This window comes from Methylobacterium aquaticum, from assembly GCF_001043915.1.
Lineage (GTDB): Bacteria > Pseudomonadota > Alphaproteobacteria > Rhizobiales > Beijerinckiaceae > Methylobacterium > Methylobacterium aquaticum.
Genome location: NZ_LABX01000065.1, coordinates 1 through 102,967, shown reverse-complemented (window position 1 = coordinate 102,967; position 102,967 = coordinate 1). Strand labels below are relative to the sequence as shown.

93 protein-coding genes and 1 pseudogene are annotated in these 102,967 nt (G+C 70.1%); 37 read left to right on the top strand and 57 right to left on the bottom strand.

Going from position 1 to position 102,967, the window contains the following annotated elements; genetic code table 11:
• Positions 1 to 154: 154 nt before the first annotated feature.
• Entirely contained in the window at positions 155 to 964 is an 810-nt protein-coding gene (locus tag VP06_RS09485) for a sugar phosphate isomerase/epimerase family protein (protein ID WP_048463525.1), read from the bottom strand.
• Between the two features lie 31 nt (positions 965 to 995).
• Positions 996 to 1,688 carry a GntR family transcriptional regulator gene (locus VP06_RS09480; RefSeq protein WP_048463545.1) on the bottom strand — a complete coding sequence of 231 codons (693 nt, stop codon included), beginning with the start codon at positions 1,686 to 1,688 and terminating at the stop codon, positions 996 to 998.
• A 371-nt stretch (positions 1,689 to 2,059) separates the two neighbouring features.
• Here VP06_RS09480 and VP06_RS09475 point away from each other — a divergent pair, with 371 nt between their 5' ends.
• Positions 2,060 to 2,944 (top strand): dioxygenase family protein, encoded by an 885-nt coding sequence (locus VP06_RS09475; RefSeq protein WP_048463524.1) that lies wholly within the window; start codon positions 2,060 to 2,062, stop codon positions 2,942 to 2,944.
• A gap of 19 nt (positions 2,945 to 2,963) precedes the next feature.
• Entirely contained in the window at positions 2,964 to 3,746 is a 783-nt protein-coding gene (gene hpaH, locus VP06_RS09470; protein WP_048463523.1) for a 2-oxo-hept-4-ene-1,7-dioate hydratase, read from the top strand.
• A 462-nt stretch (positions 3,747 to 4,208) separates the two neighbouring features.
• On the opposite strand, the gene VP06_RS09465 is transcribed toward hpaH, so the two are convergent.
• Entirely contained in the window at positions 4,209 to 6,035 is a 1,827-nt protein-coding gene (locus VP06_RS09465; RefSeq protein WP_245291116.1) for a sigma-54 interaction domain-containing protein, read from the bottom strand.
• 244 nt (positions 6,036 to 6,279) lie between these two features.
• Between VP06_RS09465 and VP06_RS09460 the strand changes: the two genes are divergently transcribed.
• The 8 genes from VP06_RS09460 to VP06_RS09425 all read left to right on the top strand — a co-directional run bounded on the left by VP06_RS09460 (position 6,280) and on the right by VP06_RS09425 (position 17,995).
• Positions 6,280 to 7,650 (top strand): CmpA/NrtA family ABC transporter substrate-binding protein, encoded by a 1,371-nt coding sequence (locus VP06_RS09460; protein WP_048463521.1) that lies wholly within the window; start codon positions 6,280 to 6,282, stop codon positions 7,648 to 7,650.
• Between the two features lie 4 nt (positions 7,651 to 7,654).
• Positions 7,655 to 8,494 carry a nitrate ABC transporter permease gene (gene ntrB / locus VP06_RS09455; RefSeq protein ID WP_048463520.1) on the top strand — a complete coding sequence of 280 codons (840 nt, stop codon included), beginning with the start codon at positions 7,655 to 7,657 and terminating at the stop codon, positions 8,492 to 8,494.
• Positions 8,495 to 8,504: 10 nt separating this feature from the next.
• Positions 8,505 to 9,482: an ABC transporter ATP-binding protein gene (locus VP06_RS09450; RefSeq protein WP_048463519.1), complete on the top strand. Its 978-nt coding sequence runs from the start codon at positions 8,505 to 8,507 to the stop codon at positions 9,480 to 9,482.
• 140 nt (positions 9,483 to 9,622) lie between these two features.
• Positions 9,623 to 10,111: a cyanase gene (cynS, locus tag VP06_RS09445; protein WP_048463518.1), complete on the top strand. Its 489-nt coding sequence runs from the start codon at positions 9,623 to 9,625 to the stop codon at positions 10,109 to 10,111.
• Positions 10,112 to 10,686: 575 nt separating this feature from the next.
• Positions 10,687 to 12,624 (top strand): sigma-54-dependent Fis family transcriptional regulator, encoded by a 1,938-nt coding sequence (locus VP06_RS09440; RefSeq protein WP_048463544.1) that lies wholly within the window; start codon positions 10,687 to 10,689, stop codon positions 12,622 to 12,624.
• Positions 12,625 to 12,863: 239 nt separating this feature from the next.
• A complete protein-coding gene (locus VP06_RS09435; RefSeq protein ID WP_048463517.1) occupies positions 12,864 to 15,026 on the top strand; it encodes a hydantoinase/oxoprolinase family protein in 2,163 nt (720 codons plus the stop codon).
• Between the two features lie 40 nt (positions 15,027 to 15,066).
• Positions 15,067 to 17,397 carry a hydantoinase B/oxoprolinase family protein gene (locus VP06_RS09430; protein ID WP_048463516.1) on the top strand — a complete coding sequence of 777 codons (2,331 nt, stop codon included), beginning with the start codon at positions 15,067 to 15,069 and terminating at the stop codon, positions 17,395 to 17,397.
• A gap of 88 nt (positions 17,398 to 17,485) precedes the next feature.
• Positions 17,486 to 17,995: an acetone carboxylase subunit gamma gene (locus VP06_RS09425; RefSeq protein WP_048463515.1), complete on the top strand. Its 510-nt coding sequence runs from the start codon at positions 17,486 to 17,488 to the stop codon at positions 17,993 to 17,995.
• Between the two features lie 419 nt (positions 17,996 to 18,414).
• On the opposite strand, the gene VP06_RS09420 is transcribed toward VP06_RS09425, so the two are convergent.
• From VP06_RS09420 to VP06_RS09405, 4 genes are read right to left on the bottom strand one after another with little or no spacing between them, the layout of a single operon-like run.
• Complete coding sequence (locus VP06_RS09420) at positions 18,415 to 19,014, bottom strand: sarcosine oxidase subunit gamma (protein WP_053081631.1); 600 nt, start codon at positions 19,012 to 19,014, stop codon at positions 18,415 to 18,417.
• On the bottom strand, positions 19,007 to 22,057 hold the full coding sequence (locus tag VP06_RS09415; protein ID WP_082167294.1) for a sarcosine oxidase subunit alpha family protein: 3,051 nt from the start codon (positions 22,055 to 22,057) through the stop codon (positions 19,007 to 19,009). The genes VP06_RS09420 and VP06_RS09415 overlap by 8 nt, the downstream gene beginning before the upstream one ends.
• Positions 22,054 to 22,335: a sarcosine oxidase subunit delta gene (locus VP06_RS09410; RefSeq protein WP_048463514.1), complete on the bottom strand. Its 282-nt coding sequence runs from the start codon at positions 22,333 to 22,335 to the stop codon at positions 22,054 to 22,056. The genes VP06_RS09415 and VP06_RS09410 overlap by 4 nt, the downstream gene beginning before the upstream one ends.
• Positions 22,336 to 22,347: 12 nt before the next feature.
• Positions 22,348 to 23,598, bottom strand: coding sequence for a sarcosine oxidase subunit beta family protein (locus VP06_RS09405; protein WP_048463513.1), 1,251 nt, complete (start codon positions 23,596 to 23,598; stop codon positions 22,348 to 22,350).
• A gap of 113 nt (positions 23,599 to 23,711) precedes the next feature.
• Between VP06_RS09405 and VP06_RS09400 the strand changes: the two genes are divergently transcribed.
• A complete protein-coding gene (locus tag VP06_RS09400; protein ID WP_048463512.1) occupies positions 23,712 to 24,686 on the top strand; it encodes a GlxA family transcriptional regulator in 975 nt (324 codons plus the stop codon).
• Positions 24,687 to 24,824: 138 nt separating this feature from the next.
• Here the strand turns inward: VP06_RS09400 and VP06_RS34710 are convergent, their stop codons facing one another.
• On the bottom strand, positions 24,825 to 25,310 hold the full coding sequence (locus VP06_RS34710; protein ID WP_197093169.1) for a hydantoinase B/oxoprolinase family protein: 486 nt from the start codon (positions 25,308 to 25,310) through the stop codon (positions 24,825 to 24,827).
• Here VP06_RS34710 and VP06_RS37115 point away from each other — a divergent pair.
• The gene (locus tag VP06_RS37115) at positions 25,254 to 25,433 is read left to right on the top strand and encodes a hypothetical protein (RefSeq protein WP_053081630.1); all 180 of its coding nucleotides are present in this window, start codon (positions 25,254 to 25,256) and stop codon (positions 25,431 to 25,433) included. The genes VP06_RS34710 and VP06_RS37115 overlap by 57 nt on opposite strands.
• Positions 25,434 to 25,435: 2 nt before the next feature.
• The gene (locus tag VP06_RS37110; RefSeq protein WP_053081627.1) at positions 25,436 to 25,894 is read left to right on the top strand and encodes a hydantoinase B/oxoprolinase family protein; all 459 of its coding nucleotides are present in this window, start codon (positions 25,436 to 25,438) and stop codon (positions 25,892 to 25,894) included.
• A gap of 195 nt (positions 25,895 to 26,089) precedes the next feature.
• On the opposite strand, the gene glnT is transcribed toward VP06_RS37110, so the two are convergent.
• From glnT to VP06_RS09285, 21 genes are all read right to left on the bottom strand, one after another.
• On the bottom strand, positions 26,090 to 27,388 hold the full coding sequence (gene glnT / locus VP06_RS09385; RefSeq protein WP_048463510.1) for a type III glutamate--ammonia ligase: 1,299 nt from the start codon (positions 27,386 to 27,388) through the stop codon (positions 26,090 to 26,092).
• 91 nt (positions 27,389 to 27,479) lie between these two features.
• Positions 27,480 to 28,814 carry an FMN-binding glutamate synthase family protein gene (locus VP06_RS09380; RefSeq protein ID WP_048463509.1) on the bottom strand — a complete coding sequence of 445 codons (1,335 nt, stop codon included), beginning with the start codon at positions 28,812 to 28,814 and terminating at the stop codon, positions 27,480 to 27,482.
• Positions 28,814 to 29,503 carry a GltB/FmdC/FwdC-like GXGXG domain-containing protein gene (locus VP06_RS09375; RefSeq protein ID WP_048463508.1) on the bottom strand — a complete coding sequence of 230 codons (690 nt, stop codon included), beginning with the start codon at positions 29,501 to 29,503 and terminating at the stop codon, positions 28,814 to 28,816. Before VP06_RS09375 ends, VP06_RS09380 begins: the two co-directional genes overlap by 1 nt.
• Complete coding sequence (locus VP06_RS09370) at positions 29,503 to 30,396, bottom strand: class II glutamine amidotransferase (protein WP_048463507.1); 894 nt, start codon at positions 30,394 to 30,396, stop codon at positions 29,503 to 29,505. Before VP06_RS09370 ends, VP06_RS09375 begins: the two co-directional genes overlap by 1 nt.
• A 238-nt stretch (positions 30,397 to 30,634) precedes the next feature.
• Positions 30,635 to 31,240: a helix-turn-helix domain-containing protein gene (locus tag VP06_RS09365; RefSeq protein WP_048463506.1), complete on the bottom strand. Its 606-nt coding sequence runs from the start codon at positions 31,238 to 31,240 to the stop codon at positions 30,635 to 30,637.
• Positions 31,241 to 31,501: 261 nt separating this feature from the next.
• Positions 31,502 to 32,386: an inositol monophosphatase family protein gene (locus VP06_RS09360; RefSeq protein WP_048463505.1), complete on the bottom strand. Its 885-nt coding sequence runs from the start codon at positions 32,384 to 32,386 to the stop codon at positions 31,502 to 31,504.
• A gap of 618 nt (positions 32,387 to 33,004) precedes the next feature.
• Positions 33,005 to 33,943 (bottom strand): phosphotransferase, encoded by a 939-nt coding sequence (locus VP06_RS09355; protein WP_048463504.1) that lies wholly within the window; start codon positions 33,941 to 33,943, stop codon positions 33,005 to 33,007.
• 20 nt (positions 33,944 to 33,963) lie between these two features.
• The gene (locus tag VP06_RS09350) at positions 33,964 to 34,932 is read right to left on the bottom strand and encodes a phosphotransferase family protein (RefSeq protein ID WP_053081625.1); all 969 of its coding nucleotides are present in this window, start codon (positions 34,930 to 34,932) and stop codon (positions 33,964 to 33,966) included.
• Entirely contained in the window at positions 34,929 to 36,242 is a 1,314-nt protein-coding gene (locus VP06_RS09345; protein WP_048463503.1) for a M20 family metallo-hydrolase, read from the bottom strand. Before VP06_RS09345 ends, VP06_RS09350 begins: the two co-directional genes overlap by 4 nt.
• On the bottom strand, positions 36,217 to 36,969 hold the full coding sequence (locus VP06_RS09340) for a DeoR/GlpR family DNA-binding transcription regulator (RefSeq protein ID WP_048463502.1): 753 nt from the start codon (positions 36,967 to 36,969) through the stop codon (positions 36,217 to 36,219). Before VP06_RS09340 ends, VP06_RS09345 begins: the two co-directional genes overlap by 26 nt.
• A 52-nt stretch (positions 36,970 to 37,021) precedes the next feature.
• Complete coding sequence (locus tag VP06_RS09335) at positions 37,022 to 38,569, bottom strand: amidase (RefSeq protein ID WP_048463501.1); 1,548 nt, start codon at positions 38,567 to 38,569, stop codon at positions 37,022 to 37,024.
• A 48-nt stretch (positions 38,570 to 38,617) separates the two neighbouring features.
• On the bottom strand, positions 38,618 to 39,343 hold the full coding sequence (locus VP06_RS09330; protein ID WP_048463500.1) for an ABC transporter ATP-binding protein: 726 nt from the start codon (positions 39,341 to 39,343) through the stop codon (positions 38,618 to 38,620).
• Positions 39,344 to 39,350: 7 nt separating this feature from the next.
• Positions 39,351 to 40,109: an ATP-binding cassette domain-containing protein gene (locus tag VP06_RS09325; RefSeq protein ID WP_048463499.1), complete on the bottom strand. Its 759-nt coding sequence runs from the start codon at positions 40,107 to 40,109 to the stop codon at positions 39,351 to 39,353.
• Positions 40,106 to 41,173, bottom strand: coding sequence for an ABC transporter permease subunit (locus VP06_RS09320; protein ID WP_048463498.1), 1,068 nt, complete (start codon positions 41,171 to 41,173; stop codon positions 40,106 to 40,108). Before VP06_RS09320 ends, VP06_RS09325 begins: the two co-directional genes overlap by 4 nt.
• Positions 41,170 to 42,036: an ABC transporter permease subunit gene (locus tag VP06_RS09315; protein ID WP_048463497.1), complete on the bottom strand. Its 867-nt coding sequence runs from the start codon at positions 42,034 to 42,036 to the stop codon at positions 41,170 to 41,172. Before VP06_RS09315 ends, VP06_RS09320 begins: the two co-directional genes overlap by 4 nt.
• A gap of 8 nt (positions 42,037 to 42,044) precedes the next feature.
• Entirely contained in the window at positions 42,045 to 43,295 is a 1,251-nt protein-coding gene (locus VP06_RS09310) for an urea ABC transporter substrate-binding protein (protein ID WP_082167300.1), read from the bottom strand.
• A gap of 357 nt (positions 43,296 to 43,652) precedes the next feature.
• Positions 43,653 to 44,582, bottom strand: coding sequence for a polysaccharide deacetylase family protein (locus VP06_RS09305; RefSeq protein WP_048463496.1), 930 nt, complete (start codon positions 44,580 to 44,582; stop codon positions 43,653 to 43,655).
• A gap of 4 nt (positions 44,583 to 44,586) precedes the next feature.
• A complete protein-coding gene (locus VP06_RS09300) occupies positions 44,587 to 45,387 on the bottom strand; it encodes an ABC transporter permease (protein ID WP_048463495.1) in 801 nt (266 codons plus the stop codon).
• On the bottom strand, positions 45,384 to 46,274 hold the full coding sequence (locus VP06_RS09295; protein ID WP_082167293.1) for an ABC transporter permease: 891 nt from the start codon (positions 46,272 to 46,274) through the stop codon (positions 45,384 to 45,386). The genes VP06_RS09300 and VP06_RS09295 overlap by 4 nt, the downstream gene beginning before the upstream one ends.
• Positions 46,271 to 47,359, bottom strand: coding sequence for an ABC transporter ATP-binding protein (locus tag VP06_RS09290; protein ID WP_048463494.1), 1,089 nt, complete (start codon positions 47,357 to 47,359; stop codon positions 46,271 to 46,273). The genes VP06_RS09295 and VP06_RS09290 overlap by 4 nt, the downstream gene beginning before the upstream one ends.
• Before the next feature lie 8 nt (positions 47,360 to 47,367).
• On the bottom strand, positions 47,368 to 48,411 hold the full coding sequence (locus VP06_RS09285; protein ID WP_048463493.1) for an extracellular solute-binding protein: 1,044 nt from the start codon (positions 48,409 to 48,411) through the stop codon (positions 47,368 to 47,370).
• Between the two features lie 184 nt (positions 48,412 to 48,595).
• On the opposite strand from VP06_RS09285, the gene VP06_RS09280 reads away from it, so the two are divergent.
• The gene (locus tag VP06_RS09280; RefSeq protein WP_053081624.1) at positions 48,596 to 49,387 is read left to right on the top strand and encodes a GntR family transcriptional regulator; all 792 of its coding nucleotides are present in this window, start codon (positions 48,596 to 48,598) and stop codon (positions 49,385 to 49,387) included.
• A 91-nt stretch (positions 49,388 to 49,478) separates the two neighbouring features.
• Here the strand turns inward: VP06_RS09280 and VP06_RS09275 are convergent, their stop codons facing one another.
• Both VP06_RS09275 and VP06_RS09270 read right to left on the bottom strand, forming a co-directional pair.
• The gene (locus tag VP06_RS09275) at positions 49,479 to 50,762 is read right to left on the bottom strand and encodes an NAD(P)/FAD-dependent oxidoreductase (RefSeq protein WP_048463492.1); all 1,284 of its coding nucleotides are present in this window, start codon (positions 50,760 to 50,762) and stop codon (positions 49,479 to 49,481) included.
• 208 nt (positions 50,763 to 50,970) lie between these two features.
• Entirely contained in the window at positions 50,971 to 51,732 is a 762-nt protein-coding gene (locus VP06_RS09270; protein WP_048463491.1) for a helix-turn-helix domain-containing protein, read from the bottom strand.
• 282 nt (positions 51,733 to 52,014) lie between these two features.
• Here VP06_RS09270 and pdxH point away from each other — a divergent pair, with 282 nt between their 5' ends.
• The 3 genes from pdxH (at position 52,015) to VP06_RS09255 (ending at position 54,867) form a co-directional block, all read left to right on the top strand.
• Positions 52,015 to 52,680 carry a pyridoxamine 5'-phosphate oxidase gene (pdxH, locus tag VP06_RS09265; RefSeq protein WP_425350898.1) on the top strand — a complete coding sequence of 222 codons (666 nt, stop codon included), beginning with the start codon at positions 52,015 to 52,017 and terminating at the stop codon, positions 52,678 to 52,680.
• Between the two features lie 570 nt (positions 52,681 to 53,250).
• Positions 53,251 to 54,108: a peptidylprolyl isomerase gene (locus VP06_RS09260; RefSeq protein ID WP_342586810.1), complete on the top strand. Its 858-nt coding sequence runs from the start codon at positions 53,251 to 53,253 to the stop codon at positions 54,106 to 54,108.
• A gap of 264 nt (positions 54,109 to 54,372) precedes the next feature.
• Positions 54,373 to 54,867 (top strand): hypothetical protein, encoded by a 495-nt coding sequence (locus VP06_RS09255; protein WP_048463490.1) that lies wholly within the window; start codon positions 54,373 to 54,375, stop codon positions 54,865 to 54,867.
• A 475-nt stretch (positions 54,868 to 55,342) separates the two neighbouring features.
• On the opposite strand, the gene VP06_RS09250 is transcribed toward VP06_RS09255, so the two are convergent.
• Together VP06_RS09250 and VP06_RS09245 are read right to left on the bottom strand one after the other, a co-directional pair.
• Positions 55,343 to 56,020 carry a helix-turn-helix domain-containing protein gene (locus VP06_RS09250; RefSeq protein ID WP_048463489.1) on the bottom strand — a complete coding sequence of 226 codons (678 nt, stop codon included), beginning with the start codon at positions 56,018 to 56,020 and terminating at the stop codon, positions 55,343 to 55,345.
• A gap of 131 nt (positions 56,021 to 56,151) precedes the next feature.
• Positions 56,152 to 56,562 carry a CBS domain-containing protein gene (locus VP06_RS09245; protein ID WP_048463488.1) on the bottom strand — a complete coding sequence of 137 codons (411 nt, stop codon included), beginning with the start codon at positions 56,560 to 56,562 and terminating at the stop codon, positions 56,152 to 56,154.
• Positions 56,563 to 57,021: 459 nt separating this feature from the next.
• On the opposite strand from VP06_RS09245, the gene VP06_RS09240 reads away from it, so the two are divergent.
• Positions 57,022 to 57,228, top strand: a complete 207-nt coding sequence (locus VP06_RS09240) for a hypothetical protein (RefSeq protein ID WP_048463487.1) — start codon at positions 57,022 to 57,024, stop codon at positions 57,226 to 57,228.
• Between the two features lie 75 nt (positions 57,229 to 57,303).
• Positions 57,304 to 57,837, top strand: a complete 534-nt coding sequence (locus VP06_RS09235; RefSeq protein ID WP_048463486.1) for an ion channel — start codon at positions 57,304 to 57,306, stop codon at positions 57,835 to 57,837.
• Between the two features lie 285 nt (positions 57,838 to 58,122).
• On the opposite strand, the gene VP06_RS09230 is transcribed toward VP06_RS09235, so the two are convergent.
• The 3 genes from VP06_RS09230 to VP06_RS09220 form a co-directional block, all read right to left on the bottom strand.
• Positions 58,123 to 58,944, bottom strand: a complete 822-nt coding sequence (locus tag VP06_RS09230; RefSeq protein WP_245291114.1) for a universal stress protein — start codon at positions 58,942 to 58,944, stop codon at positions 58,123 to 58,125.
• Positions 58,945 to 59,051: 107 nt separating this feature from the next.
• A complete protein-coding gene (locus tag VP06_RS09225) occupies positions 59,052 to 59,378 on the bottom strand; it encodes a c-type cytochrome (RefSeq protein ID WP_048463485.1) in 327 nt (108 codons plus the stop codon).
• Positions 59,378 to 60,193: a universal stress protein gene (locus tag VP06_RS09220; RefSeq protein WP_048463484.1), complete on the bottom strand. Its 816-nt coding sequence runs from the start codon at positions 60,191 to 60,193 to the stop codon at positions 59,378 to 59,380. Before VP06_RS09220 ends, VP06_RS09225 begins: the two co-directional genes overlap by 1 nt.
• 243 nt (positions 60,194 to 60,436) lie before the next feature.
• On the opposite strand from VP06_RS09220, the gene VP06_RS09215 reads away from it, so the two are divergent.
• Positions 60,437 to 62,911 (top strand): phosphoketolase family protein, encoded by a 2,475-nt coding sequence (locus VP06_RS09215; protein ID WP_082167298.1) that lies wholly within the window; start codon positions 60,437 to 60,439, stop codon positions 62,909 to 62,911.
• Positions 62,912 to 63,396: 485 nt separating this feature from the next.
• Here VP06_RS09215 and VP06_RS09210 read toward each other — a convergent pair whose 3' ends face one another.
• Entirely contained in the window at positions 63,397 to 64,662 is a 1,266-nt protein-coding gene (locus tag VP06_RS09210) for a hypothetical protein (protein ID WP_156295516.1), read from the bottom strand.
• 145 nt (positions 64,663 to 64,807) lie between these two features.
• Entirely contained in the window at positions 64,808 to 65,656 is an 849-nt protein-coding gene (locus VP06_RS36150; RefSeq protein WP_156295515.1) for a hypothetical protein, read from the bottom strand.
• Between the two features lie 301 nt (positions 65,657 to 65,957).
• Between VP06_RS36150 and VP06_RS38945 the strand changes: the two are divergent.
• A pseudogene (locus VP06_RS38945) lies at positions 65,958 to 66,191 on the top strand (hypothetical protein); the annotation flags it as partial.
• Positions 66,192 to 66,677: 486 nt separating this feature from the next.
• Here the strand turns inward: VP06_RS38945 and VP06_RS09200 are convergent.
• The 3 genes from VP06_RS09200 to VP06_RS09190 form a co-directional block, all read right to left on the bottom strand.
• Complete coding sequence (locus VP06_RS09200) at positions 66,678 to 67,493, bottom strand: universal stress protein (RefSeq protein ID WP_048463481.1); 816 nt, start codon at positions 67,491 to 67,493, stop codon at positions 66,678 to 66,680.
• An 83-nt stretch (positions 67,494 to 67,576) separates the two neighbouring features.
• On the bottom strand, positions 67,577 to 69,247 hold the full coding sequence (locus VP06_RS09195; RefSeq protein WP_048463480.1) for a bifunctional aminoglycoside phosphotransferase/ATP-binding protein: 1,671 nt from the start codon (positions 69,245 to 69,247) through the stop codon (positions 67,577 to 67,579).
• 18 nt (positions 69,248 to 69,265) lie between these two features.
• A complete protein-coding gene (locus tag VP06_RS09190) occupies positions 69,266 to 69,892 on the bottom strand; it encodes a hypothetical protein (RefSeq protein WP_156295513.1) in 627 nt (208 codons plus the stop codon).
• A 1,111-nt stretch (positions 69,893 to 71,003) separates the two neighbouring features.
• On the opposite strand from VP06_RS09190, the gene VP06_RS09185 reads away from it, so the two are divergent.
• Positions 71,004 to 72,536: a flavin-containing monooxygenase gene (locus VP06_RS09185; RefSeq protein WP_048463534.1), complete on the top strand. Its 1,533-nt coding sequence runs from the start codon at positions 71,004 to 71,006 to the stop codon at positions 72,534 to 72,536.
• A 15-nt stretch (positions 72,537 to 72,551) separates the two neighbouring features.
• Here VP06_RS09185 and VP06_RS09180 read toward each other — a convergent pair whose 3' ends face one another.
• Positions 72,552 to 73,586 carry an AraC family transcriptional regulator gene (locus VP06_RS09180; RefSeq protein WP_048463478.1) on the bottom strand — a complete coding sequence of 345 codons (1,035 nt, stop codon included), beginning with the start codon at positions 73,584 to 73,586 and terminating at the stop codon, positions 72,552 to 72,554.
• Between the two features lie 218 nt (positions 73,587 to 73,804).
• Here VP06_RS09180 and VP06_RS09175 point away from each other — a divergent pair, with 218 nt between their 5' ends.
• The 3 genes from VP06_RS09175 to VP06_RS37105 all read left to right on the top strand — a co-directional run bounded on the left by VP06_RS09175 (position 73,805) and on the right by VP06_RS37105 (position 75,854).
• A complete protein-coding gene (locus tag VP06_RS09175; protein WP_048463477.1) occupies positions 73,805 to 74,269 on the top strand; it encodes a cupin domain-containing protein in 465 nt (154 codons plus the stop codon).
• A 101-nt stretch (positions 74,270 to 74,370) separates the two neighbouring features.
• Complete coding sequence (locus tag VP06_RS09170) at positions 74,371 to 75,354, top strand: SphA family protein (protein WP_082167290.1); 984 nt, start codon at positions 74,371 to 74,373, stop codon at positions 75,352 to 75,354.
• A gap of 203 nt (positions 75,355 to 75,557) precedes the next feature.
• A complete protein-coding gene (locus tag VP06_RS37105) occupies positions 75,558 to 75,854 on the top strand; it encodes an ABC transporter substrate-binding protein (RefSeq protein ID WP_197093168.1) in 297 nt (98 codons plus the stop codon).
• Between the two features lie 1,430 nt (positions 75,855 to 77,284).
• On the opposite strand, the gene repB is transcribed toward VP06_RS37105, so the two are convergent.
• The 3 genes from repB to VP06_RS09150 all read right to left on the bottom strand — a co-directional run bounded on the left by repB (position 77,285) and on the right by VP06_RS09150 (position 81,475).
• Entirely contained in the window at positions 77,285 to 78,262 is a 978-nt protein-coding gene (repB, locus tag VP06_RS09160) for a plasmid partitioning protein RepB (protein ID WP_053081622.1), read from the bottom strand.
• A gap of 57 nt (positions 78,263 to 78,319) precedes the next feature.
• On the bottom strand, positions 78,320 to 79,531 hold the full coding sequence (gene repA, locus VP06_RS09155) for a plasmid partitioning protein RepA (protein WP_197093167.1): 1,212 nt from the start codon (positions 79,529 to 79,531) through the stop codon (positions 78,320 to 78,322).
• Between the two features lie 1,221 nt (positions 79,532 to 80,752).
• A complete protein-coding gene (locus tag VP06_RS09150) occupies positions 80,753 to 81,475 on the bottom strand; it encodes a CBS domain-containing protein (protein ID WP_048463475.1) in 723 nt (240 codons plus the stop codon).
• 260 nt (positions 81,476 to 81,735) lie between these two features.
• On the opposite strand from VP06_RS09150, the gene VP06_RS38715 reads away from it, so the two are divergent.
• Positions 81,736 to 82,377: a hypothetical protein gene (locus tag VP06_RS38715; protein ID WP_048463474.1), complete on the top strand. Its 642-nt coding sequence runs from the start codon at positions 81,736 to 81,738 to the stop codon at positions 82,375 to 82,377.
• Between the two features lie 117 nt (positions 82,378 to 82,494).
• Positions 82,495 to 82,866, top strand: a complete 372-nt coding sequence (locus tag VP06_RS09140) for a cell wall-binding protein (protein ID WP_245291113.1) — start codon at positions 82,495 to 82,497, stop codon at positions 82,864 to 82,866.
• A gap of 370 nt (positions 82,867 to 83,236) precedes the next feature.
• Here VP06_RS09140 and VP06_RS09135 read toward each other — a convergent pair whose 3' ends face one another.
• From VP06_RS09135 to VP06_RS09125, 4 genes are read right to left on the bottom strand one after another with little or no spacing between them, the layout of a single operon-like run.
• Positions 83,237 to 83,653: a RidA family protein gene (locus VP06_RS09135; protein WP_048463473.1), complete on the bottom strand. Its 417-nt coding sequence runs from the start codon at positions 83,651 to 83,653 to the stop codon at positions 83,237 to 83,239.
• Positions 83,650 to 83,925 carry a hotdog domain-containing protein gene (locus tag VP06_RS34690; protein WP_082167288.1) on the bottom strand — a complete coding sequence of 92 codons (276 nt, stop codon included), beginning with the start codon at positions 83,923 to 83,925 and terminating at the stop codon, positions 83,650 to 83,652. Before VP06_RS34690 ends, VP06_RS09135 begins: the two co-directional genes overlap by 4 nt.
• Before the next feature lie 9 nt (positions 83,926 to 83,934).
• The gene (locus VP06_RS34685) at positions 83,935 to 84,135 is read right to left on the bottom strand and encodes an acyl-CoA thioesterase (protein ID WP_053081616.1); all 201 of its coding nucleotides are present in this window, start codon (positions 84,133 to 84,135) and stop codon (positions 83,935 to 83,937) included.
• Positions 84,132 to 85,844: a benzoate-CoA ligase family protein gene (locus VP06_RS09125; RefSeq protein ID WP_082167287.1), complete on the bottom strand. Its 1,713-nt coding sequence runs from the start codon at positions 85,842 to 85,844 to the stop codon at positions 84,132 to 84,134. The genes VP06_RS34685 and VP06_RS09125 overlap by 4 nt, the downstream gene beginning before the upstream one ends.
• Positions 85,845 to 85,977: 133 nt before the next feature.
• On the opposite strand from VP06_RS09125, the gene VP06_RS09120 reads away from it, so the two are divergent.
• Both VP06_RS09120 and VP06_RS09115 read left to right on the top strand, forming a co-directional pair.
• Positions 85,978 to 88,320, top strand: coding sequence for a bifunctional salicylyl-CoA 5-hydroxylase/oxidoreductase (locus VP06_RS09120; RefSeq protein ID WP_048463528.1), 2,343 nt, complete (start codon positions 85,978 to 85,980; stop codon positions 88,318 to 88,320).
• A 77-nt stretch (positions 88,321 to 88,397) separates the two neighbouring features.
• Positions 88,398 to 88,919 carry a MarR family winged helix-turn-helix transcriptional regulator gene (locus tag VP06_RS09115; protein WP_342586809.1) on the top strand — a complete coding sequence of 174 codons (522 nt, stop codon included), beginning with the start codon at positions 88,398 to 88,400 and terminating at the stop codon, positions 88,917 to 88,919.
• Between the two features lie 133 nt (positions 88,920 to 89,052).
• On the opposite strand, the gene VP06_RS09110 is transcribed toward VP06_RS09115, so the two are convergent.
• On the bottom strand, positions 89,053 to 89,430 hold the full coding sequence (locus tag VP06_RS09110) for an acyl-CoA thioesterase (protein ID WP_048463471.1): 378 nt from the start codon (positions 89,428 to 89,430) through the stop codon (positions 89,053 to 89,055).
• A 187-nt stretch (positions 89,431 to 89,617) separates the two neighbouring features.
• On the opposite strand from VP06_RS09110, the gene attM reads away from it, so the two are divergent.
• The 5 genes from attM (at position 89,618) to VP06_RS09085 (ending at position 93,384) form a co-directional block, all read left to right on the top strand.
• Complete coding sequence (attM, locus tag VP06_RS09105; protein WP_048463470.1) at positions 89,618 to 90,403, top strand: AttM family quorum-quenching N-acyl homoserine lactonase; 786 nt, start codon at positions 89,618 to 89,620, stop codon at positions 90,401 to 90,403.
• A gap of 22 nt (positions 90,404 to 90,425) precedes the next feature.
• Positions 90,426 to 91,271 (top strand): fumarylacetoacetate hydrolase family protein, encoded by an 846-nt coding sequence (locus VP06_RS09100; RefSeq protein ID WP_048463469.1) that lies wholly within the window; start codon positions 90,426 to 90,428, stop codon positions 91,269 to 91,271.
• Between the two features lies 1 nt (position 91,272).
• Positions 91,273 to 92,058, top strand: coding sequence for an SDR family NAD(P)-dependent oxidoreductase (locus VP06_RS09095; RefSeq protein ID WP_048463468.1), 786 nt, complete (start codon positions 91,273 to 91,275; stop codon positions 92,056 to 92,058).
• Between the two features lie 130 nt (positions 92,059 to 92,188).
• Positions 92,189 to 92,620 carry a cupin domain-containing protein gene (locus VP06_RS09090; RefSeq protein ID WP_048463467.1) on the top strand — a complete coding sequence of 144 codons (432 nt, stop codon included), beginning with the start codon at positions 92,189 to 92,191 and terminating at the stop codon, positions 92,618 to 92,620.
• A gap of 2 nt (positions 92,621 to 92,622) precedes the next feature.
• Complete coding sequence (locus VP06_RS09085; RefSeq protein ID WP_048463466.1) at positions 92,623 to 93,384, top strand: SDR family NAD(P)-dependent oxidoreductase; 762 nt, start codon at positions 92,623 to 92,625, stop codon at positions 93,382 to 93,384.
• Between the two features lie 144 nt (positions 93,385 to 93,528).
• Here the strand turns inward: VP06_RS09085 and VP06_RS09080 are convergent, their stop codons facing one another.
• The 3 genes from VP06_RS09080 to biuH form a co-directional block, all read right to left on the bottom strand.
• Entirely contained in the window at positions 93,529 to 94,464 is a 936-nt protein-coding gene (locus tag VP06_RS09080; RefSeq protein WP_048463465.1) for an acetamidase/formamidase family protein, read from the bottom strand.
• Positions 94,465 to 94,720: 256 nt separating this feature from the next.
• Positions 94,721 to 96,247: an ABC transporter ATP-binding protein gene (locus VP06_RS09075; RefSeq protein WP_048463464.1), complete on the bottom strand. Its 1,527-nt coding sequence runs from the start codon at positions 96,245 to 96,247 to the stop codon at positions 94,721 to 94,723.
• Positions 96,247 to 96,975, bottom strand: coding sequence for a biuret amidohydrolase (gene biuH, locus VP06_RS09070; protein WP_048463463.1), 729 nt, complete (start codon positions 96,973 to 96,975; stop codon positions 96,247 to 96,249). Before biuH ends, VP06_RS09075 begins: the two co-directional genes overlap by 1 nt.
• Before the next feature lie 18 nt (positions 96,976 to 96,993).
• Here biuH and VP06_RS09065 point away from each other — a divergent pair, with 18 nt between their 5' ends.
• The gene (locus tag VP06_RS09065; protein WP_245291111.1) at positions 96,994 to 97,344 is read left to right on the top strand and encodes a BrnT family toxin; all 351 of its coding nucleotides are present in this window, start codon (positions 96,994 to 96,996) and stop codon (positions 97,342 to 97,344) included.
• Positions 97,313 to 97,630 (top strand): BrnA antitoxin family protein, encoded by a 318-nt coding sequence (locus VP06_RS09060; RefSeq protein WP_048463462.1) that lies wholly within the window; start codon positions 97,313 to 97,315, stop codon positions 97,628 to 97,630. The genes VP06_RS09065 and VP06_RS09060 overlap by 32 nt, the downstream gene beginning before the upstream one ends.
• An 8-nt stretch (positions 97,631 to 97,638) precedes the next feature.
• On the opposite strand, the gene VP06_RS09055 is transcribed toward VP06_RS09060, so the two are convergent.
• From VP06_RS09055 to VP06_RS09040, 4 genes are all read right to left on the bottom strand, one after another.
• On the bottom strand, positions 97,639 to 98,667 hold the full coding sequence (locus VP06_RS09055) for a formamidase (protein ID WP_048463461.1): 1,029 nt from the start codon (positions 98,665 to 98,667) through the stop codon (positions 97,639 to 97,641).
• A gap of 136 nt (positions 98,668 to 98,803) precedes the next feature.
• Positions 98,804 to 99,727 carry an ABC transporter permease gene (locus VP06_RS09050; RefSeq protein WP_048463460.1) on the bottom strand — a complete coding sequence of 308 codons (924 nt, stop codon included), beginning with the start codon at positions 99,725 to 99,727 and terminating at the stop codon, positions 98,804 to 98,806.
• Positions 99,728 to 99,737: 10 nt separating this feature from the next.
• Positions 99,738 to 100,850 carry an ABC transporter permease gene (locus VP06_RS09045; RefSeq protein ID WP_245291115.1) on the bottom strand — a complete coding sequence of 371 codons (1,113 nt, stop codon included), beginning with the start codon at positions 100,848 to 100,850 and terminating at the stop codon, positions 99,738 to 99,740.
• 338 nt (positions 100,851 to 101,188) lie between these two features.
• Positions 101,189 to 102,292 (bottom strand): BMP family ABC transporter substrate-binding protein, encoded by a 1,104-nt coding sequence (locus VP06_RS09040; RefSeq protein ID WP_048463526.1) that lies wholly within the window; start codon positions 102,290 to 102,292, stop codon positions 101,189 to 101,191.
• A 454-nt stretch (positions 102,293 to 102,746) separates the two neighbouring features.
• On the opposite strand from VP06_RS09040, the gene VP06_RS09035 reads away from it, so the two are divergent.
• On the top strand, positions 102,747 to 102,967 hold a 221-nt coding region (locus tag VP06_RS09035; protein ID WP_048463458.1), incomplete at its 3' end, for a GntR family transcriptional regulator.

Sequence of the window (102,967 nt, the reverse complement as noted above, 5' to 3'; positions counted from 1 at the left end):
GGCAGGCCCGGGATCGACGGGGCCGTTGATCCATCTCGAATGTCCGACACCAAGCCGGAGGATGAGCGAACATTCGAGAACGGAACCGAAGGTCGTCTTCAACGACCGTTGATATTGCTACGGCCGAAGCGGTCGCCGAGCGCCAGTGCGCCGATCAGCCGGCGAGCACCCGCCGGGCCGCCGCCAGGTTCGCCCGCACATGGGCCTCGGGCGTGACGGTGCCGGTGATCGGCACCTCGATCGAGAGGGCGACCGTGGGGGGCAAGGCCGCGACCAGAGGCGCCAGGGGCAGCGCCCCGTCTCCCGGGGGCAGGCGTCCGGCCCGAGCCTCCTGGATGATCGCGTCCATCGAGCCCGGCGCCTGCGTCGGCGCATCGCAGAGCTGCGCATGGCGGATGAGGCCGGGCGGCACGGCGCGCAGGTCGTCAGGCGACCCGCCGGTCCGGGAGAGATGGAGCGCGTCGACGAGCACGCCGCCATTCGGGCAGCCTGCGGCCTGCACCACCCTGACGGCGTCGGGCAGGCTGGCGATCTGGCGCCAGGCCATGCATTCGAGGTCGACGCCCATGCCGAACCCGGCCGCGAGGTCGCACAATTCGGCGAAGCGGGCGACGAGGCGGGGGCGATCGGGATCGTCGCCGCAGACGCTCAGGCGCCGGGCGCCGAGCCCCGCGGCGGAGTCGAGGATGCCGGCGAGCGAGGCCGGGACGAAGTCCTCACCGAGCGTGACGAACTCGATGTCGTACACGCGCATCCCCTCATCGGCGAGCGCCCGGCGCATCGCCCGGAAGGCGTCGCTCCCGGTCGGCAACTCGTAGAACGGGGCCCCCGGAAAGGCCGGGGAGAGCCGCAGGCCCACCGACGCACATCCGGTCTTCGCCGCGAGCCGGACGAGGTCGACGGGCGGAACCCCGATGCAGGTGAAGTGGGCCAGACCCAGCGGCCAGTCGTGAGAGGCGTGCATGATGGTCGCTCGAAGGATTGCGGGCGCGCGCTCAAGGCGCGAGCTTGTCGGCGAGGTGCCGCTGGAGGTTGGTGCCCGTGCGGTGGATGTGTTCGCGCAAGGAGGCGCAGGCGAAGTCGGCATCGCGGGCGACCGCGCCCTGCGCGATCTCGCCATGCTCCTGGGCGACGTTCCGGTCGCCGCCCGGCCTGCGCCGCAGGAAGGACCGCCGGTAGCGGTCGTTCAGGCTCAGGAGCACGCCGCAAAAGTTCAGCAGCAGCGGCATGCGGCAGCCGGCGATCAGCGTGAGGTGGAACTCGCGGTGATACGTCTCCCACCGCTCCAGCGTGTCGGGCTGCTCCGCATCGCGCTCGATCCGGTTCATGCGGTGGAGCGCGCGCATCACGTCGCCCTCCCAGTCGACGGTGCCGATCGCGATCGCCTGGCGCAGGGCCAGGACCTCGAACTCCTCGCGCAGCCGGGTGATCTCTTCGAGGTTCGAGAGCGAGACCGGGGCGACGCGGTAGCCGCGATTGTCCTCGAACACCACGAGGCCGTCGGAGATCAGCCGGGCCAGGGCCTCCCGCAACGGGCTCAGCGAGACCCCGAAGCTGCCGCGCGCGCGCTCCAGGTTGATCTTGCTGCCCGCTTCGAGCTGACCGGACACGATCGCCTCGCGCAGCCGACCGACGAGCTGGCTCGCCATCGTGTTCTTGCCGTCATCGACCAGGGCGGCGCCCGGCATGGCCGATCCGGGTTCGGGCCGCGTGCCGTCCCGGTCGCCCGCAGCGCGTCGGCTCCTCGCCTCGATCACCGTGATCTCCCTGACAGGGCGCATCGATCTTTCGTCGATGATTCATATGAAAAACGATTTTATCTGTCAAACGCGATGATCCGGCTTGCGCAAGCGATCACCGGGCGACGTCGAGGTGCTGGTCTGCACCTCCCTGTTCCAGGATCCGCCGGCATTCGTCCGCCGCCGTCTCGGATGCACGAAGGACCGCAGGATGCCGCTCGCACCGCTCGGGGAGCCGCCTCGATCCTGCACAGAAAAATCGCTTCTTGACGAATAATCGATGATATGGGACCAGGACGGCCCATCAGGGAGGCTGATCGATGCTCATCGCCCGTCAGCAGGACGTGACGCCCGCCGTTCTCGACGTCATGGCGCGGACTCGCGACCCGCGCCTGCGCGAGATCATGACCTCGCTGATCACCCATCTGCACGGCTTCGTGCGCGACGTGCGCCTCACCGAGGCCGAGTTCCGCGACGCCACCGCGATCCTCAACGAGATCGGGGCGCTCGCCTCCGACACCCACAACGAGTTCGTGCTGATGGCCGGCTCGCTCGGCGTGTCGTCCCTCGTCTGCCTGCTCAACAACGGCGACAACGGCAACACAGAGACCTCGCAGTCGCTGCTCGGGCCGTTCTGGCGCCTCAACGCGCCGCGGGTCGAGAATGGCGGCACGATCGTGCGCTCCGACACGCCGGGCAACCCGCTCTTCGTCAACGCCCGCGTGGTCGACGGCGCGGGCCGGCCGATCGTGGGAGCGGAGGTCGACGTCTGGCACGCCTCGCCGGTCGGCCTCTACGAGAACCAGGATCCCGAGCAGGCCGAGATGAACCTGCGCGGAAAGTTCACCACCGACGACGAGGGCCGGTTCTGGTTCCGCTCGGTGAAGATGATCGGCTATCCCGTCCCCACCGACGGGGTCGTCGGCAGGCTGCTGGCGGCACAAGGTCGCCACCCGATGCGCCCGGCCCACCTGCACGCCCTGATCGTCAAGCCGGGCTTCAAGGTGCTGATCTCGCAGGTCTACGACGCGAACGACCCGCATCTCGCGTCCGACGTGCAGTTCGGCGTGACGAAGGCCCTCCTCGGCGACTTCGTCCGCCACGACGACCCGCGCCCGGACGCGCCGGCGCCCTGGTACGCCCTCGACTACACCTACGTGATGGAGACGGGCGAGGCCGTGCTGCCGCGCCCGCCGATCAAGTGAAACTTTGGAGGGACCAGCCGTGCTGAGCGACGACGATCACCGCAAGGCCGCCGAGGCCATCCTCACGGCCGAGCGTGAGCGGGTGCCCTGCCCGCTTCTCTCCAAGACCTTTCCCGGCATGGAGATCGCGGATGCCTACCGGGTCCAGGATCTCTGGGCCGAGGCCCGGATCGCCGCCGGGGCCCGGCTCGCCGGCCACAAGATCGGCCTGACCTCGCGCGCGATGCAGATGGCCTCGAAGATGACCGAACCGGATTACGGCCGCATCCTCGACGACGCGCTGTTCAACGACGGCGCCCAGATCCGCACCGACCTGTTCATCAAGCCGCGGCTCGAAGTGGAACTCGCCTTCATCATGGGCGAGGATTTGTCGGGTCCGGGCTGCCGGATCTACGACGTGATGCGGGCGACCGAGTTCGTGGTCCCGGCGCTCGAGATCATCGACTACCGCACCGAGGTGCCGCGGGCGATCGTCGACACCATCGCGGACAATGCCGCCTTCGGCGCCATCGTGGTCGGCGGGCGCACGATCCGGCCGTTCGATGTCGACGTGCGCTGGATCGGCGCGACGCTGTCGCAGAACGGCATCATCGAGGAATCCGGCGTCTCGGCCGCGATCATGGGCCACCCGGCTGCCGGCATCGCGTGGCTGGTCAACAAGCTCGCGGCGGTCGATGCGGGGCTCAAGAAGGGGCAGATCGTGCTCGGCGGCTCGTTCACGCGGCCCGTCGACATCCGACAAGGCGACGTGATCCAGGCCGATTACGGCCCGCTCGGCGCCATCGGCGTCTCCTTCGTCTGAGGCGGCAAGTTCGTCTGAGGCGGCAAGATCGAGAGCCGCTTCGAGCGCGCCCTGCTGCGCGAGGGCCGCCGGCAGATCGGCCTGCGGTGCAGCCTGGCGGGCTCCTGCGCGGCCGAGGCCGTCGCGGGATCGGGCTTATGACGGGCTGCTCTTCGACACCGAGCACTCGGCCCGGCGATCCGCTCACCGTGCCGCCGCAGCTCCAGGCGGTGGCGCCCGACGACGTGTCGGCAGGGTGCCGCCGGCCGCCAACGACACGGTGTTCGTATGCCGAGGGGGCTTTCCCGACGGATTCGCAAGCCCTGAGGTCCAGGACCTGGAATCTGGCGGCACTGCGAGAACGACACCAACGATGGATCCCACCAGCCGTCGGGATGAGCCGGCGCCGGTCCCGTGGAGGAAAACGGCGACGCCGTGGCGTCCCGCGCCGGACGCTCCGATGGCCGCGGGACGGCGTGCCGATCATTTTTTCGGAATGCCGTAGGATTTGATGCGGGAGGCAAGCGTCGTCGGAGGCAGTCCGAGCAGATCCGCCGCTCCTCCGGGCCCGAACACCTTGCCACCGCACAGCGCCAACGCCTCGACGATCTCGGCCCGGTCGCGGGCGCGGCGCTCCGCCTCGTTGTACGGACGGCGTCCCGGCGCGGCGGTTGCCGGGGCGGGGCGGGCGGCGTCTCGCGGGGCCGTCTCCTCAAGCTCGGACAGGTCGAGGCGCAGGCGGCCCCGCTGGGCGAGGATGACGCCACGCTCGATGACGTTCTCCAGTTCGCGCACGTTGCCGGGCCAGGCGTAGCGGAGGAGGCGGCGGACGTCGCCCTCCGTCAGGCGGGGCTCGGGCACGCCGAGGCGGTGCGCGGCCCCGGTGAGCATGTGCTGGGCGATGAGCGGGATGTCCTCGGGCCGTTCGCGCAGGGGCGTCGCGCCGATCGGAAAGACGTTGAGGCGGAAGTAGAGATCGCCGCGGAAGCGGCCGCGCCGCACCTCCTCCTTCAAGTCGCGGTTCGTGGCCGCCACGAGGCGCACGTCGACCGCGCGGGTGCGCTCCTCGCCGACCCGCTCGAACGAGCGCTCCTGCAACACCCGCAGCAGCTTGCTCTGGAGATCGAGGGGGATCTCGCCGACCTCGTCGAGGAACAGCGTGCCGCCGTCGGCCAGTTCGAAGCGCCCGACCCGGTCGCGCAGCGCGCCCGTGAAGGCCCCCTTCGCGTGGCCGAAGAACTCGCTCTCGAACAGCTCGCGCGGCACCGCGGCGCAGTTCACCCGGACGAGCGGGCGCTCGCGGCGGCGGCTCGCCTCGTGGATCGCGCGGGCGATCAGCTCCTTGCCGGTGCCGGACTCGCCCGTGATCAGGACCGTGGCGTCGGTGCCGGCCACGAGGTCGATCTGCCGCCGGATCGCCTCGATGGCGGGGCTGCGGCCGATGATGCCCTGGTGGTGGCTGCCGGCCCGGATCTCCTCCTTGAGGTAGGCGTTCTCGAGTTCGAGGCGCTCGCGCAAGGACACCACCTCGGCCAGCGCCTGGCGCAGGCGCTCGTCCGCCTCGCGGCGCTGGCTGACGTCGCGGAACACGATGACGGCGCCGACCAGCGCGCCGCGGTCGCGGATCGGCGTCGAGGTGTACTCGACCGGGAAGGACGTGCCGTCGCGCCGCCAGAACACCTCGTCGTCGACCTGATGCACGGCGCCGTCGCGGAAGGCGGCGTAGATCGGGCAATCCCGGTGCGGGTAATGGCAGCCGTCCGGGTGGGTGTGGTGCACGGTGCTGTGCATGTCCCGGCCGACGAGGTCGGCGGCGGCCCAGCCCAGCATGCGCTCGGCGGCCGGGTTGAGGAAGGTCGTCACGCCCTCGGCGTTGACCCCGTAGATCCCCTCGCCGGCGGCGCGCAGGATCAGCTGGTTCTCCCGCTCGATGTCGCGAAAGATCCGTTCCATGCGCTGCCACTCGGAGAGGCCGGCGCGCATGTGCCGGTCGGCCTCGCGATCGACCTGGCGTTGTCGGCGCTCGTCGAGATCGTAGAGGGTGAACAGCACGAGCCCGTCCGGCAGCACCGCGCCGACGACTTCGAGGGTGAGGGCGCGGCCGGCCCCGTGGCGGGGGGTGAGCGTGTGGGTCCACCAGCGGCCCTTGGCCAGAACGCCCTGGGTGAACACGATCAGGGCCGGACGCTGGCCCGGGTGCAGCGCGCTCGCCGCCATGCCCCGCAGGACGGACCGGGCCTGCCCGAGCAGGCGGGCCGCCGCGTCGTTGGCGTCGACGATCCGGTCGGCGTCCGGATCGAGCACCAGCATGGCCTCGGCGCCCGCCTCGAAGGCGGCGCCGAAGCCCGGCCCGTGGTCACGATCCACCGGTTCGTCGCGGAGGCCCCCGGTCATCACGAAATCTCGTCTTCTTTCTACGAAATTTCGTTTTACACGAGATTTCGTGGCTTGGCACGCCTAAGCCAAATCACTGTTACATATCGAGTTTCCTCGTTTCGCGCGCCTGGCACACGCCTTGCCATGTCGGTGCCGTCCCGAACCGCGCGAGGCGCTGATGGCTTTGTTCGACAATCCCTTCGATGCCAGACACCGCCTTGCCCCCGGCGGTTGCTCCTGCGGCGCCCACAGCGACCAAGCCGCCCACGATGCCGCGCACGCTGCCGTGCCGACGGGCGAGGCGGCGCTGGAGCGCACGGTCGAGGGTGCGGTGATGCGCGCGCTCTTCCCGCACGATGCCGAGCGCCGTGCCTTCCTGCGCAGCGTCGGGGCGGCCGCCGCCCTGGCGGCGGTGAGCCAGGTCTTCCCGACCCGGTTCGCCGCGGAGGCTTTCGCGCAAGGAGGCAAGCCGGAGAAGACCGACCTCAAGGTCGGCTTCATCCCGATCACCTGCGCCACGCCGATCATCATGGCCAAGCCGATGGGCTTCTACGAGAAGCAGGGCCTGAACGTCGAGGTGGTCAAGACCGCCGGCTGGGCGGTGATCCGCGACAAGACGCTGAACAAGGAATACGACGCCGCCCACATGCTGGCGCCGATGCCGATCGCGATCTCGCTCGGCCTCGGCTCAACCCCGCAAGCCTACGCGATGCCGGCGGTGGAGAACGTCAACGGCCAGGCGATCACCCTGGCGATGAAGCACAAGGACCGGCGCAATCCGAAGGACTGGAAGGGCTTCAAGCTTGCGGTCCCGTTCGACTACTCGATGCACAACTATCTGCTGCGCTACTACCTGGCGGAAGCCGGCATCGACCCCGATACCGACGTCCAGATCCGCGCCGTGCCGCCGCCCGAGATGGTCGCGAACCTGCGCGCCGACAACATCGACGGCTTCCTCGCTCCCGATCCGGTGAACCAGCGCGCGGTCTATGACGGCGTCGGCTTCATCCACCTCCTGTCGAAGGAGATCTGGGACCGGCATCCGTGCTGCGCCTTCGCCGCCTCGGACGCCTTCATCAAGGAGACGCCCAATACCTATGCCGCGCTGCTGCGGGCGATCATCCAGGCGACCGCCTATGCCTCGAACAAGGACAACCGCAAGGAGATCGCCGCCGCGATCGCCCCGGCCAACTACCTCAACCAGCCGCTGACCGTGGTGGAGCAGGTGCTCACCGGCACCTTCGCCGACGGGCTGGGCCAGGTCCGCCGGGTGCCCGACCGCGTCGATTTCGACGCCTTCCCGTGGCAATCCTTCGCCGTCTGGATCATGACCCAGATGAAGCGCTGGGGCCAGATCAAGGGCGAAGTCGACTACGCCGCGGTCGCCAAGCAGGTCTATCTCGCGACCGACGCCGCCCGGCTGATGAAGCAGGAGGGGTTCGCGCCGCCCGACGGCACGAGCAAGACCTTCGTGGTGATGGGAAAGACCTTCGATCCGGCCAAGCCGAAGGAGTACCTCGACTCCTTCCCGATCAAGCGGGCGAGCTGAGGCCATGGCGCGCTCCCTCAACCTCCGCGCCGGCGTGCTCTCGCTGACGCTGCTGGCCGCGCTCCTGCTCGTCTGGCAGGTCGCGGTGAGCGGGACCGCCCGGACCGAGGCGATGGATCCCGAATACGCCGCCCTGATGGGCGCCGCCGCGACGACCGGGAAATCCGCGATGCCCGGGCCGCTCGACGTCGGCGCGACGATCTGGACGCATCTGAAGGACCCGTTCTACGACCGGGGCCCGAACGACAAGGGGCTCGGAATCCAGCTCGCCCACTCGGTCGGGCGCGTCGCCCTCGGCTACGGGCTCGCGGTGCTGGTCGCCATCCCGGTCGGCTTCCTCATCGGCATGTCGCCGCTGATGAGCCGGGCGCTCGATCCCTACATCCAGATCCTCAAGCCGGTCTCGCCGCTCGCCTGGATGCCGCTCGCCCTCTACACGATCAAGGATTCCGGGCTCTCGGCGATCTTCGTGATCTTCATCTGCTCGCTCTGGCCGATGCTGATCAACACGGTGTTCGGCGTGTCGAGCACCCGCAAGGAATGGCTCAACGTCGCCTGGACGCTGGAAGTCGGGCCGCTCCGGCGGGCCTTCACGGTGATCCTCCCGGCGGCGGCCCCCACCATCCTCACCGGCATGCGGATCTCGATCGGCATCGCCTGGCTCGTCATCGTCGCGGCCGAGATGCTCGTCGGCGGCACCGGCATCGGCTACTTCGTCTGGAACGAGTGGAACAACCTCTCGATCACCAACGTGATCACCTCGATCCTGGTGATCGGCCTCGTCGGCATGGTCCTCGACCAGATGCTCGCCCGCGCGCAGGCGCTCGTGACCTTCCCGGAGTGAGGCCGCGCGGATGAGCAAGCTCCTTCCCTTCGTGCGGCGCGTCTCCGGCGCCGTCCCCGACCAGAATGCCGGGACCGGCCGCATGTCCAACGCGGAAAAGTTCATCTCGATCGAGGGGATCGCGCGGCGCTATCCGGTGCCCGGAGGACGGACGACCACGATCTTCGAGAACCTGTGGCTGGCGATGCGCCGCGGCGAGTTCGTATGCATGATCGGCCATTCCGGCTGCGGCAAGACGACCGTCCTGAACATCCTGGCCGGGCTCGAGGCGCCCTCCGAGGGCGCGGTGATCGTCGACGGGCAGGGCATCGCCGGGACCAGCCTCGACCGGGCGGTGATCTTCCAGGGCCACGCCCTGCTGCCCTGGCGCAGCGTGCTCGGCAACGTCGCCTACGCGGTGTCGTCGCGCTGGCGGAAAGCCCCCCGGGCCGAGATCGAGGCCCGGGCCAGGCGCGCGATCGCCACGGTCGGCCTCGCCGGGTCCGAGCACAAGCGGCCCTCCGAGCTGTCGGGCGGCATGAAGCAGCGCGTCGGCATCGCCCGGGCGCTGTCGATCGAGCCCAAGATCCTGCTCATGGACGAGCCGTTCTCGGCGCTCGATGCGCTCACCCGCGGCACGCTTCAGGACGAGGTGCGGCGGATCTGCGTCGAGACCGGGCAGACCGTGTTCATGATCACCCACGACGTCGACGAGGCGATCTACCTCGCCGACCGGATCGTGCTGATGACGAACGGGCCGGAGGCGAAGGTCGCCGAGATCGTCGAGAACCCGCTGCCGACGAACCGCGACCGCACCCAGCTCCACCACGCGCCGGGCTATTACGCCTTGCGCAACCACCTGATCGACTTCCTGGTGACCCGCTCCCGGACCCTGCGCGAGGCGATGCCCGAGGGCTACGACCCCCGGCACCCGCCGATCGTGCGGCCCTCCTCGGGCGAGCCGGACGCCGCGGAGCTCGGCCCGCCGCCACCCGCCAGACGGGCCTGATCCCTCTCGGGAGAGTCACCCGCGGTGACGCCACGGGACCAGAGTCACTGAACGCTCCCGCTCACTCCGCCTGTCCCGATCGCCGGGCCGGCGCGGGAGCGGGGCACGCCCCTCGATGCCTCAACGGAAGGAGTGATCTCATGAAGCGCGAAGACCTGACCGAGAAACTGCTCGACATCAAGCGCGAGAAGGGCTGGACCTGGAAGTACATCCAGGATGAGATCGGCGGGATCTCGCCGATCCTGATCACCGCCGCCTGCATGGGCCAGATGAAGCTGCCGAAAGCCCAGGCCGCGAAGGCCGCCGCCCTGTTCGGCCTGTCGACGGCCGAGGAGCGGATGCTGAACGAGGCGCCCTATCGCGGCTCGATCCCCGCGATGCCGCCGACCGACCCGCTGATCTACCGCTTCTACGAACTGGTGATGGTCTACGGCACCACCTGGAAGGAGCTGATCCAGGAGGAGTTCGGCGACGGCATCATGTCGGCGATCGACTTCAACATGACCATGGAGCGCGAACCGAACAACAAGGGGGATCGCGTCAAGATGAGCCTGTCGGGCAAGTTCCTGCCCTATAAGTATTACGGCAACGAGGAGGGCGTGCCCGAATACGGGTTCAAGGAGGATTGAGCGCGCTCGGCCGGCCGGCGGCGTGCAAGCCGCCGGCCGGCTCCGGATCCGCCCAGCGGTGAGATCCGGCACGTCCCATCCCGGGACAGGGCGCCCATGCCCGGCCTGCGCGCGGGGGCGAGCCTGCCCGGTCGGACCCCAGATCTCTCCTGAAGAGAGCCAAGTCTCTCCTGACAATATGTCTCCGGAAAGCCCGCCGGCACGCTCCCGATGAGGGCGACACCGGCCTGGCGCACGGCATCCGCTCACCCCTGCTCGCCGTCGACGTCGCGACGATCGCCTGCGTGATCGCGACCCCGTTCCTCCCGCACCTGATCGGTTGCCGAAGCGCGGCTTTTTTCGGACCAGGCGAGACCGATGCCGGCAAGCCCGGCAGGCCGGCGCCCTGAATCACCATGGCGGGCCGAACCTCGTCGCGCCCCCTCCCCCGTGCGAGGCGTTGCCGCCACCCGCCGCCCGCCGGGAGAATAGCCAGCCTGTCCAAGATCTGAGCATAATGACACGCTCGGCCGATCCTTCCCGTGGGACCCGGCGGGAACCCAGCGTCTCAGAGCCGTCCTTCGAGGGTGATGCTCATGCACGACCAGCGCGCGATCCGCACCGCCTGGGAGGTCTTTCTCTCCGAGGGGCGCTTGCTGCCGGGGCCGAAACCGGTGATCTCCGAGTCCTGGGAGCGGTGCCGGGCGCGGGGCGTGTGGCACCGCCAGTCCGAAGCGCCGCTGGTCGGAGAACCGGAACTCTTCAGGCTGAAATCACGCAACCGACGCCTGCTCGGCGCGGCAAAGCCGGCGCTCCAGCGGTCGTCTCTGCTCCTGTCCGAAGCGTCCTCGATGATGCTCGTGGCCGACACCCAGGGCTTCATCGTCGAAGCGGCCGGCGACCGGCGCGTCGTCGAGGAGGGACGCCGGAACCACCTCGAGGAAGGGGGCCGCTGGGACGAGGGACTGATCGGCACCAACGCCATCGGGACCGCGCTGGCGCTGGGACGGCCGGTCTGCATCACCGGAGCCGAGCATTTCTGCCAGGACGTCCAGCGCTGGAGTTGCGCCGCCGCGCCCATCCATCATCCGAGCGACGGGGCGCTGCTCGGCATCGTCGACATCTCGGGGCCGATCGACCGGTTCCATCCTCAGAGCCTCGCCCTCGCCGCCGCGCTCGCGCACGAGATCGAGATCTCCCTCGGACACCGGATGAAGGCCGATCACGCGCTGCTGCTTCAGCATTTCCTCTCGAAGCGCTCGGTCTGGCTCAGTGACGAGATCCTCGTTCTCGATCATCAGGGCGTCCTCGTGCATGCCAGCGAGGAAGCCCGACGCCGGCTGGATTTCCGCTCGGACAAGGATCTGGAGACGGAGACGCGCGCGTCCATCGGCGCGGCCGAGCCGGAGGACTGGATGCGGATCTGCCGCCAGCGCTTCCCCCAGGCCAGCGTCGACGTGGTCCGGCAGGGCGGCGAGGCGATCGGATGCCTGATCGTCCTGCACAAGCGGCGCTCCGAGGCTCCCGCACGACGGCCGGCCCGGCCTGCCGCCGTCAAGGCGATGCCGGGCGAGCGGAGCGTCACCTTCGACCAGATCGTCGGGGACAGCCCGGCGATGCGCGCCGTCAAGGAGCAGGCCCGCCGGCTGGCGGTCCTGCCCCTGCCGGTCCTGATCGAGGGGGAGACCGGGGTCGGCAAGGAGCTGTTCGCCCGGGCGATCAAGGAAGCCCGGACGCCGGATGGCCCGTTCGTCCCCCTGAATTGCGGCGGCATGGCCCGCGACCTCGTGGCCAGCGAATTGTTCGGCTACGTCAAGGGAGCCTTCACGGGCGCCGATGACAAGGGGCGCCCGGGCCGAATCGAACAGGCGGATGGCGGCGTCCTGTGCCTCGACGAGATCGGCGAGATGCCGGTCGATCTCCAAGCCTTCCTGCTGCGCGTCCTCGAGGACGGGATCGTCTACCGGATCGGCAGCCATGACGGACACCCGGTGGACATCCGTCTCGTCTCGATGACCAATCGGGACCTCGAAGCCGAGATCGAGGCGAAGCGCTTCCGTCGCGATCTCTATTACCGCATCGCGGCCGTGCGCCTGCGGGTTCCGGCCTTGCGCGAGCGGGGCGCCGACGTGATCCAGCTCGCGCGACACTTCATCGAGAGTGCGGCCGCGCGGTTCGGGCGCAATCCCCCGCGCCTCACGGCCGATGTCGAGGCCGCGCTCTTGGCGCATGCATGGCCCGGCAACGTGCGGGAATTGCGCAACGTCGTGGAGGCGATGGTGGCGATGGCCGCCCGCGACGACGAACTCACCATGGACGACCTGCCCGGGACGCTGCGGGCGAGCGGGCTCATGCCGCGGACATCCGCTCCGCCCCCCACCGCCATCCGGTCCGTCGAGAAGGAGGCGATCCTGGCCAGACTCGACGCCTGCGGCGGGAACGTGACCGAGGCGGCGCGGCAACTCGGGATCGCCCGGTCCACCCTCTACCTGCGGCTGGCGGAGTTCGGCTTGCGCTCGACCGGCCGGCGCTGAACCGCCGGTCCGCGCCGGGTAAGGGACGTGGCGTCCGCCGTCGGCCGGCCGTCCGAGATTTCGTCCGATACGGCGTCGGGCGATCGTCCGACTCCCGGACGTTGGCACCTGCACAATCTTGCGCTGTGCAGCGCGGCAAGTCGTTGATGTATAATATAGCATAAAAATTCAGGTCGTTTGGCACGGTCCCTGCGCTGATCGATACGCGAGGCTCGCAAGAAGTCTTCGCGTCGCAAGGGATGAAACCTGTGAACGTCCAAGCCCCTCTCCCCAGGAGCGTTCAGGTGCTCGGCATCGATGCCGGCGGCACCATGACCGACACCTTCTTCGTCGACGCGGACGGCGATTTCGTCGTCGGCAAGGCGCAGTCCACGCCGGAGAACGAAGCCCTCGGCCTCATCGCATCGAGCAAGGATGGCCTCGGCGCCTGGGGCCTTTCGCTCGACGAGGCGCTCCAGCACCTCCAGACCGGCGTCTATTCCGGCACGGCGATGCTCAACCGCGTGGTGCAGCGCAAGGGGCTGCGCTGCGGTCTCATCGTCAACCGCGGCATGGAGGACTTCCACCGCATGGGTCGGGCGATCCAGTGCTACCTCGGATACGCCTATGAGGACCGGATCCACCTCAACACCCACCGCTTCGATCCGCCGCTGGTGCCGCGCAGCCTCACCCGCGGGGTGATCGAGCGCATCGACATGTTCGGCAGCGTCGTGATCCCGCTGCGGGAGGAGAGCGCGCGCGAGGCCGCGCGCGCGCTGATCGCGGCCGATGTCGAGGGCATCGTCATCAGCCTGCTGCATTCCTACAAGAACCCGGACCACGAGCGCCGCGTCCGCGACATCGTCCTGGAGGAGATCGCCAAGAGCGGCAAGGCGATCCCGGTTTTCGCCTCGGCCGATTACTATCCGGTGCGCAAGGAGACCCACCGCACCAACACCACCATCCTGGAGGGCTACGCCGCCGAGCCGTCGCGCCAGACGCTCAAGAAGATCTCCGACGCCTTCAAGGAGCACGGCACCAAGTTCGACTTCCGGGTCATGGCCACCCATGGCGGCACGATCTCGTGGAAGGCCAAGGAACTCGCCCGCACCATCGTGTCCGGACCGATCGGCGGCGTGATCGGCGCCAAGTACCTCGGCGAGGTGCTCGGCTACCACAACATCGCCTGCTCGGACATCGGCGGGACCTCCTTCGACGTGGCGCTCATCACCCAGGGTGAGCTGACCATCAAGAACGATCCCGACATGGCCCGCCTGGTGCTGTCGCTGCCCCTCGTGGCGATGGACTCGGTCGGCGCCGGCGCCGGCTCGTTCATCCGCCTCGATCCCTACACCAAGGCGATCAAGCTCGGGCCGGATTCGGCCGGCTACCGCGTCGGGGTGTGCTGGAAGGAGAGCGGCATCGAGACGGTGACGGTCTCCGATTGCCACATGGTGCTCGGCTACCTCAACCCGGACAACTTCCTCGGCGGCGCGATCAAGCTCGACCGGCAGCGCTCGGTCGAGGCGATCAAGACCCAGATCGCCGATCCGCTCGGGCTCTCGGTCGAGGATGCCGCCGCCGGCGTCATCGAACTTCTGGACTCGGACCTGCGCGACTACCTGCGCTCGATGATCTCCGGCAAGGGCTACTCGCCGGCGAGCTTCGTCTGTTTCTCCTATGGCGGCGCCGGCCCGGTCCACACCTACGGCTACACCGAGGGCCTCGGGTTCGAGGACGTGATCGTGCCGGCCTGGGCGGCGGGCTTCTCGGCCTTCGGCTGCGCGGCGGCGGATTTCGAATACCGCTACGACAAGTCGCTCGACATCAACCTCGCGCCCGATGCCTCCGCCGCGCAGGGCGAGGCGGCCGCCCGGACGCTCCAGGGCGCGTGGGAGGAGCTGACCCGCAACGTTCTCGAGGAATTCGCGCTCAACGGCTACGACGCCGCGCAGGTCACGCTCCAGCCGGGCTACCGGATGCAGTATCGCGGCCAGCTCAACGACCTCGAGATCGAGTCGCCGATCCCGGCCGCCCGGACCGCCGAGGACTGGAACGCGCTGGTCGACGCCTTCAACGCCACCTATGGCCGGGTCTATGCCGCCTCGGCCCGCTCGCCCGAGCTCGGCTACTCGGTGACCGGGGCGATCATGCGCGGCACCGTGCCGATCCCGAAGCCGAAGATCCCGAAGGAAGCGCTCGAGAGCGAGACGCCGCCGCAGGATGCCGTCCTCGGCCAGCGCAAGTTCTACCGCAAGAAGCGGTGGGTCGACGCGCAGCTCTACCGGATGGAGGCGCTGCGGCCGGGCAACCGCATCAAGGGGCCGGCGATCATCGAGTCCGACGCGACCACCTTCGTGGTTCCCGACGGCTTCGAGACCTTCCTGGACGGCCATCGCCTCTTCCACCTCAAGGAAGTCTGAGCGCCGCCGTCTCTTTCCCTCCCATCAAGGACATCCGACAATGAACGTGAACGTCGACAGGCAGGCCCTGGCGGGCGCGACCCGCGGCATCGTGCGCGGTGGCGAGACGCTGAAAGAACATCGCGACCGTCTCATGGCGGCGACCAAACGCACCAAGCACTATGCCGGCCTCGAAAAGATGGAGCTGCGTGACGGCAACCCCATCCTCTACAACAAGCTGTTCTCGCGCCTGCGCGCCGGCGTCGTCGATGCCCGCGAGACCGCCAAGAAGATCGCCGCCTCGCCGATCGTCGAGCAGGAGGGCGAACTCTGCTTCACCCTCTACAACGCCGCTGGCGATTCGATCCTGACCTCGACCGGCATTATCATCCACGTCGGCACGATGGGCGCCGCGATCAAGTACATGATCGAGAACGACTGGGAATCGAACCCGGGCGTGCGGGACAAGGACATCTTCTGCAACAACGACTCGCTGCTCGGGAACGTCCATCCCTGCGACATCCACACCATCGTGCCGATCTTCCACGCGGGCGAGCTGGTCGGCTGGGTCGGGGGCGTGACCCACGTGATCGACACCGGCGCGGTCGGCCCCGGCTCGATGTGCACCGGCCAGGTCCAGCGCTTCGGTGACGGCTACTCCATCACCTGCCGCAAGGTCGGTCAGGACGACACCCTGTTCCGGGACTGGCTGCACGAGAGCCAGCGGATGGTGCGGACGACCCGGTTCTGGATGCTGGACGAGCGCACCCGCATCGCCGGCTGCCACATGATCCGCAAGCTGGTCGAGGAGGTGATCGCCGAGGAGGGCATCGACGCCTACTGGAAATTCGCCTACGAGGCGGTCGAACATGGCCGGCTCGGCCTCCAGAACCGCATCAAGGCGATGACGATTCCGGGGGTCTACCGCCAGGTCGGCTTCGTCGACGTGCCCTACGCGCACGAGGACGTGCGGGTGCCGTCGGACTTCGCCAAGGTCGACACCATCATGCACACCCCCTCGGAGATGACGATCCGGGCGGACGGTACGTGGCGGCTCGACTTCGAGGGCTCGTCGCGCTGGGGCTGGCACACCTACAACGCCCACGCGGTCAGCTTCACCAGCGGCATCTGGGTGATGATGACCCAGACGCTGATCCCGTCCGAGATGATCAACGACGGCGCCGCCTACGGCACCGAGTTCCGGCTGCCCAAGGGCACCTGGATGAACCCGGACGATCGCCGCGTCGCCTTCGCCTATAGCTGGCACTTCCTGGTCAGCTCGTGGACGGCGTTGTGGCGCGGCCTGTCGCGGTCGTATTTCGGGCGCGGCTACCTGGAGGAGGTCAATGCCGGCAACGCCAACACCTCGAACTGGCTCCAGGGCGGCGGCTTCAACCAGTACGACGAGATCCACGCGGTGAACTCGTTCGAATGCGCCGCCAACGGCGTCGGCGCCAGCGCGATCGCCGACGGCCTGTCGCACGCCGCCGCCATCTGGAACCCGGAAGGCGACATGGGCGACATGGAGATCTGGGAGCTGGCCGAGCCCCTGATCTATCTCGGACGGCAGATCAAGGCATCCTCGGGCGGGGCCGGCAAGTATCGCGGCGGCTGTGGCTTCGAGAGCCTGCGTCTGGTCTGGAATGCCAAGGACTGGACGATGTTCTTCATGGGCAACGGCCACATCAGCTCCGATTGGGGCCTGATGGGCGGCTATCCGGCCGCCTCCGGCTACCGCTTCGCCGCGCATGATACCGGCCTGAAGCAGTTGATCGCGGAGGGCAAGCCGCTGCCGTTGGGCGGCGACACCGACCCCGAGAACCCGGTCTGGGACGGTCTGCTCGACGGCGCCCGGATCAAGCGCGACAAGCAGGCGATCACCACCGAGGAGATGTTCTCCGACTACGATCTCTACCTCAACTACATGCGCGGCGGGCCGGGCTTCGGCGACCCGATCGACCGCGAGCCGCAGAGCGTCGCCGACGACATCAATGGCGGCTACCTGCTGGAGCGGTTCGCCGCCCAGGTCTACGGCGTCGTCGTGACGAAGGGCCCGGACGGGCTCTACGGCGTGGACGCGGCGGCGACGGAGGAGACGCGCAAGCAGGTCCGCCGCGAGCGCATCGCCAAGTCCGTCCCGACCCGGGAGTGGATGAAGACCGAGCGCGAGAAGATCCTCGCCAAGGACACCGGCAACCACGTCAAGCAGATGTTCGCGGCCTCGTTCAAGCTCGGACCGCGCTTCCTCGCCGACTTCAAGGCGTTTTGGGATCTTCCCGAGGACTGGATGCTCCTGGAGGAAGAAATCGGCATCCCGCATTACGGCTCGAAGTATTCGATGGACATCTCTGAACTGCCAGACGTGAAGATCGTGCAGTTCGTCGAGGAGTGACCCAGGCGCGTGGGCGCCACGAACCGGTGCCCACGCGGTTCCGCGCAAGACCGATCCCACCGCCAACTCGAAAACGGGAAACCAACCGATGGCCTATACGCGCGCCAAGATCGCCGATCTCATCGACGGCAAGATCGATGCCGATACGCTTCACCAGATGCTGTCCACGCCCAAGGATCCCGAGCGGTTCGCGACCTATGTCGAGCTGCTCCAGGAGCGCGTGCCGTGGGACGACAGGATCATCCTGCCGCTCGGCCCGAAGCTGTACATCGTCCAGCTCAAGGCGTCCAAGCAATGGAAGGTGCGCTGCGCGTGCGGCCACGATTTCTGCGATTGGCGGGAGAACTGGAAGCTGCATGCCCGCGTGCATATCCGTGACACGCCCGAGAAGATGGAGGAGATCTATCCGCGCCTGATGGCGCCGACCTCGTCCTGGCAGGTTCTGCGCGAGTATTACTGCCCCGAATGCGGCACCCTGCACGACGTCGAGGCGCCGACGCCGTGGTATCCGGTGATCCGCGACTTCGAGCCCGATATCGACGCCTTCTACCGGGAGACGCTGGGGATCCAGATTCCGGAGCGGGTCGAGGCCGCCTAATACCAACGGTCGTCGGAAACGACCTTTGGTTCCGGTCTCGAATTTTCGCCAAGCCTGTAGAGCATTTTCCGACGAAGTGGATGCCGGTTCGTCGTAGAAAATGCGACAAAGTCGAAGAGCGAGAGAAGCTTCGCGATTGCAACGCAATCGTGAAGCGCTCTGGCTTGACGTCGAAAATTCGAGTTGGAGTCAACGGCTGGATGCGTCGGCATCGTCGGCCGTTGAGAGGTGGCGCCAGGAGAGAGGTCGCGGCGGCTTCGCGCTGCGGCCTCCCTCCGCTTGGGCGCTGATCGAGACCCGAGGGGCCGCAAGATCGGCACATGATCGACCGGGCGCCCCGTCGGAGACGGCGCAGCGCCGCCACGCATCGTCCGACCCGCGGCGTCATGCCAACGGGCATTGTCTGCCGACCGTCGGTGTCACTCCGCTGCGACGCCGAGGCCGAACTCGGCGGCGCTCTCGCCGAGCCAATGCGCGAGGCTGCCGGCATAGGAGCGGAACACGGCCAGCTCGAAGGTGGGGGCTTCGTCGATCTGCCAGAGCGTGACGCCGAGATGCGCGCAGTTCGTCACCGCCGCGGAACCGGGCCCGAAGGCGCGCGGGTGGAGGTCGAGGGCGATCCCCTTGGCGAGCACGTCGCGGACGTGCGCGCCCGTGAGGCGCAAAACCGCGTAGCCGTCGGACTGGTCGGAAACCGCCGCGAGCGGACTGAGCGCCTCCGCGAGGCGGTCCGCCAGGCCGGGCTCGCCCCCCTCTTCCATCACGAGCCAGCTGCGCGGTCCGGTGCCGAGCGCCGTCATCCGGCCGGCGGTCGTGCGGTGCGGCCCTTCCGGCAGGGCGAGGCCGGTCGCCTGCCGCAGGCGCTGGGCGAGTTCGGCGCGTTTCCCCTTGCGGGCGATCGCGATCGCCAGTTGCCGCTCGGGTCGCGCCGAGACGACGAGGCCCGGAATCCCGCCTTCGGGCGGCGCGGAGGCGTGGAGCAGCCCGGCGAAGGCGGCACGCGGGGCGAGGTCAGCCATGGAGGCGGCTCCCTTCGGGATCGATGAAGACGGGCGAGACGACCTCGACCACGACGTCGCCGCCGCGCACCGGGTCGTAGGCGCGGATGCGCTCGCCGAGGCGGTCGGGGCCGGAGGCGAGGAAGCCGAGGCCGATCCAGCCCCCGAGGCTCGGCGAGAAGGCGACAGAGGTCAGATAGCCCTCGTCGTTGCCGACGCTGGCCTCCGCGCCAAGGCGCAGGAAGTGGGATCCGGCCCGCAGGCGCTGGCTCGGATCGACGGGGCGGACGCCGACCAGGGACGGCCGCTCCGGCGCGACGAGGGCCGGCCGCTCGGCCATCACGCGCCCGACATAGTCCTTCTTCTTCGACATCATGCGGCCGAGGCCGAGGTCGCGCCCGGTGGTCTGCCCGTTCAGCTCGTTGCCGGCCACGTGCCCCTTCTCGATCCGCATCACCCCGAGCGCCTCGGTGCCGTAGGGGCAGCCGCCATGGGCCGCCACGGCCTCGGCCAGCGCCTCGGCGAGCGCCGCGCCGAAGCGCGCCGGCACCGCGATCTCGTAAGCAAGCTCGCCCGAGAAGGAGAGCCGGAACACCCGGGCCGGGGCGCCGCCGAGGCGGGTCGCGCGGCAGCCCATGTAGGGGAGGCTCGCGTCGGAGACGTCGGACGCGCCGAACAATCTCGCCATCACGTCGCGGGCGCGGGGCCCGGCGACGGAGAATTGCGACCATTGCTCGGTGACCGAGACCATCGCCACGTCGAGGTCCGGCCACAGCACCTGATGGCAGAATTCGAGGTGCTGCATCACCCGGGCGGCGTTCGCCGTGGTGGTGGACATCAGGTAGTGCTCGGGGCCGAGCCGCGCGGTGGTGCCGTCGTCGAGGGCAAAGCCGTCCTCGCGCAGCATCAATCCGTAGCGGGCCTTGCCGACGGGCAAGGTCGAGACGGTGTTGACGTAGACCCGGTCGAGGAAGGCGCCCGCATCGGCGCCCTGGATGTCGATCTTGCCGAGGGTCGAGACGTCGCAGAACCCGACCGCCTCGCGCACGGTCCGCACCTCGCGGCTCACGCTCGCGAGCCAATCCGTCTCGCCGGGACGCGGATACCATTGCGCCCGCAGCCATAGCCCCGTCTCGACGAAGGTGGCGCCGGCGCCCTCCGCCCAAACCTGCGCCGCGGAGAGGCGCGTCGGCTTGAAGTGCTTGCCCCGATGGTGGCCCGCGAAGGCGCCGATCGCCACCGGCAGGTGCGGCGGACGGGCCATCGTGGTGCCGACCCGGCCCATATCGACCGTGTCCGTGCCGCCTGCGGTCAGCGCCGCCATCATGGCGTGGCCGAGCACGTTCGAGGTCTTGCCCTGGTCGGTCGCCATCCCGAGCGTGGTGTAGCGCTTGAGGTGCTCGACCGAGCGGAAGCCCTCGCGATGGGCGAGATCCACATCCGCCGCCGTGACGTCGTTCTGGAGATCGACGAACGCCTTGGAGCGGCTCTCGGCCACGTGCCAGAGCGCGACGAGGCCGCAGGGCTCGTCATCCGCCCGGGGTGCCGGCGCCGGCGCGGCCGTGAACCCGCAGGCCGCCGCGGCCTCTTCCCCGCGCGCGGCACCGGCCGCGAGGCAGGCGGCCAGCGTCATCTCGCCATTGGCCGCGCCGGCGACGCGCATGCCCTGCGGCATGGCGTCCGGCACGAAGCTCTGGAGCGCCTCCGACCAGCGCGGCTTAGCCCCCTTGTGGGTCGCGAGCGCGACTTGCGGGTTCCAGCCGCCGGAAACCGCGAGCGTGTCGGCGACGATGCGCTCGCGCCGGCCGTCATGCAGGATCTCCAGCGCGCGCACCCCGTCCGCCCCGCCCCGCACGTCGCAGACCCGGGCGCCGGTGAGCACCCGGGCGCCGCCGACCGAGGCCCGGAGGGCCGGCGCGACCCCGGAGCGCGGATCGATCACCGCGGCGACGCCGATGCCGGCCGCCGCAAGGTCGGCCGCCGTGCGCCAGCCGTCATCGGTCGCGGTGAACACCGCCACCGCGCGGCCCGGCGCGACGCCGAACCGGTTGACGTAGGTCCGCACGGCCGAGGCCGTCATCACGCCCGGGCGATCGTTGCCCCCGAAGGCGATCGAGCGCTCGACCGCCCCCATGGCGTTGACGCAGGCGCGCGCCACGATGCGCCAGAGCCGCTGGCGCGGCTGCCCGGGCCGGGGCGCGGCGACATGGTCGGCGACCCGCTCGAGGGCGCCGTAGACGCCGTCATCGTAGGTCCCGAAGACCTGGCAGCGGCGCAGGATCGTGACCTCCGGCATTGCGGCGAGCTCGGCCTCGGCCGCCCTCGCCCAGTGCGCCCCGGGCCTCCCGTCGATCTCCCGGCGCTCGGCGAGCAGTTTTCCGCCGAGGGCGAAGTCGTCCTCGCACAGGATGACCCGGGCACCGGCCCGCCCGGCGGCGAGCGCCGCCGCGAGCCCGGCAGGTCCCGAGCCGATCACCAGCACGTCGCAGAAGGCGTGCGATTTCTCGTAAAGATCGGGATCGGGCAGGCCGCTGGCGCCGCCGAGGCCGGCGGCGCGGCGGATCAGCGGCTCGTAGACCTTTTCCCAGAAGGCCGCCGGCCACATGAAGGTCTTGTAGTAGAAGCCGGCGGCGAGGAACGGGCCGCCGAGCTGGTTGATGGCCAGCGCGTCGACGCGCAGCGAGGGCCAGCGGTTCTGGCTCACGGCCTGAAGCCCGTCGAACAGCTCGACGGTGGTCGCCTTGGTGTTCGGGGTGCGCCGGGCGCCCGTCCCGATCTCCACCAGGGCGTTCGGCTCCTCGGGACCGGCGGTGAAGATCCCGCGCGGGCGGTGATACTTGAAGGACCGGCCGACGAGGCGCACGCCGTTGGCGATGAGCGCCGAGGCCAGCGTATCGCCGGGATGGCCCGCGAGGCTCCGCCCGTCGAAGGTGAAATGCAGGGTGGAGGTCCGGTCGACGAGGCCGCCCGAGGCGAGGCGGGCGGGCTGCCCGGCGCGCGGACGGCTCTCGCCTGCGCCGTCCGCATCGCGGGCGAGCGGGGCGGCCTGGGATGCGTGGCTCATTGTGCCTGCTCCGACGGGACGGAATCCGTGGCGAGGGCGACGCTCTCGAAGGCGTGGGTGCGGGTGTCGCGCACGGCGCGCAGCCAGGAGCGGCAGCCGCCCGCATGGTACCAAAGCTCGGTATGGCGCCCGGCCGGGTTGTCGCGCAGGTAGACGTAGTCGTGGAACGCCGCGGCGGCGCCAGGCGCAGCGGGGTCGGGCCGCCGCAGCGTGCCGTCGCCCAGATAGGTGAACTCGGCCACGTCGCGCGGGCCGCAATAGGGGCAGGTGATCCGCATGCGCGTCGGGCCTCAATGCAGGTTTGGCTGGGCGCCCGCGCCCTTCTCGTCGATGAGGTGGCCGCTGGCGAAGCGGTCGAGCCGGAAGGCTGCGGCGACCGGGTGGGGCTCGTCGCGGGCCAGGAGATGCGCGAAGCAGAACCCTGAAGCCGGCGTCGCCTTGAAGCCGCCGTAGCACCAGCCCGCATTGAGGTAGAGCCCGTCCACCGGCGTGCGGTCGATGATCGGCGAGCCGTCCATCGACATGTCCATGATGCCGCCCCAGGAGCGCAGCAGGCGCAGGCGGCCGATCATCGGCATCAGCGCCATCCCGCCCTCGCACACGTCCTCGACCACCGCGAGGTTGCCGCGCTGGGCGTAGGAATTGTAGCCGTCGATGTCGCCGCCGAAGACGAGCCCGCCCTTGTCGGATTGCGAGATGTAGAAGTGTCCCGCCCCGAAGGTGATGACGCCCGGAATGAGCGGCTTGATCCCCTCGGAGACGAAAGCCTGGAGCACGTGGCTCTCGATCGGCAGGCGCAGGCCCGCCATCCCGGCGACCCGCGAGGAATGGCCGGCCACCGCCATGCCGATCTTGCCGGCGCGGATCGTGCCGCGCGTCGTCTCCACCCCCACAACCCGGCCGGCCTCGCGCAGGAAGCCGGTGACCTCGCAGTGCTGGACGATGTCGACGCCGCGATCCGACGCGCCGCGGGCGTAGCCCCAGGCCACCGCGTCGTGGCGGGCGGTGCCGCCGCGCCGCTGGAGCAACCCGCCCTGAATCGGGAACCGCGCATCGTCGAAGGTGAGGAACGGCGCCATGGCCCGCACGCCGTCGCGGTCGAGCAGCTCGGAATCGACGCCGTTCAGGCGCATCGCGTTGCCGCGCCGCGCATAGGCGTCGCGCTGCGCGTCCGAGTGGTACAGGTTGAGCACGCCGCGCTGGCTCACCATCGCGTTGTAGTTGAAGTCCTGCTCCAGGCCCTCCCAGAGCTTCATCGCCTGCTCATAGAACGGCTCGTTGCCCGGCAGCAGGTAATTCGACCGGATGATCGTCGTATTACGACCGACATTGCCGCCGCCGATCCAGCCCTTCTCAAGAACGGCGACGTTGCGGATGCCGAATTCCTTGGCGAGGTAGTAGGCGGTCGCGAGCCCGTGGCCGCCGCCGCCGATGATGACGACGTCGTAGGCGTCGCGCGGCGCGGCATCGCGCCAGGTCGGTGTCCAGCCACGATGCCCGGTCAGGGCCTCGCGGGCGAGCGACAGGACCGAGAAGCGCATGGGCACGGGAACTCCGGGCGACGGAACGAGACTGGCATAGCAGTCACGGACCGGTCATACGTGACCGAGGGCGGCTGTGATTTGACCGAGGGCGACAGCAAGGGCGAGAGACAGTGACCTTCCGGATCGGCTTCCTGCTGCTGCCGGGCTTCTCGCTCCTCTCCTACGCCTCGGCGGTCGAGCCCCTGCGCGGGGCCAACCAGCTGTCGGGCCGCGACCTCTATGCCTGGAGCCATGTCGCGGTCTCCGGGCGGACGGCCACTGCCTCGAACGGCGCGGCGATCCTGGCCGAAGCCGAGGTGGGCGATGCGGTGGATGTGGACGCCCTGTTCGTCTGCGCCGCCGGCAATCCGGCGCACTTCGCCGATGCCCCGACCTTCCGCTGGCTGCGCCGGCTGGCGCGCGGCGGGATGCTGATCGGCGGCGTCTCGGGGGGCGCCTACGTCCTGGCGCGGGCCGGCCTGCTGGCGGGACGGCGCTGCACCATCCACTGGGAGCACGTCCCGGCCTTCCGGGAGGATTTTCCGGAGATCGCGGTCGAGCATGGGCGCTTCGTGCTGGATCGCGACCGGCTGACCTGCGCCGGCGGCGTCGCCGCCCTCGACATGATGCACGCGCTCATCGAGCGGCATCACGGAGCCGAACTGGCGACGGCGGTGAGCGACTGGTACCTGCACACCGAGATCCGGGGCGGCGCCGAGGCGCAGCGCGCGAGCCTCGCCGAGCGCTACCGGGTCGACGACGTCCGGCTGCTGCGGGCGCTCGCGGAGATCGAGCGGCGCCTGTCCTCGCCGCCGACGCGCCAGGAACTCGCCGCCGCGGCGGGCACCACCCTGCGCACGCTGGAGCGGCTGTTCGCCGAGGCGCTCGGCACCACGATCGGGGCGCTCTCGCAGGACGTCCGCCTGGACCGGGCCCGGCTCCTGCTCCGGCAATCCCGCCGCTCGGTGCTGGAGGTCGCGGATCTGTGCGGGTTCACGAGCGCGAGCCACTTCTCGCGCGCCTACAAGGCCCGCTTCGGGCACGCGCCCCGGGCGGAGCGTGCGGGGACCGGAACCGGCCGGACCATGCCGGTCGACGAGGGGTGAGACGACATCCGCATTGCTTCAGGCGGTCCGACAGGATTGCCTGAAACAATCACTCGGATTTCGCATGAGACCAACGGTCGCCGACAACGACCGTTGGTCAAAAATCAACTATGACATCCTGCAACCATAGAAGCCCGGCTACGATCCCCGGGGGGCGGAACCGGCGCCAATCGCAAGCCTCTCCCGGCGCAGCGCCGCCGTCGCCGAAGCGTCGACGCGCGGACGCGGCTCCTCCGCAATCACCACGCCATAGCGCTCCCACGCCATGGCCGGCGTGACCTTCTCCTCGACGACGCCCCGGAGCACGTCGGCGGGATCGCGGGTCAGGGGATCGCCCCAGCCGCCGCCGGAGGGCGTGACGTGCCGGAAGAGGTCGCCCCGGCGCAGGCGGACGGGCTGCGTGACCAGCACCGGGAGGGTCCGCGTCGTCCCGCCCGACAGGACGAGGTTCGTCGGGCCGCATCCCGGCTCGCCGCCGTCGAGGCCGTGAGGCGGGACGTCGCGCGTGTCGGAGCGCAGGGTGAGGACGCCGCTCTCGCCCAGAAACTCGTACTCGCGCAGGAGCGCGTGGCCGCCGCGCCGACGCCCGGGACCGCCGGTATCGGCGATGCGGAGGAGCTGCACGACGACACCGAGCGCCTGATCCGGGCCGAGATCCGCGAAATCCCGGACGGCACCTATCGCTTCACCGACCAGATCGACGGCCTCGGCGAGAACCCGGAGCCGATCGTGTTCGAGGTCGCCTGACGGTGGCGGGCGACGCGATCGCGATCGACTGGGAGGGCACCTCCCGTCAGGTCGAGGGCAGGGTGAACACGCCCTTGCCCTTCACCAAGGCGGGGTCTACACGGCGCTCCGCTCCGTCATCGGCTCCGAACTGCCACGGCTTCACCCGGGCGGTCACGGTCACCGCGCCCCTCGGCACGGTGGTGAATTCCGTCCACCCGGCCCCGACCGGCGCGCCGGGCATCACCGCCTACCGCATCATCGACGGCGTGATCGCGGCGCTCGCACCCGTCCTGCCCGACCGCGTCACCGCGGACGGCCCGGGCGGCGCCTCGGTGCCGGCGATCGGCGGCCGGCACGACGGGCGCCCGTTCGTGTTCTCCGAGACGCTCATGGGCTGCTGGGGCGCGGCGCAGGGCCATGACGGCCAGGAGGGGGGCCGCATATGGGCGCCAACCAGGCCAACGTACCGGTCGAGCTGATCGAGTCCAACTTCCCGATCCGGGGCCAGCGCTACGGCATCGCCCCCGACACAACCAGACCCGCTGCCTTGACCGTACAAGCTTGGCATTGATCACTGTCGTGTAGTGTGGCGTTGCAATCGCGAAGCTTCTCTCGCTGTTTGATTTTGCCGTATTTTCTACGACGAACCGGTATCCACGTCGTCGGAGAATGCTCTAACAATCCAGAGTCGTGTCCCGCTCCCATTGGGTCAGGTGGCGGCAATAGGCGTTCCATTCCTCGTGCTTGAGCGTGAGGTAGCTCGGAACGAAGGCGCCGAGCGCCTCGTTCAGGACGGGGCTGGCCTTGAGCGCCCGCATCGCGTCCAGCATGTTGAGCGGCAGGCGCTTCACGCCCTCCACCCGGTGGCCGTCCGTATACATGTTGATGTCGAGCCGCGGGCCGGGGTCGCGGCGGTGGCGCAGGCCGTCGAGGCCCGCGGCCAGGATCGCGGCCTGAAGCAGGTATGGGTTGGCCGCCCCGTCGGCGAGGCGGAACTCGAAGCGGCCGCCATCGGGAATGCGGATCATGTGGGTGCGGTTGTTGCCCGCATAGGTCACGGTGTTGGGCGCCCAGGTCGCGCCGGAGGTGGTGCGCGGCGCGTTGATGCGCTTGTAGGAGTTCACGCAAGGATTGGTGATCGCCGCGAGTGCGTCGGCGGAGTGGATCAGGCCGCCGATGAAGTGGTGGCCCGCCTGCGACAGGCCGACCGGGTCGCTCCGGTCGGCGAAGACGTTCTCCCCGTCACGCCACAGCGAGACATGGGCGTGGCAGCCCGAGCCGGTCAGGTCCATGAACGGCTTGGGCATGAAGGTCGCCCGCAGGCCGTGCCGCTCGGCAATCGAGCGGGTCATGTACTTGAAGAAGGCGTGGCGGTCGGCCGTGACCAGGGCGTCGTCGTAGTCCCAGTTCATCTCGAACTGGCCGTTCGCATCCTCGTGGTCGTTCTGGTACGGCTTCCATCCCAGTGCCAGCATCGCGTCGCAAATCTCGGCGATCACGTCGTAGCGCCGCATCAGGGCCGACTGGTCGTAGCAGGGCTTCATCTGCCTGTCGGCGGTGTCGGCCGGGGCCGAGCCGTCCGGCGTGATGAGGAAGAACTCGCACTCGACACCGCTCTTCATCTGGAGCCCGTCCCGGGCCGCCTCGGCGATCAGGCGCTTGAGGATGTTGCGCGGGCCCTGCGCGACGGGCTTGCCGTCCATGACGAGATCGGCCGGCAGCCAGCCCACCTCCGGCTTCCAGGGCAGCTGAATCAGGCCGTCGGGATCCGGGACGGCCAGGAGGTCGGGATCGGCCGGGCTCATGTCGAGCCAGGTGGCGAAGCCGGCAAAGCCCGCGCCGTTGCGGCAGGCGCCGCCGATCGCGGCGGCCGGCACCAGCTTGGCGCGCTGGGTGCCGAACAGGTCGGTGTAGGAGACGAGGAAGTACTTGATGCCGCGCTCCTTGGCGGCGGTCTCGAGGTCGAGCGACATCGGGAAAAACCCCTCTGGCAGGGACGGGCCGGATGCGGGAGGGAGCCGCACCCGTCCGGGGCGCGGCTCGGATGGGTGCGCAGGGCGCCGCTCAGGCCCCGCCCTTGCCGGGGATCCAGCCGGTTCCGGCGAGCGGCACCTGCGCCATCGCGGCGGCCTCGATCGTCAGGGCGACGAGGTCTTCCGGTTCGAGATTGTGCAGATGGCTCTTGCCGCAGGCCCGGGCGATGGTCTGGGCCTCCAGCGTCATCACCGCGAGGTAATTGGCGAGCCGCCGCCCGGCGAGTTCCGGATCGAGGCGGGCGGCGAGGGCCGGATCCTGCGTGGTGATGCCGGCCGGATCCTTCCCCTCGTGCCAGTCGTCATAGGCGCCGGCCGTGGTGCCTAGGGCCTCGTACTCGGATTGCCAGCGCGGATCGTTGTCGCCGAGCGCGATCAGCGCCGCGGTGCCGATCGCGACCGCATCCGCCCCGAGCGCCAGCGCCTTGGCGACGTCGGCGCCCGAGCGGATGCCGCCGGAGACGACGAGCTGCACCGTGCGGTGGAGACCCAGATCCTGGAGCGCCTGCACGGCCGGGCGGATCGCCGCCAGCGTCGGGATGCCGACATGCTCGATGAAGACGTCCTGCGTCGCCGCGGTGCCGCCCTGCATCCCGTCGAGCACCACCACGTCGGCGCCCGATTTCGCCGCGAGCGCGGTGTCGTAATAGGGCCGCGAGGCGCCGACCTTGACGTAGACCGGCTTCTCCCAGTCGGTGATCTCGCGCAGTTCCTCGATCTTGATCGCGAGGTCGTCGGGCCCGGTCCAGTCCGGGTGGCGGCAGGCCGAACGCTGGTCGATGCCGGGGGGCAGGCAGCGCATGCCGGCGACGCGCTCGGTGATCTTCTGGCCGAGCAGCATGCCGCCCCCGCCCGGCTTGGCACCCTGGCCGATCACGACCTCGATCGCGTCGGCCCGGCGCAGGTCATCCGGGTTCATGCCGTAGCGCGAGGGCAGGTACTGGTAGACCAGGGTCTTCGAGTGCCGCCGCTCCTCCGGCGTCATGCCGCCGTCGCCGGTGGTGGTCGAGGTGCCGGCGAGGGTCGCGCCGCGCCCCAGCGCCTCCTTGGCATTGGCCGAGAGCGAGCCGAAGCTCATCCCGGCGATCGTCACCGGGGTCTTGAGGTGGATCGGCTTGCCGGCAAAGCGGCCGCCCAGCACCACCTCGGTGCCGCAGCGCTCGCGATAGCCTTCGAGAGGGTAGCGGCTGATCGAGGCGCCGAGGAACAGAAGGTCGTCGAAATGCGGCAGCGGGCGCTTCGCGCCGGCGCCGCGGATGTCGTAGATGCCGGTCGCCGCGGCGCGGCGGATCTCCGCCATCACCTCGGGGGTGAAGGTGGCCGACAGGCGCGGGGCCGTGCGGGGGGCGGGCGGATGCTCGGCCATCAATAGGCTCCGGCGTTGTCGACGTGGAAGTGGTAGAGCGAGCGGGCGGAGCCGTAGCGGCGGAACTCGCCCGGATCGACCTCGCCGGCCAGCCCTGCCTGCTTGAGCCGGGCAAACAGCTCGGCGCGATGCTCGTCCCGCATCTCCTTCTCGACGCAGTCGGCGCCGAGGCTCTTCACCGTGCCGCGGACGTAGAGCCGGGCCTCGTAGAGCGAGTCGCCGAGCGCCTCGCCGGCATCCCCCAGGACGGTCAGCGTGCCGGCCTGGGCCATGAAGGCCGACATGTGGCCGATCGAGCCCTTCACCAGGATGTCGACGCCCTTCATCGAGATGCCGCAGCGGGCGCCCGCATTGCCGTCGATGAGGAGCAGGCCGCCATGGGCGGTGGCGCCGGCCGCCTGGCTGGCATCGCCGCGCACATGGACGAAGCCCGAGATCATGTTCTCGGCGACGCCGACGCCGGCATTGCCGTTGACCACGACGCTCGCCCGCTTGTTCATGCCGGCACAGTAATAGCCGACATGGCCGTCGATCTCGACGCTGACGGGTGCGTCGAGCCCGACCGCGATCGCGTGCCGGCCGTCCGGGTTGGCGATGGTCCAGTGCGTCTCGTTGGTGTCGGGCGGCAGGGCGTGCAGGGCCCGGTTCAGCTCGCGCAGGGCTGAGGTCCGCAGGTCGAAGCTCGGCATCACTGGCGCTCCCAGACATAGACCCGGGCCGGTTCCGGCTCGAACACGGTGGCGGCCGCGATGCCCGGCAGGCCGACCAGCGCCCGGTACTCGGACCCGAAGGCGACGTAATCGCCGGTTTCCGCCATCACGGCCGGCTTGCAGGCGATCGGATCGCGCAGGACGGCGAAGCCCGTCTCGGTGCCGACCACGAAGGTGAAGAAGCCGTCGAGGTCGTCGAGGCTCGATTCCAGCGCCTGGCGCAGGGACGCCCCCTCGCGCATGCGCCAGGTCAGGTAGCCGGCCGCGACCTCGGTGTCGTTCTGCGTGGCGAAGGACAGGCCGGCCCGGCGCAGGCGCCGGCGCAGGTCGTTGTGGTTCGACAAGGAGCCGTTATGCACCAGGCACTCGTCGGGGCCGGTGGAGAATGGATGGGCGCCGTCGGTCGTCACGGCGCTCTCGGTCGCCATGCGGGTGTGGCCGATGCCGTGGCTGCCCGCCATCCCGGCGAGGCCGAAGCGCCGGGCGACCGCGGCCGGCAGGCCGACCTCCTTGTAGATCTCCATCCGCCGGCCGGCCGACACGACGTCGATGCCGGGAGCGTGGGCGCAGAGCCAGTCCCGCACCGCCTCTTCCGCCGCGGCGGGCACGGACAGGACGATGTGCGTGTCGCGCGCCTCCGCACCGTAAGCCTGGCCGGTCGCCGCTTCGAGCGCGGCGACGACCGCTGCGAGCGTCGCTGAATCCGGCCCCCGCAAGGTCAGCTTCAGCATGTCCGCAGGTGAGCCATAGATGGCGAAGCCCGCACTGTCGGGTCCGCGATCCGTCATCGTCTCCAGCATCGTCGCGAGCAGGGCGCCGAGCTGTGGTTCGAGCCGTGGATTCTTCAGAAAGAGGCCGACGATCCCGCACATCCGGCGATATCTCCCAGTCAGTGGTGCGACAAGGGTTCGCATGCGCGCTCGGGACGGTCAACCCAAAGGCACAAATTTTTCTTCTCAGGAAAATTGGCCCGCCGGCCTCGGCCGCATCGCCGCGCCGTCTGGTCGTGGTGCAGGGATCCGCGTCCACGCTGGCGGCTGACTCTGCGGCGGGCGAGCGGGCGAGGCGGCGCCGGGAGTTCTCGCCGGCACGTGTCGGCGTTCCGGGCTGCTATTGCCGCGGGTACGCGATGATCGACAGATATGTCATCGGCCGCGTGATGAGTTCGCGCGGCCCGTGCGGTGCCTCGGCATCGAACAGCAGCGCATCGCCGGGCTTCAGGTGGTAATCCTGGCCGGCATGGTGGTAGCGGACCTCGCCGCTCAGCATGAAGATGAACTCGACGCCGGCGTGGCGAAAGCCTGTATACGCCTCGGCCTCCTCCTCCAGCGTGATGAGATAGGGTTCGAGCACGGTCTCGCCGCGAATGCCGGCGCCGAGAAGCTCGTAGATGTGTCCGACCTTCGTGCCGCGCCGTTCGATGACGACGCCCGTGCCCTTTTTCACGTAAGAGCAGTCGCGGCTCTCCTCGAAGGCGGCGAACAGGGTGGTGATCGGCACGTTCAAGGCGCGTGCGAGGGCATTGACGGTGGCGAGGGAGGGAGAGATCTGGCCGTTCTCGATCTTCGACACCATGCCGTGCGAGATGCCGGCGGCCGCGGCCAGATCGGCGAGCGAGAGGTCGCGTTCGCGGCGCAGCATCCGGACTTGGTGCCCCAGGGCCCGTTCGAGGCTCTTGTCGCCCTCGATCGGCGCGTTCGAACCGGTGTTCAGCATGGGGCGCTCGCGGCTGTCTGACGAAGGCGAAGCCAGGTGATTCCCGGCGCGTGATGCAATCGCCGTGATCGGGCATTGTCCGGCGACGCGGATCCCGGTCGTCGCAGAAAATGAGGCAAGATCAAAGACCTGGAGCAAAGCCCGAGGCAGCGTGACCGGGCAACGCCCCGGCCGATCTCGGCGGTCTGGGGGCGCCGGCGGCCACAGGTGATCGTGGCGCGGAGCGAGGCCGATACCCGATCGTCACCCGGGAGGCCGCCGTCACCCACAAGGACGGATCGACCGGGCGAAGCGCGCGGCGGCGGCCTGATCGCGGCACAGGAGCCACAGACTGTCGCGCGCCGAGAAGTGTCGATCGAACAGGTCGATCAGGTCGGCGGGCGGGCGCACCAAATCCGGCCAGCGATAGAGTCCGAAGCCGAGAGCTTCCGCGATGGCGAGGCCCGCCGCAGCGTCCCAGATCTTGTAGTTGACACAGGTCGCGTCGAGCCGTCCCAGGGCGAGAAGCGCGGCATCGGCGGCTGCACTGCTTTCGCTCCAGGGGAACAATCCCTGTTCGTAATCGAGAGTGTATCGCTGCGCCGAGATCGGAAGCCATCCGACATGGAACGTCTCCCGGTCGGGACGCATGAGGAGCCGCAGATCCTCGGTTCGTCGGCCTGCTCGCGTCGGTGCCCAGTAGGCCACACCGTCGGCCGCTGCGAGGATCAGGCCCCGCTGCTCGCTCGGGCGGCGGATCGCGAAGGGATCCGTTCGATCCTCGGACCAGGCCGGCAGGCTGATGACGCCAGCACGCGGCCAGCCGGAGTGGCACGCCGCCGCCATCGTTCCCCAACTCGGCAGCCCGCCCGCATACGGCTTCGTCCCGTCGATCGGATCGCCGATGAAGGTCCAGTCCGTCTCGCCGAGCAACGCCCTGGCCGCATCATGGCCCAGAGCGTCGGCACTCTCCTCCTCGATCAGGCGGGGGCCGAAATGGGTATGAAGCAACGCGCTGACCGCGAGGTCCGCCTCGGTCAGCGCCTGTCCGAGATCCCCGCCCTTGTGACTGATGGTGACGCCGCGATCCCGACAGGCGAGCGCCAGGGCGCCGGCTTCCTCCGCGAAGGCGAGAAGACGATCGAGGATGGAGCGTGGCTGGGTCATCGGCATCTCCGTGTGAGGATCCCGCGATCGCAACGCCCGGTCGGACGGAACGGATCGGTGGCCTGTCGACCGGCAGGGTGAACGACGAGAGACATCCCGCTCACCACGGCCGCACCGCGGCTGGCAAGACCGTCGCCGTCCGTGACAACGAGGCCCAGTCCAGGGCCGCGCGACGTTGCCCGCCGGCACCGGGTCGTGGATTCAGGGCGCGACGAGCCTGACGAGGCCATGGTCGTCTCGCCAACGGCTCACACGGCTCGACGGCCGTCGTCAATCCGGGCCGTTCCGCCATGATCGAAGCCCGAACCCATCTCCTGAGCCGCATACCGCCCGCGCCTCAGGGGATCGTCGCAGCGCAGACGGGACAAATGATGTCGCGTCGGGCGCGGGATCTCACCGATCGATGACATGGTCGGCGATGACAGCGTCCCTCATCGCATCGTGGTCAAGCATGGAAACCTGCCGTTCGCCGCGCAGGCTGCCCGATACAAGCGTTCAACAGTTCGACGCACGGCCATGATCTCCGTAATACCAACGGCCGAAGATGCTGACGCATCCATTCGATCTCGAACGAGCGCCGAGATCGACGGAGCCGTTCATTCAACGCAGCATCTGATCTTATACCCGCCGCAGCCAGAGCGGCCAGTCGGGATGATGGAACAGCGTGCGGGCGCGCTGGTGCTTCCAGGAGCCGTACTTGTAGTAATCGAAGTCGAGGGTCGAGACCGCCTCCTGGATCATCGCCCAGGTCGCCCATTTGAGGTCGCCGAGCGCCTTGAGCACGGCGATGCGGGCGGCGACGGTCCGGTCCCAGCGGCCGAAATACGCCTCGATCATCTCGTTCTCGACCGCCTCCGGAAAGGCCATCTCGTCGAACCACAGCGCGAGTTCGTAGCAGCGCTCGTTGTTCGAGGCATATTCGAAATCCACCAGCAGCACCCGGTCGCCCCCGTCGAGCAGGAAGTTGCCGGCGAGCGTGTCGTTCATGCAGGGAACGAGGTCGAGCCCGGAGGCGGTCAGCGCCGCCTTGGCCTCGGCGTAGCAGCGCATCAGATGGGCCTGGTCGGGCGGCAGGCGGCCGCCGACCGCACTGACCTGCTCGACATGCTCCTCGATCATGGCGAAGATCGTCTTGGTGAGCCCGAGCGGCGCGGAATCGTTGAAGGCCCGCAGCGCCCGCACGGCGTTGCCACGCACGGCCGGGCGCAGGAAATCCAGGTTCGAGGAGGCGCGGAATCCCTCCGCGAAGGCGAAGATCTCGACACCCGATTCCGGCAGGTAGCCGATCACCGGGACGCCGAAGCCGCAGGCATGGGCCCGGCGGCTGGCATCGTTGGCGGCGTCGCGGGCGATGAACATCTCGGTGCCGCGGCCCGGAACCTTGAGGAAGCAATCCGGCTCCCCGGCGATGCCGATGCGCCAGTTGGTGTTGCTGATCCCGCCGAGCACCGGGCGGTAGCGCAGAGCCTTGCCCTGCCAGGCCGGGACACCGGCCAGGATGGCTTCGAGAGCCCGCTCGCTCTCGCTCGCCGCGTCACCGAAGGACGTCCAGGTCACGTCAGATCTCCCGCGCTCCGTCACAGCCCGCGCATCCACGCCTCGCAGTCCCGCGCGCCCAGGGTGGTGCGGGCATGCAGGAGCCGCCAGGTGCCGTACTTGTAGAACTCGATGCCGGTGCGCGCCGAGGTCACGGCCCGCACGATGCCCCACAGCCCCCCCATCACGTCGTCGACGGCGCCATAGAGGCGGCAGCGGTTGTAGAGGCGCTCGTCGCAGCGGCCGGCATAACGCTCGATGGCGGCGCGGCGCTGGTCCTCGAACAGGCAGGTCTCGTTGAGGAGGGCGCCGACATCGTACCAGGGGTCATTGTCGCCCGCGGAGTCGAAATCGACGAGGCGCACGTCCCCGAGGCTGACGTCGCCGCCCCGGATCATCACGTTCGAGGCGAGGCCGTCATTGTGGCAGAAGGTGAGGTCGATGCCCGCCGCCGTCACCGCCTCGCCGATCAGCGCGACCGTGGCGAGCAGGCGGCCGGTCTCGTCCGGCAGCGGGGCGCCGGCGGCCTGCGCCTCGGCGGCGAGGCTGCGGATGCGCGCGAACGGGCAGACCCGCGGGCCGAGGCGCCCGCCCGCATGCAGGCGCTTCTTGGCGTCGAGGGTCCGTCCCAGGAGGTCGGGATCCTGAAGGTCGCCCATGCGCGCCTCGCGCCAGGGGGGCGACAGATCGGCGAGGCCGAGCGCCGCCTCGCTCTCGAACATCACCTCGGGCCCGACCCCGAGGGCGGCGGCCCGCCGCGCCGCCGCCCCGGCATGGGGAACGATGTCGGCCGCCATGTCCGGGTGGCGCAGCTTCAGGAAGACCGGGTCGCCGGTCTCGAAGGTCACCCGCACGCCATCCGAGGCGGTGCCGCGATGCGTCGGCGATGCGAGCGGCGTCACCGCGAGGGTCCAGGCCGGGCGGCGGGCGAGCCAGTCCGGTCGCCCGGCGATCACGGCCTCGACGCGCTGGCTCAAGGCGGTGGGGCCGGATTCGTCAGGAATCATCATTCATCTCGGCTCGGGTCGTCGGCGGACGCGGCATGCAAGGCCCGCACCGGAGAACCGCCGGCGCGGCACAGGCGGGTCGCCGCGCGCAGGGCGACGCGCAGGCCGGCCTCCAGATCGGTGTCCGTGGTGAACTCCGCCTCGTTGTGGGCGATGCCGTCGCGGCTCGGCACGAAGATCAGGCCGGTCGGGCACAGGCCGAGCAGGCTGATCGCGTCGTGCCCGGCCACGGTGTCCATCCGCAGCATCGGCAGCGCCTCCGCCTCGGCGCAGGCGGCGGTGAGGTCGCAGACCGCGTCCGGGAGCGCGCGGATCGGGCGCAAGGAGCGGCTGCGCACCGCGACGGCGACGCCGGCCTGCTCCGCCGCGGCCGTCATCGCCGCCTCGGCCCGCCCGGTCGCCTCGGCGAGGAGGCCGTCATCGGCCGAGCGGATCTCGGCCGACAACACAACCTCGGCCGGAACCACGTTGGCAGAGTTCGGCGCGACCAGGATGCGGCCGACCGAGGTGTGGACGCGGTCGGGCCAGGCCGCGGCCACCGCCCGCAAGGCGGTGATGAGCGTGGCCGCGGCGAGGAGCGCATCCCGGCGCCGCCCCATCCGGGTCGGGCCGGTATGGGCCTGCGCCCCGAGAAAGGCGACTTCGAGCTTGGCCGCACCCCAGTTGCGCGCGACGATGCCGATCGTCGCCCCGGCCTCCTCCAGCACCGTGCCCTGCTCGACATGGAGTTCGAGGTAGCAGGCCGGCGGCGGCGGCGGCGCGTCGGTGCCGAGCGCCCCGATGGCGGCGAGCGCCTCGCCCAGGCTGATCCCCGCATCGTCCCGGCAGGCGAGCGCGGCTTGCGCGCCGTGATGACCCGCATAGGTCCCGCTGCCGAGCAGGCTCGGCCGGAACCGGGCCCCCTCCTCGTTGGTCCAGTTCACGACGCAGAGATCGGCGTCGAACACGGCCCCCGCCCGGCGCGCCCGGAGCAAGGCCGCCCCGATCGCCGCCGCCGCCGCGACCCCGTAGGTGCCGTCGAAGCGGCCGGCCCGGGGCTGGCTGTCGAGGTGGGAGCCCAGCATCACCAGGGGCGCATCCGCGGTGCGGGCGAGGCGGAAGATCCCGAACTGGTTGCCGACTGCGTCGGTGCGCAGCTCGGCCTCCGCCTCGCGCAGGAAGCCGGCGAGGACCGCGCGGGCCGCCCCGTCCTCCGCCGTGCCGCACAGGCGGGTGATGCCGCCCGCCCGGGTCGCCCCGCAGGCCGAGAGGCGGGAAAAGAGTGCGTGGAACGCCACCACGGCGGCGTCAGGAGGTGACGATGGTGATGTCATGCTGGGCGAAGCGATCCTGGAAGGGCTGCGGCGGCGGCCGGTCGGTGACGACCCGCAGGCGCTCGTCGAGCCCGAAGGTGCAGAGATTGGCCTGCCGTCCGAACTTGCGGGAATCGACGAGCATCACGGCCTCGCGCGCCTGGCCCCTCAGCACCTTGCGCAGGGCGGATTCGTGCTCCTCGTAATCCATCCAGCCATGGACGATGTCGCAGGCGCCGATTCCCATGAAGGCGAGGTCGAAGAAGAACCGGCGCGCATACGCGACGGTCTCGTAGCCGACGAGGGCGTTGTCCTGGGCGCGCAGGGTGCCGGGCGTCAGGTTGACCCGGGTCGGGCCGGAGCCGAGCAGCAGGGCGATGTCGATGGAGTTGGTGGTGACGGTCAGGCTGCGGCCGGCGAGCCGGCGCGCGAAGGCGAGGGTCGTGGTGCCGGTATCGAGGAAGATCGACATGCCGTCGCGGATCATCGCCTGGGCGATCACCGCGACGCGCGCCTTCTCGCGGGCATTGGTCTTGCCGCGCTCCTGGAGCGGCCGGTCCTCGTCGAGCCGCAACGGCACCGCGCCGCCGTGGATGCGCCGCAGGATGCCCCGCCCCTCCAGCGCCTTGAGGTCGCGCCGGATCGTCTCCTCGGAGACGCGCAGATAGGCGGCCACCTCCGCGACCCCGACCCGTCCGGTCCCGTTCAGGCGCGACAGGATCTCCTGGTAGCGATGATCGGTCAGCATCGGCGCCCGCCTTTCCGTGTCTCCGGAGCATAGGGGCGGGCGCCTGTCCCGGTCACGCGGCCGAGAGGACGGGGGCGTGGCGGTAGCGGGTGGCGGCCTCGTAATCGAAGGCGAGGGCGAGAAGATCCGCCTCGCTCCAGAGCCGGCCGACGAAGATCAGGCAGAACGGCGCTCCCGAGGCGAAGGAGCCGGCCGGCATCACCACGCCGGGCAGGCCCGCGATGTTGATCTCGCAGACCGTCGTCTCGTGGATGGTCTCCGGGCCAAGGAGCGGCGGCAGCGTGTCCCGCATCTGCGGGAAGACCAGGGCGTCGAGGTCGTGGCGCGCCATCACCTCGTCGAAGATCGCCAGATAGCCCTCCCGCAGGGCGAGGAAGTCCGACAGGTCCGGCGGCGAGAGCGGATCGGCGAGGCAGGGCGCGAAGGCCGCGACCTGGTTCATCCAGTCGAGCACCCCGCCCGGCGCGAACGGGTCCTCGGCCTTGGTGGCCGCCGCCAGCTCGGCGAAGGAGCGGTAGGCGGCGTCCGGCCCGAGGCGCTCCAGGTATTTCTGGAGATCGTAGACCACGCTCTCGATGCCGCGGGCGTCGTAATGGTCGAGCCCGGCGACCGGCTGGCCCAGGGCCGCAAAGCCGCTCCCCGCGAAGGGATCCGCCACCAGCGTGGCGCCCCGCGCCGCGATCTCGCCTTGCGCGCGGGCATAGAGCGCCGCCGTCTCGGCCGAGAGCGGGCGGTCGCGCCAGCCCGGCCCGTAGAGGCCGAGGCGCTTGCCCTGGAGCGCGGTCTCCGAGAGCCGGCCGGCATAGCCGCCGGCCGGCCGGCGGCCGATCCCCGCCACGGTCTTCGGGTCGGCCGCGGTGTAGCCGGCGAGCGCGTCGAGGGTCAGCGCCGCGTCGCGCACGCAGCGGGCGATCGGCCCGACCACGTCGCGGGTGCTGCCGCCGAGGGGCACGACGCCGGCATTGGGCACCAGGGCGAAGGTCGGCTTGATGCCGACGAGGCCCTGGGCGGAGGCCGGGTTCTGGATCGAGCCACCGGTCTCCTCGGCGAGGCCGAGCACCGCGAGGCTCGCGGCCACCGCCGTGGCGGTGCCGGCGCTCGACCCGCCGGGCAGGCTCTCGGGCGCCATGGCGTTCAGCGTCGGGCCGGCCCAGCTGTCGCTGGCGTGGCTGCCGGTGGCGCTGAGCACCGGCACGTTGGTCTTGCCCAGGATGACGCAGCCGGCCTCCCGCATCCGGGCGACGACCGGGGAATCGGTGGCCGGCATCAGGTCGACGCCGCCGGCCTGGGCGGACAGGAAATGCCAGCCGGCGGTGGTCGGCAGGCCGGCCATGTCCATCGTGTCCTTGACCACCACCGGCACGCCCGCGAGCGGGCCGAGGGCCTCCCCGGCGGCCCGGCGCCGGTCGATCGCCCGCGCCTCGTCGAGGGCGTGCGGGTTGAGGAAGATCACCGCCCGGTAGCGCGGGTTGTAGGTCGCGATCCGGTCGAGGAAGGTCTGGGTCAGGGCCTCGGCGGTCACGCCGCGGGCGAAGGCCGCCTGGACGTCGGCGACGGTCATCTCGATTGCGGCGGCGGCGAGGTCGAGGGCAGCATCCATCGGTTCGGCTCCGGGTTTTCGGGAAGGAGGGAGTCGAGGCGGCCGGCGTCAGGCCATGCCGACGAAATCGTCGAGGAGCGCCCGGTCGCGGGCGATATCGGGCGGGACCTCGCGGGTGATCACGCCCTTCTGGAGGATCAGGACGCGCTCGGAGAGACCGGTGATGCAGCTCAGGTTCTGCTCGACGAGGAGGAGGGCGATCCCGCGCTCGCGCCCGATCCGCCGCAGGGTCTCGATGATCTCCTCGATGATCGAGGGCTGGATGCCCTCGGTCGGCTCGTCGAGGAGCAGGATGCGCGGACCGCCGCACAGGCAGCGGGCCAGCGCCAGCAATTGCTGCTCGCCCCCCGACAGGGCGCCGCCGGGCCGGTCGAGATAGGCTTTGAGCCGCGGGAAGGTGGTGAGGATGTCGGCGATGGTCTCGTCCTCGCCCCGGCGCGACAGGAGGCAGCCCATGCGCAGGTTCTCGCGCACGCTGAGCGCCGGGAAGATCTCGCGCCCCTGGGGCACGTAGCCGATGCCGGCCCGCGCCCGGGCGGTCGGGCTGCGCCGGGTGATGTCGGCCCCGTCGAGGCGCACGCGCCCGGCGGTGGCCGGCAGGTAGCCCATCAGGGTGCGCAGGAGCGTGGTCTTGCCCATGCCGTTATGGCCGAGGATGCCGACGAACTCGCCCTCGCGGACCGAGAGCGTGATGCCGCCGAGGATCGGGATGCGGCCATAGCCGGAATGCAGGCCCTCGACGGCGAGGAGGGAGGTCGGGACGGGAACGCTCATGCCGGCCTCACCCCGCCTGCTTGCCGAGATAGACGTCGCGCACGCGGCGGTCGGCGAGCACGGCGTCGACGCTGTCCTCCACCAGGATCCGGCCCTGGTTGAACACCGTCACGGTCTTGGCGATCATCCGGATGAAGGGCATGTCGTGCTCCACCACGATGAGGGCGTGGGTGCGGTTGATCTCGCGGATCAGCGCGGCGGTGCGGTGGACCTCCTCGTGGGTCATGCCGGCGGCGGGCTCGTCGAGGAGGATCAGCTCGGGCTCCTGGGCGAGCACGGTGGCGATCTCGACCCATTGCCGCTGGCCGTGGGCGAGCTGGCCGACCATGCGGTCGGCGATCCCCGTGAGAGAAAGCCGCGTCAGCGTCTCGTCGACGATGGCGCGGGTGCGGGCGAGCGACTTGCGGCGCCCGGCGGCGACGAAGACGTTCTCGCGCACCGACAGGCCGTTGAAGACGTTGGGCACCTGCGTCTTGATGCCGACCCCGAGCCGCGCGATGGCGTGGGGCTCGGCTCCGGTGATGTCGGTGTCGCGCAGCGCGATGCGCCCCTCGGTCGGCTTCAACTGGCCGGTGAGGATCTTGAAGAAGGTGCTCTTGCCGGCGCCGTTCGGGCCGATCAGGCAGCGCAGCTCGACCTCGCCGAGGGTGAAGTCGACGCCCGCGACCGCGGTCACGCCGCCGAACCGCATGGTGACGCCGCGGGCCTCGATGAGGGGGCGCAGGGGCGCGCCACCGAGGCCGGTGGGAGGGAGTGCCGCGCTCATCGGGCTCTCTCCGTCGCGAGGCCGGCAGCCCCGTCCGCGGGCCCGGGCCGCGGGGCGCGCCGTTGCAGGAGACGCAGGCCGAGCGTGCGGATGACCGGGACGAGGCCTTGAGGCACCAGCAGCACGAAGCCGTCCAGCACGAGGCCGAGGCCGAGATTGGAATCGAGCAGGCTCTGGCTGCCCGCCGCGATGATCAGCGCCTGGATCAGCACCGCGCCGAGCATCGGCCCGACCAGGGTTCCGAGCCCGCCGACCAGCACGTAGATGATGACCTGCGCCGACATCGAGAGGCCGAACACGGTCGGGCTGATGAAGCCGCCCCAATTGGCGTAGAGGCAGCCGGCAAGGCCGGCGACGCCGGCGGCGATCATGAAGGCGAGAAGCTTGTAGAGGCGCGGATCGTAGCCGATGAGCTGGGCCCGGGTCTCGTTCTCGCGGATCGCCACCACGACGCGCCCGAAGCGGCTCGCCAGCACGGCCCGCAGCAGGACGTAGACGAGGACGAGGGCTCCCATGGCGGCGTACCAGATGCCCTCGTTGTCGAGGGGCTCGTCGGGAAAGCCCGGGGCGTTGAGGGCCGGGATCGCCGGGATGCCGTTGAAGCCGCCGAGTTCCGCCGTGCCGATCCGGTACTGGCTGCCCGAGGTGGCGTTGACGAGCTGGAACAGGATCACCGAGACGGTGAGCGTGATGACCCCGATATAGGCGTCGCTGATGCGGCCATAGAACATGAAGTAGCCGAGGATGGCCGCAAACAGCATCGGCACCGCGATGGCGAGCAGCACCGGCACGGTGCTGTCGCCGATATTGATGACCGACACCGCGTAGGCGTAGCCGCCGAGACCCAGGAAGGCGGCCTGGCCGAAGGACATCACCCCGGCAAAGCCCCAGATGAAGCCCTGCGAGAGGCCGAACATCGCGAGCGCCGCAAAGCCGGTCCATTGCACCAGGCCGAACGTGTCGAGGGTGCGGGGGGCGCCGAACAGGATGACGAGCCCGAGGGCGAGCGTCGCCAGGAACCCGGCGGCGCTGCGCCAGGGAGCGGAGGAGAGCGGGATGGTCATAGGCTGCGCCTCAGGTAGCGGCCGGTGATGCCCTGCGGCAGGACGCGGATCAGCAGGATCGCGGCGACGAGCAGCGCGACATCGCCGATGACGGGCGTCGTCTTGAAGGAGACGAGTTCGTTGATGGTGCCGAATAGCCCCGAGGCGAGGCCGGTCCCGGTGACGATGGCGGGCCCGCCGCCCAGCACCGTGATGAAGGCGCGGGCGATATAGGCCGCCCCCATGGCGGGCGACACGCCGGAGATCGGGGCGAGGACCCCGCCCGCGAGGCCGGCGAGCGCGGCTCCGAGGGCGAAGGTCGCCATGTAGATCCGGTTCGGCTGCACCCCGAGCGCCGCCGCCATGCGGGGATTCTGCATGGTGGCGCGCAGGATCAGGCCGAATTTGGTGAAGCGCAGGAGCCCGAACATCGCCGCGAGCGCGCCGAGCGCCGTCGCCATGATGACGAGGCTGTACAGGCTCGCCCCGTAGCGCCCGATGTCGATGCTGCCGACCGGCGTCGAGACCCCGCGCACCACGTTGCCGTAGAGCGTGGTGACGAGTCCGATCAGCCCGAGGCTGACGCCCCAGGTGGCGAGCATCGTGTCCATCATCCGCCCGTAGAGGAAGCGGATAACGGTGCGCTCCAGGACGAGGCCGATCGCCCCCACCACCAGGGGCGGCAGGATCAGCATGGCGACCCAGATGTTCACGCCCGCCCCGCTCGCCGTCACGGCGGTGTAGGCGCCCAGCATCATGAACTCGCCATGGGCGAGGTTGATGATGCGCATCATCCCGTAGATCACCCCGAGGCCGAGGGTGATCAGCACGAGGGTGGCGATGCCGGTGAGGACGTTGAAGGCGATGAGGCCGGCGAGATCCATCGTCCGCCTCAGCCCTTCAGGTCCGGCGTGAACTGCTTGTTCATGCGGGGATTCTTGAGGAGGTCGCAGGCGCCGCCGGTATCGGCCGGGAAGGAATCCGGGAAGGTGGCGAGCATCTCCCACTTCCGGTTCTTCGGCCGGGCCAGGTAGGTGTTGCGGATCGTGTGGTGGGTGGCGCCGTCCATCGTCACCTTGCCGGTCGGCGACTCGATGCTGATGCCGCTCTCCAGGGCCGCGATGACCTTGTCGCGCTCGACCGAGCCGGCCTTCTTGACGCCCTCGGCCCAGAACATGATGCCTTCGTAGGTGGCGGTATCGAGTTCGCTCAGGTCGGTGACGTCGGCCCCGAACTTCGCCTGCATGCCGGAGACGAAGGCCTTGCTCGCCGGCGTGTCGAGGTTGTTGTACCAGCCGTAGCAGGTGACGATGCCGTCGGTGGTCGAGGTGTCCATCGTGGTCAGCTCGTCGCCGAGGCCGAACACGCTGGACGCCAGCGGGATCTTGGCCTTCATGCCGGCGGCATCCCACTGCCGGTAGAAGCCCGAATGGTTGGCGCCGACCAGGGCCGAGAGCACGAGGTCGGGCTGGGCCTGCTGGATGCGGCCGATCGCCGAGGAGAAGTTCGTCACGTCGAGGGGGAAGAAGTCGGTGCCGGCGACCGAGCCGCCGCCGTCCTTCATGAACTTCGTCATCCAGCTTGCGGTGATGTGGCCGTAATTGTAGTCGGCCGCGATGATGTAGGCTTTCTTGCCCCAGTTCTTGAGAGCGTAATCGACGATGTGGTTGACGGTCTGGGCCGGGGTCGAGCCGGTGCAGAACACGTTGCGGTCGCAGACACCGCCCTCGTACTGGGTGTTGTAGAAGTAGAGGGTCTTGGAGCGGCCGAAGATCGGGCGGATCGCTTCGCGCGAGGCGGAGGTGATGCCGCCCTGGATGACGTCCACCTTGTCCTTGAGGGCGAGCTGCTGGGCATACTGGGTGTAGAGCTGCATCGTCGACTGGGTGTCGTAGGCGATGAGCTGGATCGGCCGGCCGAGCAGGCCGCCGGCCTTGTTGAGGATCTCGACCGCGTATTCGGTCGTCTCGATCATGCGCTTGCCTTCGAGGCCGAGCGCCCCGCTGCCGTCGAGCAGGCTGCCGAGCTTGATCGGCTCCGCCGCGAGCCCCGAGCGGGACACGAACGGCATCGCGACGCTGCCGGCCGCCGCCGCCATCCCCAGCTTCAGTGCCTCACGGCGGTTCATCGCCCCTTTGGTCATGTCCGCATCCCTCTCGATCTGCATGGGTCCGAAATCGGCTGGCCGTCGCCGGACCGGCATTCCGGGGCTATCAAGTTCGATGCCAACAAATCCCACAGAACGCACAGCGCCGGGTGACCCGGGCGCGTGCATCATCCTTGGGCAGGATCCTTGGGCAGGATGGGCGACGGGTGTTCAAGGCGCGGGTTCAAAATCCACAAATCAGGCACGCTCCCACATCCGCCATGGCGGGCGCCGGACCTGCCATCCTGCCGGCTGGCTGACGCGCCATGGCGGTGAGACGCCTCCTCTGTCCCGGAGGCTCGACCTCGACGCAGTCCCCCTGGCGGACTGGCCCTCCCGTTCACCCCGGCCGCCTCACCGACCCCACGGCTCGGGATCGTGAGCGGTCTCCCGCAGCCAGTGCGCCGCGATGGAGTCGCGGCGGGCAAACCACGTGCCCGCATGCGCGGCCGCATGGGCGAGGAAGCGCTCCAGCCCGCCGATGCGACCAGGGCGGCCGATGATGCGCAGATGCAGGCCCACCGACAGCATCCGCGGCGCGTCGTCTCCCTCCGCGTAGAGGCGGTCGAAGGCGTCGATGCAGTAGCGGGCGAAGTCGTCGCCGAACACGAAGCCGCCGCCGCGCTGGAAGCGCATGTCGTTGGTGTCGAAGGCGTAGGGCAGCACGACGTGCGGACGCCCTTCCCGTCCGGGGACGAGGTAGGGCAAGTCGTCGTTGTAGGCGTTCGAATCGTACAGGAATCCGCCCTGCTCCAGGAGCAGCCGGCGGGTGTTGACCGAGGTCGCCGAGCGGGTGTGCCAGCCGACCGGAGGCGTCCCGGTCGCGTCGCGGATCGCCGCGACGGCCCGGGCGATCGCCGCCCGCTCCTCGGCCTCGCCCATGCCGGCATGGCGCTCCCAGCGCCAGCCATGGGCGGCGACCTCGTGGCCGTCGGCGACCGCCTCCTGCGCCAGCCAGGGCGAGAGCGCGACGGCCCGGCCGTTGGCGTTGAGCGTCGCGGCCACGCCGTAGGCGCCAAGCAGCGCGCGGATGCGCGGCCAGCCGGCCCGGGTGCCATACTCGAAATGCGATTCCATGCAGAGGTCGCGGGCGCCGACGACCTCCTCCACCACCTCGTAGACGGATTCGTTGCGCTCGTCGCCCATGCCGAGGGAGAGTTCCGCCCCCTCCTCGACATTGACGACGACCGAGACGGCGAGCCGGGCGCCGCCCGGCCAAGCGATCCGCGGCGGGCGCCCGCCATAGCCGCGGAAATCGCGATCGGGCGCGCTGTCCTGCCTCATCGGGTCAGACCTCGGCGAGGCGGCGCAGGCCGACGAGACGGTCGCCGAGGATCAGCACCGCGACGGCGAGCAGGATCAGCAGCGCCGAGACCGCCGCGACCGTCGGGTCGGGGCGCTCCTCGACGAGTTGCAGCATCTGGATCGGCAAGGTCTTGGTCCAGGCATCCGTGAAGAAGATCGAGATCGGGTAATTGTCCATCGAGGCCAGGAAGGCGAACAGGCCGGAGGTCAGGAAGGCCGGTGCCAGGGCCGGCACCAGCACCCGCAGGATCGCCGCCGGATAGGACAGGCCGAGGGTGCGGGCGGCGTCGATGAGGGTGAAGTCGAACAGCGAGAGCGCCGCCACCACCGTGCGGACCACGTAGGGCAGCGTGATCACCCCGTGGGCGACGAGGAGGCTCACCCCCACATCGCGCAGGCCCGCGGCGCGGAACCCCTGCAACATGGCGATGCCGACAACGAGGCCCGGCAGCATCAGGGGCGAGACCAGGAAGGTGACCAGGGCCTCGCGCCCGGGAAAGCGCCCGCGCACCACCGCGATGGCGCAGAGCGTGCCGAGGACGAGAGCCAGGGCGGTGGCGAGGCCGGCGACCCGCAGCGAGGTCCAGAGCGCCGGCCAGAGGTCGCGGGAGGCCCAGAGCCGCTCGTACCAGCGCGTCGACCAGGCGGGCGGCGGCAGGGTGAAGACCGCGCTCGACCCGAACGAGACCGCCACCGTCACCACCAGCGGTGCCATCAGGAAGACGGCAGAGGCCGCGGCGAGGATCCAGACGACGGCGAGCGCCAGACGTTCGGTCGCGGTCATGATTGTCCTCCGCCGAGGCGGCGGGCGAGCGCGGTCGAGCCCACCACGACGGCAACCGCGATCACCAGCAGGATCACCGCGGTGGTCGAGCCGAGCTGCTCGTCGCGCATGAACAGGAAGGCGCGTCCGGTCAGGGTCGCGAGGGTCTGGTAGCGGTCGCCGATGACGAGGCTCGGCACGACGTACATCGACACCGCCAGCGAGAACACGAAGGCGATGCCGGAGACGATCCCCGGCAGGGTCAGCGGCAGGATCACGGTGAGGAACCGGCGCAGGGGGCTTGCCCCCAGGGTCGCGGCGGCCTCGGAGAGCCGCGGGTCGATCAGGCGGATCACCGCGTAGATCGGCAGGATCATGAACGGCAGGAAGACGTTGGCGGCACCGATGACCAGCCCGGTCTCGGTGAAGAGCAGCCGCTGCGGCGCGTCCCAGATCCCGAGCCCGACGAGGGCCTGCGACACCACCCCGTCCCGGCGCAGCACGATCTGCCAGGCATACGCCTTGACCACGACCCCGACCGAGAGCGGCAGGATGACGGAGAGGAGCAGGAGCGCCTGGACCGCGCCGCGGGCCCGCGCCAGGGCCACCGCCGCCGGATAGCCGGCGACGAGGCAGACCAGGGTGACCAGAAGGGCGGTGCGCACCGTGTTGCCGATGACCCGCCAGCTGAACGGATCGGACAGGAATGTCGCGAAGGGAGCAAGGCTGATCCCGTCGGGACCCGAGAGGCTGCGCGCCAGGAGGATGAGCAGCGGCCAGCCATAGGCTGCCGCCAGGTAGGCGAAGGCCGGGAGCGCCAGGAGCGCCACCGGATCGGGCCGCCGCAGGCGCGGCCAGCGGGCCGGGACCGGACCGGCAGCGGCGGAGGAGCTGGCGGGCGCGCTCATGCGGCCTCCTGCTGCGCCGCCGGCTCGGCGGGGAAGACCAGCGTGTCCTCGACCGCCCAGGACAGGCGCATCCGCGCGCCGGGCGCGGCGCCGGCCGGGATCTCGGGCGCCTCCGCCAGCAGGGTCCTCGCCCCGTCCGGGCCGGCGAAGAACAGGTGGGCGCGGGCCCCCTGGAACGCGACCTCGACCAGGGCGGCCTCGATGGCGTTCGGGCCCGCCCCGCCGATCCGGATCCGCTCGGGCCGCACCCCGAGGAGCACGGGGCTGCCCGGCCGGAAGCGGCCCGGCGCCCAGACCGTGCCGAGGGCCGTCTCGACCCGGATCAGGCCGTCGCCCTCCTCCCGCACGGTGCCGGCGAGCCGGCTCGACAGGCCGACGAAGGTCAGCGCGAAGGTGGTGGCGGGCCGGCGGTAGAGGGTCACGGGGTCGGCGAGCTGCTCGATCGCGCCGCGATTCATCACTGCGATCCGGTCGGACATGGTCAGCGCCTCGTCCTGGTCGTGGGTGACGAACAGGGCGGTGATGCCGAGTTCGCGCAACAGCCGCTTGAGGTCGATCTGCATCGCCTCCCGGAGCTTGCGGTCGAGGGCCGAGAACGGCTCGTCGAGGAGGAGGAGCTTGGGCTGGACGGCAAGCGCCCGGGCCACCGCCACCCGCTGCTGCTGCCCGCCCGAGAGCGCCTGGGCCCGCCTTTCGGCGAAGGACGCCATCTGGACGAGGTCGAGGAAGCGCGCCACGGCGGCCGGGATGTCGGCCCGGCGGTGCCCCTTGGCCTTGAGCCCGAACGCCACGTTCTCGGCCACCGTCAGGTGGGGAAACAGGGCGTAGTTCTGGAACACCACCCCGACGTCGCGCCGGTGCGGCGGGGTCCGGGTGATGTCGCGGCCGTCGAGCACGACCCGGCCCCGGTCCGGGGCGACGAGGCCGGCGACGATGCGCAAAAGGGTCGTCTTCCCGCAGCCGGAGGGGCCGAGCAGCGAGACGAACTCGCCGCGGGCGACCGCGAGGTCGACGCCGCCGAGGACCACGCTCGCCCCGAAGCGCTTCTCGGCGCCCGCGACGGTCAGGAAGCCGGGATCGGTCATGATGCGCCTCAGATCGCCATCTCGCGGTCCCAACGCTTGATCCAGCCGTCGCGCTCGCGGGCGACGGTGGCCCAGTCGATCTGGTGGACCACCAGATCGGCCGGCAGGCCCGCGGGCCGCGGCACCGCGCGGTTGGTGGGCAACGAGAAGGTCGGGCCGACGAGGCGCTGCTGCAACTCGGCCCCGAGCATCATGTCGACATACGCGAAGGCGAGATCGGAGAGCGGCGCGCCCTTCACCACGGCGATGCCCGACGGCATCGCGAACACGCCCTCCTTGGGCGCTGCGAGCGCGATCGGGGCGCCGGCCGCCTTCCGCTCGAGGGCGTAGGACGACATCGCCGACGAGATCATCCAGGCTTCGCCCTGCTCGAGAAGGTTATAAGCCTGCGGCTGCTGCGTGTAGACCGTGAGCAGGTTCGGCTTGAGCGTCGCGAGCTTGCGGAAACCCGGCTCGACATCGCGCTGCGCCGCGTCGAGGGACTGGCCGGTGGCGAGGGCGGCGGCGGCGAAGATGTTGGGCAACCCTTCCGTGTTCTGGAGCGAGGGGACGATGATCCGGCCCTTGTACGTCGGATCGTAGGGGGTGGCCCAGGAGGCCGGAGCCTGCCGCATCGCCTCGGTATTGTAGGCGATGCCGAGCCAGGGCTGGAGGTAGTTCGCCCACATCCCGTCCATGTGGACGGTGCCGGGGACGAGGGCGGCGAGATGAGGAACCTTCGCGGGGGTCAGCGGGTCGAGGAGCCCTTCCTTGACCGCCAGGATCATCACCGGATCGTCCATCTGGACCACCGACAGGTAGGGCCGGTCCCGGTTCTTCTGCATCTTCTCGAGGTTCACCAGGGAGCGGGTGCCCTCGAAGATCACCTTCGCGCCGTGCTTCCGCTCGAAGGCCGGGACCACGATCTCCTCGACCCAAGCCTTGTGGCCGGCGGCCCCGCCGACGACGAGCTCGCGGGTCTGCGCCCGCAGGATGCCCGGCGCCGCCAGCACGGCACCGAGGGTCGCGGCCCCGCGCAGCACCGCGCGGCGATCGGCAGAGAAGGTCGACATGGCGGGGAAACCCTCCGGACGGAGCGGACGAGGCCCTAGCGATACGGCCGCCACGCCGGAAAACGAAGCACAAACTCAGCGCAATTGTGCACAATCTTGGAGCGGTCAGCGCCAGGAACGGGCTTGGGCGACGGCCCGTCCGGTCTTATCTCGGGCATGGGCCGATGCGGTTCTGGAGGGCCGGATGAGGGGGGAGGCGGACCGTGCCGTCGCGATGGAGGCCGAGACTGGCGCGCTCGACGAGGCGGCGGTCCATGCGGTGCTGGCGCGGGCGTTGCTCGACGGGCGGATCCCGGCGGGAACGAAGCTCGGCGAGCACTTCCTGGCCGAGATCTTCGGGGTCAGCCGCGAGCGGGTGCGCAAGGTGCTGCACCGGCTCGGCCACGAGCGCCTGATCACGGTCGAGAAGAATCGCGGCGCCTTCGCGATCGCCCCCGATCTCGAGGAGGCACGCACGGTCTACGAGGCGCGGCGCATCCTGGAGGGCGGGATCGTCGGCCATCTCGCCACCGCCCTCGACGATGCGGGCGAGGCGCGGCTCGCCGCCCATATCGCGGCCGAGGAGGCCGCGATGACGGCGGGCGACCGCTTCACCTCGATCCGCCTGTCGGCGGAGTTCCACACGATCCTGGCCGACCTCACCGGCAACCCGCTGATCCGGCGCCAGATGCAGGAACTCGTCGCCCGCACGATGATGCTGGTGGCGTTCTTCGAGCCCGACACCTCGGTGGCCTGCCAATGTGCCGAGCACCGCGCGGTGTTCCGGGCGCTCGGCGGGCGCTCGCGGGCGCAGGCGGTGCGGGCGATGACGACTCACCTGTCCCTGGTGGAAACGCGGCTGCGCCCGCGGGTCTGCGAGGCGGTTCCGCCTCCCCTCGACGAGGTGCTGCGCGATGCGCTCGCCCTCTGGCGGACCCGGAACGGGCCGGCGGCGCGGCCTGACCCGGCGCGTCGTCCGTCCGGCCTCGCGTCCTGAGCCGTCCCGGAGTCCCGAGCGCTCCACCACCCGATGCCACGGGCGATCAGGACGGTCCGCCGATCATCGCGCCCGCCCCGCCGGAGGCCGATCAGAGGCGGGCATCCGTCAGATGCACGAGCTGGGCCCCGGCCTCGTAGAACGCCTCCTTGAGCCGCCGCCGCGGCGCCGCGACCGGCTCGGTGACCGGCAGCGGCAGGTCGTCCTCGCCGATCGTCCCCTGGACGAGGTGGGCGAGGCAGCGGCCGAACACGGTGCCGGGCGCGATGCCCCTTCCGTTGTAGCCGCTGACCGACACGACGTTCCGGCCGAGGCGGTGCAGGCGCGGCAGGTGGTTCGCGGTCATGCCGATCTGGCCGTACCACTCGGTCTCGAAGGCGAAGCCCGCGAGCTGCGGGAAGAGCTTGGCGAGCGCCCGCCGGCCCCAGCCGCGATGGATCGCCAGCCCGGTTCCGCGCAGGGCGCCGACGCTGCCGAAGACGAGCCGGCCCGCCTGGTCGAACCGGAACGAGCTGAGCACCTCGCGGGTGTCCCAGGCGCCCTGGCGCTCGGGCAGGATCGAGCGGCGCAAGGCGTCGCTCAGCGGGGCGGTGGCCATGTTGAAATACGGCAGGTGGACGAGTTCCGCCCGGATCTCCGGCCAGACCGCGCTGGTATAGGCGTTGGTCGCCACGATGACGTGCGCGGCCTCGACGCTTCCATGCGGGGTGCCGAGCCGCCAGCTCGTCCCCTGATCGGCGACGGCGACGACCGGGCTTGCGGTGTGGATCCGGGCCCCGGCCTCGATCGCCGCCGCCGCGAGGCCGCGGGCATAGGCGAGCGGCTGGATCGTGCCGGCCCGGGCATCGAGCAGCGCCCCCGCATAGGCCCGGGTGCCGACCTGACGGGCGGTCTCCTCCGCGTCGAGCAGCCGGACCGGGGCGCCGCGTGCCTGCCACTGGCGGGCGCGCTCCTGCAACTCGGCGAGGCCCGTCCGGCCGACGGCGCAGTGCAGCGTTCCCTGGCGCTCGGGCTCGCAGGCGATGCCGTGCCGCGCGACGAGATCGAAGACGACGCTCGGCGCCGCGCCGAGCAGGTCGAGGAGGCGCGCACCATAGAGGTCGCCGAGCGCTCGCGGCAGGTCGTCGGGCATCACCCACATCCCGGCATTGACGAGACCGACATTCCGCCCCGAGCCGCCGAACCCGATCCCGACGCCTTCCAGGACGGCGACGCGGGTGCCGCCTTCCGCGAGGTGGAGCGCGGCGGACAGACCCGTGAACCCGCCCCCCACGATCGCCACGTCGACCGCGATCCGCCCGTCGAGCGGCGGAGTCGGCGGGGCCGGGGGAGCCGAGCGCGCCCAGAGGCCGTGGCTGCGCGGATCGTCGGTCATGGCGTCGCTCGCGATCAGGCTGTCGAGGATCGAAGGGACCGACCGATATCGGGGCGCGGCGCGTCTGTCTCGTGCATGCGCAACCGGGGGCGTCTCCCGCTGTCGATCGGCGGCGCCACGCCGCGGGACACGATCTCGGCCGGATGAACGGGCTCGTTCCGCCCCCGGTGGACGCATCGGCACGTTCGCCCCTCCGCGGCGCCGATCGTCACGATCGCCGGTGCAGGGGGGCCGCACCGGCCGACAGAACGGGGGACGATGCGTCCGGCCCGTCATCGCGGGCATCGGGATCGATGAGCGGGTCGGGCTGGGCCACCGCGGCGAGCCGGTCGCGGTCCAGGATGGCGATGACCTGGCCCTCGACCCGGAGGCCTGCCGGCTCCAGGCTCGCCAGGGCGCGGGAGAACGATTCCCGCGTCATCCCGAGTTCCGAGGCGATGATGTGCTTCTCGTAGGGAAGATGCGCCTGCCCCGGCGTGCCCTGGCGCTCCGACAGGGCGAGGAGATAGCACCCGACGCGCTGCGTCGAGGACTGGAGCTTGAGGCTCTTGGCCTGCCGGACCATCCGGCGGAACTGGCGCGCCAGGGTCGCGATGACCGCCTGGGCGAGGCCAGGCTCCGCCGCGACCGCCTCGCGGAAGGCATCGGCCTCGATGAGCAGCAGGTGCGACGCCTCGGGCGCCCGCGCCTGGAGCAGATACGGCGACGCGCTCATCACGGCGGCGGGAATCACCAGGTCCGGGGCGCGCACGACCTCGATCAGGACCTCGCGCTGCGTCCCGGAGCGGCCGAACAGCTGGAGCGATCCCGCCACCAGGACGATCTGGAAGTTCGGGAGTTCCGCCTGGTCGAACAGCACCGTCCCGGGCGCGACGCGGTGCTCGATGGTGCGGCGGAGCAGCCCGTCGAGACACGCCGCCGAGGCGCCCCGGAAGAGAGACGACACGTCGCGCAAGACGTCCTCGTGCATCGCCCGCCGCTTCCCCGCCTCACGATCGGCCCCGATCCGATGGGGCGACGATGGTGACCGGTGGGCCGCGCGGCATTGACCTGCATCAAGGCGATGCGGGGGCCGGACCCCATTCTCGGCACCGGCACCGGCGCCGGCGCCGGCGCCGGCGCCGGCGTCGCCCGGCCCCGCGAGCACGGGACGGCCGGAGCCGATCCCCGCACGCTCCGACCGAGTTCAGCCCGAGGTGGCATCATGCAGCGGCACAGCGATCCGGCCGAGACGGGCCGTGACGAGACCTATATCCTCGACCTCTGCACCACGCGGCACGGCCCGCCCGACGACCCGCCCGCGGCCCCGGCTCACGATCTCGTCCGTCACGATTTCCTCCATGCGGAGGATCCGTGGGAGCTGTTCGCGACCTGGATGGTGGAGGCGACGCTGCACGAGCCGTGCGACCCGAACGCCATGGCGCTCGCGACCACGGGCGACGACGGGGTGCCGGACGTGCGGATCGTGCTGCTCAAGCATTTCGATGCGCGCGGCTTTGTCTTCTTCACTAATTCCCACTCGCAGAAGGGCCGGCAGTTGGCGCACAACCCGCACGCCGCCCTGATGCTCCATTGGAAGAGCCTGGGCCGCCAGATCCGCGTGCGCGGGCCCGTCACCCTGGTCGCGCCGGCGGAATCCGACGCCTATTTCGAGAGCCGGGCCCAGCTGAGCCAGATCGGCGCGGTCGCGAGCCGGCAATCGCAGCCGCTGGCCGACCGGGCGACGCTGGTGGCCAAGGTCGCCGCGCTGCTCGCCGAGCACGGCGACCAGCCGGTGCCCCGGCCGGAGCACTGGACCGGCTACCGGGTCGTGCCCGCGACCATCGAGTTCTGGCAGGATGCCCCCTTCCGGCTGCACGACCGGGTGCGCTTCACCCGGCACGCCGACACCTGGCATCGCGTCCTCCTCTATCCGTGATCGCCGATCCGCCGCGAGGCCGGCCCCTTCCGCGCGGCAGCGACGAGGCCGCAAGCCCTCGGGCGACGCCGATGACGGGACGGGCGGACCGGAGGGGGCGCCCGCCCGGCGGCACTCCGTCATGTCGATGCCATGACCGGTGATGGACGACGATCGTCATCTGGCTTCAGGTTGATTCCGGTCGTCGCGGATTTGACGTGCATCAATGACGATCCGCCGCGGGTCCGCATCATGGGCCGCACGGCATCGGCCGACCGAAAGCACGTCGCGAAAGCACGTCGGATGGCCGGCGGGGGCGCGCCCTCCGCCGGCCATTCCCGTTTCACGGCCCCCGATGACCGTTTAACCGATGTCAATTGTTCGATTGATCTACATCAAGGCTGAAGTCTGCCCGCCTGGGCAGAGTGTCGGCGACGGGCCTCGAACCGACCGGGCGCCGCCGCCGGCCGAGTGACCCCGCCCTTGGGGCCGGTCGCCCCTCCTCCTCGTGATCGGAAAGCCAAAGCGATGTCCGCTTGCGCCCTCCCCTCCGCAAGGAACGTCCCCAAGTTGCCGATCCGGGTGAACGGCGTGACCCTCTCCCACGCGCTGATCTCGCGGGAGGCGCAGAACCATCTGGCCTCGACCCCGGCCGCGGCCTGGACGGCGGCGGCCCTCGCCCTGGTGCTGCGCGAGGCGCTGGCCCAGGAGGCGCGGCGCCTCCGCATCACGGCCGAGCCAGCCACCGACGCGGAGGGGCGGCGTGAGACCGAGCAGGAAGCCCAGTTGCGGGCCCTCGTCGCGCGCGAGATCGCCGTGCCCGAGCCGAGCGAGGAGGAATGCCGGTGCCTCTACGCACAGGATCGCGACCGCTTCCGGGCGCCCGACCTGTTCGAGGTGTCGCACATCCTGCTCGCGACGGCGAAGAATGACGCGACGGCCTACGCGCTCGCCCGCCTCAACGCCGAGATGGTCATCGCGATGCTGCGCGCGGAGCCGGATGCGTTCGAGGACCTGGCGCGGGTGCATTCGGCCTGTCCCTCGGGCGAGATCGGCGGCAGCCTGGGCCTGATCACCGCCCGGCAGACCACGCCGGAATTCGCGGCGGCCCTGCGGCGCATGGAGCCCGGCAGCATCTCGGCCGGCCCGGTCGAGACCCGATCCGGCCTGCATGTCATCCGCCTGCACCGCCGCGTCGACGGACGGCCCCTGCCCTTCGAGGCCGCCCGGCCCCTGATCGCCGCCTTCCTGTCGGAGGCCGTCCGGCGCCGCGCGGAGGCGCGATACGTCGCGCGGCTCCTCGGGCAGACGCGGATCGAGGGCCTCGAGATCCCGGCGCCCGCGACGGGCCTGGAGGGGCGCACCCTGCTGCTCGGCGACCTCATCGCACGGATCGACGACGGGGCGATCGCCGCCGAGGCCCGGGTGTGGCCCCAATGGCCGTCCTGAATTCGGCCCGGCGCCACGGCGCAATCGCGCCCTCCCCCGTCGAGGCCCCGGCCGTGGTCGGCCACGACGCTGCCCCAACAGGAGTGGTTCAAGGAGGCCGTCCGAGTCCATCAGCCCCGGGACCGGAGTCAACTCGGTTCGGCCCGGGCAGCCTGACGCGGTCTGCGAGCGGCACCGGGCCCTCGCGGACGAGAGGCCCACGGCGTAGACAAACCGTCTTTCCCTGACGCAACGCTCTGCACGCTTCCCGGAGAGACCGCCGCGATGACCCTGGCCGAGCGCCTCGAAGCCAATGCGATCCTCGACAGGCTCGTTGCCGACGAACCGACCTTCTCCGTCGGCGATGCGCGGCGCCTGGTCGCCCTCCTCCCGATGCGGAAACCGCGCCGCTTCACCGTCCTCGTCGGTCTCGGTCTTCCCGGTACGAAGACCCGCGGCCAGGCTGCCGGGCATGGCGAGGTCGAGATGGAGGAGCCGGGCGAGACGAAGACCTGGTCGAGCGATCCGACGCCCGTCCTGAAGATCGGCGGCTACGCGATCACCCACGTCCCCGGCTCGATCACGATCGCCCTGATGTGGTCGCAGACCAAGCTCGACCAGTCCGGCCAGTCCTGCGGCTTGCTCTACGACACGGCGACGGGCGAGCCGCGGGAGATGGTGATCGCCCGGCAGGTGGCGTGGCAAGTCCTGATCTTCATGTTCGCCACCACCCGGTACGTGCCCTGGAAGACCCCGCGCCAGGACGGCTCGGCCGGGTGACCGTCTCGACGAACGCGCCCTAAGCAGATTTCGCCGAGGTGGTCACCGGTTCGGCGATAAAAATCTGCGACAAAACAAGAGCCTAAGCGGGCGAAGCGTTGGCCTGCCAACGCAAGCCTGCTTAGGACGCGATCCCCTGGGACGGTCGGCATGCGCTGGTGCGGGCTTGAGATTCGCGATGATCGGCGGCTCACGCCGATCGACCGCGCGGCCGAGAACGCCGCAACGCCGTGGCGACCCGCGCGAGCCATCGGCCGAGAACGGATGGCGGGCGAACCGCCTCGCTCCCGTCACCGGTTGCGCGCACCGCCGGCCCCGATCTCGATGCGGCACGATCCCGGCTCGCCCGCCCATCGCCCGGCTTCACCGGCCGGATCGACGGTGATCCGTCACCTCCGTTCGAGGTGACCGGTCCGCGCGCGTCGCCGCACGCAATCCTCGAACCCCACCGCGGGCCGCGCCGCCTGCGGCCGCTTCACCCGTCGAGGCGGCGGAGCGCCGGCATGTCCTGCACCACCACGGACCGCCTCTGGGCCTGGAGGGCGATGACGCCGTCCCGTTCGAGCTGGGTCAGGGTCCGCGACACGCTCTCGATCGTCAGGCCGAGATGGTCGGCGATGTCCGCCCGCGACATCGGCAGGGCGATGAGACCCTCCGTCCCGGCCCGCTCCGCGAGCGCCAGGAGGAAGCTCGCCACCCGCTCCTTGGCCGACTTGCGGCCGAGCAGCATCATGTGGTCCTGCGCCCGCTCCAGCGCCCGCAGCATTGCCGCCACCACTTCCTGGGCCAGCGCCCCGACCTCGTCCGTCAGCGCGTCGCGGTCGTTGCGGCGATAGGCCGTGAGGGTCGTGTCGATGACCGCGTCGGCGCCGGTCCGCCGCTCGGTGCCGGCCTCGAGGCCGAAGATGTCGCCCGGCAGATGGAAGCCGTCGATCTGCCGGCGCCCGTCGCTCAGGAGCCGGTAGGTCCGCACCGCGCCGGACACGACCTTGTAGAAGTGGATGACGCGGTCGCCCTCGGCGTAGATCTCCTCCTCGGCCTCGAAGCGGCGGCGGGCCCCCGTCTCGGCGCCGTCCGGGCGGAGCCGGGCGACCGGGACGGGACCGGCATTCAGCGCGGGGACGAGGCCAGCGGTGGCGAGAGCGAGTTGCATGGACGAGGCCCCGTCGGGTGGCGTGTGACGAGGCCATGGCTACGCTGCGGGGGGCGAACGGAAAATTCCGGTCCAGCGCTTAAGGGATTTCCCGGAGGGGCCTCCCCGCGGCGCGTTTCGGCCCGAGCCCGTCATCCGAGGGCGGGGAGATCGCCCGGGCCGTGCTCCGGCGCGGCGGGAATGTCGCGCAGGGAGATCATCCCGATCACCTCCTCGTCCCGCATCACCGGCAGGTGCAGGACGCCGCCGGCGAGCATGCGCCGATGCGCCTCCGCGAGGCTCGCCTCGGCCGTGATGGTTCCGGGATCGGGGGTCATCACCTCCCGGACGAGCGTGAGCATCGGGTCGCGCTGGCCGGCGACGACCCGGATGGCGATGTCCCGTTCGCTGATGATCCCGACGAGCCGCCGCCTGCGCAGCACGAGGAGCGCCCCGATGCCGTCATCCCGCAGGCGGCGGCACGCGCTCGCCACCGGAACGCTGCCGCTGACGCCGCGCAGGGGACGCCCGGCGAGGACATCGATGACACGAGAGGAGGGCATCGGGGATGGGGCCTCCGGAGATCGGCCCTCGCGGCGCTGGAGCATGGGCACTGGGGCAAGGGCACTGGGGCAAGGGCACTGGGGATGAGGCAATCGGGGTGGGACGACGCGGCGCGCGGCGGGCGACGCGCTCGGGAAGCCGGGCAGGTCCTCGCGAGGACCTGCCCGGGCACCGGCGCGGTGGGGCATCCGTCTCGACGCTCCCCCGCCGGGTCGAGACGCACGGTGCGGCCCAGGCCACGTCCTCCCCAGACATCTCCGCCGCGACGGGCCCTTCTTCGTAGCGAGAGGGTCCGGTTCGGCCTTGATCCACGTCAACACGCCCGGCACCGCCGGGCGGGACGACCGGGACGCGATCGCCCTCGGGGCGGCGCCGGCCCGCCACCCGGGTTGCGCTGAATCAAGGCGAGGGTCGGGAGACCTCGGCACGATCGCTCCCGTCCAGAACAGGAGACGGTGATGACGACGGTCACGAACATCGCAGGGTCGGTCGGCCCGCGCGCGACGGGGGTGACGAGCGGCACGGTCGGGCCGGCGGCCGCGATCGGCGACGGGACGACGATCGAGGATGCGTCCCGGTACCGCACGATCGAGAGCGGCTTGGCCTTCGGTATCGCCGTCATGGCGGCCATCGTGGTGACCGGCCTGCTCCGGATCGTGCTCTGAGGGCAGGCGCACGGCACCGGGGCGGCGCCCCGGCGGCCCCGACGGGAAGCCGCCGTCCTCCAGCAGGGTCGAACCATGCTCGTCGTGCTGTCCACCAGCGTGGTCCTCGTGGCCATCAGCATCCTGGTGCTCTACGAGACCCTGCGGCTCACCTCGGAGCATCTCGCGGATCTGCCGGTGCCGCCCCGCACGCGGATCATCGTCGTGGTGCTGGCCGCCTTCGCCGGGCACACGGCGGCGGTCTGGATCTATGCGGGTGCCTACTGGCTGCTGGTCCTCCGGCTCGGGCTCGGCGCCTTCGCGGGCGTCCCGGTCGAGAGCTTCGAGGATTGCCTGTTCGTCTCCGTCGTCGCCTATACGTCGCTCGGCTACGGTGACCACGTGCCCCTCGGCCATGCCCGGCTCCTGGCCGGGGTCGAGGCACTGAACGGGCTGCTGCTGATCGGCTGGTCGGCCTCGTTCACCTACCTGGCGATGGAGCGCTATTGGCCGCTGCACGGCCGGCGCTCCCGGTCCGGGGTGCTGGCCCGCATGCGCGTGCGGCGGGGCGGCAGCCCGCCGGCGGAGCCGGACAGGGCCCCCGCCCTCACGCCGCCGACGCCGCCGTGAGCCCGACCGTCCCCGAGACCGTGCGGACCGTCCTCACGCCGCCCGGCTTCTTGCACGGGATCTCTCGACCGCCGGCGCCGATCATGTCGCCCGCGGCCGCTTCCGCTGGCCCGCGAGAGCCTTCGGTAGCCACTTGAACCTTGGGTAGCCACTTGCCGGCCGCCACCACGGGTCCGCGGCCGGCCGAGCCCACCGGGACGGGAAGGCGCCCGGACCGGCGCGCCCGTCCTCGCGATGGTGCCTGCCCTCAATGGGCCATCAGCACCGGCATGCGCGCGGTCTCGATCACCTGACGGGTGACGCCGCCGAGCAGGAACTCGCGCACCCGGCTGTGGGTGTAGGCACCGAGGGCGAGCAGGGTGGCGCCCCCCTCTCCGCTGCGTCCAGGATGGCGGAGCCCACCGATCTCCCCTCCCCCGCCGCCAGGGTGCTGGGCTCGGCGACGATGCCGTGCCAGCGCACATGCGCGCAGAGATCCGCCGCCTTCGCCTCCTCGGCGCGCCCGGTCCGCACCTGGACCAACGTGACCCGGCTCGCCGCGTGCAGCAGCGCGATCGACTGGCCGATCAGGCGCGTCCCCTCCAGGCTGCCGTTCCAGGCGACGACGACGTGGTCCAGGAGGTCGTGGGGAACGGCCTCGCCCACCATCAGGGTCGGCCGGCCGACCGAGAACAGGGCGGTGTCGAGGGCGCGGCCGGTGAAGGGAATGTCCGGGTCGGGCCGGTCGACGACGACGAGATCGGCGACCCGGCCGGCCAGCGTCAGGACGCGCTCGACCTCGCCGGACGACTCGGTCCAGGTGGCGAAGGTCGCATCCAGCCGCTCCACCGCGGGCATGAACGGCACCCCCTCGCGGGCGCACCAGGTCTGGAGCGCCGCCCGGCCCTCCGCGGCGGCGGCCCGCGTGCCCTCCCGGATGGCGGCGACCGTCGCGCTGCTGACCGGCGCCGTGCCGGCCAGGGCGGCAAGGACGAGTTCCGGCCCCGGGGCGATGAAGCCGACGCCGATATGGGCGTGCAGGCGCCGGCTGAGGCGCAGGGCGGCATCGAGCCGGCGGGTCGGGTCGAGGCCGGGCGCGGTCGGGACGAGGAGGCAGCGCAGGAACATCGAGACATCCTCCGGCTCAGCCGAGCTGCGTCGTGCAATTCGGCTTCGCTCCGTGTTTTCTGCGTCATGGTCGTCGCCGAACCGGTGACCGCTTCGGCGAAATCTGCTTAGCGTTCGAGAGACTTGAGGTAGGCGATGAGGGATTGCGCCTGATCCGGATCGAACCGGAACTCGGGCATGCCCGGGTGGCCGGTGCGGATGCCCTCGGCCAGGGCCTCGGCCAATTCCTCCACGGGATAGCGGGTGTGAAGGTCGCGGAAGGGCGGCGCCACGGAGAGCGGGCTCGGGCCGGTGCGTCCGACGGCGTGACAGCGCGCGCAATGGGCACGGGCCAGCGTCCCACCCTGGGCGACCTGCCGGTCCCAGGCTCCGGCGGGCCATGACAGGAGCGAGAAGGCGACGACGACCGCCGCGAGGGAGAGGTGGGCGCGCATCAGTGGCTCATCAGGCAGCAAAGGGGGGCGGTGCGCAGGATGTCGCGGGTGACGCCGCCGAACACCCATTCGCGCAGGCGCGAATGGCCGTAGGCGCCCATCACCAGCAGGTCCGCGCCCTCGCGGTCGCAGACGCGGAGCAGCTCGTCCGCCGCACTGAAGGCCGGGCTCGGCATCAGGTGGGGGGTGGCGGCGATGCCGTGCCCGGCCAGATACCGGGCCGTCGCCTCGGCGCCGCCGTGATGAGCGTCCGGCCCCACGGCCACGATGCAGGTCCGCTCGGCCGCGGCCAGGTACGGCAGGGCGTCGTGAACGGCGCGGCGGGCCTCGCGCGTGTCCTTCCAGGCGACGACCACCCGCTTGGGCACGAGCCGTTCCAGGCCGGGCGGCACCAGCAGGACGGGGCGTCCGGCCTCCATCAGCAGGGCCCCCGGCGAGACGCCCATCGGGCCCGGATCGCCGTCGGCGGGCCCCTGCCGGCCGACGATCACCAGGTCGGCGATGCGGGCCTGCGCGACGAGGGTCGCCAGGGGCGAGGCGAGGGCGCCGCGCCACGCCCGCTTGCCCGCCTCCCCCGCCTCGCGCTCGAACAGCGCCTCGGCAGCCGCCAGCCGCTCGCGGGCGCGCTCCTCCTCGGCCTCGGCGAGAGGCTCGACCGACATCCCGTCCAGGGCCGGCACGACGGCCGGAACCGGGCAGGCGGCAAGGCCGACGAGACGCGCGCCGGACCGGGCGGCGAGGCCGGCGGCGAGCTGGACGCGATCCGCACAAGACGCCCCGGCATCGACCGAGACCAGGATGGAAGAGAGCGTCATGACCATCTCCCTTGCCGCCGCCCGAGGGCCCGACCATGCAGATTTCGCAAAGGTCATGGCCGGTCTCGCGAGACAATCGGCGACACACCAAAAGCCTAAGCCGACGAAACATCGGTCTGCCAACGTCCGTCTGCTACGGATCGGTGTCCCACATGGCCCCGGCCGGCGCCTTGATGCATCTCAATGCCGTCGGACCGCCGGTCCGGCAGGATCGCCCGAGATCTGAAGCATCGGGAGACCGACATGCGGGATACCGGCACGGCACAGCCCGGCGGCGAAGGCGACCTGGAGAGCGGACCGGGTCAGGACAGCGGACCCGCCTTCGTGCCGGGACCGCTCGGGCCACAGGCCCTGCGCGAGATCGATGCGTATTGGCGCGCCGCCAACTACCTGTCGGTCGGGCAGATCTACCTGATGGACAATCCCCTGCTGCGCCGGCCGCTGGCGCCGGAGCACGTCAAGCCACGGCTTCTCGGGCATTGGGGCACGACGCCGGGGCTGAACTTCGTCTACGCGCACCTGAACCGGGTGATCCGCCAGCGCGACCTCGACATGATCGCCGTCTGGGGACCGGGGCACGGCGCGCCCGGCCTCGTCGCCAATGCGTGGCTCGAAGGGACCTATGGCGAGATCTACCCGGAGGTGGCGCGCGACGCCGACGGGATGGCGCGGCTGTTCCGGCAGTTCTCGTTCCCGGGTGGCATTCCGAGCCACGCCTCGCCGGATCTGCCCGGTTCGATCCACGAGGGCGGCGAACTCGGCTATGCCCTCGCCCACGCCTTCGGTGCCGCCCTCGACAATCCGGGCCTGATCGTCGCCTGCGTGGTCGGCGACGGGGAGGCGGAGACCGGGCCGCTCGCCGCCTCCTGGCATTCGAACAAGTTCCTCGATCCGCGGCACGACGGCACGGTCCTGCCGATCCTGCACCTCAACGGCTACAAGATCGCCAATCCGACCCTGCTCGCCCGCCTGGACCGGGACGAGCTGGAGAGCCTGCTCGTCGGCTACGGCTACGCGCCGCTCTTCGTCGAGGGTCATGAGCCCGGTCCGATGCACCAGGCGATGGCCGCCGCCTTCGACACGGCCTTCGACGCGATCGCGGCGATCCGCGAGCGGGCGCGGCGCGGCGCCACCGAGCGCCCGCGCTGGCCGATGATCGTGCTGCGCAGCCCCAAGGGCTGGACCGGGCCGAGGACGGTCGACGGCAAGCCGGTCGAGGGCACCTGGCGCGCGCATCAGGTCCCGGTCGCGGCCCTGCGCGAGCGCCCCGATCACCTCGCGATCCTGGACGAGTGGATGCGCTCGTACCGGCCCGAGGAGCTGTTCACGGCCGAGGGCGCGCCGGTCCCGGCCCTCGCGGCCCTGGCGCCGGCGGGGCCGCGGCGCCTCTCGGCCAACCCGCATGCCAACGCGCATGGCTCCCGGCCCCTGCGTCTGCCGGACCTGGCGCCCCTCGCGGTCGACGTGCCGGTGCCCGGCCGTCTCACCGCCGAGGCGACGCGGGCGCTGGGCACCTACCTGCGCGAGACCCTGGTGCTGAACGCGGAGGCCCGCAACTTCCGTATCATGGGGCCCGACGAGACCGCCTCGAACCGCCTCGATGCGGTGTTCGCGGTGACCGATCGCGCCTGGCAGGGCCCGGTCCTGCCGGGCGACGACCATCTCGGGCGCGAGGGCCGCGTGATGGAGGTGCTGAGCGAGCATCTCTGCGAGGGCTGGCTCGAAGGCTACGTGCTGACCGGCCGCCACGGCCTGTTCGCGACCTACGAAGCCTTCGTGCACGTGGTCGATTCGATGGTGAACCAGCACGCCAAGTGGCTCAAGGGCTCCCGCGCCCTGCCCTGGCGCCGGCCGGTGCCCTCGCTCAACATCCTGTTGTCGTCCCATGTCTGGCGCCAGGACCACAACGGATTCAGCCACCAGGATCCCGGCTTCGTCGACTTCCTGGCCAACAAGCGCAGCGACATCGCCCGCATCTACCTGCCGCCGGACGCCAACACGCTCCTCTGCGTCATGGACCACTGCCTGCGCACCCATGACCGCATCAACGTGGTGGTGGCCGGTAAGCAGCCGGCCCTGCAATGGCTCGATCTCGACGCGGCGGCGGCGCATTGCGCGGCGGGCGCCGGGATCTGGTCTTTCGCCTCGAACGAGGACGAGGGCGAGCCGGACGTGGTGATGGCCTGCGCGGGCGACGTGCCGACCCAGGAGACCCTGGCGGCGGTCGACTGGCTGCGCCGGCAGGTGCCGGACCTGCGCGTCCGCGTCGTCAACGTCGTCGACCTGATGACGCTGGCCTCGCCCGAGATGCATCCGCACGGGCTGGACGACGCGACCTTCGACAGTCTGTTCACCCGCGACCGGCCGGTGATCTTCGCCTATCACGGCTATCCCTGGCTCATCCACCGGCTGACCTACCGGCGCCGCAACCACGTCAGCCTGCACGTGCACGGCTTCATCGAGGAGGGCACCACCACGACGCCCTTCGACATGTGCGTGCTGAACCGGCTCGACCGCTACCACCTCGCGCAAGCGGCCCTGCGCGCCGTCCCGCGGCGCCTCGGCACACGGGGCGACCATGCCGAGCAGGCGTTGCGGGACGCGCTCGCCGCCCACCGCGCCCATGTCTGCCGGACCGGCGACGACCTGCCGGAGATCCGCGACTGGGTCTGGCCGGAACGCCTCGGTCAGGGCGGCCAGGTCGTCTCGGGCGTTTGACCCGTCCGAGTGGCGAGCGAAGCAGACTTGCGTTGGCAGGCCAACGCTTCGCCGTAGCCGGGGCACATTCACGGCCAAGCCGATGCGGCATTCTCGATCTCGCGGATGCGAGATGCTTTGTTTGCAGGGACTTGCGGCTTCATCGAACCGCCCTGTCCGAGCCGTTTCGGAGTGTCGCCCGTGAATGTGCCCCGGTCACGCGGATGCATCGAATCGATCTCGGGCTTGCCCGAGATCGACGGGGCCGTGATTCGATCTCGGGCAAGCCCGAGATCGACGAGGCGGTTGACCCCTCTCGAATGTCCGATGCCAAGCCCAGACGTCCGCGACCTTGGGCTGGGCGAAAATCCGACAACGGAACCAAAGGCCGTCTTCAACGGCCGTTGGTCTGACTCTGAACCCTGACGATCGCGCGGGGCCGCTCCATCCCTGCCGCCCACACCACGGACAGCCGATCAGGCATCGATGTCAGTGTCAGCCAACCGTCACCGCTTCAGTGTGCCGAGCAGGCTGTGCTGGGGACCATAGATAATGTTGGTGACACGCCAGCCTTGGTCGCCCGCCTGCAACTGGTAAGTGACAGTTTCGACCGGTGCGGTCCCACCGAACGCGGCGTTCCGGAAGCGAACGCTCACGGTGGCGCGATCGTGCTGGCGCGATACCTCCGCGACTTGCAGATTGCCGATCTTAAGCATGTCCTGACTGCCGCTCAGCAGCGAGTATTCAAGCTTGCCCGGCTCCTGTTGCTTCCTGCTGTTTTGTTCGTCCTCCGCGATGAGGCTTACAAGCTGGCGGGAGAGATATCGCGCACGGGTGCGCCTGTCGAATGCGTCACCGCCGGATATCGCCGTGCGGTAGATGCTCTCGACAAGGTCTGCGGGCTCCGGCCCGATCGCCGCGCCGGACGTCACCGGCCCGCCGGGACCGGGTTGAACGGGCGCTTGCTGCACCATCTGCGTCGCCTGGGATGAGGTGGTTGCGGAGGCTGGAACGACGCCCCGACGAGAGCGGCATTCCTCGATCTTCGTGATCGCGGCGGCGACGCCGGCGAGGCTGAAGTCGTAATCCCGCTTGCCGACGCCCAGCACAGCTGTCTTGCCTTGCTTGAGCGCATCGAGCTGTCCCAGGTTCAACCAGGCGATCGTCCAGTCCGCGAAGGTATCGCCACTCACGTCCGCGCCCGCACGGTGCGCTGGCTCTTGACCGTCGACTTCAAGCCGACCCTGCCAATCCTTGTTGGAACGGATTGGAACGGCGAGCTGCCACTGACGGCCGTCGCCCGGCATCGCTTGGTCGACACCGAGACGGACTGAACGGCCACCGGCGTCGTTCGTCGCGACGCAATACATGAACAGGCGCCCGCTGAAGGCGGCCATGACATTCCATCCACGCGTCTGCCCGTAAGGCTCCTCGAACTGGCCGGCGCCCATGATCGCGTAGCCGCCATAGTCCGATGGCGCGGGCATAAAACCGCTCGTGCACTTGCTTGCCAAACGGCGAATGTGCACGGAGGCCCCTTCAACCTTTTCGCTCGGAGTACGCAAACACCAGTTCGTATGCGAATTTCGGTCGGAATGGACACCCGCGCTCGGATTCAGGCACGCAGGGTTGTTCTTCGTGGCGTCCTCGACCGCGGTAGCGACCGTGTCCGCATATTGCCGGCAGAAATGGGCGTCACCCGGCTGCCCTTGCGCGAACGCGCTCCCGGAGGCGAGCACGGCTGCGATGGTCAATGCGCGTGCGTGATGCATGGCTAGGTCTTCCAAAATTCGAGTTCGGCAAGGATCACGCCGCGAGCGCATTTTCCGACCAAGTGGACACAGGTTGATCGTAGAAAATGCGGCAAAACCTAACAGCGAGAGAAGCGTCGCGATTGCAACGCGATCGTGAAGCGCTCTAGTGTTTCAGGAAAAACGTGCCATCGGCGCCAGTCCTGGTCCGGTTGTCCTTTTGCCACCAGAACTGGCCGCTGAGGTCGTTCTGCGCGATCTGAATCTCGTAAAGCTCCGATCCGTTCGGAGACAACGTGTAAATGCCGTTTCGCTCAGTGAACGGAACGTTCTTGCATGTATCGTTTCGACGCAGATCAACGCAGATATTCACATGGTTGTTAGGGAGCAGCTCAATAGAAAGTCGCTGGCCCTGTGTGTCGACGGGCTTCCCGAAAATCATCATTGGGCGTATCCAGACCCAGTCGCCCGACCATTTGAGATTGCCGCTGGTTCGCGCCGCGGGCGCGGAAGGGGCTGCGGCCCGCGGGGCGGGAACGGCCGCTGCGTTCGCTCTCACGCAGGCACGCAATTCGGCGATGGCTTTCGCCACATCGCCTGAAAACGAGACCGAGCCCGTGACGAGGCCCTGCGGCCCTGACACACGCCATTGATAACCGCGGGCCCGGATAAGCGCCGGATAAAGCCCTTCGTCGATGTGCAGCAGCAGACGGCCCGTCACCTCCGCATCGACCGGCTCAGATGTGCTTCCCAGGACGATCGAGGCTCGACCGTCCCTGTACCAGCCCTTTGGCAAACCCGCTGGCGCTGGCACGGAGACGTAGGTCCGCCCGTTGCTCCGCCGTGCAATGAGGTATTGCCCCTGGATCGCGCGACAGTTGACGCCGTCCCCGGATTCACCTGCTTGCGTAAACCGCCAGCCTGGAACATTGCCGCCCCAGGGCTCTTCTTCCGCAAGCGCTGCCGAAGCCGTTAGCGTCAGAAAAACTGCGGCATATCGATGGCTTCTGCTCAACTCAGGCTCCCGCGTCAGGATCGGCTATCAATTGATCCGGTCAGCATCCATTTTTACCTAGAGTTGTATTCTTAGATGTCAGGGGATGCTCATGTGTTGCTAACGAGAAACATTGCGTGAGTCAACGTTTCCGGTCGAACATCGGCGGGCACATCAGAGGAGGAGACTGGAGGGGATGACGCAGACCCTCGATCAGTTTGGATGTCGGTGGTCGACGGTCTTCGGCGTGCTGTGATTCGGGGCGTCCCGACGGAGGGGAAGGCTTGTGGCCTTGTGAGGAGGATCAGAGCAATAGCCGTCAATTTCGTCGACGAGCTTCAAGCACCGCCTGCCGCAACTCCGCAAGACTCGGCGGGACAACCTCACCGTGCTGGTTGCCACGATGCCGGACGTCCGCAGCGCCAATCTGATGGATCTGGCGGCGTCGCTGCCACGCGAGGCGGAGCGGGTCGACATGCGCGACCAGTGGATTGCCGCGGGCCTGGGCAATCCCCTGATCGATGCCGATGCGGTGACGGCTCCGTTTGCGGCCGATCCCGGTGGGAGCGTCGCCCTCGACCAGTCGGAGGTGTCGGAGCGCCATCCGGGGCTGAGGCCGACGGTGCGCCAGGGCGGGCGCGATCGGTTTTGCGACGCAGAAGGATCGGCGCGACATGGTTGCGCCTTGGTTGCCCGCGGTGTGCCTGTCAACAATGTTCTGGCGGCGAGAGCACTGCCCGATCATGTTGCAATCGGGCAGTGCTCTAGGTCTCTGATTTTTGCCGCGTTTTCTGCGACCAACCGGTGTCCACTTGGTCGAAAATGCTCTAAGCAGACTTGCGTTGGCAGGCCAACGCTTCGCCCGCTTAGGCTCTTGTTTGATCGCAGATTTTTGCTGCCGAACCGGTGACCACTTCGGCGAAATCTTCTTAGTGCCATGAAGCCCGTGTTTTTGTCTTTCCACTTCTCAAACCGTGTCGCAGCGCACGGCGCCGGAACCAGCGAACGGCTTTGCCCGGGCCGTCAGCACCGCCAAGCCGCGTCAGCGGGACATCAGCACCGGCACCGTCATCGAGGCGAGGATCGTCCGGCTGGTCCCGCCGAGGATCGCCTCGCGCAGGCGCGAATGGCCGTAGGCGCCCATGACCAGGAGATCGGCCCCGCGATCGGCGGCATGCGAGAGCAGGGCCTCGCCCACCGGCAGGCCGCCCGGGAGGGTGTGGAACACGGCCTCGACCCCGTGCCGGGCGAGGTGGCGGACCGCCCGCCCGTGCGTCGCCTCCGGGACCGGCTCGTCGGTGACGCTGACGAGTTCGACGCGGGCGATGCGGCGCAGAAGCGGAAGCGCGTCGCTCAGGGCCCGCGCGGCGGGCGCGCTGCCGTCCCAGGCGACGATTGCCGTGGCGAACCGGGGCGGCGAGGCGTGGATGTAGGGCACCACCAGGACCGGGCGCGCGCCCCTGAACAGCAGCGTCTCCAGATAGGCGTCCGCGGGCTTGGGGTGGGCGGCATCGGCCTGCTCGATCACCACGAGGTCGCTCAGGTGCACGAAGCCGGCGAGGCGCAGCGGGGCGAGCGGCGCGGAGGTGCAGATCGCGGTCGTCTCGCAGGGCCGCCCCGCCGCCAGGGCCTCGGCCGCGACGGCCTCGGCGGCGGCGGCAGCCTGTTCGCGCGCATCCTGCTCGGCGGCCACGATCATGTCGTAGCGGATCTCCGACTGCGCGAAGGTCCCGAACGGCTCGAGCGGCAGGACGCTCACCGCGGAGACGCTGGCGTCGAACTCGGCGGCGAGCCCGAGCCCGTAGGGCGCGGCGCGCCGGCCGACGCCGTCGACGACGATGGTCAGATCCTTGATCATGGCTGTTCTCCCGGCTGGCGAGCCGGGCGAGGATCGCGCCGACGCCGGGGCGCGACCTTGATCCACCGCAAGGGGCGGCGGCGTCACGCGGGGACGCGATTGAGAACCGAGTGCGCGGCCGGATCCCCCTCCCCGCCCCGGCCGCTCGCATCCAGGCGTCCCGCCCGCATCACGTCGGCGGCCAGCGCCTCCGGCGACTCCCCGGCATCAAGGCGCAGCCAGGTGATGGCCCCGCAATCCCTCCGGGCCTGGTCGGCCAGGATGGCGGGCGTGGCGTCGGACGGATCGTTCCGACGGATCGCAATGCGGTCGGCCAGGATCGCGAGGGGCGCCTGGAGCCAGACCCCCTGGACCGTCACGCCGCACGAGGCCGCCAGCCCCGCGACGGCCTCCCGCTCGGCCGGCCGGTCGAACACCGCGTCGAGCACCACCGACGCCCCTCCGGCGAGGACCCCGGCGGCCTCGTCCCGCATCGTCGCATAGACCTGCTCGGAGACCGAGGCCGCGTAGGCGCCCGGCGGCAGGCGCGTGAGCGGCACGACCCCGTGCAGGCGCTTGCGGGTCCGGTCGCTGCTCACGATGCGGGCGCCGGGGGCCGCGCCGAGCCGGGGCGCCAGGGCGGCGGCGAGCGTCGACTTGCCGGATCCGCTCAGGCCCCCGACCGCCACGAGGCAGGGCGGGATCTCGGCGAGCAGGTCCCGCGCGAGGGCGAGATAGGCCGTCGCCTCGCCCCGGAGCGCCGTCGCGCCCGCCTCGGCGTCCCCGTCCGTCGGGGCGCAGGTCGTCTTGCTCACGGTCGTCTTGCCCGCGGTCGTCTTGCCCGCGGCCGCCTGTCCCGCCATGGGCTCGGTCGCGATGGCCTGGCTCGCCGTCACATGGGCGCGGATCACGGCGCGCAGAGCCATCAGGAACGGCATCAGCCCGGCATCCGGCGCGTCGTCGGTCTCGTCGAGGTAGCGGTTGAACAGCAGGTTCGCGAGGTCGGGCCGGCCGCGATGCCACAGGTCCATGAGCACGAAGGCGAGATCGTAGAGCACGTCGATCGTGGCGAGACGCTCGTCGAATTCGAGGGCGTCGAACGGCGTCGGGACGCCCCCGAACAGGCAGATGTTGCGCAGCGTCAGGTCGCCGTGGCAGCGCCGGACCTTCCCCTCCCGGCCCCGCGCGTCGAGCCGGGCGGCATGGCGGGAGAGCCGGTCCTGGAACAGCGCCGTCAGAGCGTCCGCCTCCCGGTCCGGGACGAGGCCGCAGGCGCGCAGGCTGCGGTCGTTGAGCGCGACGAGATCGGCCATCGCGGCCGCCCCGCGCGCCTTGCTCACCGGAGCCTCGGCGTGAGCGGTGGCGAGGCGCCGGGCGAGGTCGGTCACCAGCGCCGGGGTGAGGCGCCCGTCCTGGACCATCCGGTCGAACAGGTTGTCCTGCGGGAAGCGCCGCATCGCCACCACCGCGTCGACGAGGCGTCCGGCCCCGTCGAGCGCGAGGCCGCCATCGGTGGCGCGGGTGATCCGGTGCACGCCGCGATAGAGCCGCCCCGCACCGGCATTGACGGCCAGCTCGGCGCGGCAGGCGGCGAGCCGGCGCCGGGGGGTCGAGAAGTCGAGGAAGGGGAAGCGCACGGCGCGCTTCAGCTTGAGCACGTGGTCCCCGGCCATCAGGACGATCGAGGCATGGGTGTCGATCCGCTCGACGGGCCCGTGCCCGGCGAGCCGGCGCGTCAGGAAGTCCAGGGTCTCGGTCTGCGGAACTGCCGCCATCGGTCGTCTCCCGTCTTGTCAGGCGCGAGCCTGCGCGGGGGCGGCTGGCCGCCCCGTCCCGCCAGCCGTCGCCCAGGGCTTCACCGTCTCGGCCACCGCCAGATAGGCCGCCGGGATCGCCGCGACGGCGGCGAGGATCCCCGGCGAGGGCGCCGCGAAGCCGAGCCAGCCGCCGCGCGGCGTGAACGGCAGCGCCAGGCGCCCGCCAGGGCCGCCAGCGAGGACGCCGCCAGCGCCGCGCCAGGCCGCTCGCGCCAGGGCCACGCTGCGCCGCAGGGCCTGCCCGTCCTGGATCGTGTCGAGGCCGATCGAGAGCATCAGGATGGCGATGATGATCGCCCCGCCGGTCCAGTCGCCGGTCAGAAACGTGACGAGGCCCGCCGCCATCAGGAGGAGGGCGAGGGGCTCGACCATCCGGCGCAGCACCGCGCGCGCCGCGCCATCGACCTGGGCCTCCGCGTCGCGGGTTCGGGCCATGTGGCGCGCGATGCGGCACGCCGCCTCCGCAGCCGTCATCCCGTCCGGGCCGCAGGCGAGACGAGCGCCCCGCGCCTCGGGCGTGAGGGTCCGGAACGGCGGCTCCCGGCCGGAGGACGTGTCGGGGTCGCGCCTCTCGGATGGGCCGGGCCTGGGAGAGACGAGCATGGGCGAGTCGGACAGGCGCAAGCGGCGTCCGGAACGGGAGGACGCGCCGTTCCGCAGCGCGGTCCCAGCTCGCATGTCGTCCCGCAGCATCGGCCGGTCTCCGCCCCGGCCCCTCGCGGCCGGCGCCTCCACTCTGTGCGTGCGGCCGGTCCTTGCCTTGATCTGCCGCAACGCGGCCCCGGCTCCTGGCCGGGCCGGACCCCTCTTGTGGCGCCAATCCGGATGGGTTCACCCGGTCCTCGCGGAGTCTCACTGCGACCCCGGTCAAGCGGATCCGTACTCACCACACCCGCGGTACCGACAACCACGATCCGTCACGGTGAGAGAGGGTCAGCCGCGCTGACGGCAGCCATGCCGCCGCGATCGAGAATCCAGCGAAGGTGAGCACCGGTGTTGCCGACGCCAGGAAGGTCGTTCGTCCCGCCAAAGCCGCGATCGAGCGCTGCCGCCAGCATCGTGGTGGCGTCGCAGGTATGCCCGCGACGGTGGCGGGAGGCCGGCCGTGCTTGGATCCGGGCCGTGGTCGACCGGCTGGTCTGCTCTGCGGGCGACGGCGAGGAGCTGGCCCGCGATTTGCCTCGCTCACCCCATGTTTGAATTCGCGCCAGAACTGTTCTCGCTGCATTCGCGAGATCTCCTCTTCGCTTACTGCCTCATGGCCTCGCTGGCGATCTTGGTGGATCGCGTATTGAAGATATGATTCCGGGCATCTCTTGATCGAGTCTTGGTAAAGTTCGTGAGGCCAGAGGAGTGCTTCATCGGGATCGACGCCCGGAGGGCGGCTGTCTCCTGGCGGACCTGTGCCGCCTCGTCAGGGCCGCGTCTTCGGGTCGTCAGGGCCCCGTGCCGCCTGCTCCCTCGCAGGCAGATCGTGCCTGCGGGCTGGGCGTTCTGCACAATATATTGCGCAAGCTCACGCGAGCACGCACTGCAACATGACGGGTGCGAGAAGACGATGCCATGACCGTCCGAGATTTTCGGAGGTTTCGTCTCAATGTTGCGCGATTCGGATAGCGGGCACGTGTCCAGGATAGCTCTGCGCGACGCCAGAGATGACATTTCCTGCATGGACACCGCGCCCGATCGGGGCGCCCAGGCGGGAGACAGCCTCATGGTCACGCAAGCCAACGTGTGCGTCATCGGCTCCGGCATCAGCGGATTGGCCGCCGCCAAAGCCTTCCGGGAACGCGGGCACCGCGTCACGGTGCTCGAACGCGGCCCGGATCTCGGCGGCGTGTGGGAGCCGTCGCGCTCCTATCCCGACGTGAAGACCCAGACGCCCAAGGACATCTACGCCTTCAGCGAATGGCCGATGCCGGCTGCCTATCCCGAATGGCCGTCGGGCGGCCAGGTCTTCGCTTACCTGCGCGCCTATGCGGAGAGGTTCGGTCTCGTGCCGCTGATCCGGTACGGCCAGTCCGTGACCCGGCTGGCGAAGCGCACCGACCGGGGCTGGGACGTGACGACGACCGGCGCCGACGGCGCGGCGAGCACGGAACCCTACGACTTCGTCGCCATCTGCACCGGCCAGTTCAGCCACAGGAACAAGCCCGTGCATCCCGGCGCCGAGGCGTTCGAGGCGGCAGGCGGACAGATCCTGCATTCGAGCGAGCACAACGACGCCGAATCGGTCCGCAGCAAGCGGGTCGTGGTGCTGGGCTACTCGAAATCCGCCACCGATGTCGCGGTCAGCGCGGTCAAGCACGGCGCGGCCGGCGTGACCCTGGTCTATCTCGAGCCGACCTGGAAGATCCCCTATTTCTTCGGCGGCCTGATCAACTTCAAGCGGATCCTGTATTGCCGCCTGGCGGAATCGATGTTCCTGCCCTTCGATGCCGGGCCGGTCCGCCGCGCCGTCCAGACGCTCGCCACCCCGCTGATCTGGGCGAACTGGCGCGCGCTCGAGAGCCTGCTGACGGCGCAGTTCAAGCTTCGCCGCAACGGGTTGCGGCCCAAGACCCGGATCGAGGACGACATCCACTGCAACCTCGCGGTGGAGACGCCGGGCTTCTACAAGCTCGTGACCGAGGGCAAGATCACGGCGATCCGGGGCACGATCGCGTCCTACGAGGGATCGCAGGCGGTGCTCACCGGAGGACAGCGCATCCCGGCCGACCTCGTGGTGATGGCGACCGGCTGGCGCCAGGACGTGCCGGTGCTCGACGCCGCCGACCGCGCCAAGCTGATCGACGCCGACGGCCAGTATCGGCTCTATCGCTGGGTGGTGAACCCGGACCTGCCCGATCTCGGCTTCGTCGGCTTCAATTCGAGCTTCGCCACCAACCTGTCGGCCGAGCTGGGCGCCCATTGGCTGGTGCGCTACATGGACGGCCAGCTCGCGCGCCAGCCGACCCGGGCCCAGATGGAGGCGGAGATCGCCCGCCTGAAGGCGTGGCGGCAGGAGGAACGCCCCTCCGCCAAGGGCTATGGCGGCCTGTGCATCGCGCCCTACCACAACCGCCACTTCGCCAGCCTGCTTTCCGATATCGGCGTGCCGACCCGCGAGGCGAACCCGGTCACCGCCCTGTTCGCGCCGCTACGGCCGCCGGTCTATGCCGACCTCCTCGCCCGTGCCCCCGCCTACCAGGCGAGCGCGGCCACCCGCCCGGTCCTGCGGGCCGTCGCGTCGTCCCGCGCCGCCTGAGGCGGGACCGGCCGGTCAGCGCCGGCGCTGGCGCAGCGTCTGGGACGGGGCCTCGCCGAAGCGGTCGCGATAGGCCGCTGCAGCGCGGCCGAGATGGTTGAGCCCGACGCCGAGGGCGAGATCGCCCACCTTCGCCTCCGTGTCGGAGGCGAGGATCAGCGCCCGCCATCGGTCGAGGCGCTGGGCCAGGATGTAGTCGGAGATCGTGCTGGCGCGGAACTGGCGGAAGCCGTCCTGGAGCGAGCGCATGCTGCTCCCGGCCTTCTCGGCGAGATGCGGCAGGCTGAGAGCGGAGTCGAGATGCGCCCGGATATACTCCTCGGCCCGCCGGACATGCGCGGGCGCCACCGAGACGCGCTGGGAAGGCGCCAGGGCCGCCCCTCCCCCGCTCCGTTCGAGCATGTGCCCGACGAGCAGGGTGACGAAGGCGGAGGCGAGTTCCCGCTCCACCGTGTCGGCGCCGGGGCCGGACCGGCCGCGGCTCTCGACGAGATGCCGGAGCAGCCGGGCCTGGGACAGGATCGCGGCGCCCCGGGGCCGCGTCAGGTCGATCGCCGGATCGAAGTCGAAGGGACGTGGGATCCGGTCGAGCACCCGCACCACGTGCTCCTCCAGGAGGCCCCGCGGCACCTGGACGATCAGCTTGGCGCAGCCCGTCTGCCACACCATGCGGGTCGGGAAGGCCGGCGAGAGCAGGGTGGCGCGGCCGGGATCGGCCAGGATCTCGTGCGGGCCGTTCCGCACCAGCGCCGAGCCTTCGAGGGGGATCTGCAACAGGAAGAACCGGTCGAGGCAGCCCGGATCGATCTCGACCCGTGTGCCGTAGGAGACGAAGTTGATCGTCAGGCCACCGAAGGCCGCGGAATGGTGCCGGGCCTCGAACAGGGAGCCGGCATCGGAACCCGTGAGGATCAGGCCGTGCGGGCAGAAGATCCGGCCGATCTGCTCGCGCGCCAGATCCGGGTTCCGCGTCGCCACGCGGGCGTAGCGCGCCAGCGGCAGAGCTTCCCCAGCGGGAGGAGGCGGATCGGATGGCGTCTCGTCGGTCATGGCCCAATCAGTCGTCCAGGCCCTAAGCCCGTAGAATGCGTGTGGCGGCAAAACCTGCACAAGGCCCGATCACCGCCGATCCTTCCTTTCCTGCGTAAAGTGGATAGCGCCGGCGTTTGACGGATAGCCGGCGCAGGCGGCACGCCGGAGTATTGGATGGCTGCTTTGTCAAAAAACTCCGTCGTTTCTGTTCGGAAAGTTAGCATAGTGAGGTAAAAATGAGCGAGAACGGGCCACTTCTGGCGCGCATCACTAGGGCAGGCCAAGGCATCGACGGGACGGTGTGGAACGTCCTCGGGCACACCTATTACTTCAAGGCGAACTGCGACAGCGCCTTCTCTTTCGAGACCTATGATCCGCCGGGCACCTTCGTGCCGCCGCACATCCATCCGACGCAGGACGAGTTCATCTACGTTCTGGAAGGGACCTTCGACCTCTATCTCGACGGCGAATGGCTCCAGGCGAAGACCGGCGACCTGGTCTGCATGCCGATGGGCAAGCCGCACGCCTATTACAACCGTACCGACACGCCGAACCGGGCGATCTTCTGGGTCAGCCCGGGGCGCAAGCTCAAGGCGCTGTTCGACCAGCTCCACGACCTGACCGACCCGGACGAGGTCGTGCGCCGCTCGGCGGCCTGCGAGGTCGACTTCCTGCCACCGGGCTCGGTGCCGGGCGCGTGAGCCCGGCCAGCACGCGCGACCGCCCATGAGCAGAGCGCGCGGCGGCCCGCAGGCGCCGCGCGCCGCCATCACGAGCGGGCCATCATGAACGAGGGGGCACCATGACGACACGCAACACCAGGCCGCGGGAGTGGATCCGGACCTTCGCGAAGCGGGCCATCTCGGCCCTCGCCGCCACGGTCGGGCTCGCGGGGTCCGCGTCGGCCTTCGACCAGCCCAACCTGAACCTCGGCTTCACCAGCTTCCTCGACGGCGCACCGCCCTCGGGGCCCGGCTGGTACCCGACCCAGTATTTCCAGGTCTACTCGGCCAATCGCCTCGTGGACCGGAACGGCCGCAGCCTCGGCCTGCCGCGCGAGGACGTGACGGTCTTCGCCAGCCTGACGCAGCTCCTCTACGTCTCGCCGATCAAGGTCGGCCCGGGCGTCTTGGGTCTCGACATCCTCCTGCCGACGATCCCGTTTTCGAGCACCGACGACGGCCTCGGCGGCGCGGCCCTCAAGGCCCAGCAGGGCGTCGGCGACCTCCTGATCGGCCCCTTCATCCAGTTCGACCCGATCATGGGCGACAAGGGTCCGCTCTTCGTCGGACGCTTCGAGGCGCAGATGATCCTGCCGACCGGGAAGTACGACCCGACGGCAGCGGTCAATCCCGGCTCGAACTTCTTCTCCTTCAACCCCTACGTCGCCGGCACGCTGTTCCTGACGCCGGACTGGACGGTTTCGGCCCGGTTCCACTATCTCTGGAACGCCGCCAACGACCGTCCGAATGTCGGCTTCGGCCCGACCGTGGTCTCGACCCAGGCCGGCCAGGCCCTGCACGCGAACTTCGCCAGCGAATACAGCGTGACGCAGAACCTCAAGCTCGGCGTCAACGGCTACTGGCTCCAGCAGATCAGCGACACCCTGGCCAACGGCGTCGCCGTGCCCGGCCGGCGCGAGCGCGTCTTCGGCCTCGGCCCCGGCGCCCTGCTGGCGATCAACAAGGACAACTTCCTGTTCTTCAACGCCTATTACGAGTTCGGGGCGCAGAACAGGCCGGAGGGCCAGCGCTATACCGTGCGCTGGGTCGGGCACTTCAACTGAACACTGGCCCGGACGCTCTCGTCCGGGAGGACGGCCACGCGCCTGCGCGGCGATCGGGAGAACCCGACGCCGACGACAAAAAGGGACGAAACGATGGGCGAGACCGCGAAACGCTGGCGGCTCCGGGCCGCGTTGGCGCCGGTGGGGAGCCTGCTGGGAGGCCCTGCCTGCAACCCGCCGCGGCGGAGCCGGTGACGCGCGGCGTGCTGACCGATCCCGGCGGACCGTTCTCGGATCTGTCAGGGGCCGGCTTGGTCGAGGCGGTGCGGCTGGCGCTCGAGGATGTCGGGGGGCAGGTCCTCGGCGAGCCGGTCCAGCTCATCTCCGCCGACCATCAGCAGAAGCCCGATATCGGCCTGTCCATCGCCCGCACATGGCTCGATCAGGACAAGGTCGACGTAATCCTCGACGTGCCGAATTCGGGCATCGCCCTTGCGGTCTCGACTCTCGTCAAGGAGAAGAACCGGATCGTGATCGACGCCAGCGCCGCGACCGACTGACGGAGGATCGCTGCAACGGCCACCGCCTGCACTGGACCTTCGACACCGAGCCGCCCGCGCCGAAGACCCCATCGTCGAGACTCAGCCTGTCCGGGACGGCATGAGGTGTTGGGCGCTCACAATCCCCCTCCCCTCACCCGCGCTCCGCCCGATCGCGGCGCCTGCCATCGTCCCTCTCCAGCGCCACAACGCTTGCCGCCAGCCGCCGGAGCGCGAGTCACGGAGGCGCCGAGATCGGGCGTCCGCCTGGCCCCGATCAGGGCCGCTTGCCGATCGGCGCAACCACCATCGGCGGCGTGCCCGCTCCCTCATGGGCGGCGCCGATCGGGATGCGCGTCGGCGCCGATCCGACGAGCGGATCTCGCCCACCGAACCGGCCGATGGTTGGTCGGCTCCGAGACGCCTCACCCGGGCCGCAGGAGCGGCACTGAGCGGACGTGGCGCGGGGTCCCCTCCACGATCGCGTGGCTGCGTACCCCAATGGGGATTTGTCGACGCCATGCGGCGATCGTCTCGTCGAGCCGCGACGGTCGAGCGGCCGGCCGGGCTCACCACGGATCGTGTCCTCCGAAGACGCCGGACGTTGAGGCGGAGGCGACGGCCGCTCGTTCTGGGCCGCGTCGTCAGCGGGATCGTCCGGTGTGGACGGGTGTGGAGACCGGGAACCGGCGGCCACTTTGTCACGGAGATTAATACCAACGGTCGTTGAAAACGACCTTTGGTTCTGTTCTCGAATTTTCGCCAAGCCTCTGGCTTGACATCGAAAATTCGAGATGGGTCAACGGCCCGATGCGTCAGCATCTTGGGCCGTTGGTATAAGATCTTCTTCTTGTTTCGATTGTCGAGCCTCGGCCAGGCGGATTCCAGCCCGCTATTTGCGGATGGCCTGGCTGCGATGCGGATGACGTGCGTGCCTTTCACCCGCTCTTCGATGAGCGGGACGCTACGGTGAGCGGCCCATCGGATCACCGTCTGGACGGTGCGGCGGCACGTGGCGCGCGCCGCGATGGTTCCGAGGGCGAGTCCGCAAGTCGCGCGCTCGCGGATCTCCCGGACGATGATGCCGATGAGGCTCGGTTCCGCCGGGTGGAAGTCCATGCTTGACCGTGGCGGGCCAGGGCAGACGATGGCCGGTTTCCTCACGGCGACAGGTCTTCGCCTGGCCCTGCGCGCGTTCAGCGAGCGTCAGGCGCGGACGTGGTCCATGCGACGTTTGGGTGAGGCCGTCCCCGGCGCGGGCTCCCGGCCCAGGCTTGGCCGGCCCAAGTTTGCCCGGGGCGGCGACCTGGCGCGACGGTTCGAGCCTGGCGAGCTTGTCACACGCGAAGGCGCCGAGCGGCGTGACGCAGCCCTCGGCCTCTCCTGCCCTGGTCTTGGCGCGGTGCAAGGCGACCGATGCCGCTCTGCTGAGCCGATGGGAAGGGGTCGCGTCAGTCTCCCTGGCCGTTGCGGTGCTTTGCCTCCTGGAAAGCGCCGTAGAGCTGCTCCAGGTGGGACGAAATGTAGTCGCCGAAGTCCCCGGCATCCTTCGATGTCAAGGACAGGCTGAAGGTCTTGCCGGAGCGACGGCAGGTCGCTTCGACGGCTTTGTCCGGGGGCGCCCAATAGGACGTCTGCGGCTGGATCGCCCGACGGACCGGCGCCCTGCGCCCGGCCTTGATCGCCGCCAGGAGATGGCTGAACCGCTCCGGTCCCTCCTTCGCCAGGAACGCGTCCGACCGGACCGCCTCACGCGCGATCTCGGCCTTTGCCGGGGCGGCCACCAGCTTCTTCAGCTCCTCCCAGCGGTCGCGTCCGATGCTCTTGGCCGCGCCGACGGCATCGATCACCTCGGGCGGAACCGTCTCGGCCACCGACAGCATCCGGGACAGGAGCGTGTCGTCGATCGCAAGGGCCGCCTTGATCGTCGCCTTGGTCTGCCCCATGTCGAGCAGCTTCTTGGCGAACAGCGCCTTCTCGATGAAGGAGAGATTGGCGCGGGCGGCGTTCTCCTGCCCCTGGGCGACGATATGGGCGATGTCCTCGATCGACTTGACGATCGCGCGAACCTCGCGCCCGAGTTCGCGGGCCACGCGCACGCGGCGGTGGCCGTAGACGATCATGAACCGCCCCTCACGGCTCGGGTGAGGACGGACGAGGATCGGTGTCGACTGGCCGTGCTCGGCAATGGCGTCGCGCAGCCGCAGATAATCCTCGTCGTTCTGATCGATGCGGTCGGACACGAAGGAATCGTCGATCAGGGCCGTGTCGAGGCTGAGGACCACCTCGCCATCCGACATGCGCTTGGTGTTCTCGGCCATCTCCTCGATCGAGCGCGTCATCGATCGCGCCGCGCCACGCCTGGCGACGTCGGTGCTGGGCTCGCCGACCGAGGCCCCGAGCACGTTGGCCAGGAGGTTCTTGCGCATCGCGTCACGTCCCTATCCGGTTGGTGGGTCGGGTGAATTCGGCGTTCTGCACGGCTGTCAAACCCGCCTCCCCCACGCCTGGTGGATCAAGCTGGCGATTTCCTCGTTGACCGCGTTCACCGCTTCGAGGGCCCTGTCATAGGTCGAGCGGATCATCTGGCCGCGATCGACTTCGTAGAGCGACTGGTTGGTGATCCCGGCATCCGAGATTGCCGTGGATTTCAGCATCTGGTGCGTCAGCATGTTCTTGGGAAACAGCACGTGCATGAAGCCGACCATCTGGGCCTGCGGCCCGTCGGTCGGCTCGTAGCGGGTGACGAGGTAGCGGAACCATTTCAGGTTCACGGTCGCCCCGGCATCCGCGATCGATTTCAGGATGCCGCCGAGCATCAGAAGGAACTGGCTCATCGACATCACGTCGAGCATCTGCGGATGAATGGTGACGAGGACCGAGGTCGAGGCCGTGAGCGCCGTCAGGGTGAGGTAGCCGAGTTGCGGCGGACAGTCGATGACGACCACGTCGTAGCGGTTATCGACGTCCTTCAGCGCATTCGAGATCCGCGTGAAGAAGGTCCGGCCCTCGGCATTCCGGTTCGAGGCCGCCAGGGGGGTGTCGTACTCGTATTCTTGAAGGTCCAGGCTGGCCGGCACGATGTCGAGACCCGGGAAGTTGGTCGGCCGAATGATCTCCGACAGCGGGCGCTTGTTGTCGTCGTAGCGCAGGGCCTCGTAGATCGACGGCGTCTTGTCGAGTTCCGGCTGGATGCCGTGCAGGGCCGAGAGCGACGCCTGCGGATCGAGATCGATGGCGAGCACCCGGTGGCCGGTCAGGGCGAGGAACTGGGCCAGGTGGGCGGCGGTCGTCGTCTTCCCACTGCCGCCCTTGAAGTTCACCGCCGAGATGATCTGCATCGTCTCGCCGGCGCGCCGATGCGGCACATACTGCTTGAGGTCGGATCGCCCGTGGCGATCGAGGTACTTCCTCAGCTCCAGCATCTGCTCGGCGGTGTAGGAGCGCCGGCCGGACGGCGAGGTCGCCGGGATCGGGCCCTTTCCTTCGAGGTGCAGCTTCTTGATGTTCGAGGGCGTGACACCGAGAAAATACGCGACTTCCGCCAGCGAGAACGGGCGCAAGCCTTTGGTGGCGTTCGGCGGATAATGCTCCATGCGGAGCATGCTCAACTTATCAGAGATGAGGCCGCCCTGCCGGAGGATGGTTTCATGGAAGTTGGTCACCTCCATTCCCTCTGCTGGCACCACCATATCCATCCGCGCTGATTCCCGAGTAACGCTTTTTCCGGGCTATGCCGGTTCCAAGCGTTATTATGGGTGATTCTCAACCGGCGACAATGTTTTTTCGGTTGATCGCTCGTTCATGCGCGGCTCGCGCGACACGCCGACCCGTGCCTGCGCCAAGCGCTTGACGGAGAAGCAGTTTTCGTCGTTCTGCACGGCTGTCAAACGATCCCGCCATTCTTGCTCCGACGGCGCGCAGTGTCGTGATCCGCTCGCGACGGCGCCGCTGCGATTACGGCGTCGTCCGGGACAATCGCGGATGATTCGGGCTCGTTGTCCGGGCGGATGAGCCGGGTTACCCCTTCGGAGGGGCTCGGCGGACCGTTCGGCGTCACACTGCTGGGCATCGCGGACGCTACGGGCGCTCGACGGATGAACTGTCCGCTTGTTGGTCGATGCCCCGCGCGCAAGGACGAAGGGGATGGCGGGGCCTTGTCGGCATCGGGCACTGGCGCGTGCCGTAGGTCGGCGCCTTACCCGGCACGCGATGGGCTTGCGATTGTTCCGCCGGTCCCATCGCACCGCTCGCCATGAAGCACGGCCACCGCTGTGCGGACGAGCCGGCTTCACCGGCACGCCGGCGCGGGAGATTCCGACATCCGCGCCATGGCCGAGCGGGCCGTTGGTACGACGATGGCCGAGACAGGGGGCGCGGAGGTCATCGACGTCCGGCTGCCGGCCGTGTCGACGAAACCCGGATCGACGCCATCGGGCGGGACTTGCGGAGCCCCGAAGCATCACGCTCATGGGCCGCCGGCATGCGGTGGGCGGGCATCGCACCGGCGCCGGATTTGATCGCAGCCGGGGGAGGGGACTCGCGTCAACCGGGATGAGGGGGCGTGATCAGTGGGTTCGGCACGCCCCGCCAGATACACCGGAAGCGCCTCTCGATAGGTCTCGCTCGACGGGCTGGCGCGATCCGGCGGCCGGATCCATCGCGGTGGCGGTGTGCGCGTCGAGCAGGGTGGCGACGGTCAGGGTGGGCGTGACGCGCCGGATCTTGCGCTCAGTGGGGAGCAACCGCTGGAGTTCGCGGCCGACCCTTCTGGCCAGGGCGAGACGCTCGGACACTTTAGACACCGATGGATGGCGAGGTCCAATCCCTCGACCGCAGAAGAAAACCCGGTCCCGGGTTGCCCATCGGGGAGGCCGGCCAAGGAGGCCGGCCAAGCCGGAGAGAGACGCCCGCCGCTCTCAGAGCATGAGCGGGTCGGCGCCCCAGGAGGCGACGAAGGTGTGGTCGCGCACGGCGACGACGCCCGGGATCGTCTCGGCCGCGGTCACCAGCGCCCGGGACTCCGCCTCGTTCGTCACCGTGCCCCAGAGATGGACGACGCCGTCGAGCACCGTGACGCTGCCTGCGCCCTTGTCGGTCCAGGGCTGGCGGGCAAGCTCGGCCAGGAGCATGTCGCGGATCCGCCGGTCACTGAGACGCCCGTCCCCGGCCATGACGGGGGAGGCCGGGGTCAGGGTCGCGAGCGCCCGCACGAGGTCGCCGCGGGTCACGATGCCGATGAGCCGCTCGCTCCCGTCGGGCCCCTGCTCGACGATCGGCACGCGGCGGATGTGCCGGCGCTCCATCAGCTCGACGATCTCGGCGAGCGGCGCGTCGGGTCCCGCCGTGACGACCGCGCGCGCCATCACGTCCCGCGCGAGTTGGCCATGGGCGCTCCGATAGGCATTTGCCAGCGTCTCGATCGACGCGAAGGCATCGAGCCAGCGGTTGCGGCGCCGTTCGGTTCCGAGTTCCTCCCGGTGAAGCAGGTCGGCCTCGCTCACGATGCCGACGAGGCGCCCGTCCTCCGTCACCGGAACGGCGCCGAAGCGCTTCTCGACCAGCAACCGGGCAATCGCCCCAAGGCTGGTCTCCGGGGTCACCGTGACGACGTCGCGGTGCATGATGTCGCGTGCCAGCATGACATCCCTCCATTGAGCTACAGGAGGATCGTGGCTCCGGCGCCGGCCTCCGGCATTGATCCCGCGCAAGGCAGGGACCGCCTCACCTGGCTCCGGCCCGTGCTTGATCCAGCGCAGGGCCCTACGGCGGCGTTCTGCGCCTGTGGACCGGAGTCGGACGGAGCGGCGGACGATTGTGGAAAGCTCTTTGCCGGAGTTTTTGGCGGAGTCTTTCGCCGCGTTCTCGGCGCGATCGTCGGCGGCCGGGCGGCGCGTGCGGGATGGACGGCGATCTGGCGCGGCGGGTTCAAGGCCCTGCCGCTTCTCGGCCTCCGTGCCGGATCGCCACCCAGTTCCTCGATCATGCGGAGGCCGCCGCCCTGGCCTGGAGCGTGGCGGTCCTTGCCGTCTTGGTGGTCCAGATGGCGACGAGCCTTCTCCGGGGTGAGGTCGGACTCGACCTCGTCGTGCTCCTGTCGATGGTCGGGACGCTCGCCCTGTCGCAGCCGCTCGCCGGTGCGGTGATCGCGCAGATGGTTGCCGGCGGCCAGTCGCTCGAGGGTTTTGCGGCCAAGCGGGCAGACCGGGCGATGGCGGCCCTGGTCGCGCGCCAGCCACGTATCGCGCTTCTGGTGGGGCAGGGCGACGGGGAAGCGGGCGGGGGCGCGAAGTCCCGCTCGCGGTCCCGGCACCGGGCACGGATCACGCACCCGCATTACCCAAGGTCATATGACGGCCAGGTCCTGGACCCGCTCGACGTCGGCCCGGGGCCGCGGGCCGCGCTGGACCGGCCATGCTACAGCGGCAAGGCCCTCCGCCTTGGCGGAGCGAGCCCCGGCGGCCCGAAAGGCCAGGCGGGGTGGTGTCGTGTCCGCACGATGCAGCCGATTCGCAACGCGGTTCGGGTCCACCATGGCAGATAAGGGTTAGCCGTTCGCCAATGGTTGCGTCCGGTTCCAGTGCCATGCCGGTGTCGAGGTTGTCGCCTCCCCGGATGGCGGCCGTTATGGTTGCCTGGAGACCTGACGGGTGGCCTGCCGATGACCCTTCGCTCCTGCTACGAGATGGCCGTGCGCGACCTGCGCGACGGCGTGGCCGAGATGCGGCGCGACGGCCTGCCCGCCGAGACGATCGCGCGGGCGGTGCATGCCGAGCGGCGGCGCCTGGCCGTCCACTTCAAGGCTTTGACGCCGGAGCCGTACCGGACCCGCATCGTCGAGCGCACGATCCAGGTCTATGGCGACGCCCAGGGTCCGTCGATCGCGTTCCTGCGGGCGAGGGGGAAGTCATGGGAGGCGATCATCGAGAGCGCGACGCGCCCGGGCCCCCCGGTCGGCCTGACCCGGGATGAAGCAGAGTTGTCCGGGGAAGGCGAGGTGCGGGAAATCCCGTTCTCCACGGGCGACGGCTGATATGGCTTCGCTGACCGTGCCCGGGTCCCAGCGGCGCGAGGTCTTGCCGCCACGCGCGATCACCTTGAACGGCGTCTCGGTCTGCGTCACAGCCCATCCCGCAACGCAGCGCTGGACGGCGACGGGATTGCGCGCCGCGACAAGGTCGCCGAGATGATCGTGGATCGGCATGCCGTTCCGGCACGGGAGGACGCGGCGCAGACGGGCGAGCGTCGTGTGGCCGAGCCGCCCTGTCGTGTGCCGGGTTGGGATGTGATTGGGCGCTGCTCTCAGCAGATTTCGCCGAAGCGGTCACCGGTTCGGCGATAAAAATCTGCGACAAAACAAGAACCTAAGCAGGCGAAGCGTCGGCCGACCACCGCACGTCTGCTTAGTCCGGGATCACCGCTGTCGCCTCGATCTCGACCAGCGCCGGCGGCTCGACCAGCCGCACGACCTGTACCAGGGCCATGGCGGGGAAGTGCGTGCCGAACACCGCCCGATAGACCCCGCCGAGGTCACGGCGCGCCTCCAGGTAGGCATCCATGTCGGTGACGTACCAGGTCAGGCGCACGAGGTGGTGCGGCTCGGCACCGGCCTCGGCCAGGATCGCCCGGATGTTGAGGAGCGCCTGACGCACCTGGGCGACGAGCCCGTCCGGGAAAACCTCCCGCTCGTCCCAGCCGACCACGCCGCCGGTGACGACGAGGCGGCCGCTCGCCGCCATGCCGTTGGCGTAGCCCCGGGGCGCCGGCCAGCCGGCGGGTTGCAGGCGGGCGGCGGGCCGGCTCGCGGTCAGGATGCTCATGGGATGTCTCCGAGGTGCGAATGGGCGTCGCGGTAGCGGATCGCCGCCGCCCGCAGGTCGTCGGGCAGGGGCACCGCGTGGCGCTCCGCGAGGGAGGTGGTGACGATGACGAGGCGGGCGGCGAAGACCGGTTCCGCCCCGCGGAAGGCCGACAGGGCGAGGGCGAGGGAGGCCCCGCCGACGCGGGTGACGCGCACGACCACGTCGAGCCGGTCGCCCCAGAAGCCCGGCCGGGCGAAATCCGCCTCCGCATGGGCGTAGCCGAGGCCGATGCCGCGCGCCTAGTGGAAGCCGCGATAGTCGAGGCCGAGGCTCTCGGCGAACCAGTCCTCCACCACGTCGTTCATCAGGTCGAACCAGCGCGGGAAGTAGACGATCCCGGCCGGGTCGCAGTGCGAGAAGCGCACCCTGACGGGGGCGGAGAAGAGGCCCTCCAGGGCCGCCCGGTCCGGCGGCGTCGAGCGGGACGTCCCGGCGCTCATGCGGAGGCCGCCAGCCGAACCGGCATCGCAGCCTCGGCGGCGCGGCGGCGCAGCGCGAACCGCTGGATCTTGCCCGAGGCGGTCTTCGGCAGGGCCGCGACGAACTCGATCGCCCGCGGATACTTGTAGGGGGCGATCTCGGCCTTGACGAAATCCTGGAGCGCCTTGGCGAAGGCGGCGTCGGCCGTCACGCCGGGCTGCGTGACCACGTAGGCCTTGACGATGGTGCCCCGTTCCGGGTCCGGTGCCCCGACGACCCCGCATTCGAGGATGGCCGGATGACGCAGGAGCGCCGCCTCCACCTCCGGCCCCGCGATGTTGTAGCCGGAGGCGACGATCATGTCGTCGGAGCGGGCCTGGTACCAGAAATACCCGTCCTCATCCATGAGGTAGCTGTCGCCCGGATAGTTCCAGCCGTCGACGACGTAAGCGCCCTGGCGCGGATCGGCGAGGTAGCGGCAGCCGGTCGGCCCGCGCACGGCGAGGCGCCCGACCGTGCCGGGGGGCACCTCGCGCCCCTGCGCATCGACCACCCTGGCCTCGTAGCCCGTCACCGGCCGGCCGGTCGCGCCGGGGCGGACCTCCTCCTCCGGCGAGGCGATGTAGATGTGCAGCATCTCGGTCCCGCCGATCCCGTCGAGCAGGGTGAGGCCGGTGGCGGCCTTCCACGCCTCGAAGGTGGCGCGGTTCAACGCTTCGCCGGCCGAGATGCAGCGGCGCAGCGACGACAGGTCGTAACTCGCGAACTTGGCCAGCATCGCCCGGTAGGCGGTGGGCGCGGTGAAGCAGATCGTCGCCCGCTCGCGCCCGATCGCCTGGGCGAGGTCGTCCGGGCCGGCCTTCTCCAGCACCACCGCCGAGCCGCCGACCCGCATCGGGAACAGGATGATGGCAAGGCCGAAGGTGAAGGCGAAGGGCGCCGAGCCGATGAAGCGGTCGTCGGGGCCGGCCCGCACGACATGGCGCGCATAGGTGTCGCAGATCGCCAGCATGTCGCGGTGGACGTGCATCGCCCCCTTCGGCTCGCCGGTCGTGCCCGAGGTGAAGGCGATCAGGCAGACGTCGTCGGCGGCGGTGTCGGCGGCCGTGAAGGCCGGGCTCTCGGCCTCCATCAGCGCCTCGAGGGAGTCGGGCCCGCCGCCCCAATAGATCACGCGGTCGAGGCCGGGCGCGTGGGCGCGGGCGCCCTCCATCTCGGCCGCGAGGCGGCGGTCGCAGAGCGCGAGGCGGATCTGCGCCTTGTTGAGCGGATAGGCGATCTCGCGGGCCCGCAGCAGCGGCATCGTGGCGACCACGATGCCGCCGGCCTTCAGCACCGCCAGATAGGTCGCGACCATCATCGGGGTGTTGCCCGAGCGGAGCAGAACCCGGTTGCCCGGGCACAGGCCGAGGCGGTTCACCAGGACGTTGGCGATGCGGTTCACCCGCTCGAACAGCTGCCGGTAGGTCAGCGATTCGTGCTCGCCGATCAGGCAGAGGGCGTGGCCCCGGCCTTCCGCAATCCAGCGGTCGAGGAACGGCGTCACGCAGTTCAGGCGGCGGGGAGTGCGCAGATCCGGAAGCGCGAAGATCAGCTCGGGCCAGGTCTCGCGCGGCGGAAGGTTGTCGCGGGCGAAGGTGTCGACGGGGGTCTGGGTCTCGAACGGCTCATCCACGGTGAGGCCCTCGCATTCGATGCGGGCGGGCTTCGTTGCCCGCCATTGCTTCATGCTTAAAGCATCTTGCGATCCGCGACAAGATGCTTTAAGCATGAAGCAACACGGGCGCGGACGCCCCCGCCGCTCGACCGGGAGGGTTGTGATGGGTGACATCAGCAAGACGGGTGCCGCGGGTCGCGCGGCTCTGCGGATCGCCATCGTGGGGGCGGGGCCGGCCGGCCTGTACCTAGCGATCCTGACGAAGAAGCGCTTCCCGGAGACCCAGATCACCGTCTACGAGCGCAACCGGCCCGACGACACCTTCGGTTTCGGGGTCGTCTTCTCGGACGCGACCCTCGATATCTTCGAGCGCTACGATCCCGAGAGCTATGCCCGGATCACGGAAGAATTCGCCTACTGGGACGACATCGCCATCCACGTGAAGGGCGAGGTCCACCGGATCGGCGGCAACGGCTTCTGCGGCTGCGCCCGTTCCACCCTGCTCACCATCCTCCAGGACCGCGCCCGGGGGCTCGGCGTCGAGATGGTGTTCCAGACCGAAGCGGATCCGGAAGAGTTCGACGATCACGACCTCGTCGTCGTCGCCGACGGCATCAACAGCGCCTACCGGCAGCGCCATGCCGAACATTTCGGCACGACGGTTGACCTGCGGCCGAACCGCTTCGCCTGGATGGGCTCGACCAAGCCGCTGGACGCCTTCACCTTCCTGTTCCGGGAGACGGAGTGGGGGCCGTTCATCGCCCATGCCTACCAGTACGAGCGCGGCCGCTCGACCTGGGTGTTCGAGACCGATCCCGACACCTTCGCGCGGGCCGGCCTCGGCCTTTGCAGCGAGGCGGAGTCGGCGGCGCGCATGAAGGCGATCTTCGCCGATGTCCTCGGCGAGCACGAGATCCTGACCAACCGCTCGATCTGGCGGCAATTTCCGATGATCCGCAACGCCCGCTGGGTGCGCGGCAACAGGGTGCTGCTGGGGGACGCCAAGGCGACCGCGCATTTCTCGATCGGCTCGGGCACCAAGCTCGCCATGGAGGACGCGATCGCCCTCTACGAGGCGCTGGTGGCCGAGGCGGAGGTCCCGTCGGCGCTGACCCGGTTCGAGCGCGGGCGGCGCGAGGAGGTGGAGAAGATCCAGCACGCCGCCGACGTGTCGCTGGTCTGGTTCGAGCACGTGGCGCGCTATCTCGACTTCGAGCCGGTGCAGTTCGCCTTCGGGGCGATGACCCGCGCCAAGGCGATCACCTACGACAACCTGCGCCTGCGCGCGCCCGACTTCGTCGACCGGATGGACCGCGTCTTCGCCGAGGGCGTGCGGGCGGCCGGCTTCGACGTGTCGCTCGACACGCCCGCAGCCCCGATGTTCCAGCCCTTCCGCTTGCGCGAGATGGTGCTGCCGAACCGCGTGGCGATGGCGCCGATGTGCCTGTATTCGGCACAAGAGGGCGTGCCCGGCGATTTCCACCTCGTCCATTACGGCGCCCGGGCGATCGGCGGCCCTGGTCTCATGTTCACCGAGATGACTTGTGTCTCGCGCGACGCCCGCATCACGCCCGGCTGCACCGGGCTGTGGAACGACGCCCAGGAGGCGGCCTGGACCCGCATCGTCGATTTCGTCCACGCCAATGCGGCGACCAAGTTCTGCCTCCAGCTCGGCCATGCCGGGCGAAAGGGGGCGACCAAGCTGATGTGGGAGGGCATGGACCGGCCGTTGCCTGAGGGCGGCTGGGAGGTGATGTCGGCCTCCCCGCTGCCGTACTTCCCCGACAGCACCGTGCCGCGGGAGATGACCCGGACCGACATGGAGGCCGTCGTCGCCGACTTCGTCGCCGCCACCGAGCGGGCGGAGCGGGCGGGCTTCGACATGCTGGAACTGCACTGCGCCCACGGCTACCTGCTGGCGAGCTTCCTCTCGCCGCTGACCAACCACCGCACCGACGCCTATGGCGGGACGGTCCAGAACCGCCTGCGCTTCCCGCTCGACGTCTTCTCGGCGATGCGGGCGGCCTGGCCCGCCCACAAGCCGATGTCGGTGCGCGTCTCGGCCACCGACTGGGCCGAGGGCGGCCTGACGCCGGAGGAGTCGGTGGCGATCGCCAGCGCGTTCCGCGACGCCGGCGTCGATCTCGTCGACGTCTCGACCGGCCAGACCGTCCGGGCCTCGCGCCCGCTCTACGGCCGGATGTTCCAGACGCCGTTCGCCGAGCGGATCCGCAACGAGGCCGGCACCGCCACGATGTGCGTCGGCAACATCACGACGCCGGACCAGATCAACACCATCCTGGCGGCGGGCCGGGCCGACATCGTGGCGCTCGGCCGGCCGCACCTGGCCGATCCCGGCTTCACCTTGCGGGCCGCGGCCTGGTACGGTGCAGGCGACATCCACTGTCCGCCGCAATACGCCCCGGGCAAGGACCAGATCTTCCGCAACGCCGTGCGCGACCGGGCCGACCTGGAGGATCTCAAGATGCGCGGCCGGCCGAAGACCCGCGCCGAATTGCGTCTGCCCGCGGTGCCGGAGGCGTCGTGACCGGGAGCCCACCGGCCGGCATTTGCGTTGCCGGCCGGAATCGGGCTTATGACGCCCGGAGCGACGAGGCCGGGATCTTGCGGTTGGACGAGCGGGCGGAGGGCGATGCGGTCGTGGAGGGGCGGGACACCCGCACCTCCGTGCGGGCGTGGCTGCGCCTCCTCGCCTGCACCACCCTGATCGAGAACGAGATCCGGTCCCGGCTGCGGGAGCAGTTCGACTTCACGCTGCCGCGCTTCGACCTCCTGGCCCAGCTCGACAAGGCCGAGGACGGGCTCGTCCTCGGCGAGGCGTCGAAGCTGCTGATGGTCTCGGCCGGCAACGTCACGGCCGTCGTCGACAAGCTCCTGGCGAGTGGGTACATCACCCGCCAGCCCTCGCCGACCGACCGCCGCGCGCAGATCATCCGCCTGACCCATGCGGGCCGGGCGGCCTTCCGCACCATGGCGGAGGCGCATAACGGCTGGGTCGAGGAGCTGTTCGCCGGCCTCTCCGATGCCGAGATCGCCGGACTGACCGACCATCTCGCCCGGCTCAAGCGCTCGGCGCAGAGCCACATCGAGCCCCGCGAGCCGTCCCGGCGGCGGGGGCGGGATTGAGCGTTCTGCGAGGCATCCACCACTCGTGACCACCCACCATCCGTGTCCGGACCGCGCAGCGGAGAACTGGACATGGACGGTGGGTGGGGCGTCTTCGGGGGCGCTCGGATCAGCCTAGCACCCGTTCCGCACCTCACGGCACCGGCCGGGTCCGGCCCTCGCCGTCGAGCGCCACGGAGACGAACAGCGCCTCCACCACCCGCCGCGTCTCGCCGCCGCCCGGCGGCGCCGCATGTCCGTCGAGCTTGAGCCGCATCGAGCTGCGGCCGACCGCTTCGACCTGGCCGTAGATCGAGAACTCCTCGCCGACCCTGAGGGCGGTGACGAAGCGCAGGTTCTCCACCGCGACGGTGGCGCAGGGACCTTGCGCCCGGCGCATCCCCAGCAATCCGGCAGCCTTGTCCAGCTCGGCCATGATCCAGCCGCCGAAGACGCCGCCATTCAGGTTCGCCTCGGAGGGCAGGGTCAGGGTCCGCACAAGCGGCACTGCGTCGTCGGGTGCTGCATCCATCGGTCCGTCCTCCGGTCCAGGCTCGTCCGGGTCGCCGTGACCCCGCGACAGGACCCTACGCGGACCAGCCCCTCGGGACAAGCTTCAAGCTTGAAGTTTCTCTTGACGCGAGGGCGAAACCGGCGCCCTATGGCCATGCGCTTCAAGCTTGAACTAATGGCTGGCGCCCAGATCCTGGGGAGGAACCATGTCCGACATCCGCCTGTATCTCTTCCAGACCGGCACCCTCGGCTGCCGCCACCAGGACATCTACCTGAACGAGGGGATGGGCCAGCCGTTCGAGATCCCGGTGCCGTGGTATCTGATCACCCATCCCCGCGGTCACGTCGTGATCGATGGCGGCTTCCCGGCGATCTGCGCCACCGACCCGAAGGGGCATTGGGGCCCGGTTGCCGAGGTGTTCGTGCCCCGGGTCCGCCCGGGCGAGGATTGCGCCGCCCAGATGCGCGCGGCGGGCTTCGACCCGGCCGAGGTGCGGACCGTGCTGCTGTCGCATCTCCACCTCGACCATACCGGTGCGATCGGCGCCTTCCCGAATGCCCGTCACGTCGTCCAGCGGACCGCCCTCGACTACGCCCTGTCGCCGGACTGGTTCTGCGCCGGCGCCTTCGTGCGGGCCGATTTCGACCGGCCCGGGCTGGACTGGCTCCTGCTCGACGACGCCTGGGGCGACTTCTACGATCTCTATGGCGACGGATCGATCACCTGCATCCGCTCCCCCGGCCACACGGTCGGGCACCAGTCCTTCCTGGTCCGCACCGCCCGCGGCACGACCCTGCTGGCGGTCGATGCCGCCGACACGATGGACCACTGGCACGATCGCGCTCTGCCTGGCGCCGTGACCTCGGTCACCGAGACGGTGCGGTCCGTCGCCAAGCTCCGGGCCGTCGCCGAGCGGAGCCAGGCCCGGGTGATTCCGGGCCACGATCCTGCTCTGTGGTCCACCCTGGCCCAGGCGCCCAATTTCTACTGATGCAGCCCAGCGGAGACGCGCCATGAAGCTGTTGCGATATGGAGAGCCCGGGGCGGAGCGCCCTGGCCTCCTCGATGCCGAGGGCCGCATCCGCGACCTCGGCGCCCATCTCGGCGACATTGCCGGTCCGGCTTTGTCGGACGAGAGCCTTGCGCGCCTGCGCGCCCTCGATCCGGCGGCGTTGCCGCTGGTGGCCGGCACGCCGCGGATCGGCGCCTGCGTCGGGCAGATCGGCAAGGTCATCTGCGTCGGCCTCAACTACGCCGACCACGCCGCCGAGACCGGCAAGGCGCCGCCGGCGGAGCCGGTGCTGTTCATAAAGGCGACGAGCGCGGTCTGCGGCCCGAACGACGCCGTCGAGATCCCGCGCGGCTCCGAGAAGACCGACTGGGAGGTCGAACTCGGCGTCGTCATCGGGACGAAGGCCAAGTACGTCTCGCGGGACGAGGCGTTGAGCGTCGTCGCCGGCTATTGCGTCGTCAACGATGTCTCCGAGCGCGCCTTCCAGTCCGAGCGCGGCGGGCAATGGACCAAGGGCAAGAGCGCCGACACTTTCGGCCCCCTGGGTCCCTGGCTGGTGACCCGCGACGAGGTGCCGGACCCGCAGGCCCTCGGCCTCTGGCTCGACGTCGACGGGGTCCGCCGCCAGACCGGCAGCACCGCCCGGATGATCTTCGGCGTCGCCGACATCGTCAGCTACATCAGCGGGTTCATGACGCTGCACCCGGGCGACGTCATCGCCACCGGCACGCCCCCCGGGGTCGGGCTCGGCCAGAAGCCCCCGGTCTTCCTGCGGCCCGGCCAGGTGATGCGGCTCGGCATCGACGGGCTCGGCGAGCAGCGCCAGGCCGTGATCCAGGGAGCGTGAGATGGACGCCTTCTCGGATCTTCAGGGCAAGGCCGCCATCGTCACCGGCGGCAGCCGCGGCCAGGGCGCGGCCCAGGCCCGCCTGCTGGCCCGGTCCGGCGTCGCCGTCACGATCTGCGACGTGCTGGCCGGTGAGGGCGAAGCCTACGCCGCCGAATTGCGCGACGACGGGCTGGACGTGCGCTTCCAGTCCGCCGACGTGACCGCGCCCGAGGGCTGGGACGCGCTGGTGGCCGCCGCCCTCGGCTGGCGCGGGCGCCTCGACATCCTCGTCAACAATGCCGGCATCATCAACCGCACCGGCGTGGCGGCGACGGATCTCGCCGCCTGGAACCGGGTGCTGGCCGTCAACCTCACCGGCGCCTTCCTGGGCATTCGCGCCGTCGCCCCGGCGATGCGCGCGGCGGGCGGGGGCAGCATCGTCAACATCGCGTCGAACTCGGCCTTCTCGGGCCATGCCGATCCGGCCTATACGGCGAGCAAGTGGGGCCTGCGCGGGCTCACCAAGACGGCGGCGATGGAGCTGGTCGGCGACCGGATCCGGGTCAACGCGGTCTGCCCCGGCCTCGTCGTTACCGGGCTCAACGCGGGCTCGCCCCACCTCGCCCCGATGATCGGCATGACGCCGATGGGCCGCCCGGGCGAGCCGGACGAGGTCGCGCGGCTGGTGCGCTTCCTGGCCAGCGACGAGGCGAGCTTCATCACCGGCGAGGATTTCGTGATCGACGGCGGCTTCACCGCCGGCGCCGCCTATCGCCGGGTCGCGGTCGAGACCGGCCTCCTCTGACAGCCGGCCGGACGAACCATGGCCTCATCCCACCCCGCGACCTCAGGACGAGGTCGAGGGCGGGACGAAAAAACGCAAGTCCGCTCTGCCTCTCCACGTCACATCGTCAAACCTGCTCAGGAGAACAGCCATGACCGACGCCCTGAAGCCCGTCGTGACCCGCGCCGGCCAGGAGGATACCCGCACCGGCCAATCCGGCGGCGCGGTGCGTATCTCCGGCGTCAGCCCGCAGCACACCCCCGCCACGAAGATCTGGTACGGCAAGGTCTCGAACGAGCCGGGCTACCGCTCGCTGCCGCATCACCACGGCGAGGCCGAGACCGGCGGCTACGTGCTGAAGGGCAGGGGACGGATCTATTTCGGCGCCGGCTACGCCGAGTTCGTCGACATGACCGAGGGTGATTTCGTGTTCGTGCCGCCGTTCATGCCCCATGTCGAGGCCAACATGAGCACGACCGAGGAGCTGGTCTGGTTGACGTGCCGGACGCCCGAGAACATCGTGGTCAACCTCGACGACGTGCATGACGCGACGCTCGCCGACTACGTGCGCCCGGGAGCCTGACGATGACCGCGTCCTTCGCCCCCCGCCACGCCGTCGTCACCGGTGGCGCCCGCGGCATCGGCCGCGCCATCGCCGCGCGGCTGAGCCGCGACGGGATGACCGTGACGATCCTCGGCCGAAACGCCGAGGCCCTCGCCCAGGCGGTCGCCGAGGGCGCGGCCCACCACGCCGTCCCGCTCGACGTGACCGACGAGGCGGCGGTGGCCCGGGCCTTCGCGGAGATCGCCGCGCGGGCGCCGGTCGACATCCTGGTGGCGAATGCGGGGGCGGCGGAATCCGCTCCTTTCGGCCGCAGCGACGCGGCCCTGTTCCGGCGCATGCTCGACGTGAACCTGTTCGGCGCGGTCCATGCCGCGCACGCGGTCTTGCCGGGCATGACCGAACGGGGCTTTGGCCGCATCGTCGCCATCGCGTCGACCGCCGGGCAGAAGGGCTATCCTTATGTCTCGGCCTATTGCGCCGCCAAGCACGCGGTGGTCGGCCTCGTCCGGTCGCTGGCCCAGGAGACGGCGCGCCACGGCATCACCGTCAACGCGGTCTGCCCGGGCTTCACCGACACCGATATCGTCGGCGACAGCCTGGAGCGGATCATGGCGACGACCGGCCGGGACCGCGAGGCGGCTTTGGCCTCCCTGGTCCGGCACAACCCTCAGGGCCGGCTGGTGCGTCCCGACGAGGTCGCGGATGCCGTGGCCTGGCTGTGCGGGACAGGTGCAGCGGCTGTGACGGGGCAGGTCGTGACCGTGGCCGGCGGAGAGTTGTGACGCCAACCGAGACCCTGAGGGGGGCGGCAACGGCCATTCGGGGTCTCGCCTTGCCCGCGGTGAGCACCACCACTACCGGCCCGGGTCGCGGGTTCGCGGCCTTGATCGGTGCGAGCGGTGCGCATCCGCAGGCGATGTCGCATCTCACCGAACCAGATAGTCCTTGCGCAGCATGCAGTGCACGCCCTTGTGCTGGTTGACCGTCTGCGTCACCCGCAGGTCGGCGGCGATGCTGCACAGCGCATAAGCCTCGTCGCGGGTGATGCCCACCCGGGCGACCACGAGGTCGATCATGTCCCGCAAGGCCCGCTCGACGCAGCGGTCGAGGTCGGGATCGAGCCCCATCGTGACGACGTGGCTCGGCGTCTCGGCCTGGGGAGACGTCAGCCGCAGGTCCTTCCGCAGCACGAACTCGAACGTGCCGGAGAGCGCCGTCTCGATCGCCGTGACGTTGACCTCGCCGTCGCCCTGCGCGCCGTGGCCGTCGCCGCAGGAGAACAGGGCGCCCTCGACGAAGACCGGCAGATAGAGTGTGCTGCCGGCCGTCAGCTCCTTGTTGTCGAGGTTGCCGCCGAACGCCCGCGGGATGATCGAGGTGCAGCGTCCCCATTCCGGCGGCGGCGCCACCGCCATCACGCCGAAGAACGGCGAGAGCGGGATGTCGAGGCCCCAGGGCATCCGGCCGGTCAGGCGCGCCCGGTCGAGGGGGATGGTCATCTGGTGGAAGACGGGGAAATCGTCCGGCAGGGTGCCGGCGAGCGGCCGGTGGCGGTTGAAGCCCCAATCCTGGCGGAGAGAGACGTCGAGGATCCGCACCTCCAGCACGTCGCCGGGCCTTGCGCCCTCGATCGCCACCGGCCCGGTCAGGATGTGGCCTTGCGGGATGCCGGTCTCGGCGGCGTGGATCGCCAGCAGCTCCGGGGGGACGTGAAAGCCCGCCGGCGGCAGGGCGTCGGGCCCGCCAGAGACCGTCTCGATCGTGACCCGCTCGCCGCTGCGGATCGTCAGGACCGGCGGGGTGCCGGCATCGAGATAGCCCCAGCGGCAGGTCTCGGGCGAGGCGGACAGGCGATGCGTCATGCGGCGTGATCCGGGAGCGGCAGGGGAGGGCGGCCCTGGCAGCATCGCCCGCGACCGGGGCCGCGTCGAGGGCCACGGCGCTCTCGTCGTGCCGAAGGGAGCGTGGATCCGCGTCCTCCGGCCCCGCGTCTCATACCAACGGTCGTTGGAAACGACCTTTGGTGCCGTTCGCGAATTTTCGCCAAGCCTCTGGCTTGGCATCGAAAATTTGAGATGGTTCATCGGCCCGATGCGTCAGCATCTTGGGCCGATGGTATCAATGGTGCCCGGCCATGTGCCGGCCGATCGTGCCGATCTCGGCCTCGGCCGCCGCCGTCTCGTAGACGAGGCGGCCCTCCGACATCACCAGGATGCGATCCGACAATTCCAGGATCTCGTCGAGATCCTCGCTGATCAGCAGCACCGCGGTGCCGCCGTTGCGCGCCGCCACGATGAGCGAGCGGATGTCGGACACGGCCGCGAAGTCGAGGCCGAAGCAGGGATTGACCACGATCAGGAGATCGACCGGATCGGTCAGCTCGCGGGCGAGCACGGCGCGCTGCACGTTGCCGCCCGAGAGCGTGGCGATCGGCGCCTCGGCGGAGGCGGTCTTCACCCCGAAGCGGGCGATGAGGTCGTTGGCGCGCCGCCGGAGCGCAGCCTTGTCGAGCCAGATCGCCGTGCGCCCGTCGGCGCCGTCGCCGCGCCGGTCGAAGGCGCGAAAGCCGATATTCTCGGCCACCGACATCTGGGGCGCGCAGGCATTGCGCAGGGGCTCCTCGGGGATGAACCGGACCCGGCGGCTCCGGCTCTCGGCCCGGCTCCCCCCATAGGGCAGGCCCGCCACCGCGACGCGGCCGCCGGTGGCGCGGATCTGGCCGCCGAGCACGTCGGCCAGCTCCTTCTGGCCGTTGCCGGAGACGCCCGCGATCCCGACGATCTCCCGGGCCCGGACGCTCAAGGAGTCGATCGCGATCCGGCGCAGGCCCGACGGGTCGGTGGCGGTGACGCCGTCGAGATGCAGCACGATGCGGTCGGGATCCGGCGCGCCGGACCGGGCCGCGACCGTGCGGACCCGGCGCTCGCCCATCATCATCGCCGCCATGTCGTCGCGCGAGACCGTCCCGACCGCGCCGCCGCCGGCGAGCTTGCCGCGGCGCAGCACGCTGAAGGAGCGGGCGAAGGTCTCGACCTCGCGGAACTTGTGGCTGATCATCAGCACGGTCAGCGCCCCGGCATCGGTCATGCCGCGGAGCAGGCCCAGCACCTCCTCGGCCTCGGCCGGGGTGAGCACCGAGGTCGGCTCGTCGAGGATCAGGAAGCGCGCCTTGAGGTAGAGCTGCTTGACGATTTCGAGCTTCTGCTTCTCGCCCGCCGAGAGCGTGGCCACCGGCCGGTCGAGATCGAGGCGGAACGGCATCCCGGCCATGAAGGCGGCGAGCGCCGCCCGCTCCCTGGACCAGTCGATGAGGCGCGGCACGTCGGCCCGGGCGATCACCAGGTTCTCGGCCCCGGTGAGCGAAGGCACCAGCGTGAAATGCTGGTAGACCATGCCGAGTCCCTGGGCCTGCGCCGCCTTCGGACCGGCGATCTCGCCCTCGCGGCCGTCGACCAGCAGGCTGCCGCTCGTCGGGGCGTAGAAGCCCATGACGCATTTCACCAGGGTCGACTTGCCGGCCCCGTTCTCGCCCAGCAGGGCATGGAAGCCGCCGGCCTCGATCTTGATCGAGACGTCGTCGAGGGCCGCGAAGGCGCCGAAGCGCTTCGTCATGCCGATGGTTTCGATCGACAGCGCGGCGCCCATCAGCCGATCGTCTCCGAGATCGCGCGCAGAATCGCCGCCGAGGAGGCGACCGCGCCGAACACCCCGCCCTGCATCGTCACCATCTTCAGCGCCGCCTCGTGATTGCCGGGATCGGTCGCGGCGGTCGCGTCCGAGACGATGACACATTCGAAGCCGCGGTCGTTGGCCTCGCGCATCGTGGTGTGGACGCAGACATCCGTGGTGATCCCGGTGAGGATCAGGTTGCGGATGCCGCGCTGGATCAGGATCAGCTCCAGGTCCGTGGCGCAGAACGAGCCCTTGCCGGGCTTGTCGATCACCGGCTCGCCGGGGCGCGGCGCCAGTTCCGGGATGATCTCCCAGCCGGGCTCGCCCCGCACCAGCACCCGGCCGCAGGGGCCCGGATCGCCGATGCCGGCGCCGATCCGGCGCGAGCGCCAGCGCTTGTTCGCCGGCAGGTCGGCAAGGTCAGGCCGGTGCCCCTCGCGGGTGTGGATGACGAGGTAGCCCTTCGCCCGCGCCGCATCCAGCAGCCGGCCGATCGGCCCGATCGGGGCGCGGGTGAGGCTCAGGTCGTACCCCATGGCGTCGACGTAGCCGCCCTCGCCGCAGAAATCGGTCTGCATGTCGATGATGACGAGGGCGGTGGTGTGCGGCGAGAGGCTGCCGTCGAAGGGCCAGGGATAGGGCTCGGCGGCGACGAAGAGCCCAGTGGGAGCCGCATCGGTGGTGACCGTGGCCATGCTCATGCGCCCTCCGCGCTGCTGGTGTCGGGACGGTTTTGTAGTAACATCACGGGCGTCACGATCCGCTTCGAATGGGATCCGGCCAAGGCCGCATCGAATCTGCGAAAGCACGGCGTGAGCTTCGAGGAAGCGGCCCGCGTGTTCAGCGACCCGTTCGCCCTCACCCAAGCCGATCGCGTCGAGGGCGGGGAGTTGCGCTGGCTCACGATCGGCCGGGTTGGATCGGCCGTGCTGCTGGCCGTGGCGCATGCCGACCGCGAGGAGGACGACAATGGCGGGACGATCGAGATCATCCGTATCATCTCGGCACGGTTTGCCGGGCGGGTCGAGCGACGGCGATATGCGAACGAAGCCCACGAGCGTCACGATTGATGCAGCCGACCTGCCGCCGCTCACGGCGGAGCAGACGGCCCGGCTCGAAGCCATGGCGGCGCGGCCTGACGACGAGATCGACTACAGCGAGATCCCTCCGCTCTCGGATGCGTTCTGGGCCCATGCGGTGCGAGGCCGATATGATCGGCCGACCAAGACCTCGACGACGGTGCGGATCGATTCCGACGTACTGGCCTGGCTGCGTGCACAAGGTCGCGGCTACCAGACCCGCATCAATGCGATCCTGCGCCGCGAGATGCTGGCGGCGCTCAAGCGGGAGGAGTGACGCCCCGCTCACTCCGCCGCCTCCTTCGCACCCGGCGTCGCCCCGGGCCGGTAGGTCCGCGTCGGCGCCGGGATCCCGCAGGAGGTGCCGTCGGTGATCCTCACCTCCGCCTCCCAGGGCAGCCGGTAGCGGCCGGCGGCGAGGTCGTGCATGTAGGTGTAGGGGCAGTCGCCGGCGCCGCCCGTCACGGCCGAATACCCGCGGTGGCCGAGCTGGTAGATGTTGTTCTCGACGCCCCAGTGCCGGCGGGCCTCGCGGACCAGATCGGGCCGGACCTCGGCGGTGATGATCTCGTCGGGCCGCCCGGAGGTGCCGTGGGCGATGATCGTGCCGTCGAAGTTGACGATCATGCCCTCGCCCATCGAGTCGAAGGTGCCGTCCGATCCGCACATGCAGACATTGGCGGTCACCATCAGGTTGCAGAAGGCGTTGGACTGGTTGGTGAAGCGCCAGGCGTCGCGGATCGGCGCGGTGTAGCCGGCGGTGCGGAGCATGATCTCGGCGCCCTTGTAGGCGCATTCCCGCGCCATCTCGGGGAACATGCCGTCGTGGCAGATGATGAGGGCGAGCTTGGCGCCCTTCGGCCCGTCGATCACCGGGATGCCGAGATCACCCGGCTCCCACGGCTCGACCGGCACCCAGGGGTGCATCTTGCGATAGTAAAGCCGCAACTCGCCCGTCTCGTCGATGATGAGGCCGACATTGTAGGGATTGCCCTCGGGGTTGAACTCCATGATGGAGAAGCAGCCCCAGATCCGGTTGTCGCGGCAGGCTTGTTTGAAGGCCGCGACCTCCGGCCCTTCGAGGCTGCACAGGATCGCCGGATTGGTGTCCATCGACAGGCCGTGCAGGGCGTATTCGGGGAAGACCACGAGGTCCATCCCGGCGAGGTTCGCCCGCGCCTTCCCCACCATCGCGACGATGCGGGCGGTCTGGGCCGCCAGGTCCTGCTGCGTGACGACGACCGGCAATTGCAGCTGCACGAGGCCGATGACGACGCCGTCCGGCGCCTTGTTCAATCCGCCGAGGCCGTTCATGCGCGACTCCTTTTTCCCTTCGCGCTCCCGCATCGCCTGGGCGATTCAGGAGCGTTCGGCGCATCGGCGCCGGCGCCCGTTCGGGCTTGCCCGGCGGTCTCGAACGGCTTCGTTCGAGACCGCCGGGGACGTGCATTCAACGCGACAGGCCGAGTTCGCCCGGAGCCCCTGCCAGCGCCCGGTCGGGCGAGGAGGTGGCGACGAGGAGCCCGAGGGTGAGGACGTAGGGCGCGGCGTAGAACAGGTAGTAGCCCGAGGAGACGCCGACCGATTGCAGGGCGGGGCCGAGTGCGCCGGCACCGCCGAACAGGAGCGCCGCGCCGAAGCAGGCCAGCGGATTCCAGCGGGCGAAGATCACCAGCGCCACCGCCATCAGCCCCTGGCCCGACGAGATGCCCTCGTTCCACGAGCCCGGATAGTACAGCGACAGGTAGGCGCCGCCGATGCCCGCGAGCACGCCCCCGGCCATGGTGGCGAGCACCCGCACCCGCGTGACGTCGTAGCCCATGGCCCGGGCCGCCTCGGCGCTGTCGCCGGCGACGCGGATCATCAGGCCCGCCTTGGTGTGGCGGAACGCCCACCACAGGGCGACGCTCAAGGCCGCACCGGCGAGGAACAGCACGTTGACCCGCAACGCCGCCTGGACCTGCGGCAGATCCGACCAGAAGCCGAATGGAATCGCCGGCAGCGGCGGCGCCGAGGGCTGGATGAAGGGCTTGCCGAAGAAGAAGGCGACGCCGACCCCGAACAGCATCAGGGCGATGCCGACCGCCACGTCGTTGACCCGCGGCAGCGAGCAGATCACCCCGTGCAGGAGGCCGAAGCCCGCGCCGGCAAGACCCGCCGCCGCGACGCCGGCCCAGGGTGAGCCGGTCACCACGGCCGTGGCGTAGGCCGCCATCGCGCCGAAGACCAGCGTGCCTTCGAGGCCGAGATTGATGCGCCCGGCCCGCTCCGTGATCGTCTCGCCGAGGCTGACGAACAGGAACGGGGTCGAGACGCGGATGGCGCCGCCGATCACCGCGAGCGGCACCGTCCAGAGGCCGAGATCCTGGCTCATGGTATTGGGCTCATGCGGTTCGTGCCTTCGCGGATGCCCAGAGATGTGGGCTGAAGATCTTGAAGCGCCCGTAGGCGGTCTCGCCGACGAGGAGGCAGAGGAACAGAAGCCCCTCAAGCACCAGGATGGTGGCGTCGGGCAGCTGCATCCGGCGCTGGATCAGCCCGCTTGACGCCTCCAGGCCGCCGAGCGCCAGGGCCACCGGCGGAATCGCCAGCGGGTTGTGGCGGGCCAGGAACGCGATGAGGATGCCGGTGAAGCCGTAGCCGGAGGCGAGCGTCGCGTTGGCGGTGCCCTGCACGGCGGCGACCTCGAAGAACCCGGCGAGCGCCGCGCAGGCGCCGCCGAGCGCCGTGAAGCCGACCACGAGGTGGCGGACCGGCAGGCCCTGGATCTGCGCCGCCCGCACGTTGCCGCCGGCGATCCGGGCGGCGAAGCCGAGGGTCGTGCGCTCCATCAGCAGCCAGGCGAGCAGGCAGGCCAGGATGCCGGCGCCGAGGCCCCAATGCACGCCGAGGCCCGGCATCGGCCCCAGCATGTTGGCCTCGCCGACCGGCAGGGTCGAGGGCTTGTTGAGGCTCGTCGGATCGCGCAAAGGCCCCTCGATCAGATGGTTGGCGAGCGCGATGGCGATGTAGGACATCAACAGGCTGGCGATCGTCGCGTCGACGCCGCGATAGGCTTTGAGCGCGCCGACCGCGCCGATCCACGCCGCGCCCGCCAGCATCCCGGCGAGCGCCATCGCGGCGACGACCAGGGGGGCGGGCAAGCCCGAGAGCGGCGGCGCGGCCACCGCCGCCGCGAGGCCGCCGAGCACGATCGCCCCCTCGCCGCCGATCACCACCAGCCCGAGCCGGGCCGGCAGCGCGACGCAGAGCGCCGCGAACAGCAGCGGCGCGGCGCGTTGCAGGCTGTTCTGCCACGCGAAGGCCGAGCCGAAGCCGCCGCGCCAGACGAGGTCGACCAGGGCTGCCGGCGACTTGCCGAGGGCGAGGAGGAACAGGCTGAACAGGGCGAGGCCCGCCAGGACGGCACCGAGCGGGATCGCCACCGCCTCGGCGCGACAGGCGAGCCAAGCCAGCACCCGGATCGTGGGCGAGCGCTGCGTCGCGGCGACCGTCATGCCCGACGGGGCGGCATCGGCGACCATGCGGGACCTCCGGAATCAGGAACGGTGGAGCGGCATCAGCGGGCCGGGCGGCGGGTGATGTCCGCTTGATCTCGTCTGACATCAAGACTGCGCGGGGCCTCCTCCCGTGTGGGCGAGAGCAGTCGCGCTTCCTTTCTGAGAGCCGACATTTTTGTAAAGTCTCGTTCCTTCCCCTCCCCACAAGGGGGAGGGGAGGCGCGCGGTTCTCAAACGGTGAGAACGATCAGAGTGAGATGTGTAAGTGCGATAGCCGATCCGGGAGAGAGGAGTCGCACCTCGCTTTTACTCGCACGAATCAAGCGGGACTCCTATCACACCGCTCCCTTCACCCCGGCGACCAGATAGTTCGTGCCCTCGAGTTCGATCGCCTTTTCGGGCAGGCCCTTGCCGGCGGGGAGAACCTCCTTGCCGGTATTGTCCTTGAGCGGGCCCTTGATGATCTCGTAGCCGCCCTTGAGCATCTCGGCCTTGACGGCATCGGCGTTGCGCCGGGCGCCGTCGCTCACCGCCGGTCCATAGGCGCTCATCTTGACGAAGCCGTCGGCGAGGCCGCCGCGGAGGAAGTTCGGCGGGGTCCGGCCGGCCTGCACGTCGGCGATGAAGCCCTTGTAGATCGGCAGCCAGTTCCATTCGGCTCCGGTGAGGTATTTTTGGGGGGCAAGGGGCGACTGGTCGACATGGTAGCCGCACACGAAGGCGCCGCGGCGGGCCGCGGTCTCGACCGTGACCTTCGGGCTGTCGACGTGGCAGGTGATCACGTCGGCGCCGCCATCGATCAGGGCGTTGGTCGCCTCGGCCTCCTTGACCGCCAGCGACCATTCGCCGGTGAAGATCACCTGGCAGGTGATGCTCGGATCGACGCTCTGGGCGCCGAGCAGGAAGGCGTTGACGTTGTTGAGGACCTGCGGGATCGGCTTGGCCGCCACGAAGCCGATCTTCTTCGACTTGCTGGTATGGCCGGCCACGATCCCGTTCAGGTATTGCCCCTGCGCGATGTAACCAAAATAGGAGCCCGCGTTCTTCGGGTCCTTGTCGCTCCACAGGCCGCCGCAATGCCGGAATTGCACCTTCGGGTACTTCTTCGCTTCGGCGACCACGAAGGGGTTGTAATAGCCGAACGAGGTCGGAAAGAGCAGGCCGGCCCCGTCGAGATTGATCATGCTCTCCATGGTCTTCTCGACGGCGTTGGTCTCGGGGACGCGCTCCTCCTCGATCACCTCGATGCCGGGCAGGCCCTTGAGCGCCTTGGCGGCGACAGCATGGGCCTGGTTGTAGCCGTAATCGTCCTTCGGGCCGACATAGATGAAGCCGACCGTCAGGGAGCCGGCGGCCCGCGCCCGTCCGGGCAGGCCGGCAAGGCCGAGCGCCGCCGCGCCGCCGAGAAGATGCCGCCGGGTAAGATCAGTCTTCGTCACCGCTTCGCGCTCCGCCGGAGAGTCATCCGTGCTGCACGAAGAGTAGAATGCCGTGTTGCCGCGGCGAAGCATGGAATTTCGGCATCGCTCCCGCCCGGGCGCCCTCGGGAGGGCGGGGAATCCGGGGGGCCTCGCCCAACTTCGCAGCCGTGTATGCACAATTCCGCGCCAGCGCCGGTGATGCCGATGCGGGTGACCGATGTATGCAGGGGCTCGGCGATGCGGGCGGCAATCGCCGGTCGGAGCGGCGGCGGGACATGGCGTTTCGCGGATCCGCCGTGTATGCACGAGAGCCGTTGCGTGCCGTCCCGGTCCGGTGCTGGCCTGACCGGATCCTGTTCATAGGCCGGGCCCGTCTCACCGATGCGCCTCGACGGGCGAGGGTCCGCGCCGCATCCTGCCGGGTGATCCGGGAGCGGAGGGCCGTTCCATCTCGACGAGTCCGATCGCGTCCGTGTCCGTCTCGAAGACCCGCGCCGAACTCCTCTCGGAGCGGATCGCCGACGAGATCCTGGCGGGCGCCCTGCCGCCGGGGCTGCATCTCGACGAGCAGGTGCTCGCCCGGCGCTTCGGTGTGTCGCGCACGCCGGTGCGCGACGCGCTGCGCCTGCTCAGCGGGACCGGGCTGATCGACATCCGCCCACGGCTCGGGGCCACCGTCCGGACGGTGACGGC

What these genes read in the sequence shown, in the direction of transcription:
- VP06_RS09045 (WP_245291115.1), bottom strand. Translation starts at nt 100,850, where the DNA reads ATGACGGTCGCCGCGACGCAGCGCTCGCCCACGATCCGGGTGCTGGCT.
- VP06_RS09150 (WP_048463475.1), bottom strand. Translation starts at nt 81,475, where the DNA reads ATGCTGGCACGCGACATCATGCACCGCGACGTCGTCACGGTGACCCCG.
- VP06_RS09340 (WP_048463502.1), bottom strand. Translation starts at nt 36,969, where the DNA reads ATGCTGACCGATCATCGCTACCAGGAGATCCTGTCGCGCCTGAACGGG.
- VP06_RS09090 (WP_048463467.1), top strand. Translation starts at nt 92,189, where the DNA reads ATGACCGACGCCCTGAAGCCCGTCGTGACCCGCGCCGGCCAGGAGGAT.
- VP06_RS09125 (WP_082167287.1), bottom strand. Translation starts at nt 85,844, where the DNA reads ATGAAGCAATGGCGGGCAACGAAGCCCGCCCGCATCGAATGCGAGGGC.
- VP06_RS34685 (WP_053081616.1), bottom strand. Translation starts at nt 84,135, where the DNA reads ATGAGCGCCGGGACGTCCCGCTCGACGCCGCCGGACCGGGCGGCCCTG.
- VP06_RS09425 (WP_048463515.1), top strand. Translation starts at nt 17,486, where the DNA reads ATGGCCTATACGCGCGCCAAGATCGCCGATCTCATCGACGGCAAGATC.
- VP06_RS09370 (WP_048463507.1), bottom strand. Translation starts at nt 30,396, where the DNA reads ATGTGCGGGATCGTCGGCCTCTTTCTGAAGAATCCACGGCTCGAACCA.
- VP06_RS09085 (WP_048463466.1), top strand. Translation starts at nt 92,623, where the DNA reads ATGACCGCGTCCTTCGCCCCCCGCCACGCCGTCGTCACCGGTGGCGCC.
- VP06_RS09240 (WP_048463487.1), top strand. Translation starts at nt 57,022, where the DNA reads ATGACGACGGTCACGAACATCGCAGGGTCGGTCGGCCCGCGCGCGACG.
- VP06_RS09060 (WP_048463462.1), top strand. Translation starts at nt 97,313, where the DNA reads ATGCGAACGAAGCCCACGAGCGTCACGATTGATGCAGCCGACCTGCCG.
- VP06_RS09380 (WP_048463509.1), bottom strand. Translation starts at nt 28,814, where the DNA reads ATGGCCGAGCATCCGCCCGCCCCCCGCACGGCCCCGCGCCTGTCGGCC.
- VP06_RS09310 (WP_082167300.1), bottom strand. Translation starts at nt 43,295, where the DNA reads ATGACCAAAGGGGCGATGAACCGCCGTGAGGCACTGAAGCTGGGGATG.
- VP06_RS09100 (WP_048463469.1), top strand. Translation starts at nt 90,426, where the DNA reads ATGAAGCTGTTGCGATATGGAGAGCCCGGGGCGGAGCGCCCTGGCCTC.
- VP06_RS09440 (WP_048463544.1), top strand. Translation starts at nt 10,687, where the DNA reads ATGCACGACCAGCGCGCGATCCGCACCGCCTGGGAGGTCTTTCTCTCC.
- VP06_RS09170 (WP_082167290.1), top strand. Translation starts at nt 74,371, where the DNA reads ATGACGACACGCAACACCAGGCCGCGGGAGTGGATCCGGACCTTCGCG.
- VP06_RS09285 (WP_048463493.1), bottom strand. Translation starts at nt 48,411, where the DNA reads ATGTCGACCTTCTCTGCCGATCGCCGCGCGGTGCTGCGCGGGGCCGCG.
- VP06_RS09480 (WP_048463545.1), bottom strand. Translation starts at nt 1,688, where the DNA reads ATGCCGGGCGCCGCCCTGGTCGATGACGGCAAGAACACGATGGCGAGC.
- biuH (WP_048463463.1), bottom strand. Translation starts at nt 96,975, where the DNA reads ATGAGCATGGCCACGGTCACCACCGATGCGGCTCCCACTGGGCTCTTC.
- VP06_RS09140 (WP_245291113.1), top strand. Translation starts at nt 82,495, where the DNA reads ATGACCCTTCGCTCCTGCTACGAGATGGCCGTGCGCGACCTGCGCGAC.
- VP06_RS09325 (WP_048463499.1), bottom strand. Translation starts at nt 40,109, where the DNA reads ATGAGCGCGGCACTCCCTCCCACCGGCCTCGGTGGCGCGCCCCTGCGC.
- VP06_RS09290 (WP_048463494.1), bottom strand. Translation starts at nt 47,359, where the DNA reads ATGACCGATCCCGGCTTCCTGACCGTCGCGGGCGCCGAGAAGCGCTTC.
- VP06_RS09220 (WP_048463484.1), bottom strand. Translation starts at nt 60,193, where the DNA reads ATGACGCTCTCTTCCATCCTGGTCTCGGTCGATGCCGGGGCGTCTTGT.
- VP06_RS09415 (WP_082167294.1), bottom strand. Translation starts at nt 22,057, where the DNA reads ATGAGCCACGCATCCCAGGCCGCCCCGCTCGCCCGCGATGCGGACGGC.
- VP06_RS09235 (WP_048463486.1), top strand. Translation starts at nt 57,304, where the DNA reads ATGCTCGTCGTGCTGTCCACCAGCGTGGTCCTCGTGGCCATCAGCATC.
- VP06_RS09315 (WP_048463497.1), bottom strand. Translation starts at nt 42,036, where the DNA reads ATGGATCTCGCCGGCCTCATCGCCTTCAACGTCCTCACCGGCATCGCC.
- VP06_RS09305 (WP_048463496.1), bottom strand. Translation starts at nt 44,582, where the DNA reads ATGAGGCAGGACAGCGCGCCCGATCGCGATTTCCGCGGCTATGGCGGG.
- VP06_RS09175 (WP_048463477.1), top strand. Translation starts at nt 73,805, where the DNA reads ATGAGCGAGAACGGGCCACTTCTGGCGCGCATCACTAGGGCAGGCCAA.
- VP06_RS09185 (WP_048463534.1), top strand. Translation starts at nt 71,004, where the DNA reads ATGGTCACGCAAGCCAACGTGTGCGTCATCGGCTCCGGCATCAGCGGA.
- VP06_RS09300 (WP_048463495.1), bottom strand. Translation starts at nt 45,387, where the DNA reads ATGACCGCGACCGAACGTCTGGCGCTCGCCGTCGTCTGGATCCTCGCC.
- cynS (WP_048463518.1), top strand. Translation starts at nt 9,623, where the DNA reads ATGAAGCGCGAAGACCTGACCGAGAAACTGCTCGACATCAAGCGCGAG.
- VP06_RS09465 (WP_245291116.1), bottom strand. Translation starts at nt 6,035, where the DNA reads ATGCTGGTGCTCGATCCGGACGCCGACCGGATCGTCGACGCCAACGAC.
- repB (WP_053081622.1), bottom strand. Translation starts at nt 78,262, where the DNA reads ATGCGCAAGAACCTCCTGGCCAACGTGCTCGGGGCCTCGGTCGGCGAG.
- VP06_RS09050 (WP_048463460.1), bottom strand. Translation starts at nt 99,727, where the DNA reads ATGAGCCAGGATCTCGGCCTCTGGACGGTGCCGCTCGCGGTGATCGGC.
- VP06_RS09255 (WP_048463490.1), top strand. Translation starts at nt 54,373, where the DNA reads ATGACCCTGGCCGAGCGCCTCGAAGCCAATGCGATCCTCGACAGGCTC.
- VP06_RS09200 (WP_048463481.1), bottom strand. Translation starts at nt 67,493, where the DNA reads ATGATCAAGGATCTGACCATCGTCGTCGACGGCGTCGGCCGGCGCGCC.
- VP06_RS09110 (WP_048463471.1), bottom strand. Translation starts at nt 89,430, where the DNA reads ATGGATGCAGCACCCGACGACGCAGTGCCGCTTGTGCGGACCCTGACC.
- VP06_RS09135 (WP_048463473.1), bottom strand. Translation starts at nt 83,653, where the DNA reads ATGAGCATCCTGACCGCGAGCCGGCCCGCCGCCCGCCTGCAACCCGCC.
- VP06_RS09320 (WP_048463498.1), bottom strand. Translation starts at nt 41,173, where the DNA reads ATGACCATCCCGCTCTCCTCCGCTCCCTGGCGCAGCGCCGCCGGGTTC.
- VP06_RS09460 (WP_048463521.1), top strand. Translation starts at nt 6,280, where the DNA reads ATGGCTTTGTTCGACAATCCCTTCGATGCCAGACACCGCCTTGCCCCC.
- VP06_RS09280 (WP_053081624.1), top strand. Translation starts at nt 48,596, where the DNA reads ATGAGGGGGGAGGCGGACCGTGCCGTCGCGATGGAGGCCGAGACTGGC.
- VP06_RS09210 (WP_156295516.1), bottom strand. Translation starts at nt 64,662, where the DNA reads ATGCATCACGCACGCGCATTGACCATCGCAGCCGTGCTCGCCTCCGGG.
- VP06_RS38715 (WP_048463474.1), top strand. Translation starts at nt 81,736, where the DNA reads ATGGACGGCGATCTGGCGCGGCGGGTTCAAGGCCCTGCCGCTTCTCGG.
- VP06_RS09330 (WP_048463500.1), bottom strand. Translation starts at nt 39,343, where the DNA reads ATGAGCGTTCCCGTCCCGACCTCCCTCCTCGCCGTCGAGGGCCTGCAT.
- VP06_RS09195 (WP_048463480.1), bottom strand. Translation starts at nt 69,247, where the DNA reads ATGGCGGCAGTTCCGCAGACCGAGACCCTGGACTTCCTGACGCGCCGG.
- VP06_RS09410 (WP_048463514.1), bottom strand. Translation starts at nt 22,335, where the DNA reads ATGCGGATCACCTGCCCCTATTGCGGCCCGCGCGACGTGGCCGAGTTC.
- repA (WP_197093167.1), bottom strand. Translation starts at nt 79,531, where the DNA reads ATGGATATGGTGGTGCCAGCAGAGGGAATGGAGGTGACCAACTTCCAT.
- VP06_RS09375 (WP_048463508.1), bottom strand. Translation starts at nt 29,503, where the DNA reads ATGCCGAGCTTCGACCTGCGGACCTCAGCCCTGCGCGAGCTGAACCGG.
- VP06_RS09295 (WP_082167293.1), bottom strand. Translation starts at nt 46,274, where the DNA reads ATGAGCGCGCCCGCCAGCTCCTCCGCCGCTGCCGGTCCGGTCCCGGCC.
- VP06_RS09345 (WP_048463503.1), bottom strand. Translation starts at nt 36,242, where the DNA reads ATGACATCACCATCGTCACCTCCTGACGCCGCCGTGGTGGCGTTCCAC.
- VP06_RS09080 (WP_048463465.1), bottom strand. Translation starts at nt 94,464, where the DNA reads ATGACGCATCGCCTGTCCGCCTCGCCCGAGACCTGCCGCTGGGGCTAT.
- VP06_RS09180 (WP_048463478.1), bottom strand. Translation starts at nt 73,586, where the DNA reads ATGACCGACGAGACGCCATCCGATCCGCCTCCTCCCGCTGGGGAAGCT.
- VP06_RS09360 (WP_048463505.1), bottom strand. Translation starts at nt 32,386, where the DNA reads ATGACCCAGCCACGCTCCATCCTCGATCGTCTTCTCGCCTTCGCGGAG.
- ntrB (WP_048463520.1), top strand. Translation starts at nt 7,655, where the DNA reads ATGGCGCGCTCCCTCAACCTCCGCGCCGGCGTGCTCTCGCTGACGCTG.
- VP06_RS09275 (WP_048463492.1), bottom strand. Translation starts at nt 50,762, where the DNA reads ATGACCGACGATCCGCGCAGCCACGGCCTCTGGGCGCGCTCGGCTCCC.
- VP06_RS09350 (WP_053081625.1), bottom strand. Translation starts at nt 34,932, where the DNA reads ATGATGATTCCTGACGAATCCGGCCCCACCGCCTTGAGCCAGCGCGTC.
- attM (WP_048463470.1), top strand. Translation starts at nt 89,618, where the DNA reads ATGTCCGACATCCGCCTGTATCTCTTCCAGACCGGCACCCTCGGCTGC.
- VP06_RS09250 (WP_048463489.1), bottom strand. Translation starts at nt 56,020, where the DNA reads ATGCAACTCGCTCTCGCCACCGCTGGCCTCGTCCCCGCGCTGAATGCC.
- VP06_RS09095 (WP_048463468.1), top strand. Translation starts at nt 91,273, where the DNA reads ATGGACGCCTTCTCGGATCTTCAGGGCAAGGCCGCCATCGTCACCGGC.
- VP06_RS09225 (WP_048463485.1), bottom strand. Translation starts at nt 59,378, where the DNA reads ATGCGCGCCCACCTCTCCCTCGCGGCGGTCGTCGTCGCCTTCTCGCTC.
- VP06_RS09405 (WP_048463513.1), bottom strand. Translation starts at nt 23,598, where the DNA reads ATGCGCTTCTCGGTCCTGTCGCTCGCCCGCGAGGCCCTGACCGGGCAT.
- VP06_RS09215 (WP_082167298.1), top strand. Translation starts at nt 60,437, where the DNA reads ATGCGGGATACCGGCACGGCACAGCCCGGCGGCGAAGGCGACCTGGAG.
- VP06_RS09270 (WP_048463491.1), bottom strand. Translation starts at nt 51,732, where the DNA reads ATGCACGAGGACGTCTTGCGCGACGTGTCGTCTCTCTTCCGGGGCGCC.
- VP06_RS09420 (WP_053081631.1), bottom strand. Translation starts at nt 19,014, where the DNA reads ATGGCTGACCTCGCCCCGCGTGCCGCCTTCGCCGGGCTGCTCCACGCC.
- VP06_RS09430 (WP_048463516.1), top strand. Translation starts at nt 15,067, where the DNA reads ATGAACGTGAACGTCGACAGGCAGGCCCTGGCGGGCGCGACCCGCGGC.
- VP06_RS09230 (WP_245291114.1), bottom strand. Translation starts at nt 58,944, where the DNA reads ATGTTCCTGCGCTGCCTCCTCGTCCCGACCGCGCCCGGCCTCGACCCG.
- glnT (WP_048463510.1), bottom strand. Translation starts at nt 27,388, where the DNA reads ATGTCGCTCGACCTCGAGACCGCCGCCAAGGAGCGCGGCATCAAGTAC.
- VP06_RS09450 (WP_048463519.1), top strand. Translation starts at nt 8,505, where the DNA reads ATGAGCAAGCTCCTTCCCTTCGTGCGGCGCGTCTCCGGCGCCGTCCCC.
- VP06_RS09055 (WP_048463461.1), bottom strand. Translation starts at nt 98,667, where the DNA reads ATGAACGGCCTCGGCGGATTGAACAAGGCGCCGGACGGCGTCGTCATC.
- VP06_RS09485 (WP_048463525.1), bottom strand. Translation starts at nt 964, where the DNA reads ATGCACGCCTCTCACGACTGGCCGCTGGGTCTGGCCCACTTCACCTGC.
- VP06_RS09075 (WP_048463464.1), bottom strand. Translation starts at nt 96,247, where the DNA reads ATGGGCGCCGCGCTGTCGATCGAAACCATCGGCATGACGAAGCGCTTC.
- VP06_RS09335 (WP_048463501.1), bottom strand. Translation starts at nt 38,569, where the DNA reads ATGGATGCTGCCCTCGACCTCGCCGCCGCCGCAATCGAGATGACCGTC.
- VP06_RS09365 (WP_048463506.1), bottom strand. Translation starts at nt 31,240, where the DNA reads ATGCTGAACACCGGTTCGAACGCGCCGATCGAGGGCGACAAGAGCCTC.
- VP06_RS09475 (WP_048463524.1), top strand. Translation starts at nt 2,060, where the DNA reads ATGCTCATCGCCCGTCAGCAGGACGTGACGCCCGCCGTTCTCGACGTC.
- VP06_RS09190 (WP_156295513.1), bottom strand. Translation starts at nt 69,892, where the DNA reads ATGCTCGTCTCTCCCAGGCCCGGCCCATCCGAGAGGCGCGACCCCGAC.
- VP06_RS09435 (WP_048463517.1), top strand. Translation starts at nt 12,864, where the DNA reads ATGAAACCTGTGAACGTCCAAGCCCCTCTCCCCAGGAGCGTTCAGGTG.
- VP06_RS09245 (WP_048463488.1), bottom strand. Translation starts at nt 56,562, where the DNA reads ATGCCCTCCTCTCGTGTCATCGATGTCCTCGCCGGGCGTCCCCTGCGC.